96 protein-coding genes, 1 tRNA gene, 3 pseudogenes and 1 riboswitch (2 of these 101 only partly in view) are annotated in these 115,343 nt (G+C 73.3%); of the genes and pseudogenes, 70 read left to right on the top strand and 30 right to left on the bottom strand.

What is annotated here, in order from left to right; all coding sequences use genetic code 11:
- The 14 genes from QYM41_RS06025 to QYM41_RS05960 form a co-directional block, all read left to right on the top strand.
- Positions 1-368, top strand: partial view of a cytochrome gene (locus QYM41_RS06025; RefSeq protein WP_368798837.1) — the 3' end only. Its footprint begins 487 nt before the window's first position; only the last 368 of its 855 coding nucleotides appear in the window; its start codon lies beyond the left edge, outside the window; its stop codon occupies positions 366-368.
- Between the two features lie 64 nt (positions 369-432).
- Positions 433-999: a peptide deformylase gene (gene def / locus QYM41_RS06020; protein WP_368798836.1), complete on the top strand. Its 567-nt coding sequence runs from the start codon at positions 433-435 to the stop codon at positions 997-999.
- Between the two features lie 36 nt (positions 1,000-1,035).
- On the top strand, positions 1,036-1,959 hold the full coding sequence (fmt, locus tag QYM41_RS06015; protein ID WP_368798835.1) for a methionyl-tRNA formyltransferase: 924 nt from the start codon (positions 1,036-1,038) through the stop codon (positions 1,957-1,959).
- Positions 1,956-3,563 (top strand): RsmB/NOP family class I SAM-dependent RNA methyltransferase, encoded by a 1,608-nt coding sequence (locus tag QYM41_RS06010; RefSeq protein ID WP_368798834.1) that lies wholly within the window; start codon positions 1,956-1,958, stop codon positions 3,561-3,563. Before fmt ends, QYM41_RS06010 begins: the two co-directional genes overlap by 4 nt.
- 32 nt (positions 3,564-3,595) lie before the next feature.
- Positions 3,596-4,261, top strand: a complete 666-nt coding sequence (gene rpe, locus QYM41_RS06005) for a ribulose-phosphate 3-epimerase (protein ID WP_368798833.1) — start codon at positions 3,596-3,598, stop codon at positions 4,259-4,261.
- A 66-nt stretch (positions 4,262-4,327) separates the two neighbouring features.
- A riboswitch (FMN riboswitch) is annotated at positions 4,328-4,491 on the top strand.
- 116 nt (positions 4,492-4,607) lie between these two features.
- Positions 4,608-5,666: a bifunctional diaminohydroxyphosphoribosylaminopyrimidine deaminase/5-amino-6-(5-phosphoribosylamino)uracil reductase RibD gene (ribD, locus tag QYM41_RS06000; RefSeq protein ID WP_368798832.1), complete on the top strand. Its 1,059-nt coding sequence runs from the start codon at positions 4,608-4,610 to the stop codon at positions 5,664-5,666.
- A 161-nt stretch (positions 5,667-5,827) separates the two neighbouring features.
- Entirely contained in the window at positions 5,828-6,505 is a 678-nt protein-coding gene (locus QYM41_RS05995; RefSeq protein ID WP_368798831.1) for a riboflavin synthase, read from the top strand.
- The gene (gene ribB / locus QYM41_RS05990) at positions 6,505-7,179 is read left to right on the top strand and encodes a 3,4-dihydroxy-2-butanone-4-phosphate synthase (RefSeq protein WP_368798932.1); all 675 of its coding nucleotides are present in this window, start codon (positions 6,505-6,507) and stop codon (positions 7,177-7,179) included. Before QYM41_RS05995 ends, ribB begins: the two co-directional genes overlap by 1 nt.
- Positions 7,176-7,919 (top strand): GTP cyclohydrolase II, encoded by a 744-nt coding sequence (locus QYM41_RS05985; RefSeq protein ID WP_368798830.1) that lies wholly within the window; start codon positions 7,176-7,178, stop codon positions 7,917-7,919. The genes ribB and QYM41_RS05985 overlap by 4 nt, the downstream gene beginning before the upstream one ends.
- The gene (ribH, locus tag QYM41_RS05980) at positions 7,916-8,395 is read left to right on the top strand and encodes a 6,7-dimethyl-8-ribityllumazine synthase (protein ID WP_368798829.1); all 480 of its coding nucleotides are present in this window, start codon (positions 7,916-7,918) and stop codon (positions 8,393-8,395) included. Before QYM41_RS05985 ends, ribH begins: the two co-directional genes overlap by 4 nt.
- Before the next feature lie 70 nt (positions 8,396-8,465).
- Positions 8,466-8,729 (top strand): phosphoribosyl-ATP diphosphatase, encoded by a 264-nt coding sequence (locus QYM41_RS05975; RefSeq protein WP_017833948.1) that lies wholly within the window; start codon positions 8,466-8,468, stop codon positions 8,727-8,729.
- 58 nt (positions 8,730-8,787) lie between these two features.
- Positions 8,788-9,633 carry an ATP phosphoribosyltransferase gene (gene hisG, locus QYM41_RS05970; protein ID WP_368798828.1) on the top strand — a complete coding sequence of 282 codons (846 nt, stop codon included), beginning with the start codon at positions 8,788-8,790 and terminating at the stop codon, positions 9,631-9,633.
- 40 nt (positions 9,634-9,673) lie between these two features.
- Complete coding sequence (gene hisF / locus QYM41_RS05965; protein ID WP_368798827.1) at positions 9,674-10,438, top strand: imidazole glycerol phosphate synthase subunit HisF; 765 nt, start codon at positions 9,674-9,676, stop codon at positions 10,436-10,438.
- 88 nt (positions 10,439-10,526) lie between these two features.
- A complete protein-coding gene (locus QYM41_RS05960) occupies positions 10,527-10,703 on the top strand; it encodes a hypothetical protein (RefSeq protein WP_368798826.1) in 177 nt (58 codons plus the stop codon).
- 106 nt (positions 10,704-10,809) lie between these two features.
- Here QYM41_RS05960 and QYM41_RS05955 read toward each other — a convergent pair whose 3' ends face one another.
- On the bottom strand, positions 10,810-11,322 hold the full coding sequence (locus QYM41_RS05955) for a hypothetical protein (RefSeq protein ID WP_368798825.1): 513 nt from the start codon (positions 11,320-11,322) through the stop codon (positions 10,810-10,812).
- Between the two features lie 151 nt (positions 11,323-11,473).
- Here QYM41_RS05955 and QYM41_RS05950 point away from each other — a divergent pair, with 151 nt between their 5' ends.
- The 13 genes and pseudogenes from QYM41_RS05950 to QYM41_RS05890 all read left to right on the top strand — a co-directional run bounded on the left by QYM41_RS05950 (position 11,474) and on the right by QYM41_RS05890 (position 28,068).
- Positions 11,474-12,115, top strand: coding sequence for a Pr6Pr family membrane protein (locus QYM41_RS05950; RefSeq protein ID WP_368798824.1), 642 nt, complete (start codon positions 11,474-11,476; stop codon positions 12,113-12,115).
- An 88-nt stretch (positions 12,116-12,203) separates the two neighbouring features.
- Positions 12,204-12,584 carry a phosphoribosyl-AMP cyclohydrolase gene (gene hisI / locus QYM41_RS05945; protein ID WP_368798823.1) on the top strand — a complete coding sequence of 127 codons (381 nt, stop codon included), beginning with the start codon at positions 12,204-12,206 and terminating at the stop codon, positions 12,582-12,584.
- Positions 12,585-12,637: 53 nt separating this feature from the next.
- Complete coding sequence (locus QYM41_RS05940) at positions 12,638-14,236, top strand: anthranilate synthase component I (RefSeq protein ID WP_368798822.1); 1,599 nt, start codon at positions 12,638-12,640, stop codon at positions 14,234-14,236.
- Positions 14,229-14,828 (top strand): Trp biosynthesis-associated membrane protein, encoded by a 600-nt coding sequence (locus QYM41_RS05935; protein WP_368798821.1) that lies wholly within the window; start codon positions 14,229-14,231, stop codon positions 14,826-14,828. Before QYM41_RS05940 ends, QYM41_RS05935 begins: the two co-directional genes overlap by 8 nt.
- Positions 14,829-15,036: 208 nt before the next feature.
- Complete coding sequence (locus QYM41_RS05930; protein ID WP_368798820.1) at positions 15,037-15,300, top strand: HGxxPAAW family protein; 264 nt, start codon at positions 15,037-15,039, stop codon at positions 15,298-15,300.
- Positions 15,301-15,446: 146 nt separating this feature from the next.
- Positions 15,447-16,259: pseudogene (trpC, locus tag QYM41_RS05925) on the top strand (indole-3-glycerol phosphate synthase TrpC); the annotation flags it as partial.
- 60 nt (positions 16,260-16,319) lie between these two features.
- A complete protein-coding gene (gene trpB / locus QYM41_RS05920) occupies positions 16,320-17,573 on the top strand; it encodes a tryptophan synthase subunit beta (protein WP_438612555.1) in 1,254 nt (417 codons plus the stop codon).
- 44 nt (positions 17,574-17,617) lie between these two features.
- A complete protein-coding gene (gene trpA / locus QYM41_RS05915) occupies positions 17,618-18,424 on the top strand; it encodes a tryptophan synthase subunit alpha (RefSeq protein WP_438612554.1) in 807 nt (268 codons plus the stop codon).
- A 77-nt stretch (positions 18,425-18,501) separates the two neighbouring features.
- Positions 18,502-19,392, top strand: a complete 891-nt coding sequence (gene lgt, locus QYM41_RS05910) for a prolipoprotein diacylglyceryl transferase (RefSeq protein WP_368798819.1) — start codon at positions 18,502-18,504, stop codon at positions 19,390-19,392.
- Positions 19,393-19,695: 303 nt separating this feature from the next.
- Entirely contained in the window at positions 19,696-24,366 is a 4,671-nt protein-coding gene (gltB, locus tag QYM41_RS05905) for a glutamate synthase large subunit (protein WP_368798818.1), read from the top strand.
- Positions 24,359-25,822: a glutamate synthase subunit beta gene (locus tag QYM41_RS05900; protein ID WP_368798817.1), complete on the top strand. Its 1,464-nt coding sequence runs from the start codon at positions 24,359-24,361 to the stop codon at positions 25,820-25,822. Before gltB ends, QYM41_RS05900 begins: the two co-directional genes overlap by 8 nt.
- Positions 25,823-26,119: 297 nt before the next feature.
- Positions 26,120-27,598, top strand: a complete 1,479-nt coding sequence (pyk, locus tag QYM41_RS05895) for a pyruvate kinase (protein ID WP_368798816.1) — start codon at positions 26,120-26,122, stop codon at positions 27,596-27,598.
- An 11-nt stretch (positions 27,599-27,609) separates the two neighbouring features.
- Positions 27,610-28,068: a PaaI family thioesterase gene (locus QYM41_RS05890; RefSeq protein ID WP_368798930.1), complete on the top strand. Its 459-nt coding sequence runs from the start codon at positions 27,610-27,612 to the stop codon at positions 28,066-28,068.
- A gap of 46 nt (positions 28,069-28,114) precedes the next feature.
- Here QYM41_RS05890 and QYM41_RS05885 read toward each other — a convergent pair.
- Positions 28,115-28,199: transfer RNA gene (locus QYM41_RS05885), tRNA-Leu, on the bottom strand.
- A gap of 259 nt (positions 28,200-28,458) precedes the next feature.
- Here QYM41_RS05885 and QYM41_RS05880 point away from each other — a divergent pair.
- The 4 genes from QYM41_RS05880 to rpsA all read left to right on the top strand — a co-directional run bounded on the left by QYM41_RS05880 (position 28,459) and on the right by rpsA (position 35,121).
- Positions 28,459-29,046, top strand: a complete 588-nt coding sequence (locus tag QYM41_RS05880) for an ANTAR domain-containing response regulator (protein ID WP_368798929.1) — start codon at positions 28,459-28,461, stop codon at positions 29,044-29,046.
- A gap of 51 nt (positions 29,047-29,097) precedes the next feature.
- The gene (polA, locus tag QYM41_RS05875) at positions 29,098-31,998 is read left to right on the top strand and encodes a DNA polymerase I (protein ID WP_368798815.1); all 2,901 of its coding nucleotides are present in this window, start codon (positions 29,098-29,100) and stop codon (positions 31,996-31,998) included.
- A gap of 53 nt (positions 31,999-32,051) precedes the next feature.
- Positions 32,052-33,464 (top strand): GNAT family N-acetyltransferase, encoded by a 1,413-nt coding sequence (locus QYM41_RS05870; protein ID WP_368798814.1) that lies wholly within the window; start codon positions 32,052-32,054, stop codon positions 33,462-33,464.
- Between the two features lie 172 nt (positions 33,465-33,636).
- Complete coding sequence (rpsA, locus tag QYM41_RS05865) at positions 33,637-35,121, top strand: 30S ribosomal protein S1 (RefSeq protein ID WP_368798813.1); 1,485 nt, start codon at positions 33,637-33,639, stop codon at positions 35,119-35,121.
- Between the two features lie 147 nt (positions 35,122-35,268).
- Here rpsA and QYM41_RS05860 read toward each other — a convergent pair whose 3' ends face one another.
- Entirely contained in the window at positions 35,269-35,976 is a 708-nt protein-coding gene (locus tag QYM41_RS05860; RefSeq protein ID WP_368798812.1) for an IMPACT family protein, read from the bottom strand.
- Positions 35,977-36,064: 88 nt separating this feature from the next.
- Between QYM41_RS05860 and QYM41_RS05855 the strand changes: the two are divergent.
- The 4 genes and pseudogenes from QYM41_RS05855 to QYM41_RS05840 all read left to right on the top strand — a co-directional run bounded on the left by QYM41_RS05855 (position 36,065) and on the right by QYM41_RS05840 (position 40,614).
- Positions 36,065-37,601: pseudogene (locus QYM41_RS05855) on the top strand (alpha-amylase family glycosyl hydrolase).
- Positions 37,602-37,647: 46 nt separating this feature from the next.
- Positions 37,648-38,283 (top strand): dephospho-CoA kinase, encoded by a 636-nt coding sequence (gene coaE, locus QYM41_RS05850; RefSeq protein WP_368798811.1) that lies wholly within the window; start codon positions 37,648-37,650, stop codon positions 38,281-38,283.
- A 156-nt stretch (positions 38,284-38,439) separates the two neighbouring features.
- Positions 38,440-40,197 carry a BCCT family transporter gene (locus tag QYM41_RS05845; RefSeq protein WP_368798810.1) on the top strand — a complete coding sequence of 586 codons (1,758 nt, stop codon included), beginning with the start codon at positions 38,440-38,442 and terminating at the stop codon, positions 40,195-40,197.
- A 147-nt stretch (positions 40,198-40,344) separates the two neighbouring features.
- Positions 40,345-40,614, top strand: a complete 270-nt coding sequence (locus QYM41_RS05840; protein ID WP_368798809.1) for a hypothetical protein — start codon at positions 40,345-40,347, stop codon at positions 40,612-40,614.
- A 178-nt stretch (positions 40,615-40,792) separates the two neighbouring features.
- Here QYM41_RS05840 and QYM41_RS05835 read toward each other — a convergent pair whose 3' ends face one another.
- Complete coding sequence (locus QYM41_RS05835) at positions 40,793-41,218, bottom strand: nuclear transport factor 2 family protein (RefSeq protein WP_368798808.1); 426 nt, start codon at positions 41,216-41,218, stop codon at positions 40,793-40,795.
- 227 nt (positions 41,219-41,445) lie between these two features.
- Here QYM41_RS05835 and QYM41_RS05830 point away from each other — a divergent pair, with 227 nt between their 5' ends.
- Positions 41,446-42,273 carry a DUF1206 domain-containing protein gene (locus QYM41_RS05830; RefSeq protein WP_368798807.1) on the top strand — a complete coding sequence of 276 codons (828 nt, stop codon included), beginning with the start codon at positions 41,446-41,448 and terminating at the stop codon, positions 42,271-42,273.
- 76 nt (positions 42,274-42,349) lie between these two features.
- On the opposite strand, the gene QYM41_RS05825 is transcribed toward QYM41_RS05830, so the two are convergent.
- Positions 42,350-43,204: an SDR family oxidoreductase gene (locus tag QYM41_RS05825; protein ID WP_368798806.1), complete on the bottom strand. Its 855-nt coding sequence runs from the start codon at positions 43,202-43,204 to the stop codon at positions 42,350-42,352.
- A 225-nt stretch (positions 43,205-43,429) separates the two neighbouring features.
- On the opposite strand from QYM41_RS05825, the gene uvrB reads away from it, so the two are divergent.
- The 3 genes and pseudogenes from uvrB to QYM41_RS05810 all read left to right on the top strand — a co-directional run bounded on the left by uvrB (position 43,430) and on the right by QYM41_RS05810 (position 48,654).
- Entirely contained in the window at positions 43,430-45,550 is a 2,121-nt protein-coding gene (gene uvrB / locus QYM41_RS05820) for an excinuclease ABC subunit UvrB (RefSeq protein WP_368798805.1), read from the top strand.
- Positions 45,551-45,908: 358 nt separating this feature from the next.
- Positions 45,909-46,856 (top strand): annotated as a pseudogene (locus QYM41_RS05815) (TerC family protein); the annotation flags it as partial.
- A gap of 469 nt (positions 46,857-47,325) precedes the next feature.
- Entirely contained in the window at positions 47,326-48,654 is a 1,329-nt protein-coding gene (locus tag QYM41_RS05810) for a TerC family protein (RefSeq protein WP_368798804.1), read from the top strand.
- Between the two features lie 123 nt (positions 48,655-48,777).
- On the opposite strand, the gene QYM41_RS05805 is transcribed toward QYM41_RS05810, so the two are convergent.
- The gene (locus QYM41_RS05805; RefSeq protein WP_368798803.1) at positions 48,778-51,390 is read right to left on the bottom strand and encodes a DEAD/DEAH box helicase; all 2,613 of its coding nucleotides are present in this window, start codon (positions 51,388-51,390) and stop codon (positions 48,778-48,780) included.
- Between the two features lie 160 nt (positions 51,391-51,550).
- Between QYM41_RS05805 and QYM41_RS05800 the strand changes: the two genes are divergently transcribed.
- Positions 51,551-53,287: a formate--tetrahydrofolate ligase gene (locus tag QYM41_RS05800; RefSeq protein WP_368798802.1), complete on the top strand. Its 1,737-nt coding sequence runs from the start codon at positions 51,551-51,553 to the stop codon at positions 53,285-53,287.
- Between the two features lie 28 nt (positions 53,288-53,315).
- On the opposite strand, the gene QYM41_RS05795 is transcribed toward QYM41_RS05800, so the two are convergent.
- The 5 genes from QYM41_RS05795 to QYM41_RS05775 form a co-directional block, all read right to left on the bottom strand.
- Positions 53,316-56,855 carry a DUF3376 domain-containing protein gene (locus tag QYM41_RS05795; protein WP_368798801.1) on the bottom strand — a complete coding sequence of 1,180 codons (3,540 nt, stop codon included), beginning with the start codon at positions 56,853-56,855 and terminating at the stop codon, positions 53,316-53,318.
- 190 nt (positions 56,856-57,045) lie between these two features.
- Positions 57,046-58,344 carry a nucleotide disphospho-sugar-binding domain-containing protein gene (locus QYM41_RS05790; protein ID WP_368798800.1) on the bottom strand — a complete coding sequence of 433 codons (1,299 nt, stop codon included), beginning with the start codon at positions 58,342-58,344 and terminating at the stop codon, positions 57,046-57,048.
- Positions 58,341-60,536, bottom strand: a complete 2,196-nt coding sequence (locus QYM41_RS05785) for a glycosyltransferase (RefSeq protein WP_368798799.1) — start codon at positions 60,534-60,536, stop codon at positions 58,341-58,343. Before QYM41_RS05785 ends, QYM41_RS05790 begins: the two co-directional genes overlap by 4 nt.
- Positions 60,537-60,587: 51 nt before the next feature.
- Positions 60,588-61,568, bottom strand: coding sequence for a bile acid:sodium symporter family protein (locus QYM41_RS05780; RefSeq protein WP_368798798.1), 981 nt, complete (start codon positions 61,566-61,568; stop codon positions 60,588-60,590).
- The gene (locus QYM41_RS05775) at positions 61,562-62,221 is read right to left on the bottom strand and encodes an MBL fold metallo-hydrolase (protein WP_368798797.1); all 660 of its coding nucleotides are present in this window, start codon (positions 62,219-62,221) and stop codon (positions 61,562-61,564) included. The genes QYM41_RS05780 and QYM41_RS05775 overlap by 7 nt, the downstream gene beginning before the upstream one ends.
- A gap of 309 nt (positions 62,222-62,530) precedes the next feature.
- Between QYM41_RS05775 and QYM41_RS05770 the strand changes: the two genes are divergently transcribed.
- The 12 genes from QYM41_RS05770 to secG all read left to right on the top strand — a co-directional run bounded on the left by QYM41_RS05770 (position 62,531) and on the right by secG (position 77,665).
- Complete coding sequence (locus QYM41_RS05770) at positions 62,531-63,082, top strand: MarR family winged helix-turn-helix transcriptional regulator (RefSeq protein WP_368798796.1); 552 nt, start codon at positions 62,531-62,533, stop codon at positions 63,080-63,082.
- The gene (locus QYM41_RS05765) at positions 63,079-64,881 is read left to right on the top strand and encodes an MDR family MFS transporter (protein WP_368798795.1); all 1,803 of its coding nucleotides are present in this window, start codon (positions 63,079-63,081) and stop codon (positions 64,879-64,881) included. The genes QYM41_RS05770 and QYM41_RS05765 overlap by 4 nt, the downstream gene beginning before the upstream one ends.
- Before the next feature lie 86 nt (positions 64,882-64,967).
- A complete protein-coding gene (gene uvrA / locus QYM41_RS05760; RefSeq protein ID WP_368798928.1) occupies positions 64,968-67,925 on the top strand; it encodes an excinuclease ABC subunit UvrA in 2,958 nt (985 codons plus the stop codon).
- The gene (locus tag QYM41_RS05755) at positions 67,922-68,617 is read left to right on the top strand and encodes an HAD family hydrolase (RefSeq protein WP_368798794.1); all 696 of its coding nucleotides are present in this window, start codon (positions 67,922-67,924) and stop codon (positions 68,615-68,617) included. The genes uvrA and QYM41_RS05755 overlap by 4 nt, the downstream gene beginning before the upstream one ends.
- A gap of 9 nt (positions 68,618-68,626) precedes the next feature.
- Positions 68,627-70,675, top strand: coding sequence for an excinuclease ABC subunit UvrC (gene uvrC / locus QYM41_RS05750; protein ID WP_368798793.1), 2,049 nt, complete (start codon positions 68,627-68,629; stop codon positions 70,673-70,675).
- Positions 70,676-70,827: 152 nt separating this feature from the next.
- Entirely contained in the window at positions 70,828-71,754 is a 927-nt protein-coding gene (gene rapZ, locus QYM41_RS05745; RefSeq protein WP_368798792.1) for an RNase adapter RapZ, read from the top strand.
- A gap of 31 nt (positions 71,755-71,785) precedes the next feature.
- The gene (locus QYM41_RS05740; protein WP_368798791.1) at positions 71,786-72,862 is read left to right on the top strand and encodes a gluconeogenesis factor YvcK family protein; all 1,077 of its coding nucleotides are present in this window, start codon (positions 71,786-71,788) and stop codon (positions 72,860-72,862) included.
- A gap of 49 nt (positions 72,863-72,911) precedes the next feature.
- Entirely contained in the window at positions 72,912-73,892 is a 981-nt protein-coding gene (whiA, locus tag QYM41_RS05735) for a DNA-binding protein WhiA (protein ID WP_368798790.1), read from the top strand.
- 243 nt (positions 73,893-74,135) lie between these two features.
- A complete protein-coding gene (gap, locus tag QYM41_RS05730; RefSeq protein WP_368798789.1) occupies positions 74,136-75,140 on the top strand; it encodes a type I glyceraldehyde-3-phosphate dehydrogenase in 1,005 nt (334 codons plus the stop codon).
- A 40-nt stretch (positions 75,141-75,180) separates the two neighbouring features.
- Positions 75,181-76,404, top strand: a complete 1,224-nt coding sequence (locus QYM41_RS05725; protein ID WP_368798788.1) for a phosphoglycerate kinase — start codon at positions 75,181-75,183, stop codon at positions 76,402-76,404.
- Positions 76,405-76,525: 121 nt separating this feature from the next.
- Entirely contained in the window at positions 76,526-77,341 is an 816-nt protein-coding gene (gene tpiA, locus QYM41_RS05720; RefSeq protein WP_368798787.1) for a triose-phosphate isomerase, read from the top strand.
- 69 nt (positions 77,342-77,410) lie between these two features.
- Positions 77,411-77,665, top strand: coding sequence for a preprotein translocase subunit SecG (gene secG / locus QYM41_RS05715; protein ID WP_368798786.1), 255 nt, complete (start codon positions 77,411-77,413; stop codon positions 77,663-77,665).
- 145 nt (positions 77,666-77,810) lie between these two features.
- Here the strand turns inward: secG and pgl are convergent, their stop codons facing one another.
- The 6 genes from pgl to tkt form a co-directional block, all read right to left on the bottom strand.
- Positions 77,811-78,560, bottom strand: coding sequence for a 6-phosphogluconolactonase (pgl, locus tag QYM41_RS05710; protein WP_368798785.1), 750 nt, complete (start codon positions 78,558-78,560; stop codon positions 77,811-77,813).
- Positions 78,557-79,696 carry a glucose-6-phosphate dehydrogenase assembly protein OpcA gene (locus QYM41_RS05705; RefSeq protein WP_368798784.1) on the bottom strand — a complete coding sequence of 380 codons (1,140 nt, stop codon included), beginning with the start codon at positions 79,694-79,696 and terminating at the stop codon, positions 78,557-78,559. The genes pgl and QYM41_RS05705 overlap by 4 nt, the downstream gene beginning before the upstream one ends.
- Positions 79,693-81,204, bottom strand: a complete 1,512-nt coding sequence (gene zwf / locus QYM41_RS05700; RefSeq protein ID WP_368798927.1) for a glucose-6-phosphate dehydrogenase — start codon at positions 81,202-81,204, stop codon at positions 79,693-79,695. Before zwf ends, QYM41_RS05705 begins: the two co-directional genes overlap by 4 nt.
- Positions 81,205-81,361: 157 nt before the next feature.
- Positions 81,362-82,978, bottom strand: a complete 1,617-nt coding sequence (locus QYM41_RS05695) for a glucose-6-phosphate isomerase (RefSeq protein ID WP_368798783.1) — start codon at positions 82,976-82,978, stop codon at positions 81,362-81,364.
- A 56-nt stretch (positions 82,979-83,034) separates the two neighbouring features.
- Positions 83,035-84,141, bottom strand: a complete 1,107-nt coding sequence (gene tal / locus QYM41_RS05690) for a transaldolase (protein ID WP_368798782.1) — start codon at positions 84,139-84,141, stop codon at positions 83,035-83,037.
- Positions 84,142-84,196: 55 nt separating this feature from the next.
- The gene (gene tkt, locus QYM41_RS05685; RefSeq protein WP_368798781.1) at positions 84,197-86,335 is read right to left on the bottom strand and encodes a transketolase; all 2,139 of its coding nucleotides are present in this window, start codon (positions 86,333-86,335) and stop codon (positions 84,197-84,199) included.
- A gap of 412 nt (positions 86,336-86,747) precedes the next feature.
- Between tkt and QYM41_RS05680 the strand changes: the two genes are divergently transcribed.
- Together QYM41_RS05680 and QYM41_RS05675 are read left to right on the top strand one after the other, a co-directional pair.
- Positions 86,748-87,644 (top strand): heme o synthase, encoded by an 897-nt coding sequence (locus QYM41_RS05680; protein WP_368798926.1) that lies wholly within the window; start codon positions 86,748-86,750, stop codon positions 87,642-87,644.
- 70 nt (positions 87,645-87,714) lie between these two features.
- Positions 87,715-88,632: a dihydrodipicolinate synthase family protein gene (locus QYM41_RS05675; protein ID WP_368798780.1), complete on the top strand. Its 918-nt coding sequence runs from the start codon at positions 87,715-87,717 to the stop codon at positions 88,630-88,632.
- A 126-nt stretch (positions 88,633-88,758) separates the two neighbouring features.
- Here QYM41_RS05675 and QYM41_RS05670 read toward each other — a convergent pair whose 3' ends face one another.
- From QYM41_RS05670 to QYM41_RS05660, 3 genes are all read right to left on the bottom strand, one after another.
- Positions 88,759-89,784: a COX15/CtaA family protein gene (locus tag QYM41_RS05670; protein ID WP_368798779.1), complete on the bottom strand. Its 1,026-nt coding sequence runs from the start codon at positions 89,782-89,784 to the stop codon at positions 88,759-88,761.
- A gap of 125 nt (positions 89,785-89,909) precedes the next feature.
- Positions 89,910-90,698: an ABC transporter permease gene (locus QYM41_RS05665; RefSeq protein ID WP_368798778.1), complete on the bottom strand. Its 789-nt coding sequence runs from the start codon at positions 90,696-90,698 to the stop codon at positions 89,910-89,912.
- Entirely contained in the window at positions 90,695-91,693 is a 999-nt protein-coding gene (locus QYM41_RS05660) for an ABC transporter ATP-binding protein (protein ID WP_368798777.1), read from the bottom strand. The genes QYM41_RS05665 and QYM41_RS05660 overlap by 4 nt, the downstream gene beginning before the upstream one ends.
- A 235-nt stretch (positions 91,694-91,928) precedes the next feature.
- Here QYM41_RS05660 and QYM41_RS05655 point away from each other — a divergent pair, with 235 nt between their 5' ends.
- The 7 genes from QYM41_RS05655 to QYM41_RS05625 all read left to right on the top strand — a co-directional run bounded on the left by QYM41_RS05655 (position 91,929) and on the right by QYM41_RS05625 (position 98,604).
- Positions 91,929-92,714, top strand: coding sequence for a helix-turn-helix transcriptional regulator (locus tag QYM41_RS05655; protein ID WP_368798776.1), 786 nt, complete (start codon positions 91,929-91,931; stop codon positions 92,712-92,714).
- Positions 92,707-94,161: a Fe-S cluster assembly protein SufB gene (sufB, locus tag QYM41_RS05650; RefSeq protein ID WP_368798775.1), complete on the top strand. Its 1,455-nt coding sequence runs from the start codon at positions 92,707-92,709 to the stop codon at positions 94,159-94,161. Before QYM41_RS05655 ends, sufB begins: the two co-directional genes overlap by 8 nt.
- A gap of 166 nt (positions 94,162-94,327) precedes the next feature.
- On the top strand, positions 94,328-95,527 hold the full coding sequence (gene sufD, locus QYM41_RS05645) for a Fe-S cluster assembly protein SufD (protein WP_368798925.1): 1,200 nt from the start codon (positions 94,328-94,330) through the stop codon (positions 95,525-95,527).
- Between the two features lie 58 nt (positions 95,528-95,585).
- Positions 95,586-96,347 (top strand): Fe-S cluster assembly ATPase SufC, encoded by a 762-nt coding sequence (gene sufC / locus QYM41_RS05640; RefSeq protein ID WP_368798774.1) that lies wholly within the window; start codon positions 95,586-95,588, stop codon positions 96,345-96,347.
- Positions 96,348-96,385: 38 nt separating this feature from the next.
- The gene (locus tag QYM41_RS05635; protein ID WP_368798773.1) at positions 96,386-96,742 is read left to right on the top strand and encodes a metal-sulfur cluster assembly factor; all 357 of its coding nucleotides are present in this window, start codon (positions 96,386-96,388) and stop codon (positions 96,740-96,742) included.
- Between the two features lie 162 nt (positions 96,743-96,904).
- Positions 96,905-97,696 carry a ZIP family metal transporter gene (locus QYM41_RS05630; RefSeq protein ID WP_368798772.1) on the top strand — a complete coding sequence of 264 codons (792 nt, stop codon included), beginning with the start codon at positions 96,905-96,907 and terminating at the stop codon, positions 97,694-97,696.
- 185 nt (positions 97,697-97,881) lie between these two features.
- Positions 97,882-98,604: an NYN domain-containing protein gene (locus tag QYM41_RS05625; RefSeq protein ID WP_368798771.1), complete on the top strand. Its 723-nt coding sequence runs from the start codon at positions 97,882-97,884 to the stop codon at positions 98,602-98,604.
- Between the two features lie 654 nt (positions 98,605-99,258).
- Here QYM41_RS05625 and ypfJ read toward each other — a convergent pair.
- Genes ypfJ through QYM41_RS05600 form a run of 5 tightly spaced genes read right to left on the bottom strand, consistent with a single transcriptional unit; the run spans position 99,259 to position 103,662 of the window.
- Complete coding sequence (gene ypfJ / locus QYM41_RS05620; RefSeq protein ID WP_368798770.1) at positions 99,259-100,167, bottom strand: KPN_02809 family neutral zinc metallopeptidase; 909 nt, start codon at positions 100,165-100,167, stop codon at positions 99,259-99,261.
- A 42-nt stretch (positions 100,168-100,209) separates the two neighbouring features.
- Positions 100,210-100,821: an energy-coupling factor transporter transmembrane component T family protein gene (locus QYM41_RS05615; protein WP_368798769.1), complete on the bottom strand. Its 612-nt coding sequence runs from the start codon at positions 100,819-100,821 to the stop codon at positions 100,210-100,212.
- Positions 100,818-101,555: an energy-coupling factor ABC transporter ATP-binding protein gene (locus tag QYM41_RS05610; RefSeq protein ID WP_368798768.1), complete on the bottom strand. Its 738-nt coding sequence runs from the start codon at positions 101,553-101,555 to the stop codon at positions 100,818-100,820. Before QYM41_RS05610 ends, QYM41_RS05615 begins: the two co-directional genes overlap by 4 nt.
- Positions 101,556-101,558: 3 nt before the next feature.
- Entirely contained in the window at positions 101,559-102,182 is a 624-nt protein-coding gene (locus tag QYM41_RS05605; protein WP_368798767.1) for a biotin transporter BioY, read from the bottom strand.
- 10 nt (positions 102,183-102,192) lie between these two features.
- A complete protein-coding gene (locus QYM41_RS05600) occupies positions 102,193-103,662 on the bottom strand; it encodes an AI-2E family transporter (RefSeq protein ID WP_368798766.1) in 1,470 nt (489 codons plus the stop codon).
- Positions 103,663-103,860: 198 nt separating this feature from the next.
- Here QYM41_RS05600 and abc-f point away from each other — a divergent pair, with 198 nt between their 5' ends.
- Positions 103,861-105,459, top strand: coding sequence for a ribosomal protection-like ABC-F family protein (gene abc-f / locus QYM41_RS05595; protein WP_368798765.1), 1,599 nt, complete (start codon positions 103,861-103,863; stop codon positions 105,457-105,459).
- 70 nt (positions 105,460-105,529) lie between these two features.
- Here the strand turns inward: abc-f and QYM41_RS05590 are convergent, their stop codons facing one another.
- The 3 genes from QYM41_RS05590 to QYM41_RS05580 are packed head-to-tail and all read right to left on the bottom strand — an operon-like array spanning position 105,530 to position 107,341.
- A complete protein-coding gene (locus tag QYM41_RS05590; RefSeq protein WP_368798764.1) occupies positions 105,530-106,516 on the bottom strand; it encodes an SURF1 family cytochrome oxidase biogenesis protein in 987 nt (328 codons plus the stop codon).
- Positions 106,513-106,791: a hypothetical protein gene (locus QYM41_RS05585; RefSeq protein WP_368798763.1), complete on the bottom strand. Its 279-nt coding sequence runs from the start codon at positions 106,789-106,791 to the stop codon at positions 106,513-106,515. The genes QYM41_RS05590 and QYM41_RS05585 overlap by 4 nt, the downstream gene beginning before the upstream one ends.
- 55 nt (positions 106,792-106,846) lie before the next feature.
- Positions 106,847-107,341 carry a DUF3099 domain-containing protein gene (locus tag QYM41_RS05580; protein ID WP_368798762.1) on the bottom strand — a complete coding sequence of 165 codons (495 nt, stop codon included), beginning with the start codon at positions 107,339-107,341 and terminating at the stop codon, positions 106,847-106,849.
- A 174-nt stretch (positions 107,342-107,515) separates the two neighbouring features.
- Between QYM41_RS05580 and QYM41_RS05575 the strand changes: the two genes are divergently transcribed.
- The 5 genes from QYM41_RS05575 (at position 107,516) to QYM41_RS05555 (ending at position 111,951) form a co-directional block, all read left to right on the top strand.
- Positions 107,516-108,244: a beta-ketoacyl-ACP reductase gene (locus tag QYM41_RS05575; RefSeq protein ID WP_368798761.1), complete on the top strand. Its 729-nt coding sequence runs from the start codon at positions 107,516-107,518 to the stop codon at positions 108,242-108,244.
- A gap of 115 nt (positions 108,245-108,359) precedes the next feature.
- On the top strand, positions 108,360-109,118 hold the full coding sequence (locus QYM41_RS05570) for an SDR family oxidoreductase (protein ID WP_368798760.1): 759 nt from the start codon (positions 108,360-108,362) through the stop codon (positions 109,116-109,118).
- Positions 109,119-109,334: 216 nt separating this feature from the next.
- The gene (locus QYM41_RS05565) at positions 109,335-110,348 is read left to right on the top strand and encodes an ATP-binding cassette domain-containing protein (RefSeq protein ID WP_368798759.1); all 1,014 of its coding nucleotides are present in this window, start codon (positions 109,335-109,337) and stop codon (positions 110,346-110,348) included.
- The gene (locus QYM41_RS05560) at positions 110,345-111,175 is read left to right on the top strand and encodes an ABC transporter permease (protein ID WP_368798758.1); all 831 of its coding nucleotides are present in this window, start codon (positions 110,345-110,347) and stop codon (positions 111,173-111,175) included. Before QYM41_RS05565 ends, QYM41_RS05560 begins: the two co-directional genes overlap by 4 nt.
- Before the next feature lie 266 nt (positions 111,176-111,441).
- Entirely contained in the window at positions 111,442-111,951 is a 510-nt protein-coding gene (locus QYM41_RS05555; protein ID WP_368798757.1) for an SRPBCC domain-containing protein, read from the top strand.
- 90 nt (positions 111,952-112,041) lie between these two features.
- Here QYM41_RS05555 and QYM41_RS05550 read toward each other — a convergent pair whose 3' ends face one another.
- Positions 112,042-112,434, bottom strand: coding sequence for a VOC family protein (locus QYM41_RS05550; RefSeq protein ID WP_368798756.1), 393 nt, complete (start codon positions 112,432-112,434; stop codon positions 112,042-112,044).
- Between the two features lie 49 nt (positions 112,435-112,483).
- Positions 112,484-112,897 carry a VOC family protein gene (locus QYM41_RS05545; protein ID WP_368798755.1) on the bottom strand — a complete coding sequence of 138 codons (414 nt, stop codon included), beginning with the start codon at positions 112,895-112,897 and terminating at the stop codon, positions 112,484-112,486.
- Between the two features lie 106 nt (positions 112,898-113,003).
- Between QYM41_RS05545 and QYM41_RS05540 the strand changes: the two genes are divergently transcribed.
- The 3 genes from QYM41_RS05540 to QYM41_RS05530 form a co-directional block, all read left to right on the top strand.
- Positions 113,004-113,558 carry a dihydrofolate reductase family protein gene (locus QYM41_RS05540; protein ID WP_368798754.1) on the top strand — a complete coding sequence of 185 codons (555 nt, stop codon included), beginning with the start codon at positions 113,004-113,006 and terminating at the stop codon, positions 113,556-113,558.
- Positions 113,559-113,668: 110 nt separating this feature from the next.
- Positions 113,669-115,093: an FAD-binding oxidoreductase gene (locus tag QYM41_RS05535; RefSeq protein ID WP_368798753.1), complete on the top strand. Its 1,425-nt coding sequence runs from the start codon at positions 113,669-113,671 to the stop codon at positions 115,091-115,093.
- 106 nt (positions 115,094-115,199) lie between these two features.
- On the top strand, positions 115,200-115,343 hold the start of the coding sequence (locus tag QYM41_RS05530) for a Clp protease/crotonase-like domain-containing protein (protein WP_368798752.1). Its footprint extends 267 nt past the window's final position; the window shows 144 of its 411 coding nt (coding positions 1-144); its start codon is at positions 115,200-115,202; its stop codon lies beyond the right edge, outside the window.

The following is a 115,343-nucleotide window of genomic DNA, read 5'->3' as shown; positions in this document are numbered from 1 at the left end:
CGCGGATCGCCGGCAAGGTGTGCCTGATCGACTACAAGACCAAGGGCACGGACCGGGACGGGCGGGTGAAGTCCCTCGACCCCAAGGTCGTGACCCAGCTCGTGGCGGGGCTCAAGGCGGAGGAGTCCCTCGTGGACGCGGACGCCGGCACCTGGGAGCCGTGGGCCTACGGCAGCGCGGACCTGCTGCTGGGGGTGGCGGTGGGCGAGACGGAGGTCGTGCCCGTCCAGGCCGTGCCGGGGGTGCTCGAGCAGCACTGGTACAAGTTCTGCGCGCTGCACCGCCTGTGGACCCAGGAGACCGCCCTCGCCGCGGCCGGTCCCGCCCTGCGCCCCGTGCCCCCGCCACCGCTGCGCGAGCGGCCGTAGGCACCGCGTGCCGGCGGCGGCCGGGCGGCCCGTAGACTTGGCGGGTCGAGAGCGAGGTCCCGTCATGTCCGTCCTGCCCATCCGCACCATCGGTGATCCCGTCCTGCGCACCCGCGCGCAGGAGGTCACGGTGTTCGACGACGCCCTGCGCCGCCTCGTCGCCGACATGCACGAGACCATGCTGGACGTCGGCGGCGTCGGTCTCGCCGCGCCCCAGGTCGGGGTCAGCGTGCGGGTGTTCACCTGGGCGGTCGAGGGCAGCGAGGGCCACGTGGTCAACCCGGTCCTGGAGCTGGGCGAGGAGCCCCAGGAGGGCGGCGAGGGCTGCCTCTCCGTGCCGGGCCTGTCCTTCCCGACCCCGCGCCGCGACCGGGCCAGGGTCACCGGCCTCGACCGGCACGGCGAGCCCGTGGCCGTCGAGGGCACCGGCCTGCTGGCGCGCTGCCTGCAGCACGAGACCGACCACCTGGACGGGCGGCTCTACGTCGACCGGCTGGTGGGCGCCGCCAAGAAGGACGCGATGCGGGCCATCCGTGCCGCCGACTACGACGGGGTGGTCCGCGGCGTGGCCGGGCAGCGCGCCGCGCACGTGGGCTCGTCCTTCGGCGCCGGCCCCTCCCGCCCGGCCTGAGCCGCGCCGCCACCGTCCCCACCCGTCTGGAGAACCGTGAAGATCCTCTACGCCGGCACGCCGTCCGTGGCCGTGCCCTCCCTGGTCCACCTGGCCGAGCAGCCCGACGTCGAGGTCGTGGCCGTGCTCACCCGCCCCGACGCCCCCGTGGGGCGCAAGAAGGTGCTCACCCCCTCGCCGGTGGCGCAGGAGGCCGAGCGGCGCGGGCTTCCCGTGCTCAGGGCCGACCGGGTGGACGCCGCGCTGACCGAGCGGATCCGCGGCCTGGGCGCGGACGTCGCCGCCGTCGTCGCCTACGGGGCACTGGTCCCGCAGGACGCCCTGGACGCCGTGCCGCACGGCTGGATCAACCTGCACTTCTCGCTGCTGCCGCAGTGGCGCGGCGCCGCCCCCGTCCAGCGCGCCCTCATGGCGGGCGACACCGTGGTCGGCGCCAGTACGTTCCTGCTCGAGGCCGGCCTGGACACCGGGCCCGTCCTCGGCACGATGACCGACGAGGTCCGTCCCGAGGACACCGCCGGCACGGTCCTGGAGCGCCTGTCCCGCACCGCCGCGCCCCTGCTGGCGGACTCCCTGCGCGCCGTGGTGGACGGCTCCGCCCGCCCCGCCCCGCAGCAGGGGGACGTCACCCACGCCCCCAAGCTCACCGCCGAGGACGGGCGGGTCCGCTGGACGGAGCCCGCGGTGGCGCTCGCCCACCGGGTGCGCGGTGCGACGCCCGAGCCCGGGGCGTGGACCCGGCTCGACGACCGCCGGCTCAAGCTCGAGCGCGTCGTGCCCCGGCCCGACGTCCGGGGCCTCGCGCCCGGCCGGTGCGTCCTGCGCGGCGACGCCGTGCTGGTGGGCACCGGCTCCTACGCGGTGCAGCTCACCCGGGTGCAGCCGGCGGGACGGACGATGATGGAGGCCACCGCCTGGGCGCGGGGCCGGAGCACGGAGGACGAGGTGGTGTTCGAGTGAGCGGGCGCGAGGACCGGCAGCGCGGCGACCGGCGCGACGACGGGCGGGGCGACCGGGACCGCCGGCCGGGCGGTGCCCGCCGCAACGCCCGGGGGCACGAGCGCAACCGCCCGGCCCAGGCGGACCGCGCCTTCTCCTCCGCGGCCCCCGCGCGGCGGACCCGCCGGGCGGACCCGGCCCGGCTGGCCGCGTTCGAGACCCTGCGCGCGGTGTCGGAGGAGGGCGCCTACGGCAACCTCGTGCTCCCCGGCCTTCTCCGCGCCCACCGCCTGGACCGCCGGGACGCGGGCTTCGCCACGGAGCTCGCCTACGGCGCGCTGCGCTGGCAGGGCACCTGGGACGCCGTGCTGGCCCGCTGCGTGGACCGCCCCCTGGGCGAGCTCGACGGGGCCGTCCTGGACGCCCTGCGCCTGGGCACCCACCAGCTGCTGGCGATGCGCGTGCCCGACCACGCCGCGCTCGACCAGACGGTCGGCCTCGTCCGGGCGGTCGTCGGGGCGGGCCCCGGCGGGCTCGTCAACGCCGTGCTGCGCAAGGTCGCCGCCCGGGACCTGCCCGCCTGGATCGCGGAGCTGACCGCCGAGGCCCCCGACGAGACCGCCCGCCTGGGCCTCGCCCACGCCCACCCCGCGTGGGTGGTCCGGGCGCTGCGCCAGTCGCTCACCGCCCACGGCCGGGACGCCGCCGAGCTCGAGGCCCTCCTCGAGGCGGACAACGCGGCCCCCGTGGTCAACCTCGTGGCCCTGCCCGGCCTCGGCGACCTCGCCGAGGCCCTCGCCGCCGGCGCCGGGCCCGGGCACCTCGTCCAGGGCTCGGCGCTGAGCAGCGGCGGGGACCTGCACCGGCTGGCCTCCGTCCGGGAGGGCGGGGTCCGCGTCCAGGACGCCGGTTCCCAGCTGGTGGCGCTCGCCCTGGCCGCCGCCGGCCGCGAGGGCGGCTCCGGCAGCGGCGCGGAGGGCGAGCGCTGGCTGGACCTGTGCGCCGGCCCCGGCGGGAAGGCGGCCCTGCTCGCGGCGCTCGCCGACCGGCAGGGCGCGCACCTGACGGCGAACGAGGTGGCCCCGCACCGGGCCGAGCTCGTCCGCAGGGCCCTGCGGCCGGTGCCCGAGCGGGCCTGGACGGTGCGCACGGGGGACGGCCGCCGGGCCGGCGAGCTGCTCGCCGGCGGCACCGCGGCCGAGGCGGGCTTCGACCGCGTGCTCGTCGACGCCCCCTGCACGGGGCTCGGGGCGCTGCGGCGCCGCCCGGAGTCGCGCTGGCGGCGCAGCCCCCGCGACCTGGCCGAGCTCGGGCCGCTGCAGCGCGAGCTGCTGCACGCCGCCCTGGACGTGACCCGGCCCGGAGGGCTGGTCGCCTACGCCACCTGCTCCCCCCACGCGGCCGAGACCCTCACCGTGGTCCAGGACGTGCTGGCCGGGCGCTCGGACGCCGAGCCGGCCGACGCCCTGGCGGCGGCCCGGGCCGTGGCGCTGCCCGGGGCCCTCGAGCGGGACCGTGACCCGTCCCGCCCGTGGGAGGGGTCCTCCGGCCCCGCGACCGTCCAGCTGTGGCCCCACGTCCACGGCACGGACGCCATGTTCCTGGCCCTGCTGCGCAAGCGCTGAGGCCCCCGCCCGACCGACCACCAGGAGTGCCCGTGTCCCGAACCTGCATCCACCCCTCGATCCTCTCCGCCGATTTCGTCAACCTCGAGGCGGAGCTCGGCCGGATCGCGACCGCCGACGCCGTGCACGTGGACGTCATGGACAACCACTTCGTCCCGAACCTGACCCTGGGAATGCCCCTCGTGGAGCGGATCCTCGCCGTCAGCCCCGTCCCGCTGGACGTGCACCTGATGATCGAGGACGCCGACCGCTGGGCCACCGGATACGCGGAGCTGGGCTGCGAGTCGGTGACCTTCCACGCCGAGGCCGCCCGCGCCCCGCTGAAGCTGGCCCGGGAGCTGCGCGCCCACGGGGCGCGGGCCGGGATGGCCCTGCGTCCCGCGACCCCCGTGGAGCCCTACCTCGACCTGCTGCCGGAGCTGGACATGCTCCTGGTCATGACGGTGGAACCGGGCTTCGGCGGTCAGGCCTTCCTCGACGTCACGCTCCCGAAGATCCGGCGGGCCGCCGCGGCGATCCGGGCCGGCGGGGGGCGGGTGGCCCTGCAGGTGGACGGCGGGATCTCCGAGGAGACCATCGTGCGGGCCGCGGAGGCCGGGGCGGACACGTTCGTGGCGGGCTCGGCCGTCTACGGCGCGGCGGACCCCGGGGCCGCCATCACGGCCCTGCGCGCGGCCGCCCGTCCGGACCGGGGCTGAGCCGTCCCGCCCCGGTGTCGCGGCGGGACGGTGCGCTCGCGCCCTGTGACATAATCGACCCACGAACAACGTGTTCCGGGGTCGGTGCAAGTCCGAACCGGCGGTCACAGTCCGCGAACCGGACGGCCGCGTCCGTGCAGGCGCCCAGCGCCCGCACCGGCGGGTCGCCCGGCCGAACCGGTGGAACTCCGGTACCGACAGTCACAGTCTGGATGGAAGGCAACACGTTCAACGGCTCTCGTGCCGTGCCGTCGACGGCACGGCTACGGCGCCGTCCGGACCCTCGGGTCCCGGCGGCGGCACCGTTGTCCTGCGCCCCGGAACCGCCCCGGGAAAGGACGACGCGATGGACCCGCAGCACCGGACCGGCGACGACGCCGAGCGGTCGCTCATGCGGACCGCCCTGCACGCGGCGGCCCGCGGCCCGCGCGGCGCGAACCCGCTCGTGGGCGCCGTCCTCGTCGACGCCCAGGGCCGGATCCTGCACGTCGGCCACCACCGCGGCGCGGGCACCGTGCACGCCGAGGTCGACGTCCTGGAGCGCGCCGCGTCCGCCGGCACCGACCTGCGCGGCACCACCATGTACGTGACGCTCGAGCCGTGCAACCACTGGGGGCGCACCGGTCCGTGCGCCGAGGCGATCGTGGCGGCAGGCGTGCCCCGGGTGGTCTACGGCGCCCCCGACCGCACGGTCGCCGCGTCCGGCGGGGCCGCCACGCTCCGCGCGGCAGGAGTCCGGGTCCGCGCGGGCGTGCTGGCCGAGGAGGCCGAGCGGCTCAACGACCGGTGGGGCGAGACGATGCGCGCCCAGCGCCCGTTCGTGACCCTCAAGGTCGCCCAGAGCCTCGACGCCCGCATCGCCGCCGCGGACGGGAGCAGCCGGTGGATCTCGTCGTCCTCGGCCCGCGAGCACGGTCACGACCTGCGCGCCCGGGCCGACGCCGTGCTCGTGGGCAGCGGCACCGTGCTGGCGGACGACCCGCGGCTGACCGCCCGCACCGGCGACGGCGGCGCCGTCCCGCGGCAGCCCCTGCGCGTGGTCATGGGCATGCGCCCGGTGCCCCCGCACGCCGCGGTCCGGGGCGACGACGGACGCTTCCGGCACGTGGCGACCCACGATCCCCACTCCGCCCTGGCCGAGCTCTACGACGCGGGGGTGCGCCACGTGCTCATCGAGGGCGGGGCCACGGTGGCCGCGGGCTTCCTGCGCGCCGGACTCGTCGACGAGCTCTGTCTCTACCAGGCGCCCCTCGTGCTCGGGGCGGGCCGGCCCGCCTTCGAGGAGCTGGGCATCGGCACCCTCGCGGACGCCTCCCGGTGGCGCCTCGACCCCGTCGGCGGCGGACCCGTGCAGCAGCTCGGCCCGGACCTGTGGATCCACCTGCGGCCCGCTCCGCCCGGGTGAGCGGCGCCCCGCGCCCCGGCCGTCCCCGCACGGGCACGGCGCCCGGGACGGGCCGACCCGGCCCGCACGCGCCGACGCAGCGCAGCACGCCGACCGGCACGACCGCACCGACCGACACGACCGAGACGTCCGACAGGACCGAGAGACAGAGGAAGCACCGCATGTTCACAGGAATCGTCGCCGGCCAGGGCACCGTGCGCTCGGTGGACCCCGGCCCGGACGGCACGAGCGCCCGCCTCCTCGTGGACGCCGGGCCGCTCGTCGCCGACCTGCCGCACGGCGGCTCCCTCGCCGTCAACGGGGTCTGCCTCACCGCCACCCGGACCGCGGAGATCGGCTCCGGGCAGTTCCTGGCCGACGTGATCGGCGAGACGCTCGTGCGCACCACCCTCGGCGGGCTGGGCGCGGGCGACACCGTCAACCTGGAGCGCTGCGTGCCGGCCGGGGGACGGCTCGACGGGCACGTGGTCCAGGGCCACGTGGACGGCACCGGCACCGTCGCGGTCCGCGAGGACCTGGGGGAGTGGGAGCGGGTGCGGGTCGCCGTGCCCGCCGAGCTGGCCCCCTTCGTCGCCGAGAAGGGCTCGATCGCCGTGGACGGCGTGTCCCTGACCGTGACGGCGGTCAGCGACCCCGGGGCCGCGGAGCACTGGTTCGAGGTCGGGCTCATCCCGGCGACCCTGGCCGAGACCACTCTCGGGCGCCGCCCCGTCGGCGCCTCCGTCAACCTCGAGGTCGACGTCCTGGCGAAGTACGCCCAGCGCCTGCTGGCCTTCGCCCGGACCGACAGCACCCCGGCGCCGGGCACGGCCCGGCCCACGGCAGGAGAAGGAGCATGATGCGGACCAGCAGCACCCACGAGGGAACGGGCACCGGGGGTGACGGGGCGGACGCACGGATCCGGCTCGACCCCGTGGGCGCGGCCGTCGAGGCCATGGCGCAGGGACGGCCCGTCGTCGTCGTGGACGACGCCGACCGGGAGAACGAGGGCGACCTCGTGTTCGCCGCCGAGCACGCGACGCCCGCGCTGATGGGCTTCACGATCCGGCACAGCTCCGGCGTCGTGTGCGTGCCCATGACCGGTGCCCGGGCGGACGCGATGCGGCTCCCGCCGATGGTCGCCGTGAACGAGGACTCGAAGGGCACCGCCTACACCGTCACGTGCGACGCCCGGCACGGGGTGAGCACCGGCATCAGCGCCGCCGACCGGGCGCTCACCGCGCGGGTGCTCGCCGACCCCGCCGCCGGGCCCGGGGACATCACCCGCCCCGGGCACGTCCTGCCGCTGCGCGCCGCCGACGGCGGCGTCGCGGTCCGCCGCGGGCACACGGAGGCCGCGATCGAGCTGTGCACCCTGGCCGGCCTCGAACCGGTCGGCGTGATCGCCGAGCTCGTCCACGACGAGGGCGAGATGATGCGCCTGCCGGCCCTGCGCGACTTCGCGGACCGGCACGGCCTCCCGCTCGTGAGCATCGAGGACCTGGCGGCGCTGCTGCAGGAGGGCCGCCGATGAGGCCGGACTCCCCCCTGGTCAGCTCCGAGCCCGTGGTGGTGCCCACGCCCGAGGGCCGCTTCGAGGTGATCGGCTGGCAGCTGCCGGGAGGGCCCGGGGGCGCCGTCGCCGAGCACCTCAGCCTCACCGCGCCCTCCCCGGCCGACGTGCCCGTGGGCCGGCCCCCGCTGGTGCGGCTGCACTCGGAGTGCCTCACGGGGGACGTCTTCGGCTCCTACCGCTGCGACTGCGGCCCCCAGCTGCACCTGGCGCTGCGGCGCATCGCCGACGACGGCGGCACCTTGCTCTACCTGCGCAACCACGAGGGCCGGGGCATCGGCCTGGTCAACAAGCTGCGCGCCTACAAGCTGCAGGACGGCGGCGCGGACACGGTCGAGGCCAACGAGCTGCTCGGGCTGCCCGCCGACGCCCGCGACTACAGCGCGGCCGCGGCCATCCTGCACCGGCTGGGGCTCACCCGGATCCGGCTGCTCAGCAACAACCCGGCCAAGGCCGAGCGCCTGGCCGACCTCGGGATCGAGGTCGTGGCCATGGTGCCCAACGAGGTCCCGGCCCGGCCGGAGAACCACGACTACCTCGCGACCAAGCGGGACCGCATGCGGCACCGGCTGCGCCACGTCGACGACGTCGTGGCCCGCCCCGCCGACCGGGCCGAGGCCGTGACCGACCGCACCACCGGTACCACCATCAGCAGCACCGCCGACCGCACGACCGACAGCACAGGAGACCTCACCCCATGAGCGGACACGGAGCCCCCGACATCGACCTCAGCAGCGCCGACGCGAGCGGCCTGCGCATCGCCGTGGTCGCCTCCAGCTGGCACACGGTGATCATGGACGGCCTGCTCGACGGCGCCCGCCGGGCGCTCGCCGACGCCGGCGTCCTGGACGCGCCGGTGGTGCGCGTGCCCGGCAGCTTCGAGCTGCCGGTCGCCGCGGCCCGCCTCGCCCCGGGCCTGGACGCCGTGGTGGCCCTCGGCGTGGTGGTGCGCGGCGGCACCCCGCACTTCGACTACGTCTGCTCGGCCGCCACGCAGGGCCTCACGGACGTGTCGGTGCGCACCGGCGTGCCCGTGGGCTTCGGCGTGCTCACGTGCGACACCGAGCAGCAGGGCCTCGACCGCGCCGGACTCGAGGGCTCGCAGGAGGACAAGGGCTACGAGGCCACGGCCGCCGCGGTGCGCACCGCGCTGCTGCTGCGGGAGCTGGGCGTGTGACACCGGCCCGGGGCGCCGTGCCGGTCCGGGCCGGTCGGGAGGCCGCCGCGGACCCATTACCCTGGTAGTCGTGAAAACCTTCGAGACCCTCTTCGCCGAGATCAGCGACAAAGCCGTGACCCGACCGGAGGGCTCCGGCACGGTCCGCGAGCTCGACACCGGCGTGCACGGCATCGGCAAGAAGGTCGTCGAGGAGGCCGCCGAGGTCTGGATGGCCTGCGAGTACGAGACCTCCGAGCAGGCCGCGGAGGAGATCTCGCAGCTGCTCTACCACGTGCAGGTGATGATGGTCGCGAAGGGCCTGCGGCTCGAGGACGTCTACCGCCACCTCTGAGCGCGCCGCCGCCCGGCGTCCCCGTCCCACCGAAGAACCGAAGCCGAGAAGGAATCCCATGCTGCGTGTCGCAGTGCCCAACAAGGGCGCCCTGTCCGAATCCTCCGTCACGATGCTCAAGGAGGCCGGCTACCGGCAGCGCCGGGACACCCGCGAGCTGGTGCTCGTGGACCCCGAGAACAACGTGGAGTTCTTCTACCTGCGCCCGCGGGACATCGCGGTGTACGTGGGCGGGGGCATCCTCGACGTCGGGATCACCGGCCGCGACCTGCTGCTGGACTCCGGCGCCCACGCCGACGAGGACCTGGGCCTGGACTTCGCCCGGTCCACGTTCCGCTTCGCGGGACCCGTCGGCGAGTTCGGCTCGATCGAGGAGCTGGCGGGTCGGCGGATCGCCACGAGCTACGACGGGCTGCTGCGCGACTACCTCGCCGAGCGGGGCGTGGACGCCTCCGTGGTGCGCCTCGACGGCGCGGTGGAGTCCTCGATCCGGCTGGGCGTCGCCGACGCGATCGCCGACGTCGTGGAGACGGGCAACACCCTGCGCGCCGCGGGCCTGCAGGTCTTCGGCGAGCCCATCATGACCTCCGAGGCGCTGCTGATCCGCAGCCGCGCGGCCACCGAGCCCGAGGGCCTGGCCGTGCTGCGCCGCCGGCTGCAGGGCGTGCTCGTGGCCCGGCAGTACGTGATGATGGACTACGACGTGGCCGAGGAGTACGTCGAGGCCGCCACCCAGATCACCCCCGGCATGGAGGGGCCCACCATCTCCCGGCTGGGCCGCGGCAACGCGTGGGCGGTGCGGGCCATGGTCCCCAAGTCCGAGACGAACAAGGTCATGGACGCCCTCTACGACGTCGGGGCCCGGGCGATCCTGGTCTCCCCGATCCAGGCCGCCCGGATCTGACCCCGCCCACCCGTCCCATCCCGCAGAGGAGGTGCCGCCCGTGGGCGTCGCCGTACGTGTCATCCCGTGTCTGGACGTCGACGCCGGTCGCGTCGTCAAGGGCGTGAACTTCGAGAACCTGCGCGACGCCGGTGACCCCGTGGAGCTCGCCAAGCGCTACAACGAGGCCGGCGCGGACGAGCTGACGTTCCTCGACGTCACGGCGTCCTCGGCGGCGAGGGCCACGACCTTCGACGTGGTCTCCCGCACCGCCGAGCAGGTCTTCATCCCGCTCACCGTGGGCGGCGGCGTCCGCGCGGTCGCCGACGTGGACCGGCTGCTGCGCTGCGGCGCGGACAAGGCGTCCATCAACACCGCCGCGGTCGCCCGTCCCGGGGTCATCGACGAGATCACCGGCCACTTCGGCAGCCAGGTCCTCGTCCTCTCCCTCGACGCCCGTCGCACGGGCAACACCGCCTCCGGCTTCGAGGTCACGACCCACGGCGGGCGGACGCTGACGGGCCTGGACGCCCTCGACTGGGCGCAGGAGGCCGAGGACCGCGGCGTGGGGGAGATCCTGCTCAACTCCATGGACGCCGACGGCACCCAGGAGGGCTTCGACCTCGAGATGATCCGGGCCGTGCGCGCCCGGGTGCACGTGCCCCTGATCGCCTCCGGCGGGGCGGGCGCCCCCGAGCACTTCCCGCCGGCCGTGGACGCGGGGGCCGACGCCGTGCTCGCCGCCTCGATCTTCCACTTCGGGCCGGTCCACGCCATCGCCGAGGTCAAGGACGCGCTGCGCGCGGCCGGCCACGAGGTCCGCTGAGCGACCCGTGGTCCGCGGCGCCGGGCGGGCGTAGAGTCGACAGTGAGCTGACGACAGTCGCTCGACGCCGACCGCGAAGGAGTCCACCGTGGGACTGAACAGCATCATCAGGAGCTTCACCGGGCGCGCCGGCCGGGGGACCACCGGGCGCTCCGTCGGCGGTCACCGGGGCACCCGCGGGATGAACGCGGCCGGCCAGGCCGGGGCCGGCAGGTCCGGCCGCGGTCTCGGCGGCGTCCTGCGCGGCCTCCTCCACCGCCGCTGACCGGCGCACCGTGCGGCCGCCGCCCCGTGCCGGGGCGGCGGCCGCACGCACCGGTCCGCGCTCGGTGCCCGCGGCGCCGTCCGCGGACCCCGTCCGGGACCGCGGCTCAGTTGCCGGTCCGGCAGGTGTCGTCCAGCCAGTCCCGCACGGGGTCGAGCGCGTCGTCGAGGGCCTGGCCGTCGAAACGCGCCGCCGGGTCCTCCGCCAGGTCCTCCCCGAACGAGTCGACCAGCAGCTGCACCCGCGCGAGGTCCGCCGTCAGCGCCGGCGGCGCCGCGTCCCGGACCGACTCCACCTCGTCCTCGACGTCCTGGACCTCCGCCACGGACGGGCCCGCCGAGAGCCCGGCCGGCAGCAGGGCCAGGGTGACGAGGTCGTCGGCGACCGCCGCGCACGCCTCGCGCCGGTCCGGATAGGCGCCCCAGCGGCCGTCCCCGGGAGGCGGAGCGGGTGTCCCGGAGGGCGAGGCTCCCGGCCCGGCGGAGGACGCGGTCGCCGTGGGCGAACCGTCCGGGGACCCGGGCGGGGCCGGGGTCCCGCAGGCGCTCAGCAGCAGGAGCACGAGCGTGGCCGCGCCGGGTGCCGCACGCCACCGTGCCGTGGCCGTCCTGGGATGCATCGTCCTGGTGTCCTGCCCGCCGTCGCCGACCTGGTCCTGCTCCCACGATAGGCCCCGCGCGCCGGTCACGGCAGGGCCCCGCGGGGCGGGCGTGCCGCGGGGGCCCCGTCTCCTATCCTGGACCCCGGAGGACCGGGGGAGGAGGCCGCGCGTGCGATTCGTCGTCGTCGCCGTCCGGGCCTGCGCCCTGGCGGTCGCGGTCTGGGCCCTGGTGTCCCGCTCGGAGTGCGCGTTCGTCACCCGCACCTGCCTGGGCTCGAACCTGTTCAGCTACTTCACGGTGCACAGCGCCGTCCTGCTCGTGGTGGCCCTGCTCGTGGCCGGGCTGCACACCGCCGCCGGTGCCGCGGAACCGGGCTGGCTGACGGGGCTGCGGGCCATGGCCACGACCTACACCGTGGTCTCCGGGACCGTCTTCGGGCTGCTGCTGGCCAACGCGGAACTGTTCGGCCACCTCTTCCTCGTCCCCCTGTCCTCGCAGGTGCTGCACTTCGTGCTGCCCCTCTACGCCGTGGCCGACTTCCTGCTGGCGCCGGGCCGCCGGCGCCTGCGCTGGGCCGCCACCTGGGCGTCCACCGTGTTCCCGGCCCTGTGGGCCGTGTACACCCTGGTCCGCGGTGAGCTGGTCGGCTGGTACCCGTACTTCTTCCTCGACCCCGCCCTCGTCGGCGGGTACCGCGCCGTGGGCACCTACGCGCTCGGGCTGTCCGTGTACATCCTGACGGTGTCCTTCCTGACCGTCGCCGCGACCCGGCTGCCCGCCCCCCGGACGGATGAGGCTCAGCCGTCCTGACCGGCCCGGGGCGCCCGGACGGCCGGCTCCGGCCGGGGCGGGACCGGGGCGGGACCGGGGCCGCGGCAGGGTCGATAGGATGGGGGCGATGAGCGAGCAGACCCCCGACACCGGAACCGACGTCCTGGACCCCGCCGTGGCCCGGCGGCTCAAGCGCGACCCCCAGGGTCTCGTGGCCGCCGTCGTGCAGCAGCACGACACCCTGGAGGTGCTGATGCTGGGCTGGATGGACGACGAGGCCCTGCGCAGGACCCTCACGGAGGGGCGCGTGACGTTCTGGTCCCGCTCCCGCCAGGAGTACTGGCGCAAGGGCGACACCTCCGGGCACGTGCAGGCCGTGCACAGCGTGAGCCTCGACTGCGACGGCGACGCCCTCCTGGTGCGCGTGGACCAGACCGGCGCCGCCTGCCACACCGGCACCCGCAGCTGCTTCGACGGCCGCGACCTCGGCGCCGTCACCGCCGTCTGAGCCGCCCTCCGCCCCGTACCCCCGTCCGCCACCAGGAAGTCAGGTCGACACCCATGCAGGACCTGGGCACCATCAGCCCCACCCTCGAGGAGTTCCGCGCGCTCGCCGCCGAGCGCCGCGTCATCCCCGTCCGCGTCAAGATCCTCGCCGACGCCGTGACCCCGATCGGGCTCTACCGGGCGCTCGCGCTCGAGGACGGGGCGGCCCGGCCGGGCACCTTCCTGCTCGAGTCCGCGGCCGAGGGCGGGGTCTGGTCCCGCTACTCGTTCGTCGGCGCGAACTCCCGCGCCACGCTCACCGCGAAGGACGGCGAGGCGCACTGGATCGGGCAGGCCCCGGCCGGCGCCCCCACCGGCGGCAACCCGGTGGAGGCGCTGCGCGACACCATGGCGCTGCTGCACACGGAGCGCTTCGCGGACGTGCCCCCGCTGACCTCGGGCCTCGTGGGCTTCGTGGGCTGGGAGGCCGTGCGGCGCTGGGAGCGGCTCCCGCACCCGCCCGAGGACGACCTGCGCATCCCCGAGCTGGCGATGAACCTGGTCTCCGACATCGCGATCCACGACAACACGGACGGCACCGTGATGCTCGTGGCCAACGCCGTCAACTTCGACGACACGGACGAGCGCGTCGACGAGGCCTGGGCCGACGCCGTGGACCGGGTGCACGCGATGCTGGAGAAGCTCGCGCGGCCCCTCGGCGGCACCACCGCCTCGACGCTCACGGGCTCCGACGAGATCCGGGACGACCTGGAGTCCAAGGTCGACCAGAGCTGGGACCGCACCCTGTTCCTGAACTCCATCGTGGAGGGCAAGAAGGCCATCGTGGACGGGGACATCTTCCAGGTGGTCGTCTCCCGCCGCTTCGAGACGGAGTGCACGGCCGAGTCCCTGGACGTGTACCGCATGCTGCGGGCCATCAACCCCAGCCCCTACATGTACCTGTACAGCTTCGAGGACGCCGGCGGCCGTCCCTTCTCGATCGTCGGCTCCTCCCCGGAGGCCCTCGTGACGGTCACCGGGGACCAGGCCGTGACCCACCCCATCGCCGGTTCCCGCCCGCGCGGGCGCACCGTCGAGGAGGACCTCGCCCTGGAGCGGGACCTGCTGCAGGACGAGAAGGAGCGCTCCGAGCACCTGATGCTCGTGGACCTGGCCCGCAACGACATCTCCAAGATCGCCGTCCCGGGCTCCGTGGAGGTCACGGAGTTCATGGAGGTCGAGCGCTTCAGCCACATCATGCACCTGTGCTCCAACGTGGTCGGCCGGATGCGCCCGGACGCCACCGCCTACGACGTGCTCGCCGCGACGTTCCCCGCCGGCACCCTCTCGGGGGCGCCCAAGCCGAGGGCGCTGCGCCTGCTCGACGAGTACGAGCCGCTGCGCCGCGCCGTCTACGGCGGCGTGGTCGGCTACCTCGACTTCGCGGGCGACATGGACATGGCCATCGCCATCCGCACGGCGCTGCTCGTGGACGGCAAGGCCTACGTGCAGGCCGGCGGCGGGATCGTCGCGGACTCCGACCCCGAGACCGAGGCCCTGGAGTCGCTCAACAAGGCCACGGCGCCGCTGCGGGCGGTCATGCTCGCGGAGCGGCTGCACGCCCTGGACCTCGAGCGCGTGGCCGTGCGGGAGACGGGCGCCGGGCGTGCCTGAGCCCCGCGGAGCGCTGCCGGCGGTGCTCTCCCGCCGCTCGAGCGTGGTGCTCGCCACCCTGGTGTGCGCCCTGGCCGTGTTCGCCTGCTCGGCCGCCCCGTGGATCTCCGCGACCGTGCGGACAACGCTCGAGCCCGTGACCGTGGACGTGGCCGGGTCCGACGCCGCACCCGCCGTCACCGCCCTCGGGCTCGTGGCGGCCGCCGGCGCCCTCGCCACGGCGATCTCCGGGCGCGTGCTGCGCACGGTGGTGGCCGGGGTCGTCCTGCTCGCCGGCCTGGGCGCCCTGGCCGCGTCCGTGGCGGTGCTGACCGACCCCGCCGGCGCCGCGCAGGCCACCGTGGGCGAGACGACCGGGATGATCAACGCCGGCGGCGACTTCGCCGTCACCGTCTGGCCGTGGCTCGCCGCGGCCGCCGCGGCGCTGGTGGCCCTGTGCGGAGCCTGGTCCCTCGTGGCGGGGCGGTCCTGGACCGCGGCCCGGCGCTACGAGCGCTCCGGCACGGACGCCGCCCCGGCCGGGACGGCCCGCCCCGGCGACGAGATCGACTCCTGGGACGCCCTCACCGAGGGCCGCGACCCGACGGTCTGAGCACCGCCCCACGCCGGGCACGGCCCACGGGACCGTGCGCCCCTCAGCCCCGTGAACCGTGCGCCCCTCCGCCCCGTGGGGCGTGCGCGGACCGGTCCGGCGGGGTGGCACAATGGGGTGGGACAGACTGTCAGCAACCGCCGCGCCCCGCCGGGGCCGAGCGAGCGGAGCCGGCCGGCTCCGGCACGGACATCGGGAGTGCAACAACATGGCAAACGGAAACGAGATCGTCCTCGACCACACCGGCTTCGTGGGGCACGGCAACACGCTGGCCGCCTGGGTGACGGTGGGCATCATGTCGGTGGGCGTCATCGTGGGCGTGGTCGGCTTCACGATCGGCCTCACGGCCGTGCTCGTCGCGGGCATCGTGCTGGTCGTCGTCGGGCTCGTCGCCGGGGCCGTGCTCAGCAAAATGGGCCACGGCAGCAGCTCCGAGCAGCGCAAGCACGAGGCCCGCGCGCACCAGGGCTGAGCCCGGGCCGGCCCGGCGCCGGCCACGGCTCCGCCGCCCCGCGCCCCTCCGGTCGCCGGGCGGCAGCCGGCCCCGCACGGGCCGGACGCGGCGCGCACCGCACGAACGCACCATGGCGGCCTGTGCCGCCGAGAGGACAGGAAACCATGTCGCAACAGAGCACCGGGACGGTCCTGGACGCCATCATCGAGGGCGTCCGGGCGGACCTGGCGGAGCGGCGGGAGCGCGTCGGCCTCGACGAGCTCCGCCGCTCGGCCGCCCAGCGTCCGCCGGCCCTGGACGCGGAGGCCGCCCTGCGCGGGCCCAGCGCGGACGCCGTGCAGATCATCGCGGAGGTCAAGCGCTCGAGCCCGTCCAAGGGCGCGCTGGCTCCCATCGACGACCCCGCCCGGCTGGCCGCGGCCTACGAGCACGGTGGCGCCTCGGTGATCTCCGTGCTGACCGAGCAGCGCCGCTTCCACGGCTCCCTGGCCGATCTCGACGCCGTGCGCGCGACCGTGGGGGTGCCCGTGCTGCGCAAGGACTTCACGGTCGACGAGTACCAGATCTGGGAGGCCCGGGCGCACGGTGCGGACCTCGTGCTGCTGATCGTCGCCGCTCTCTCCGACGACGAGCTGCGCCGCTTCCTGGCGCTCACCCACGAGCTGGGCATGCACGCGCTGGTGGAGACGCACACCCCGGAGGAGATCGAGCGGGCGGTCGCGGTCGGCGCCCGGATCGTGGGCGTCAACGTCCGCAACCTCAAGACCCTCGACACGGACGTCGAGACCTTCGGCCGGCTCGCCGGGCTGCTGCCCGAGGACGCCGTGGTCGTGGCCGAGTCCGGGGTCGAGGGCGAGGAGCAGATCGCCCTCTACGCCTCCCACGGGGCCAAGGCCGTCCTGGTGGGGGAGGCTCTGGTACGCAGCGCAGACCCCTCCCGCACCATCACCGGGTTCCGCGCCGCCGGCGCGGCCGCCCGGGCCCGCCGCCGCGTCCCCGCCGCGGAGGCGGAGGCCCTCGCCGCGGAGGCGTCGTCCCTGCGCGAGGCCCCCGGGCCGTACTTCGGGGACTTCGGGGGTCGGTGGATGCCGGAGTCCCTCATCGCGGCCCTCGACGAGCTCACCGACGTGTTCGAGAAGGCGAAGACCGATCCGGAGTTCACCGCGGAGTTCCGGCGGCTCTCCCGCGACTACTCGAACCGGCCCTCCCTGCTGACCGAGGCCCAGCGCTTCGCGGCCGAGGCGGGGTGCCGGATCTTCCTCAAGCGCGAGGACCTCAACCACACCGGCTCGCACAAGATCAACAACGTGCTCGGCCAGGCGCTGCTGGCGCGGCGGATGGGCAAGACCCGGCTGATCGCCGAGACCGGCGCCGGCCAGCACGGCGTGGCCTCGGCGACCGCTGCCGCCCTGTTCGGCATGGAGTGCGTGGTCTACATGGGCGAGGAGGACACCCGCCGGCAGGCCCTCAACGTGGCCCGGATGGAGCTGCTGGGCGCCACCGTGGTGCCCGTGACCAACGGCTCCCGCACGCTCAAGGACGCCATCAACGAGGCGCTGCGGGACTGGGTCGCCTCCGTGGAGCACACCCACTACCTGCTGGGCACCGCGGCGGGACCGTACCCGTTCCCCGCGATGGTCCGCTACTTCCACGAGCAGATCGGCGAGGAGTCCCGGGCCCAGATCCTGGAGCAGACCGGACGCCTGCCCGACGCCGTGGCCGCGTGCGTGGGCGGCGGGTCCAACGCGATCGGCATCTTCCACGGCTTCCTGGACGACCCCTCCGTTGAGCTGTACGGCTTCGAGGCCGGCGGGGACGGGGTGGAGACCGGACGCCACGCCGCCACCATCTCGCTGGGCCGTCCCGGGGTGCTGCACGGCGCCCGGACCTACCTCATGCAGGACGAGGACGGGCAGACCCTCGAGTCCCACTCGATCTCCGCGGGCCTGGACTACCCGGCCGTGGGCCCCGAGCACTCCTACCTGCACGACATCGGGCGGGCGCGCTACGAGGCGATCACGGACTCGGAGGCGATGGAGGCCTTCCGGCTGCTGTGCCGCACGGAGGGCATCATCCCGGCCATCGAGACCTCCCACGCCCTGGCCGGGGCCCTGAAGCTCGGCCGGCGCTGGGCCGAGGAGCTCGGCCCGGAGGCGGCCGCGGAGAAGATCGTCGTCGTCTCCCTCTCGGGACGCGGGGACAAGGACGTGGCGACCGCCGCGGAATGGTTCGGGATGCTCCCGGACGACAGCGCCGAGGCCGAGCTCGGCGAGAAGGGCGAGCGACTGTGAGCACCGTTCGAGACGAGACCTCCGGGGCCGACCTCGCGTCCCGCATCCTGCCCCCGGGCCTGAGCGCCGACCCCGGCTCGCGGCTGGCGGCCCGCATCGCCGCGTGCCGGGAGCAGGGCCGGCCGGCCCTGGTCGGCTACCTCCCCGCGGGCTTCCCCACCGTCGAGGAGTCGATCGAGGCGGCCGTGGCCCTGGGTGCCAACGGCGCCGACGTCATCGAGATCGGCATCCCCTACTCGGACCCCGTCATGGACGGGCCCGTCATCCAGCGCGCCACCACCACGGCGCTGGCCAACGGGTTCCGCGTGGCGGACGTCTTCCGCGTGGTCCGCGCCGTGGCCGAGCGCACCGACGCCGTGCCCGTGGTGATGACCTACTGGAACCCCGTGCTGCAGATGGGCGTGGACACCTTCGCCCGGCGGCTCGCCGAGGCCGGGGGAGCGGGGATCATCACCCCGGACCTGATCCCCGACGAGGCCGGGGAGTGGTTCGCCGCGTCCCGGGCCCACGGCCTGGACCGGATCTTCCTGGTGGCCCCGTCCTCCTCGCGCGAGCGGCTCGACCTGGTGGTCAGGGCCGCGAGCGGCTTCGTCTACGCCGTGTCGGTGATGGGCGTCACCGGGGCCCGGGACGCGGTCTCCGACGTCGCCGAGCAGCTCGTGGCGGACACCCGCGCGGCCGGGGCCGAGCACGTGTGCGTGGGACTGGGCGTCTCGCGCCGGGAGCACGTCGAGGAGATCGGTGCGTACGCGGACGGCGTCATCGTGGGCACCGCCCTGGTGCAGGCGCTGGCCGACGGCGGCCCCGAGGCCGTCGGCGCTCTGGCCCGGGAACTGGCCGGGCGCGCCTGATAGCGTGACGGGCGGCCCGGACCCCGCGGGGGCCGGGCCGCCCGTCCCCACGACCCCACGAGCCGAGGCCCCACCGCATGCTGCTGAGCGCCGTTCCCCCCGTGCCCGCCCTCATGAGCGCCCCGATCCGGAGCGGCATCCCGTCCCCGGACTGGTCCGGCTTCTCGGTCGGACCGCTGACCGTGCACGCCTACGCCCTGTGCATCCTCGCGGGCATCGCCGCCGCCCTGTGGCTGACCACCCGCCGCTGGGCCGCCCGGGGGCTGGACCCGGACATCGTCTGGGACATCGTGATGTGGGCGGTCCCCGCCGGGATCGTGGGCGCGCGGGTCTACCACGTGCTGATCACCGACCCCGCCGGCTACTTCGGGCCCGGGGCCGACCCGCTGGCCGCGCTGCGGATCTGGGAGGGCGGCCTCGGGATCATGGGGGCCGTGGCCTTCGGCGCGGCCGCCGCGTGGTGGGTGTGCCGCCGGAACGGGATCTCCCTGGCGGTCTTCGCCGACGCCGCCGCCCCCGGGCTGCTGCTCGCCCAGGCGATCGGGCGCTGGGGCAACTGGTTCAACCAGGAGCTCTTCGGCCGCCCCACCACCCTGCCGTGGGGCCTCGAGATCGACCCGTCCAGCGCCAACTTCCCGGCCGGGCTGCCGGCCGACACCCTGTTCCACCCCACGTTCCTCTACGAGTCCCTGTGGAACCTGCTCGGGGTGGTGCTGCTGCTGGCCCTGGACCGGCGGTTCCGCCTGGACGGCGGCCGGCTGTTCGCCCTCTACCTGATCCACTACGGTCTCGGCCGGATGCTCATCGAGCTGTTCCTGCGCATCGACCCCTCCCTCATGGTGCTCGGGCTGCGCGTGCACGTGTGGACCGCCCTCGGGCTCGTGCTGCTGGGGACGGCCCTGTTCGCGGCGGCGGTGCTGCGCCGCCGGAGAGCACGGGGCGGCGCCGTGGAGCCCTCGCGCGCCTGATACCGCACCCGGGGCCGGAACGGGGCTCCTGGCCGAGGAGTTTTCAGAGCTGTAACATCTGAGTGCTAGATTTTTCTGGCGCCTGACCGGCGGACGGGTGAACCACGTCCTCGGGTCCGGCGCACGCCACGATCGTCCATCGACGGACATTCCTGGAACGGGGCCCTTCCGCCGCCCGGCACCTCCACGACCACTGCTCGGGGACGCCGGCGGCAGCTCACGATCCGGCGGCACCTCCCGACCGGAGCTCTGCCGCGGGGGCCGCTCCTGTTGACCGCATCCCATGGTGAGGAGACGTCAGTCATGACCTCTACCCCGGCCGGCACCCCCGGTGACAATTCTGCCCAGGAGGGCACGGACCCGCGTCCGGTCGCTCCCGCCGAGACCGCACAGGAGCAGGCGACGTCCCCGTTCGAGCAGTTCTCCAACGCGCCCGAGGAACAGGGCCTGTACCACCCGGACGAGGAGAAGGACGCCTGCGGCCTCGCCGTGGTCGCGACCCTCAACGGCGCGCCGACGCACGAGATCGTCGACGCCGCGCTGACCGCCCTGCGCAACCTCGAGCACCGCGGGGCCGTCGGCGGGGACGAGGGCACCGGGGACGGCGCCGGGCTGCTGACGCAGCTGCCGGACGCGTTCTTCCGGGCCGTGCTGGACTTCGAGCTCCCGGCCCTGGGCGGCTACGCCGTGGGCACCGCCTTCCTCCCGCACGGCGGGGAGAACGCGGAGCGGGTCCAGGCCACCCTCGAGGAGCTCGCCCGCTCGGAGGAGCTGCAGGTCCTCGGCTGGCGGCCCGTCCCGGTGGCCGAGTCCGTGGTCGGCAAGTCCGCGCTCGAGGTCATGCCCTACTTCGTGCAGCTCTTCATCGCCGAGACCGCGCCGGAGCCCGCTGACGAGACCGCCCGCCGGCGCCTGGACCAGAAGGCGTTCCGGCTGCGCAAGCGCGCCCAGAACCGGGCCGGCGTCTACTTCCCCTCGCTGTCCTCCCGCACGATCGTCTACAAGGGCATGCTGACCACCCAGCAGCTCGAGCCCTTCTACCCGGACCTCTCCGACGACCGGTTCACCACCGAGCTCGCCATCGTGCACTCCCGGTTCTCCACCAACACCTTCCCCTCGTGGCCGCTGGCCCAGCCCATGCGCACGCTCGCGCACAACGGCGAGATCAACACGGTCAAGGGCAACCGGAACTGGATGCGGGCCCGCCAGTCGCAGCTGAAGTCCCCGCTGCTGGGCCGCAACCCCGAGGAGCTGTTCCCCATCTGCTCGGAGGGCGCCTCCGACTCGCAGTCCCTGGACGAGGTCGCCGAGCTGCTCGTGCTCGCGGGCCGGCCCGTCACCCAGGCCATGATGATGATGATCCCCGAGGCCTGGGAGAACCACGAGACCATGGACCCGGCCCGCAAGGCGTTCTACCGCTACCACGCCTCCTTCATGGAGCCGTGGGACGGCCCGGCCGCGGTGGCGTTCACCGACGGCGTGCAGGTGGGCTCCCTCCTGGACCGCAACGGCCTGCGCCCCGGCCGGTTCTGGGTCACCGACGACGGCCTGGTCGTCTTCGCCTCCGAGGTCGGGGTCGTCGACATCGGGGACCGCAAGATCGTGCGCAAGGGCCGCGTGTCCCCGGGCACCATGTTCCTCGTCGACACCGCCCAGGGGCGGATCGTCGAGGACGCCGAGATCAAGGCCCAGATCGCCGCGGCCGAGCCGTGGGAGGAGTGGGCCGACGCGAACATCGTGGACATCCGGGACCTCCCCGAGCGCGAGCACATGGTCCACCCCCGCTCCTCCATCACCCTGCGCCAGAAGACCTTCGGGTACACGCAGGAGGAGCTGAAGATGATCGTCGGGCCCATGGCGGCCAAGGGCGCCGAGCCCATCTACGCGATGGGCACCGACACCCCCATCGCCGTGCTCGCCGAGAAGTCCCGCACCCTCTTCGACTACTTCGTGCAGTCCTTCGCCCAGGTCACCAACCCGCCGCTGGACGCGATCCGCGAGGAGCTCGTCACGAGCCTGCGCGGCTCGGTGGGGCCCTCCGGGAACCTGCTGACCACCGAGCGGGTCCGCACCCGCCAGGTCGCCGTGGACTTCCCGGTGATCGACAACGACCAGCTGGACCAGTTCCTGCACATCGAGGGCGCCGACGGGATGCCGGCGGCCCTCAAGGTGCGGGGCCTGTACCGGCCCGACGGCGGGGCGGAGTCCCTGCGCGCCCGGATCGCCGAGATCTGCGAGAAGGTCTCGGCGGCCGTGGCCCGCGGCGTGGAGTACGTCATCGTCTCCGACCGCGACTCCAACGGCGCCTGGGCCCCGATCCCCTCGCTGCTGCTGACCTCCGCCGTGCACCACCACCTCCTGCGCTCGGCGACCCGCACCAAGGTGGCCCTGATCGTGGAGGCCGGAGACGTGCGCGAGGTCCACCACGTGGCGCTGCTCATCGGCTACGGCGCGTCCGCGGTGAACCCGTACCTGGCCATGGAGTCCGCCGAGGAGCTCGTGCGCTCGGGCGACCTCACCGGGATCACCACCGAGCACGCGGTGCACAACCTGATCAAGGCCCTGGGCAAGGGCGTGCAGAAGATCATGTCCAAGATGGGCATCTCCACGGTGTCCTCCTACTGCGGCGCCCAGGTCTTCGAGGCGCTCGGGCTGTCCCGGGAGCTGGTGGACGACTACTTCACGGGCACCCACACGCAGATCGGCGGCATCGGCCTGGACGTGATCGCGGAGGAGACCGCGTTCCGGCACCGCCGGGCCTACCCCTCCGACGGCGTGACCGAGCCCCACCGGGACCTCGAGACCGGCGGCGAGTACGACTGGCGCCGCGACGGCCCGCCGCACCTGTTCAACCCCCAGACGGTCTTCCGGCTCCAGCACGCGACCCGCACCGGCCGCTACGACATCTTCAAGTCCTACACGAAGCTCGTGGACGACCAGACGAAGAAGCTGCTGACCCTGCGCGGGCTGCTCGGCTTCGCCGCGGACCGCAAGCCGGTGCCGCTCGAGGAGGTCGAGCCCGTCAGCTCCATCGTCAAGCGCTTCCAGACGGGGGCGATGAGCTACGGCTCCATCTCCCAGGAGGCGCACGAGACGCTGGCGATCGCCATGAACCGGCTGGGCGGGAAGTCCAACACCGGTGAGGGCGGCGAGGACGTCGACCGGCTGCTGGACCCGCAGCGGCGCTCGGCCATCAAGCAGGTGGCCTCCGGGCGGTTCGGCGTGACGAGCCTGTACCTGACCAACGCGGACGACATCCAGATCAAGATGGCCCAGGGCGCCAAGCCCGGCGAGGGCGGGCAGCTCATGGCCCAGAAGCTCTACCCCTGGATCGCCCAGACCCGCCACTCCACCCCGGGCGTGTCCCTGATCTCGCCGCCGCCGCACCACGACATCTACTCGATCGAGGACCTGGCGCAGCTGATCTACGACCTCAAGCGGTCCAATCCGCGGGCCCGGGTGCACGTGAAGCTGGTCTCCGAGATGGGCATCGGCACCGTGGCCGCGGGCGTCACCAAGGCCAAGGCCGACGTGGTGCTCGTCTCCGGGCACGACGGCGGCACCGGCGCGGCGCCGCTGAACTCGCTCAAGCACGCCGGCGCCCCCTGGGAGCTCGGCCTGGCCGAGACCCAGCAGACGCTGATGCTCAACGGGCTGCGGGACCGCGTGGTCGTGCAGGCGGACGGGCAGATGAAGACCGGGCGGGACGTGATCATCGCCGCGCTGCTCGGCGCGGAGGAGTTCGGCTTCGCCACGGCCCCGCTGATCGTCGAGGGCTGCATCATGATGCGCAAGTGCCACCTGGACACCTGCCCCGTGGGCGTGGCCACCCAGAACCCGGAGCTGCGCAAGCGCTTCACCGGCCGGGCCGAGCACGTGGTGAACTTCTTCGAGTTCATCGCCGAGGAGGTCCGGGAGTACCTGGCCCAGCTCGGGTTCCGCTCGCTCGAGGAGGCCGTCGGGCACGCCGAGGTCCTCGAGACCAAGGACGCCATCGACCACTGGAAGGCGCACGGGCTCGACCTCTCGCCGATCCTGCACTCCACGGTGCTCGAGCACCGGGGCGCGGCCGTGCGCAACATGCGCGGCCAGGACCACGAGCTGGAAAAGCACTTCGACAACGAGCTGATCCGGCTCTCCCGGGCCGCACTCGAGAAGCGCGAGCCGGTGCGGATCCAGCAGCACATCATCAACACCGACCGCGCCGTGGGCACGATGCTCGGGCACGTGGTCACGCGGACGTTCGGCACGGACGTGCTCGCCCACGACACGATCGACGTGACGCTCACGGGCCAGGCCGGGCAGTCCCTGGGCGCGTTCCTCCCGCAGGGCATCACCCTGCGCCTGGAGGGCGACGCCAACGACTACAGCGGCAAGGGCCTCTCCGGCGGGCGGATCATCGTGCGCCCCGAGCGGGACGCGGTCTTCGAGGCCTCCGAGAACGTCATCGCGGGCAACGTCATCGGCTACGGCGCCACCAGCGGGGAGATCTTCCTGCGCGGCACCGTGGGCGAGCGGTTCCTGGTGCGCAACTCGGGCGCCACCGCGGTGGTCGAGGGCATCGGCGACCACGGCTGCGAGTACATGACCGGCGGCACCGCCCTGGTGCTCGGCCGCACCGGGCGCAACTTCGGCGCCGGCATGTCCGGCGGCGTGGCCTACGTCATCGACCTCGCCGAGACCTCGGTCAACAAGCAGGCCCGGGACAGCGGCGAGCTGCAGCTGCTGCCGCTGGACGAGGCCGACGCCGAGGTGGTGCTGGCGCTCATCACGAAGCACGCCGAGGAGACCGGCTCCGAGCTCGCCGACCGGCTCCTGGCCGATCCCGTGGCCACCCTCGGGCGCTTCACCAAGGTCCTGCCGCGGGAGTACGCCGCCGTGCAGGGCATCCGCGAAGAGGCCCGGAGCCAGGGGCAGGACCCCGACGGCGACGAGGCCTGGCACAAGATCCTGGAGGTGACGACCCGTGGCTGATCCGCGCGGTTTTCTGAAGGTGACCGAGCGCGTCGACCGCCCGAAGCGGCCGGTGCCCGTCCGGATCATGGACTGGAAGGAGGTCCAGGAGGCCCAGGACCGGGGGGTCCTGCAGAAGCAGGCCGGCCGGTGCATGGACTGCGGGATCCCCTTCTGCCACGAGGGCTGCCCGCTCGGCAACCTCATCCCGGAGTGGAACGACCTCGTGTGGCGGGGCCTCGACGCCGAGGCGGTCGAGCGCATGCACGCCACCAACAACTTCCCGGAGTTCACCGGGCGCGTGTGCCCGGCGCCGTGCGAGTCCTCGTGCGTGCTCGGGATCAACCAGCCCGCGGTGACCATCAAGCAGATCGAGTACTCGATCGGCGAGATGGGCTTCGACGAGGGCATCATCAAGCCGTTCGTCCCGCAGCGCCTGGTCGGCAAGACCGTGGCCGTGGTGGGCTCCGGGCCCGGCGGCCTCGCGGCCGCCCAGCAGCTGACCCAGGCCGGCTTCACGGTGGCGGTCTACGAGCGCGACGACCGGATCGGCGGTCTGCTGCGCTACGGCATCCCCGACTTCAAGATGGAGAAGGAGGTGCTCGACCGCCGCCTGGACGTGATGCGCGCCGAGGGCACCCGCTTCCGCCCGGGGGTGGAGATCGGCAAGGACATCACCTGGGATCAGCTCAAGCGCCGCTACGACGCGGTGGTCGTCGCCACCGGCGCCACCCGGCCGCGGGACCTGGAGATCCCGGGCCGGGACCTGGACGGCGTCCACTTCGCGATGGACTACCTGGTGCAGGGCAACCGCGTGGTGGCCGGGGACGAGGTGGAGGACCAGATCTCCGCCGCCGGCAAGCACGTCATCGTCCTGGGCGGCGGAGACACCGGCTCGGACTGCATCGGCACCGCCAACCGCCAGGGCGCGGCGTCGATCACGTCCCTGGCGATCGGGCGCAAGCCGGCCGCGGACCGCTCCGACGCCGACCCGTGGCCCATGATGCCCAAGGTCTTCGAGGTCTCGACGTCCCACGAGGAGGGCGGTGAGCGCACCTACCTGGCCTCCACCGTGGAGTTCGTGGGGGAGGACGGCCGGCTCACGGGGCTGAAGGTCGCCGAGACCGAGTACCTGCCCGACGGCCGGCGCGCGCCCAAGGGGGGCACCGAGCGGGTGATCCCCGCGGACCTGGTGTTCCTGGCCCTGGGCTTCACCGGCAACGAGTCCGAGGACATCACCGAGCAGATCGGCGCCGAGCTGGACGGCCGGACCAACCTGGCCCGCGACGACCGGTACATGACCAGCGTGGACGGCGTGTTCGCCTGCGGCGACGCGGGCCGAGGCCAGTCCCTGGTCGTGTGGGCCATCGCCGAGGGCCGCGCCTGCGCGGCCGCCGTCGAGCGGTTCCTGATGGGGTCGACCCGCCTGCCGGAGCCGGTGGCCCCGACGGACCGGGCGATCGACCTCAGCCTCTAGCACGGCAGCACGGCAGCACGGCAGCACGGCAGCACGCCCACCGCACCACGCCCACGGCGCGGGCCGCGCCCCTCCTCGAGGGGTGCGGCCCGCGCCGTCGCACGTCCGGGCCGGGACCGGGCCCCGGCCGCCTCGACACCGGCGGCGGCGTTGGTAGGCTGGACACGACCTCCCCGCCCCCGGGCGGACATCCAGGCAGTGCGGCCGGGGGCTGCGGCGCGTCCTGCGCGCCGCAGCCCCCGGCCGCAGTGCTGTGCACGTCCTCCCGGAGGCACCCCTCGACCCAAGGCGGCACACATGCGTAGAGCGAAGATCGTGGCCACGATCGGCCCGGCCATCTCCTCGTACGAGAACCTCTCCCAGGCGATCCGGACGGGCATGAACGTGGCCCGGCTCAACATGAGCCACGGCGACCACTCCGTGCACGACTCCTCCTACGAGAACCTGCGGCGCGCCTCGGCGGACGTCGGGGCCACGGTTGCGATCCTCGCGGACCTGCAGGGACCGAAGATCCGGCTCGGCCGCTTCGCCGACGGCCCGCACGAGCTGCTGCCCGGCGACGAGTTCTCGATCACGGTCGAGGACGTCGAGGGCACCGCGAGCCTGTGCTCCACCACGCACAAGGCCCTGCCCGGCGACGTCAAGGTGGGCGACCCGCTGCTCATCGACGACGGCCGGGTGGCCCTGCGCGCCACCGCCGTCTCGGACACCACGGTCACCACCGAGGTGGTCGTGGGCGGACCGGTGTCCAACAACAAGGGCATCAACCTGCCCGGCGTGGCCGTGAACGTCCCGGCCCTGTCCGACAAGGACGAGGACGACCTGCGCTGGGCCCTGCGCCGGGGCGTGGACCTGATCGCCCTGTCCTTCGTGCGCGACGCCAAGGACATCGTGCGCGTGCACGAGATCATGGACGAGGAGGGCCGGCGGCTGCCGGTGATCGCCAAGATCGAGAAGCCGCAGGCCGTGGACGCCCTGCACGAGATCATCGACGCGTTCGACGGCATCATGGTGGCCCGCGGCGACCTCGGCGTGGAGCTGCCGCTGGAGCAGGTCCCGATCGTGCAGAAGCGCGCCATCGAACTGGCCCGCCGCTGGGCCAAGCCCGTGATCGTCGCCACCCAGGTCCTCGAGTCGATGATCGACAGCCCCCGCCCCACCCGGGCCGAGGCCTCCGACTGCGCCAACGCCGTGCTCGACGGCGCGGACGCGGTCATGCTCTCCGGGGAGACCTCCGTGGGCAAGTACCCGATCGAGACGATCGAGACGATGGCCCGGATCATCGAGGCCACCGAGTCCCAGGCCCTCGAGCGCGTCCCGGCCCTGGGCACCGAGCCCCGCACCCGCGGCGGCGCGGTGACCCGCGCCGCGGTCACCATCGCCCGGCAGCTCGATGTCAGCTACCTGTGCACCTTCACCCAGTCCGGGGACTCCGCCCGGCGGCTCTCCCGGCTGCGCCCGGCCCACCCGATCCTGGCGTTCACCCCCGAGCCCCTCGTCACGGCGCTGATGTCCCTGCTGTGGGGCGTGCAGCCCATCCAGGTGGCGAAGGTCGACCACACCGACGACATGACCCGTCAGGTCGACCTCCACCTGCAGGAGCAGGGCCTCGCGGGCAAGGACGACATGGTCGTGATCTGCGCCGGCTCGCCTCCCGGGGTCGCCGGCACCACGAACCTCGTCAAGGTGCACCGCGTGGGCGACGTCGCCGACGCCGGTGAGCTGCTCAGCGGGGAGCGCAAGCGGGAGCGCGTGGGCCCGTGGCGCGAGTCCTGAGCGGGACCGGCATGACCCCCGAGGAGCACGCGCGGGACCTGCGCGAGCACGGGGTCCCCGACGAGCTGCACTTCGTCTTCCCCGGGCACGGGGTGGGCGGGCTCGCCCGGGCGATGGGCATCCGGTTCACGGAGCTCACGCCCGGGCGGTCGGTGGCCACGATGCCGGTGGCGCCGAACACCCAGCCGGGCGGGATCCTGCACGGGGGAGCGCACTGCGTCCTGGCCGAGACGCTCGCCTCCACGGCGGCGAGCGTGCACGCGGGGCCGGACCGGTACGCGGTGGGTGTCGACGTCAACGCGACGCACCAGCGCGGCGCGGCCTCCGGGACGGTCACCGGCACCTGCACGGCGCTGCACCTGGGCGCCACGCTCACCGTGCACGAGGTCGTGGTGACCGACGAGCGCGGGCGGCGGCTGTCCACGGCCCGGGTCACGAACCTGGTCCGGGAGCGCGGGACCGGCGGCTGACGGCACGGGCGGGACGAGAAGACCCCGGACCGCTGGTCCGGGGTGCTGGTGCCCAAGGTGGGACTCGAACCCACACTCCGTGAGGAACCGCATTTTGAGTGCGGCGCGTCTGCCAATTCCGCCACTTGGGCCCGCGGTCGCAGTCCGCGTCGCCTCGGACGGGCGGCTTCTGCGCTCGACCACTCTACAACAGTTATAGGCTGGGACCGGTCGGGCGGAACGCGCGGTGCCGGGGATCCGGGCGCCGCCGGCCCCGCCGCCCGGAGGCCCGCCCGGCGCGGGCGACGACGCACCAGCAGCCAAGGAGTCAGCGTGACGGAGCAGCCGAACCCCGCCCCGGCCGAGGAGCCCGAGGCCCGGGAGGACCTCGCGGACCAGCCCGGTGGGACCGTGCAGGACGATCTGAGCCCCGCCCGCCGCGTGGTGGTCGCCGAGGACGAGACCCTGATCCGGCTGGACATCGTGGAGATGCTCCGGGACGCGGGCTACGAGGTGGTCGCGGAGGCCGAGAACGGCCAGCGCGCCGTGGAGCTCGCGCGGGAGCACCGCCCGGACCTCGTGCTCATGGACGTGAAGATGCCCGTCCTGGACGGGATCACCGCGGCCGAGCAGATCGCCTCCGACCGGATCGCCCCGGTGGTCCTGCTGACGGCCTTCAGCCAGCGCGAGCTCGTGGAGCGGGCCCGCGAGGCCGGGGCCATGGCCTACGTGGTCAAGCCCTTCACCGTGGACGACCTCGTGCCGGCCATCGAGATCGCGATCTCCCGCGCCGAGGAGATCGCCGCGCTCGAGCGCGAGGTCTCGGACATGAAGGAGCAGTTCGCCACCCGCAAGCTCGTGGAGCGCGCGAAGTCGCTGCTGACCACCAAGATGGGCCTCACCGAGCCCGAGGCCTTCCGCTGGATCCAGAAGACCTCGATGGACCGCCGGCTGTCCATGCGGGAGGTCGCCGAGGCCATCATCAACCAGGTGGCCTGACCCGGCCCGGCCCCGGGTCCCCGCGCGGCGCCCGGGCCCTAGGATGGTCGGGTGAGTGAAACGACGCAGCAGACGACGCAGCAGACGCAGACCGAGGCGGGCCCCGGGGGCGCCGCCCGCACGGTGACCGTCGGGACCGAGACGGACCACCCCGTCGACGTCGCGATCCCCGTCCCGGTCTCCCGCCCCGACCGGAAGCTGCTGCTGGTCGACGGACACTCCCTGGCCTTCCGCGCGTTCTTCGCGCTGTCCCGCGCCGCCGAGTACGGCGGGGGACCCGCGTTCGTGACCTCCGACGGCCGGCACACGGAGGCCGTCTACGGCTTCGTGAACACCCTGGTGAAGCTGGTGCGGGAGCAGAAGCCCACGCACCTGGTGGTGTCCTTCGACCTGGAGGGACCCACCCTGCGCTCCCAGGAGTACGAGGAGTACAAGGGCGGGCGGGACGAGACGCCCGAGGAGTTCCACGGCCAGGTCCCCCAGATCCGCCGGATCCTCGACGCCCTCGGCGTGCCCGTGGTCACCGCGGAGGGCCACGAGGCGGACGACGTGCTGGCCACGCTGGCCCGCCGCGGCGCCGAGCAGGACTACGAGGTGCTCGTCTTCTCCGGGGACCGGGACGCCTTCCAGATGATCGACGAGCACGTCACGGTCGTCTACCCCGGGCGCACCCCGTCCGACCTCAAGCACATGGACGCCGCCGCCGTGGTGGACAAGTACAAGGTGCCGCCGCAGCACTACCCCGACCTCGCGGCGCTGACCGGGGAGCAGGCCGACAACCTGCCCGGCATCCCCGGGGTGGGCGCCGGGTTCGCGGCCAAGTGGATCCTGGCCTACGGCGGCGTGGACGAGATCCTGGCGCACGCGGACCGGGTCAAGGGCAAGAAGGGCGAGGCGCTGCGCGAGCACCGCGCGGCCGTCGAGCGCAACCGGCGGCTCAACCGCCTGATCACGGACCTCGGGCTGGAGCTCGACCTCGCCGACGCGGGCCTGCCCGTGCCGGACGCCGAGGCGGTGCGGGAGGTCTTCGACGACCTCGAGTTCGGCGACGGCCTGCGCAACCGGCTCTTCGACGCCTTCGGCCGTCCCGCGGAGGAGGCCGCGCCGCCGGCCGACCTCGGGCTCGGGGAGGTCGGGCGCCCCGGCACCGCCGAGGAGCTGCAGCGGTGGCTGGCCGACGGACCGGACCCCGTGGTGGTGCACGCCCTGCACCGCGACGACGACCCCGTCCTGCCGGGCGCCCGGGAGCTCTCCGGGATGGTCCTCGCCCGCGGCGGGTCGCAGCCCTCCGCGCTGTTCCTGGACCTCGCGGCCGCGGACTCCGCCCTGGAGACCGCACTGGCGGGCTGGCTCTCCGACACCGACCGGCCCAAGGTCGTCGACGGGCTGAAGGACGTCTGGAAGTCCCTGGCGGTGCGCGGGCTGCCGCTGGCCGGGGTCGTCGACGACCCCCAGCTCTCGGCCTACCTGCTCCAGCCCGCGCGGCGCAGCTACGAACTGCCCGCGCTGCTCGAGGACCGGCTGGGCCTGGCGGTGGCGCCCGCCGCGGACGGGGCCGCCCCCGAGGGACAGCAGCAGCTCGCCCTCGACGCCGAGCCGTGGCCCGCCCCGGCCGTGCTGCGCCGGGAGGCCGAGCTGGCGGTCGCAACCGTCCAGCTCTCCGCGCACCTGCGGGAGAAGCTGGCCGAGACGCACCAGAGCGCCCTGCTCACGGACCTCGAGCTGCCCCTGGCCGTGGTGCTGGGCCGGATGGAGCTGGCCGGCATCGCGGTGGACGCCGAGGGCGTCCAGGTGCTGCTCGACGACTTCGCCCGGGTGATCGAGCAGGCGCAGCAGGAGGCGCACGCGCAGATCGAGGAGCCCGTGAACCTGGGCTCCACCAAGCAGCTGCAGCAGGTGATGTTCGAGGAGCTGGGGCTGCCGAGGACCAAGAAGATCAAGTCCGGCTACACCACCGACGCCGACGCCGTGGCGGAGCTGCTCACCCGCACCGACCCGGACTCCAAGGGCCACCGCTTCCTCGCCGGCCTGCTGGCCTACCGGGACGCCAACAAGCTGCGCCAGACGGTCGAGGGCCTGCAGAAGGCCATCGCCGAGGACGGCCGCGTGCACACCACCTACATGCAGAACGTCGCCGCCACCGGCCGGCTGTCCTCGACCAACCCGAACCTGCAGAACATCCCGGTGCGCACCGAGGAGGGCCGCCGGATCCGCGGGCTCTTCGTCGTCGGGCGCCCCCAGGAGGGCCGGGAGTACGAGCAGCTGCTGACCGCCGACTACTCGCAGATCGAGATGCGCATCATGGCGCACCTGTCCGGGGACGAGGCGCTGATCGAGGCGTTCCGCAGCGGCGAGGACCTGCATCGCTTCGTGGGCTCGAAGATCTTCGGGGTGGCCCCCGAGGAGGTGACCGCCCCCATGCGCTCCAAGGTCAAGGCCATGAGCTACGGGCTGGTCTACGGGCTGAGCTCCTTCGGGCTCTCCAAGCAGCTGCGGATCCCCGTGGACGAGGCCCGCACCCTGATGAGCGACTACTTCACCCGGTTCGGGGCGGTGCGGGACTACCTGCGCGGGGTGGTGGAGCAGGCCCGCGAGGACGGCTACACGGCCACGATCGACGGCCGGCGCCGGTACCTCCCGGACCTCTCGAGCGACAACCGGCAGCTGCGCTCGATGGCCGAGCGCGCCGCCCTCAACGCCCCCATCCAGGGCTCGGCCGCGGACATCATCAAGAAGGCGATGCTCGGCGTGGACCGCCGCCTCACCGAGGAGGGGCTCGGCTCGCGGATGCTCCTGCAGGTCCACGACGAGCTCGTGGTGGAGGTCGTGCGCGGGGAGCGCGGGTCCGTGGAGCGGGTGCTGCGGGAGGAGATGGGCGGCGCCGCCGAGCTGTCCGTGCCGCTGGAGGTCAACGTGGGCGCCGGCCGCTCCTGGCACGAGGCCGCCCACTGACCGGCCCGGCCGCCACGCCGCCGCCCCGCCCCACCGCCAACGAGGAGCACGCCATGGACCACCAGCACGACGCCCCGACGACACCGTCCACCCCGGGGACCGTGACCGAGTCCTACTCGGCCGACGGCCACGACTACACCTTCGCGGAGTTCGGCGTGGGCCCCGGGGGCGTCGCGGCGAACCCGGCGGCCGTGGAGTGGGTCCGGGCCATCCGCCAGGGCTTCCACCAGGCGGAGCCGACCGACGAGACCCTCGAGCGCACCCTGTCCTGGATGCACGCCGAGCGGGTGCGGCTGCGGGCGGCCTACCCGCACGCCGTGCCGGAGGCGGCGCTGCCCACGCGGCGGCCCGTGGCGACCTTCGCCTCCTGGGAGGGCTCCCTCAACGCGGGCGGCGGCCGGCTGCTGCGGGCCCGGCTGATCTCCGAGGTCACCGTCCGGCCCACGCACAGCCGCCGCGGGCTGCTGCGCCGGCTGATGACCGGGGAGCTCGACCGCATCCGGCGGGACGGCTACCCGGTGGCGCTGCTCACCGCGACCGAGGCCACCATCTACGGCCGGTTCGGCTTCGGCGCGGCCACGTTCAACCGCGAGGTCACCGTGGACGCCACCACCCGGCTGCAGCTCAAGGCGCCCACCGTGGGCAGCGTGGAGATGGCCGACGGCGAGGAGGTGCGCCGGCTCGCCCCGGTGCTCTTCCAGCGCTTCCACGAGAGCTCGCACGGATCGGTGAGCCGGGTGGCCTACCACTGGCCCGAGTACACCGGGGAGTACGCCATCACCCCGCAGAAGGCGGACCCGGAGGTCCGCTGCGCCGTGCACTACGACGACGGGATGCACCCCGACGGCTACGTGACCTACCGGTTCGAGCCGAACACGTCCTACCCGCTGACCCTCACGGTGCTCGACCTCGTGGGCGCGTCCCCGGACGTGTCGATCGCCCTGTGGAAGTTCGTGACCTCCCTGGACCTCGTGGACCAGGTCCGCTTCGGCCGGGCCCCCGTGGAGGACCCCCTGGTGTGGGCGATGGCGGACCGCGCCAAGTACCGGGTGACGGCCGAGTCCGACAAGGTCTGGGTGCGGGTCCTGGACCCCGCCGCCGCACTGGTGGCCCGCTCCTACACCCCGCGCGGGCGCATCGTGATCTCCCTCGTGGACTCGATGGGCTACGCGGACGGCGTCTGGGCGCTGGACACCACCGGCGGCTCGCCCGTGGTCGAGCGCCTCGGCGACCGGCCCCGCACCGCCGACGACGACGCCGGGCGGTCGGTGCCGGCCGTGGAGCTGCCGGACGGCGCGGACGTGGCGATGCGCGTGGACGTGCTCGGGTCCCTGTACCTCGGGGCGGTGAAGGCGAGCACCCTCGCGCAGGCCGGGCTGATCGTCGCCCGGGACGAGGAGGCCCTGCGGGACCTGCAGGACTTCATGGAGACCCCGACCGCCCCGTACGGCGTCACGCAGTTCTGAGCCGGCGCGCGCGGAGGGTCGCGTGTTGCGTCCTTTTTCCGACCTCCGTAGACTGACGCGGTGCGTGCTGTGCACGTGCCCTGTCCAGCAATCCTTCGGAACGGCCGCGGTCCGGCCGGACAATCTCCGTTCCGACTGATCAACAACCTATCCCCATCGGAGCCCCTACTACATGACCACCACCACCCCGCAGGTTGCCGTCAACGACATCGGGTCCGCGGAGGACTTCCTCGCCGCTGTCGACGCGACCATCAAGTACTTCAACGACGGCGACCTCGTCGAGGGCACCGTCGTCAAGGTCGACCGCGACGAGGTCCTTCTCGACATCGGCTACAAGACCGAGGGCGTCATCCCGTCCCGTGAGCTCTCCATCAAGCACGATGTCGACCCGGACGAGGTCGTGACCGTGGGTGATGAGGTCGAGGCTCTGGTCCTCACCAAGGAGGACAAGGAAGGCCGCCTGATCCTGTCCAAGAAGCGGGCTCAGTACGAGCGCGCCTGGGGAGACATCGAGAAGATCAAGGAGGACGACGGCGTCGTCACCGGCACCGTCATCGAGGTCGTCAAGGGTGGCCTCATCCTCGACATCGGCCTGCGCGGCTTCCTTCCCGCCTCCCTCGTGGAGATGCGCCGCGTGCGCGACCTCGCGCCGTACATCGGCCAGCAGATCGAGGCGAAGATCATCGAGCTGGACAAGAACCGCAACAACGTGGTTCTGTCCCGCCGCGCCTGGCTCGAGCAGACCCAGTCCGAGGTCCGCTCCAACTTCCTGCACAAGCTCGAGAAGGGCCAGGTCCGCACGGGCACGGTCTCCTCGATCGTCAACTTCGGCGCCTTCGTGGACCTGGGCGGCGTCGACGGCCTGGTGCACGTCTCCGAGCTGTCCTGGAAGCACATCGACCACCCGTCCGAGGTCGTCGAGGTCGGCCAGGAGGTCACGGTCGAGGTCCTGGACGTCGACATGGACCGCGAGCGGGTCTCCCTGTCGCTGAAGGCGACCCAGGAGGACCCGTGGCAGCTGTTCGCCCGCACCCACGCCCTCGGGCAGGTCGTGCCGGGCAAGGTCACCAAGCTCGTCCCCTTCGGCGCGTTCGTGCGCGTCGAGGACGGCATCGAGGGCCTGGTGCACATCTCCGAGCTGGCCCAGCGTCACGTGGACATGGCCGAGCAGGTCGTCTCCGTGGGCGACGAGCTGTTCGTGAAGGTCATCGACATCGACCTGGACCGCCGCCGCATCTCGCTGTCGCTCAAGCAGGCCAACGAGGGCGTGGACCCGGACTCCACCGAGTTCGACCCGGCCCAGTACGGCATGGCCGCCGAGTACGACGAGCAGGGCAACTACAAGTACCCCGAGGGCTTCGATCCCGAGACCAACGAGTGGATCGAGGGCTACGAGACCCAGCGCGCCGCCTGGGAGCAGCAGTACGCCGACGCCCAGTCCCGCTGGGAGGCGCACAAGGAGCAGGTCCGGAAGTCGATCGCCGAGGACGCCGAGGCCGCCGCCGGCGGCACGACGAGCTCCTCCTCGTCGTCCTCCTCCGCCGGGTCCGCGCCGGCCCCGACCAGCTACTCCTCCGAGGCCCCGGCCGCCGACTCCGGCACCCTGGCCTCCGACGAGGCCCTGGCCGCCCTGCGCGAAAAGCTCACCGGCGCCTGAGCCGACAGGCACCAGGCCGGCGGTCCCGCACCGCTGCGACGGCGACGACCCCCACCCCTCGACGGGTGGGGGTCGTCGCCGTCCGTGGCCCGGGGACGGGCCGGGACGCCTCAGCGCTGACGGGCGCTCACGGGCCGGGACGCCCGGTCAGCGGGGGAGGTCCACCCAGTCCACGCCGGCCGGGCGCAGCACTCCCGCCCCGGACGTGAGGGACGCGACCCGGGCGGCCAGCGCGGCGGCGGCATCCTCGTCGTCGGGCAGGGCGAGCCCGATCTCGGCGCCCTCGGCACCGTAGCCGGTGTCGAGGACCGTGGTCCCGGCGGCCCGCAGCTCGTTCTCGATCCGGCCCGCGTCCGCGTGGGAGGCCGGCAGGCGGTACAGCCGCAGCCGCCGGCGCGTCACCAGCACGGCACCGTCCAGGGCCTGTGCCACGGCGTCGGAGTAGGCGCGCACCAGACCGCCGGCGCCGAGCAGGGTGCCGCCGAACCAGCGGACCACCACGGCGCTCACGTCGGAAAGGTCGGCGAGGTCCCCGCCCCGGTCGTCGGTCCCGGTGCGGCGCTGCACCAGGGCCTCGAGCATGGGGAGGCCGGCGGTGCCGGACGGCTCGCCGTCATCGGAGGAGCGCCGGACGTCCCGGTCCGGGCCCAGCACGAACGCGGAGCAGTGGTGCCGGGCGTCGTGGAAGCCCCGCCGCAGCTCCTCGGCCAGCGCCCGGGCCTCGGCCTCCGTCCCCGCCCGGCGGAGCACGGCCAGGAAGCGTGAGCGCTTGATCTCCAGCTCCGCCACCGCCTCGGACCCCGCGGCGAGCGTCGTGTAGCGGGTGGCGCGGCTGAGCAGGGGGTCCGGGTCCATGGGCCCCACTCTAGGGGCCACGGCGGGCCCTCGACGCGACGGGGGAGCGGTGCTGGACAGGGAGGCATCCGCGACCGAGGGAGCCCGCATGCGCATCGCCGACACCTCCGACCTCTGGTGGAAGCAGGCGGTCGTGTACTGCGTGGACATCGAGCGGTACCTCGACACCGACGGCGACGGCACGGGGGACAACGCCGGTCTGGCCGAGCGGGTGGACCACCTGGCGGAGCTCGGCGTGACCTGTCTGTGGCTCATGCCGTTCTATCCCACGCCGAACCGGGACGACGGGTACGACATCACGGACTTCTACGGCGTGGACCGGCGGCTGGGCAGCTTCGGCGACCTCGTGGAGCTCGTCCGCACGGCCCAGGACCGGGGTCTGCGGGTCATCGCGGACCTCGTGGTCAACCACACCTCCGACCAGCACCCCTGCTTCCGGGAGTCCCGCTCGAGCACCGACAGCCCGTACCGCGACTACTACGTGTGGCGCGCCGACGAGCCCCCGGACACGTCCGAGCAGACCGTGTTCCCCGACGAGGAGAGCGGCATCTGGAGCCGGGACGAGGCCACCGGGCAGTGGTACCTGCACCGCTTCTACCGCCACCAGCCGGACCTGAACCTCGCCCACCCGAAGGTCCGCGACGAGATTGCCAAGGTCGTGGGGTTCTGGCTGCACCTGGGCCTCGACGGCTTCCGGGTGGACGGGATCCCGCAGCTGCTGGCCCTCGGGGAGGGCGGCGACGCCGAGGACCAGGGCGGTGTCACGGACCCGCACGGCTTCCTGCGCTCCCTGCGGAAGTTCATGAACCGCCGCAACGGCCGGGCCGCCCTGCTGGGCGAGGTCGACCTGCCCTACCGGGAGCAGCTCGAGCTGTTCGGCACCGAGGACGCCGGGGAGCTGACCATGATCTTCGACTTCGTGGCGATGCAGCCCCTCTACCTCTCCCTGGCCCGCCAGGACGCGGGCCCGCTGGCCGCCGCCCTGCGGAGCCGTCCCCGGATCCCCCAGGAGGCCCAGTGGGCGAACTTCGTGCGCAACCACGACGAGCCCACCTTCGACCAGCTCTCCGCGGCCGAGCGGCAGGAGGTCTTCGCGGCCTTCGGGCCCGAGGAGCGGATGCAGCTCTACGGCCGCGGCCTCCGGCGGCGGCTGCCGCCCATGCTGCAGGGCGACCGGCAGCGGATCCGGATGGTCTACTCGCTACTCTTCTCGCTGCCGGGCACGCCGGTGCTGTACTACGGCGAGGAGATCGGCATGGGCGAGAACCTCGACGCCGAGGACCGGATGGCGGTGCGCACCGCTGGCCTGGGGGACCGCCGAGATCCTGGACCAGCCGCGCCGACAGGTGCTGGCGCACCGGTGCGCGTGGGAGGGCTCCGCCGTCGTCGCCCTGCACAACCTCTCCCCGGAGCCCACCACGGTGCCGCTGCGGCTGCCGGACGAGGCCGAGGGCACCGTGCTGCTGGACCTGCTGGCGGACGGGTCCTGCGCCCTGGACGCCGACTCCTCGGCCGAGCTGGCCCTGGAGGGCTACGGGTTCCGCTGGCTGCTCGTGCGCCGGGACGACGCGCCCGGCACCCTCCCCGAGGTCATGACCACCGTGGCCGGGACCGGACCGTCGTGAGCCGCCGGCCCGGTCCTCGCGCGGCGTGGGCCGCTAGCATGGTCCCATGCTGACCATCGGACTCACGGGCGGGATCGCCTCGGGGAAGTCGACGGTCTCCCGCCGGCTCATGGAGCTCGGCGCCACCGTGATCGACGCCGACGCGATTGCGCGGGCCCTGCAGGAGCCGGGCCGGCCCGGCCTCGCGGGGATCGTGGAGGAGTTCGGTCCCGCGGTGCTGACCCCGGACGGCCGCCTGGACCGCGCAGCCCTCGGCACCCGGGTGTTCGGGGACCCGCAGGCCCGCGAGCGGCTCAACGCGATCATCCATCCGCTCGTCCGCGCGGAGGCGCAACAACTGGCCGCCGCGGCGGGGGAGGACGCCGTCCTCGTGGAGGACATCCCGCTGCTCGTGGAGACCGGCCAGCACGGGCGCTTCGACCTGGTCCTCACCGTCCGGGCGCCCGAGGAGGAGCGCGTGCGGCGGATGGTCGAGGACCGTGGGATGACGGAGGCGGACGCGCGCGCCCGGATCGCCGCGCAGGCCACCGACGAGGAGCGGGCGGCCGTCTCCACCACCGTGCTGGACAACGACGACACCGTGCAGCGGCTGCTCGACCGCGTCGACGCCTGGTGGGAGTGGCACGTGGAGCCGCGCCTCCCGTCCACGCCCGCCGCGGACCGCCCCTCCGTTCCGCGGTGACGACAGGGTAGGGTCGAGGACACCAGAACACGCAGCGACGCACACGACGAGACGCACCACCGACACGCAGCACCGAAGCACACCACCGAAGCACACAACCGAGACACGGCGGCCGTCCGCTCGTCCGAGGCCGGGGGCAGCCGGGGAAGCACGGCAATGCTGAACAGACTGCACGACTCCCTGCGACTACGGACCAGCCCCACCATCTTCTTCGGCTCGGCGCTGATCATCATCGCGTTCGTGGTCCTGACACTGGTGTTCACCGACTTCATGGACACGGTCTTCACCGGCGGCTCCGCCTGGGTCATCGACCAGCTCGGCTGGTTCTACATCCTGGGCGTGACCGTCTTCCTGCTGTTCCTGATCTACCTCATGGTCAGCCGCTTCGGGCAGGTCCGGCTCGGGGCCGACGACGAACGGCCCCAGCACTCCAACCTGTCCTGGTTCTCGATGCTCTTCGCCGCCGGCATCGGCACCATTCTCATGTTCTGGGCCGTGGCCGAGCCCGTCAACCACTTCGCCAACCCGCCGCGGCAGGGCGTGGAGCCGGAGTCCCTCGAGGCGGCCACCGAGGCCATGGGCTTCACGCTCTACCACTTCGGGCTGCACACCTGGACGATCTTCACGCTCCCGGCGCTGGCCTTCGGCTACTTCATGTACAAGCGCAACCTGCCACCGCGCGTGAGCTCCATGTTCCAGCCCTTGCTGGGGGAGCGCATCCACGGGCCGGCGGGGCGGGCCATCGACATCCTGGCCATCGTGGGCACCCTGTTCGGCGTGGCCGTCTCGATCGGGCTCGGCACCATGCAGATCAACAGCGGCCTCGCCCGCCTGTTCGGGATCTCCGAGTCGGCGCTGTCGCAGATCCTCATCATCACCGCGGTGAGCATCGTCGCCTCGGTCTCCGTGGCCCTCGGCCTGGACCGCGGCATCAAGCGGCTGTCCAACACCAACATCCTCATCGCCATCGCCCTGCTGGTGTTCATCCTCATCTCGGGGCCCACCGTGATGATGCTCAAGGGCATGGTCGAGTCCGCCGGCACCTACCTGGCGATGCTCCCGGCGCTGGCCTTCTGGAACGACACCCTCGCGGACACCGGCTGGCAGAGCAGCTGGACGGTCTTCTACTGGGCGTGGACCATCACCTGGTCCCCGTTCGTGGGGATCTTCATCGCCCGCATCTCCCGCGGCCGCACCATCCGCCAGTTCGTCTCCGGCGTGCTGGCGTTCCCCACGCTGTTCTCCGTCATCTGGTTCGGGATCTTCGGGATGGGCGTGTTCAACATCCAGCTCAACGGCGGCGGCGGTCTCGTGGAGGCCGTGGTGGACGAGGGGGACATCCCCGGGGCGATGTTCGTGTTCCTCGAGAACTTCCCGTTCTCGACCGTCACCTCCGCGGTGGGCGTGCTCATCGTGGTGCTGTTCTTCATCACCTCCATCGACTCCGCCGCCCTGGTCATGGACACCATGGGCAGCGGCCACGAGGAGGAGTCCCCGGTCCACCAGCGGGTCTTCTGGGTCGTGGCCATCGGCCTCATCGCCGCGATCCTGCTGACGGCCACGGGCGCCACGGGTCTCGCCGCCCTGCAGAACGTGGCGATCCTCATCGGCCTGCCGTTCTTCGTGCTGGGGTACGTGATGATCTACTCCCTGCTCCGGGCACTGCGCGAGGACGCCGGGGAGGTGGGCGTGCTGCCCACCCGCCAGTGGCGCCGGGTGCTGCCGCCCGAGGAGTTCCACCGCCGGACCTCCACCGGCGCTGAGGTGGACGAGGAGTACGTCGTGGCCCCGGACTACGTGCACGGGTCGGAGCCGGCCAACGCCCCGGCCATCGAGCACCCGGAGCAGCCGGACTACGTCCGGGAGTACCGCACGAGCACGGGCTCGCTCAAGCAGATCCGCGACATCGAGTAGCCGCCGCGAACTGAGAAGGACACAGCGGGCCCACCGGCGTCACCGGCCGGTGGGCCCGCCGCGGTCATCCGTGCCGCGCATCGGAGTCCGGAGCCCGCCGCGGCGCTAGACTGGTGATCACCATCACAGTGGCCAACGGGGGACGTCATGGCGCGGAACAGGCAGAACACCAACCAGGACGGCGAGCAGCCGCACCGCATCCTCGACCGGCTCAACGCCATCGCGATGCGCGTCTACGGGCCCGGGGACCGACTGGCCCAGGCGCAGGAGGGCCAGCAGATGAGCGAGGCCGCGCAGACGTGGTACCAGGAGGTCCAGGAGCACTTCTACGTGGAGAAGGACGAGCACGGCAACGAGTACCTCTACCACCGGGACGACTCCGGTGAGGGCACGAACACCGGCAGCTCGCGCAACTGACGCGCACAGAAGGACGGGGAGTCTCCATGGGACTCCCCGTCCTTCTCTGTGCGGTCGGCACATCAGCGCGACGAGTTCACCGGTCGAGCGCGGTGAACCAGTTCGTGCACCCGTCCCGCCACACCGTCGAGAGGGACGTCCGACAGGCCGCCGGGCGGAGCGCGCAGCCTCTGGCGGCTCAGGAACCGGCGACGAACGGAGAGTGGTGCTCGTGCGCGATCAGCCACTGCGCACCGTGCTCCACGAACACCACGGTCGACCGGGTCCTCCCCGAGACGGGGCGGCCTTCGACGGTGCAGTCCCAGACGAAGACCCCTGTCGCGATGGCCACGGGGCCGAACACGTCGATCTTGAGGTCGTCGAACCTGGCGTCGAGGTCCTCCACGGCCGCGAACTGCTCGGCCTCCATCCGCGCGCTCGTCGCGGCGTCCTGGCGGTCGAGCGGTTCCGCGTCGTCGAACTTCGTGAACTTGGGCCCCGCCAGGTGGTAGCCGGCGAGCCGGTCGAAGTCCTTGTCCGTCACGGCGGCCAGGATCTCGTCGATCCGCCGCGCCACGGCGGTCTGGGACGCTGCGAAGGGATCGGTGACGATGTCGGTGTCCATGGGCGCTCCCCGGTGCCGGTGACCGCGCCGGGGACGCACACCACCGTGTGCCGACGGACCCCGGCCGCACGCACCATCGTCCTCCAGTCCGGCGACGTCGTGGCGGATCGGCGGAAGATGTCGTCGTTCGATGCCGGACGCCGGGCCCGGCGGGTGTCAGCCGAAGGGCGTCGTGGACACCGGTGGCCCGCAGGCGCAGGATGGAGTACCACACCGCAGGAGGAGCTATGGGCGAGGTCGGCCGGCAGGCCACGAGGGCGGCCGACGCCGCGGACGACGCGACGGACTCCCGGGGGTTCCGCCTCGCGGCGCGCGCCGGGTACGTGGCGGCGGGACTGCTGCACTTCATGATCGGGGTGATCGCGCTGCGCGTCGCCAGCGGCGGGTCGGGCTCACCGGACCAGTCCGGGGCGGTCGCCGCGCTGGCCGACAACCCCGGCGGTACGGTCCTGCTCTGGGCGTGCTTCCTGGGCTGTGCGGCGCTGGCCGTCTTCCTGGTCAGCGAGGTGTTCTTCGGCGCCACACAGCGCTCGGACCGTGAGCGGCTCAAGCACCGGGTCAAGATGGCCGGCCAGGCGGTCGTCTACGGTGCGATCGCCGTCGTGTTCGGCAGGTACGCGCTCGGCGGGTCGAGCAGCAGCAGCGAGTCGACGCAGTCGATCAGCGCCCGGCTCATGGCGAACCCGGCCGGCATGGTGCTCCTGGTCGCCGTGGGGGCGGGCCTCGTGGTCGCCGGCGTGTTCTTCGTCCACCGGGGCGTGACGCGGTCCTTCCGGGACAACCTGAGGAGCCTGCCGCCCGGCCGGGCCGGATCGGCCGTGGTGTGGCTGGGCACCGCCGGGTACGCGGCGAAGGGGGTGGCCCTGGGAGTGCTCGGCGTGCTCTTCGTCGTGGCCACGCTCCAGCACGACCCGGAGCAGTCCACGGGCCTGGACGGCGCGCTCAAGTCCCTCCAGGAGCAGCCGTTCGGGGCGTGGATCCTCGGGGCCGTGGCCCTGGGGCTCATCTGCTACGGGCTGTTCATGGTGGTCCGGGCCAGGTACCAGCGGATGTGACGACGACGCCGGGCGGCGCACCGGCACGGCCGTCACCGCCGGCCGGCCGTGACCGGTCGCGGTGGAGACGGACCGCTCAGAGCATCTGCCGCAGGGCGTCGGCCAGCGGGGTGGTGTGCCGGCCGAGCAGCCGCGACAGGTCCCCGGTGACGAGGTCCAGGGCGCCGTCCTCGATGTTGGCGTCCAGGGCCACCAGGAAGCGCGCGGTGCTCTCGTCCACCCCGGTCCGCTCGAGCTCCGCCAGGTGCTGCTCGGGGGTGAGACGCCGGTAGGTCACCTCGCGGTCCAGGACCTCGGTGAGCGCCGCGGCGAGCTCGTCGAAGCTCCACGCCACGTCCCCGGAGAGCTCGTAGGTCTGCCCCGAGTGACCGTCCTGGGCCAGGACCGCGGCGATCGCCTCGGCGTAGTCCTCGCGCGGGGCGCTGGCCACGCGACCGTCCCCGGCGCTGGCCAGGACCAGGCCGGTGGTCTCCGCGTGCCGCAGGGCGGGCTCGAAGTTCTCGGTGTACCAGCCGTTGCGCAGGATCGTGTACGGCAGCCCGGACCCGGTGACGGCCTGCTCCGTGGCCAGGTGCTCGTCCGCGAGCAGCAGCTTCCCGCGGTCCGCGCCGAGGACACTGGTGTAGACGAGCCGGGACACCCCGGCCCGGACGGCGGCGTCCACCGCGTTCCGGTGCTGGGGCACCCGCCGGCCCGCCTCGCTGCTGGAGATCAGCAGGACCGTGTCCGCCCCCGCGAAGGCCGCGTCGAGGGTGGCGGGGTCCGAGTAGTCGATCCTGGCCGTGGCGAGGTCCAGCTCCCGCAGGGCCCCGAGCTTGTCCTCGTCGCGGCCGGCGGCCACGAGGTCCGGCAGCGGCACGTCCAGGCGCAGGAGGGAGCTGATGACGTGGCGGCCCAGCTGGCCGGTGGCGCCGGTGATGACGATGGACACGGTGTTCCTCTCGACGGGGGCCCGCGGGCTCCGGTGACGCCCCGCCGGGGGCGGCGGAGTGTCCTGTGCAACCGGCGGCACCCCCGGCGTATTTCCCGCCCGGTGCCCGCTCCCCGGTGCCCGGTGCCCGCTCCCCGGTCCGCGGGCGGAGTCGGGGCCCCGGCGGCCCGATCGCCTGCGGAGGAACCCGGGCCCCGTGTCCGGGGCGGCGCGTAGCCTGGTCCCATGAGCCTCGCCCAGAAGATCAACCGTGTCGTCGCCCCCTTCGAGGTCATCTCCGACTACGTGCCCGCGGGGGACCAGCCGAAGGCCATCGAGGAGCTCGCCACGAGGATCGAGGCGGGGGAGAAGGACGTGGTGCTGCTCGGCGCCACCGGCACCGGCAAGTCCGCCACGGCCGCGTGGCTCATCGAGCGCGTCCAGCGGCCGACCCTCGTCATGGTGCAGAACAAGACGCTCGCCGCGCAGCTCGCGAACGAGCTGCGGGAGCTGCTGCCGAACAACGCCGTCGAGTACTTCGTGTCCTACTACGACTACTACCAGCCCGAGGCCTACGTCCCGCAGACGGACACCTTCATCGAGAAGGACTCCTCCATCAACGAGGAGGTCGAGCGGCTGCGGCACTCGGCGACCAACGCCCTGCTGACCCGGCGCGACGTCGTGGTGGTCGCCACCGTCTCCTGCATCTACGGCCTGGGCACCCCCGAGGAGTACGTGGCGCAGATGGTCACCCTGCGCCGGGGGCAGGAGATGGACCGCGACGAGCTGCTGCGCCGGTTCGTGAACATGCAGTACGCCCGCAACGACGTCGACTTCCACCGGGGCACGTTCCGCGTGCGCGGGGACACCGTGGAGATCATCCCGATGTACGAGGAGCACGCGATCCGCGTGGAGTTCTTCGGTGACGAGATCGAGTCCATCTACACCCTCCACCCGCTGACCGGGGAGATCATCCGGGAGGAGACCGAGATGTACGTCTTCCCGGCCTCCCACTACGTGGCGGGCGCGGACCGGATGGCCACGGCCGTGAAGTCCATCGAGGACGAGCTCGCCGCCCGGCTCCAGGAGCTGGAGTCGCAGAACAAGCTCGTCGAGGCCCAGCGGCTGCGCATGCGCACCACCTACGACCTCGAGATGATGGAGCAGATGGGCTACTGCAACGGCATCGAGAACTACTCGCTGCACATCGACGGCCGCCCCCGCGGCTCCGCCCCGCACTGCCTCATCGACTACTTCCCGGACGACTTCCTGCTGGTGGTCGACGAGTCCCACGTGACCATCCCGCAGATCGGCGGCATGTACGAGGGCGACATGTCCCGCAAGCGCACCCTCGTGGAGCACGGCTTCCGGCTGCCCTCCGCGATGGACAACCGCCCGCTCAAGTGGGACGAGTTCCTGGAGCGCATCGGCCAAACCGTCTACCTCTCGGCGACCCCGGGCAAGTACGAGCTGTCCCAGGCGGACGGCTACGTGGAGCAGATCATCCGCCCCACGGGCCTGGTGGACCCGGAGGTGATCGTCAAGCCCACCAAGGGGCAGATCGACGACCTCCTCGACGAGATCAACCTCCGGGTCAAGCGCGACGAGCGCGTGCTCGTCACCACCCTCACCAAGCGCATGGCCGAGGACCTCACCGAGTACCTCATGGAGCACGGGGTGAAGGTCCAGTACCTGCACTCCGACGTCGACACCCTGCGCCGCGTGGAGCTGCTGCGCGAGCTGCGCATGGGCACCTTCGACGTCCTCGTCGGCATCAACCTGCTCCGGGAGGGCCTGGACCTGCCCGAGGTGTCCCTCGTGGCGATCCTCGACGCGGACAAGGAGGGCTTCCTGCGCTCCACGACGTCCCTGATCCAGACGATCGGCCGCGCCGCCCGCAACGTCTCCGGGCAGGTGCACATGTACGCCGACCGGATCACCGACTCGATGGCCACGGCGATCGAGGAGACGAACCGGCGCCGGGAGATCCAGGTCGCCTACAACACCGAGCACGGGATCGACCCGCAGCCGCTGCGGAAGAAGATCGCGGACATCACCGACCAGCTGCAGCGCGAGGAGGAGGACACCCGGGAGCTGCTCGCCCGGCGCGCGGCCGCCGGGAAGAAGACCGCCCCGACCGGGGGGAAGGGCGGACGGGACGCCGCCGCGGCCGCGGCGGACAAGCTGCGCCAGGACGGCTTCACGGCCGCCCCGGCGGAGGATCTCGTGGACCTCATCGCGCAGATGACGGAGCAGATGCAGGCCGCGGCCCAGGAGTTGCAGTTCGAGCTCGCCGCGCGGATCCGCGACGAGCTCTCGGACCTGAAGAAGGAGCTGCGGCAGATGCAGCAGGCCGGGCACGCCTGAGTCCTGCGGAACCGGGCGCGTGGCGAGCCGTCCGTTCACGGCGTGCTCCCAGGTTGCGGTAGAGTGCTCCCCGCGTAGGGGAGTATCCCTCAGCGCTGCGGTCGTCAGCACGCCGGGCAACGGAGCCGGGCCGGTCGCAGCGACCGCACCTCGGCACCCGGGCCCCGGGCCCGCCGGACGCGGTGGAGAGACTTGCGGCTCATCGTGATGCCCCGGTCCGCCCCGCTCCTCGGACGACGCCGGCCCGCGGGCTCACCCGTTTCCCAGCGAAAGAACTCGCGTGCACACACAACTACCCGCGTGGTTCGAGATCGGCTCCTTCGTCGTCCTCGGCTGCATCCTCCTCTTCGACCTGATCATGGTCGCCAAGCGCCCGCACGAGCCCTCCATGAAGGAGGCCGGCACCTGGGTGGGCATCTACGTGGCCCTCGCCCTCGTGTTCGCGGGCCTGATGTTCGTCTTCGCCGGCGCCGAGCAGGGCACCCAGTTCGTGGCGGGCTGGATCACCGAGTACAGCCTCAGCATCGACAACCTGTTCGTGTTCATCGTGATCATGGCCCGCTTCTCCGTGCCCCGGAAGTACCAGCAGGAGGTGCTGATGGTGGGCATCATCATCGCGCTGGTCCTGCGCGGGATCTTCATCCTGCTGGGCGCCACGATCATCGCGAACTTCTCCTGGGTCTTCTACCTGTTCGGCGTCTTCCTGCTCTGGACCGCCTGGCAGCAGGCCAAGGACGACGGCGAGGACGAGGCGGAGGAGAACGGTCTCATCCGCCGCCTGCGCACCGTGGTGCCCATGACCGAGCACTACGACGGCAACAGGCTGCGCACCACGGTGGCCGGCAAGCGCGTGTTCACCCCGATGCTCGTGGTGTTCATCACCATCGGCGTGACCGACCTGATGTTCGCCTTCGACTCGATCCCGGCGATCTTCGGGCTCACCCAGAGCCCGTTCATCGTCTTCACCGCCAACATCTTCGCCCTCATGGGCCTGCGCCAGCTCTACTTCCTGCTCGGCGGGCTCATGGAGCGGCTCATCTACCTCAAGCACGGCCTGTCGCTGATCCTGGCGTTCATCGGCGTCAAGCTCATCCTGCACGCCATGCACGAGAACGAGGTGCCGTTCATCAACGGCGGCGAGCACATCGGCTGGGCCCCGGAGATCCCCACGTTCGTGTCCCTGGGCGTGATCGTGGCCATCATCGCGGTCGCCACGGTCGCCTCGATGCTCAGCCCCAAGGGGCGCTCCGCGCACGCCGCGGCCGAGCTCCACCGGGCCATCGAGACCTACCGCAGTCCCGGGGAGGACACGAGCACGGGCGAGCTGCGGGCCGTCCAGGCGGACCTCGTCCTGAAGTACCACGCCGCCGTGGCGGCATCCGAACGGTCCTCGGTGGCGCTGCCGGACCTCTCCGAGCGCACCGGGAAGTCCGTCGAGGAGCACCGGACCGAGAGCGGGACCCCGTCGTCGGGCACCCCCGGGCAGACCGGGCGCTGAGCCGACCCGACGTCACCGGCCCTGGGGCCGGTCGAGCGCGCGCAGGGCCCGCCCCGCCGACCGGCGGGACGGGCCCTGCGCGCAGGTCCCGGCGGACGGCTGTATAGACTGGGCGGAAGCCTAGGGGAGTATCCCTCAGCGCTGTGGACGTCAGCACGTCGGGTGCCTCATCCCGGCCGGACGCAGCGGTCGAGCCCTGCACGACGGACCGGAACGGTCCCGCAGGAACGGCGGAGAGACTTACGGCTGTCCCGTACTCGACCCCGAAAGCAGAACCATGGAAGTCTCACTCACCGTCTGGATCGTCACGGTCGCGGCCATCGTCGGCCTGCTCCTGTTCGACTACGTGTTCCACGTGCGCAAGGCGCACGAGCCCCAGCTGAAGGAAGCGGCCATCTGGTCGGCGATCTACGTGGGCATCGCCCTCGTGTTCGGCCTGTACGTGCTCCTCGAGTGGGGTGGCCGGTACGCCGGCGAGTACTACGCCGGGTACATCACGGAGAAGGCGCTGTCGGTCGACAACCTCTTCGTGTTCCTGATCATCATGGCCTCCTTCAAGGTCCCGCGCGCGGACCAGCAGAAGGTCCTGCTGTTCGGGATCACGTTCGCCCTGATCGCCCGCACCGCCCTGATCTTCGTGGGCGCCGGCCTCATCAACCAGTTCGCGTGGGTCTTCTACCTGTTCGGCCTGATCCTGCTGCTCACGGCCGGCTCCCTCATCAAGGGCGAGCTCTCGGACTCCGCCCACGACGAGGCGGACAACTTCATCATCCGCCTGGCCAAGCGCTTCATGCACACCTCGGACGAGTACGACGGCGACAAGCTGTTCACGGTCGAGAACGGCAAGAAGGTCATGACGCCGATGCTGCTCGTGATGGTGGCCATCGGCGGCACGGACGTGCTCTTCGCCCTGGACTCGATCCCGGCGATCTTCGGCCTCACCCAGCAGACGTACCTGGTGTTCACCGCCGTGGCGTTCTCGCTGATGGGCCTGCGCCAGCTGTACTTCCTCATCGACGGGCTCCTGGACCGGCTCATCTACCTCTCCTGGGGCCTCGCGGTCATCCTCGGCTTCATCGGCATCAAGCTGATCCTGCACGCGCTGCACGAGAACAACCTCGGCTTCATCAACAACGGCGAGCACGTGGAGGTCGTCGAGGTCGGCATCGGCCTCTCCCTGACCGTGATCGTGGGCGTCCTGGTCATCACCGTCCTGGCCTCCCTCTACAGCCCCAAGGGCCGGGCCCTGCGCGTCCTCAACGGGCTGCAGACCGTCGCCGAGAAGTACGTGACCCTGCCCCAGGACGCCCCCGCCGAGGAGCGCCGGAAGCTCGCCGAGAAGGCCGCCAAGTACCAGCGGCAGATGCCGAAGATCTCCGACGAGCACCGGGAGGAGCTGCTCGAGTCGGAGAAGCACTTCCACGAGCTGCTGGACCGTGCCCGCGGCAAGCACCGCGAGTTCGAGCGCACCGGGGTGGGTCCCGAGCCGGACGCCGTGCCGGAGCCGGAGGCCGAGGCGCTCTCCGGTGCCCGCTCCGAGACCCAGGACACCACCGGGACCACCACCCCGGACGATCCCCGCGGCAGCGGCAGCTCCGCCGTCTGAGCGTCCGCCCGCGGTGCCCCGCGCACCGTGCGCAGGAGCCCCCGGCGCGCACCGAGCAGGTGCGCACCGGGGGCTCCGTCGTCGTTCCGGGGCGTCCCGGGGAGGCGCCGGGGCGGACCCGGCTCAGCGACCCGTCTCGGTGACCGGCCCCACGTTGTCCACGACCACGGCGGGGAAGCCGTCCTCGTCCGAGGCCCGCAGGTCGATGCGGGCGTTGATGCCCCAGTCGTGGTGGCCGTCCGGGTCGTCGAAGACCTGCACCACGGTCCAGTACCCGGGCAGGCCCTGGGGCTGCTCGTCGATCCGGATCAGTCCCGGGCCCCTGGACTGGGGATCGGTGTAGATGTCCTCGTGCTCGGCGAAGTAGGCGTCCATGGCGTCCGCCCACCGGTCCCGGTCCCAGCCGTGCTCCCCGTCCAGGGCGCCCAGGACCTTGTCCTTCTCGTCCGCGAAGAGCTCCACGCGCTGGAAGAGGGCGTTGCGGACCATCACCCGGAACGCCCGGAGGTTGGACGTGATCGCGGGCGGCTGCTCGTCGATGAGCTCCTCGAGGGAGTCCGCGGAGGTGCCCATGGGCGACTCCTCGCCGGCGGCCAGCTTCTCCCACTCGTCGAGCAGCGAGTTGTCGGTCTGCCGGATGAGCTCCCCCAGCCACTCGACGAGGTCCTCGAGGTCCTCCCGCAGCAGGTCCAGCGGCACGGTCTGGCGCAGCGCCTTGTAGGCGTCGGAGAGGTAGCGCAGCAGGATCCCCTCGGACCGGGCCAGCCCGTAGAACTGCACGTAGTCGCCGAACGTCATGGCGCGCTCGTACATGTCCCGCACCACGGACTTCGGGGTCAGCTCGAACTGCGCCACCCACGGGGCGCCGGTGCGGTAGGTCTCGAACGCCTGGGTGAGCAGCTCCTCGAGCGGCTTGGGGTAGCTGACGTCCTCGAGCTCCTTCATCCGCTCGTCGTAGTCGAGGCCCTCGGCCTTCATCGACGCCACGGCCTCCCCGCGGGCCTTCTTCTCCTGCATGTTCAGCACCTGGCGGGGCTTCTCCAGGGTCGCCTCGATGACCGAGACCACGTCCAGGGCGTAGCCCGGGTCCTCGCGGTCGAGCAGGGTCAGCGCGGCGAGGGCGAACGGGGACAGCGGCTGGTTGAGCGCGAAGTTCTCCTGCAGCTCCACGGTCAGCCGCCAGGTGCGGCCCTCCTCGTCCGGGGCGGCCAGCCGCTCCACCACACCGGCGGCGCGCAGCTCCTTGAGGATGCCGATGGCCTGCCGCAGCAGGGCGCGCTGGCGCTGGCGCGTCTCGTGGTTGTGGGTCAGCAGGTGCCACGCCGCCTGCACCGGGTCCCCGGGGCGCTGCAGCAGGTTGAGCAGCATCGAGTGCGTCACCGTGAAGGACGAGGTCAGCGGTTCCGGCTCGGAGGCCACCAGGGTCTCGAAGGTGGGCTTGCCCCAGGACACGAAGCCCTGCGGCGGCTTCTTGCGCACCACCTGCCGCAGCTTCTTCTGGTCGTCGCCGAACTTGGCGTGGGCCTTCTTCATGGCCTTGTTGTTCTCGATGACGTGCTCCGGGGCCTGGACCACCACGGTGCCCGCGGTGTCGTAGCCGGCCCGCCCCGCCCGGCCCGCGATCTGGTGGAACTCGCGGGCGTTGAGCCGGCGGGTGCGCTCGCCGTCGAACTTGGACAGCGCCGTGATGACCACCGTGCGGATGGGCACGTTGATCCCCACCCCCAGGGTGTCGGTGCCGCAGATGACCTTGAGCAGCCCGGTCTGGGCGAGCTGCTCCACGAGCCGGCGGTACTTGGGCAGCATCCCGGCGTGGTGGACCCCGATCCCGTGCCGGACCAGCCGGTTGAGGGTCTTGCCGAAGCCGGCGGAGAAGCGGAACCCGGCGATGAGCTCGCCGATGCGCTCCTTCTCCTCCTTGGTCAGCACGTTCACGGACATCAGGTTCTGCGCCTGGTCCATGGCCTGCAGCTGGGAGAAGTGCACCACGTAGACCGGGGCCTGGTTGGTGCTCAGCAGCTCCTCGAGGGCCTCGTGGATGGGGTCCTCGGACCAGTAGTGGTGCAGCGGGATGGGCCGCTCCGCGGAGGACACGGTGGTGGTCGGGCGCCCGGTGAGCTCGGTGATGCCCTCCTCGAAGCGGGAGACGTCCCCGAGCGTGGCGCTCATGAGCAGGAACTGGGCCTGCGGCAGCTGCAGCAGCGGCACCTGCCACGCCCAGCCGCGCTGGGGGTCGGAGTAGAAGTGGAACTCGTCCATCACCACGGGCCCCACGTCCGCGTCCGCCCCCTCGCGCAGGGCGACGTTCGCGAGGATCTCGGCGGTGCAGCAGACGATGGGCGCCTCCGCGTTGACCGCGGAGTCGCCCGTGACCATGCCGACGTTCTCGGCGCCGAAGATCTCCACGAGCGAGAAGAACTTCTCCGACACCAGCGCCTTGATGGGGGCGGTGTAGTAGGAGCGCTGCCCGGCGGCCAGCCCCGCGAAGTGCGCCGCGACCGCCACGGTGGACTTCCCCGACCCGGTGGGGGTCGCCAGGATCACGTTGGACCCGCTCGCGAACTCGAGCACGGCCTCGTCCTGGGCGGGGTAGAGTTCCATGTCCCGGGACGCGATCCAGCCGAGGAACCCCTCGTAGACCTCGTCCCCGGACAGGGCGTTGGTGGCGAAGTCGCCGCGGTAGTACGGGTGGCCCGGGGTGCCGAGCTCGGGGGAGAGGGCTTCGAGGAGTTTCATCGTCCTCCACTGTATCGGGAGCCCGCCCCGGGGCCTCGGCCCGCCCCGGGGCGTGGGGCCGCCGCCACCGTCCTGTCCCGGGCCGTGGCCGGCGGCCACTGTCCCGGGGGGGCGCGGCGGGGGCTCGCCGGGAGCACTCGCGATCGAGCAGACTGGGCCCATGACGCCCGGCCCCGCCCCGCTGCCCTCGGACCTGGAGATCGCCCAGGCCGCCGAACCCCGTCCCGTCGCCGAGATCGCGGCTGCCGCCGGCATCGCCGCGGACCGCCTGGAGCCCTACGGGCGGTTCGTGGCGAAGGTGGACCCGCGACCGGACGAGGTGTCCACCCCGGAGCAGGCCACGGCCCGCAAGCAGCTCCGGGGCGTCCGGTACGTGGTGGTCACGGCGCTGACCCCCACCCCGCTGGGCGAGGGCAAGACGGCCACGGCCGTGGGCCTGGCCCAGGGGATGGCGGCCACCGGGCGGTCCGCGGCCCTGACGCTGCGCCAGCCCTCCATGGGCCCCACGTTCGGCATCAAGGGCGGGGCGGCGGGCGCGGGCTACGCGCAGCTGCTGCCGATGGACAAGCTCAACCTGCACCTGACGGGGGACTTCCATGCGGTGACCGCCGCGCACAACCTGCTGGCGGCGATGATCGACAACCATCTCCACCACGGCAACGCCCTGGGCCTGGACGTCCGCTCCATCACCTGGCGGCGGGTCCTCGACGTCAACGACCGGTCCCTGCGCTCCGTGGTGGTGGGTCTCGGGGACCACCAGGACGGCGTGCCCCGCCAGACGGGCTTCGACATCACGGCCGCGTCCGAGGTGATGGTGATCCTCTCGCTCGCCACGTCCTTCGCCGACCTCCGCCGCCGGCTGGGCCGGATCGTGGTGGGGTACTCGCACGACGGCGAGCCGGTCACCGCCGAGGACCTCAAGGCCGCCGGGTCGATGGCGGTGCTGCTGCAGGACGCGTTCCAGCCGAACCTGTTGCAGACCCTGGAGGCGACCCCGGCGCTGGTCCACGCCGGGCCCTTCGGCAACATCGCCACCGGCAACTCCTCCGTGGTCGCCGACTACGTGGCCATGGCCCACGCCGACTACGTGATCACCGAGGCCGGCTTCGGCGCGGACATGGGCCTGGAGCGCCTGGTCAACGTCAAGGCCAGGGTCTCCGGGCTCACCCCGGACGCGGCCGTGCTCGTGACCACGGTGCGGGCGCTGAAGACCCACTCGGGGCGCTACACCGTGCGCCCGGGCAAGGCGCTGCCCGCCGAGATGCTCCAGGAGAACCCCGACGACGTCGAGGCCGGGGCCGTCAACCTGCTCCACCACCTGGCCATCGCGCGGTCCTTCGGGGTCTCGCCGGTGGTGGCGATCAACGCCTTCCCCGGCGACCACCCCTCGGAGCACGCGGCGATCCGCCGGATCGCGCGCGCGGCCGGGGCGGAGGTCGCGGTGTGCACGGCGGTCTCCGAGGGCGGCGCCGGGGCCGCCGAGCTGGCCGACGCCGTGGCGGCCGCGTGCGAGCACCCGGCCGGCTACACCCCGACCTACGGGCTCACCGAGTCGCTCGAGGACAAGCTCACCGCGGTCGCCACCCGGGTCTACGGCGCGGACGGGCTCGAGATCACCCCGGCCGCGGAGCGCCAGCTGGCCCGCTACGAGGAGCTCGGCTTCGGGGGGCTGCCGGTGGTGGTCGCCAAGACCCACCTGTCCACCACCGCGGACCCGGCCCTCAAGGGCGCGCCCACCGGGTGGTCCCTGCCGGTCCGGGAGCTGCGGGCCGCCGTGGGCGCCGGCTACCTGTACGCGATCTGCGGGACGACGCGCACCATGCCGGGTCTGGGCACGTCCCCGGCGGCCGAGCGGATCGGGATCGACGACGACGGGCGCATCACCGGCCTCTTCTGACTCCCGGCCGGCGCCCGCCGCGTCCGGCTCACCGGCGGGGCTGCAGCTGCTCGCCGGCCCCGAACCGCCGCAGCACCGGCTCGCCGGGCGCCCACCACAGCACGGCCGCCCAGCCGAGCACGGCCCCGGCCACGGCCGGCAGATCGGCCCGGAGGGGCCCGGGCCCGCCCGACCAGGACCACAGGAGCCAGGCCGCGCCGCCCGCGAGGACCGCCGCGGCCACCGCGACCCCGAGAGCGGGCAGGGTCCGCACCCACCCCGCCAGGAGCAGGGCGCCGGTCACCAGCAGCGCCAGGCCGAGCGCGGCGGCCCGGGGGCCCGCGCCGTCCGGGACGCGGTCCGGGAGCCCGGTCAGGGCGGCACCCGCCCACACCGCCACCGCCGCGAGCACCACGAGGCACGCCCGACCGACCTCGTCCACGCCCCCGGGGAGCGGCGCCCGCACCGCCAGCAACGCCGCGAGGCGCTCCAGGAGGAGGACGGCGAGCACGAGCAGCACGGCCGCGGCGGCACGGCCGGACGGCACGGCCGCCCACAGCGGCAGCAGCAGGGACAGCGACGCCGCACCGGCCAGGCCGGCCCGCCGCAGCGCGGCTCGCCCCGAGGCGGTCGCGTCCGCCGCGGTCACCGGCGCCGCGGTCACCGGCGGTGCGGTCCCGGCCGCTGCCGGGGTCCGGGGACGCGGCGGCGGCCGGTCCGCGGCGGCGTCCCGGACGGCCGCCCACCGCCGGAGGGCGCGCCGGCGCGTCCGGAGCAGGGAGGACACCAGCGCGACGGAACCGGCCGCGAGCAGCAGGGCCCCGGGCCACGGGAGGTCCGGGCCGTCCCCCGCGCCGGGGCCGGTGGCCGCCCACAGTCCGGCCGTCAGCGCGGCGCCGACCAGGGCGGCCCGCACGGGGACCACCACTGCGGGCAGCAGCACCAGCACGGGCTGCAGCGCCAGCAGCACCACCTCCCACGCGGGACGGGGGAGGTCCGGGGTGCCGGCCAGGGCGCGGCCCAGCACGCGCACCCCTCGGGAGGCCAGGGACAGGCGGTGGCCGGGAGCGAGCCGGTCCAGCCCGTCGGCGCTCGCGCCGACCGCCGCCCGGCCCCGCGCGGCGGAGCCCTGCCCGGCGTCCCGCAGCAGACTGTCCTGCAGGGCGGCCACCGCGGGGTCGCCCGCCCCCGCGCTCCCGGTGCCGGACGCCCCGGGAGCCGGGGCCGCGCCCGGGGCCGGCAGCCCACGCAGGAACCCGGCGACACCGGCCGCCGCGTCGAGACGGCCCCACCACCAGTCGTGGGCGCGCCACGGCGCGGCCAGGAACCCCCGGAAGTTCAGCAGCCCCGCACCGGCCAGCTTGGCCCCGGCCGGCACCCGGTGCTCACCGCCCCCGAGCAGCAGCGCGAGCTCCCGCCCGCCGGCACCCTGCGCGTCGAGGGCCTGCTGGAGCCGGTCGCGCACGAGCGCGTCCCGCAGCGCGGGGAACGCCTCCGGTCCGGCCGGTGGCTGATCGCCGCGGATCTCCCCGTAGGCCACGGGGGACACGGCGGAGGGGATGCCGGCCGCGGCCAGGAGCGGGGGCAGGTCCGCCGCGCCCAGCTCCGTGTCCGCCGCCGGGATCCTCGACCAGGGGCTCGCCCGCCAGGCCGCCCACCGGGCCGCCCCCGCCGGGTCCTGCGGGTCCGGCGGGCGGTCGAGGACCGGGTGCCGGCTCCGCAGCCCGTCGACCACCTCGTCGAGCTCGGCCCAGGACGCGGCCTCGGGCCGGTGCCCGGGCCCGGCCGCGCCGAGCCAGGGCCCGACCGTTGCAGCGAGGTCCGCCGCGGGATCCGCCGCGGCGGCGAGCACGGCGTGGAAGCGCCGGTCGCGCCCGTGGCGGGCCGTGGTCAGCACCCGGTAGGCGCGCACCCGGGCGCCGGCCACGTCCGGGCCCCGGCCGGGGTCCAGGGGATCGGCGGGTGCCAGCTCCTCGAGGGCCCGCACCCAGGCGAGCACGCAGGACGCGGCGTCGAGCAGCGCCTGGGCGCCCCGCAGCACCGCCGCCGCGGCGGGGTCCTCGAGCGGGCCCCGGGAGAGCCGGTCGTAGCGCCGCAGCAGCTCGGTGCGCAGGGGCTCCAGGTCCCCGGGCGGCCGCGCCCGCAGGGCGTCGCGCCGGATCAGCGTCGAGGTGAGCTGCCACTCCGCGGGACGGGTCAGGAGCCCGGAGAGCAGGTCGGCGTCGGTCCGTGCCCGGCAGCGCAGATAGGCGCGGCGGCGCTCCTCGAGCGCGGTGCGGTCCCAGGACCCGAGCAGGGCCGCGAGCGGGTGCAGGCGGCCGCGGGCCGCGAGCCGGTCGTCCAGGTCGTCGGAGAGCGCCAGCACCTCGTCGTCGTCGGACTCCCGCCGGGGCAGGCGGGCCGCCGTGGCGGCGAGGGTCCCCAGCAGGCGCGGCAGGTCGCGCTCGAACGGAACGCGGCGCTCGCGGCGGGGCGGGTCCGGGTCGAGGTAGAGCAGCCCCCGGTCCGCGTGCCGCAGGGACGTCCGGGTGCGCGCGGCCTCCAGCGCCCGGTCGATGGGGATGTTGTCGAACACCCCGCCGTCCACCACGTGGTAGGGCAGGTCCGCGGGGTCGCGGTGCGCGCCGAACGCGTGGCTCAGGTCGGGGCGGCCCGCGGCCGGTCCCGGTGCCCCCAGCGGACCAGGGACGGGCGCGGACCAGACCGAAGCCGGTTCGAAGGCCCCGGGGAACGAGGCCGTCGCCCGTGCGGCGTAGGCCAGCCGGGACAGCGCCGCCTCGGCCTCCGCGGGCCCGGTGTCCCGGCCCGGGACGGTGTTGTCCAGGGGAGGGCCCGTGGACCCGGGCTCCGGGGTGGCGAAGTGGAAGTCGCCCCGGCCCTCCGCGCTCGCGCTGTAGGGCGAGGGGTCGCTGTCGAGCACCGTGGCGGAGAGCTCGACCGCGACGTGCTCGGCCACCAGGTCCGGGTGGTGCGCCGCGCTGCCCCGCAGCGAGCGCAGCGCCTCCAGCAGCCGCGGCCACAGGTAGTCGTCGCCGCGCAGGAGGGAGTCCACAGGCCTGCGCCCGAGGGGCCGCAGCAGCCGGCCGAGGTCACCGTGCTCCGCCCAGATCCGGGCGAGGGCGTCCAGGTCCGTGCCGGCCCGCTGGGCCACCGCGTGCACCACGCCGTTGAGGCCGCCCGCGCTGGCGCCGGCGAGGAGGTCGAGCTCCACCCGGTCGTAGCCGGCGTCGGCGAGCAGCCGCGCGTACACCGCCGCCCGCTCCACCAGCCGGGGATCGGCCTCCTCCACGGGGTGCAGGAGGACGGCGTGCAGCCGGCCCGCGCCGTCCCGGTGGAGCCGGATCCTGCGCAGCACGTCGAGCTCGGCCACGGCCCCGCCGATCCACACGGCCAGGCTCACGCCGCCGCGCATGGCCAGGGCGAGCCGGAGGGTCCGGCCGAAGGCGGGGGTCCACCCGGCCGTCGCCTCGGCGAGCCGCCGGGACGGCGGCAGGACCGTCAGGCCCGGCCCGCGGAACGGGGCGCCGGCCTCCGTGTCCGATCCGCCCGCCGGGAAGCCGTGGCCCGGCACCGCGCCGGCGGCCGGCACAGGACCCCCGGCCCGTGCGGCACCGTCCGCCGGGTAAGCACGGTCGCCCGGCGCGGACCGGCCGCCCGGCAGGGCATGGTCGCCCGGCGCGGACCGGCCGCCCGGCAGGGCATGGTCACTCGGCGCGGACCGGTCGCCTGGCGCGGACCGGCCGCCCGGGAGGGCACGGTCGCCCGGCGCGGCCGGGGGCTCACCCGACAAGGGCCGCGAACGCCCGCGCCGGGCCGGGCCGGCGGGTGAGGTCGTGCCGGAGGTCCTCGAGCGTCCCCCGCCGCGCGTGGCCCTCGTCCAGCAGTTCGGCCACGGCGTCCCGCACCTCGTCCGCGGTCAGGGCGTTGGGGTCGAGGACCGTCCCGAGACCGGCCGCCTCGAGGGCCGCGGCCCCGGCGAACTGGTCCGTGGACATCGGCAGCAGGAGCAGGGGCACCCCGGCGGTGAGCGCCTCCGTCACGCTGTTGTTCCCGCCGTGGGAGACCGCCACGCTCGCCCGGCGCAGCAGGGTCACCTGCGGCAGCGTGCCCCGGACCAGCCAGGAGTCCGGCAGCGGGCCCAGCTCGGCGGGCCGGGTCGAGCCGGCCGCGAGGGCCACCCGCACGTCCAGGCCCCGGAGGGCCTCGGCCACCCGGGCCAGCACGTCCCCGCGCACGGACAGGAAGCTGCCCAGGCTGATGTACACCACCGGGCGGTCGGAGCCGGCCAGCCACGCGGCCACCTCGGGGTCCTCGGCCTCCTCCCGGACGGCGGACCCGAGGAACGTGTGCTCGGGCAGGGCCCGGGTGCGGTGCTCGTCGTGCAGCTCGCCCGGGTAGTTGAGCAGCAGCTCGTCGCCGGTCTCGGCGAACGCGTCGGCGCTCGCCGGGGTCCCCGGGGCGATCTGCTGCAGGGCGTCGTTCCACTGCTGCGTGAACTCGTCGCGCACGGACGAGCACAGCCGGTGCAGCGCCTCGAGCTCGGCGGGGGACGGGCGCAGCCGGCCGGGCCAGGCGGGCGGGTGCCCGTACACCTCGTCGGCCACCGTCAGCGCCGAGGGGTGGCCGAGCACCACGTCCGCGTGCCGGACGCCGGAGCCGGTCAGCGCCAGGCGGGCGGCGAAGGCCAGGTGGTCCACGATCACCTGGTCGGGCCGGACGCGGTCCACCACGCCCTGGACCCGCCGGGCCGTGCCGAGCGGGTCCCAGAGCAGGTCGTCGCGCCGGGCCCGCGCCTGGAAGGACAGGGTCTCGGCGGGGCCGCGGCGGGTCGCCGCGAAGAACCCGCGCAGCGCCTCGTCCTCCCCGGGCGGCTGCTCCTCCGCCCGGATGACCCCGGGGTTGGACCCGCGGCCCAGCGGCAGCAGCTCCACGTCGAAGCCGAAGTCCCGGGCGATGGCGGCGGTCGCGGGGCCGGTGGCCACGACCACCCGCTCACCGGCGTCGCGCCACGCGGTGGCCAGGGTGGCGAGGGGGAACAGGTGGGACGCGTAGTCCGGGCTGATCACGAGCAGGGTCACGGGGTGGGGCTCCTGTCGGCCGCGCGTGCCGCGGCCCGGTCGTAGACGGCGGTGAGGGCGGTGGCCATCACCTCGATGCTGAAGCGTTCGCGGACCATGGCGCGGGCCGTCCCGGCCGCGCGCTCCGCGTCGGGGCCGGCCGCCAGGTCCAGAGCGCGGCCCACGGCCCGGGCCAGCGCGGCGGGGTCGTGGGTGGCGGTGAGGACGCCGGTCACGCCGTCCGCCACGAAGGTCGCCGGGCCCCCGGCGTCGGGCGCCACGACCGGGAGACCGCCGGCCAGGGCCTCGACGAGCGCCACCCCGAACTCCTCCTTGAGGCTCGCGCAGACGTAGACGCCGGCCGGGGAGGACAGGCCCGGCCGGCCGCGGAGCACGGCGGCGAGCCAGACGGCCACGGTGCCGTGGGGCCGGTGGCCGGCCAGCAGCAGGCCGGCGCCCGCGGCCCCGGCGCGGGGGAGCACGGCGTCGATGCGGCCGAGCTGCTCGCGTTCGTCCACGGAGGGGGAGACGAGGTCCCCGCCCACCACCAGGAGATTGCACCGGGCGCGCAGCTGCGCGTCACCCGCCCACGCCTCCACGAGCGTGGCGGTGCCCTTGACCCGGTGCAGGCGGCCCACCGTGACCACCAGCGGCAGCCCGCGCCGCGCGGCGGGCAGGGCCGAGAGGACGGCGTCCAGCTCCGCCAGCCGGGGACCGGTGCCGAGCCGGGCCTGCTCGGCGGCACGCTCCACGGCGCCGAGGTCGATGCCCTCGGGGACCACCGTGCACCGCGCGGCGTCGTCCGGGTCCACGCCGAGCAGCTCGCGCGCGTCCGTGGCCAGGTCCGGGCGCGGGAAGAGCACGAGGTGCTCGGCCCCGGCGGCGAGGTCGGCGAGCAGGCGCACCCGGAACCACAGGTGCTCCACGTGGTCGGCGGCGCCGAAGCCGGCGCGGGTCAGCGTGCCGGCCCGTTCCCGCGCGGCGACGAGCGCGTGCGGGTCGGGGGCCATGGTGAGCACCCACGGGATGCCGTGCTCCGCCGCGACCGCGGCGGCGGCCAGCGAGCCGACGTCCGCCATCCGCAGGTGCACCACGTCCACGGGACCCGCCCGGCGCAGCACGCGCCGCAGCCCCCGTTCCGCGGCCACCCGCCGGGGCCAGGCGTCCGCCATGTGCACCGGGGGACCGGCGAAGGGGACGACGTCGAAGACGTGCCCGGGCCCCGCCGGGCCGGGTGGCGCCTCCCGGCACGCGTCGTGCGTGCCGCGCGAGACCGTCACCACGCGCGTCACCCCGCCGCGGGTGCGGCCGGCGCTGAGGGCGTCGCCGAGCTGGGCGAGCAGCGTGGCGATCCCGCCGTTGTCGCCCCGCCCGGAGAAGGTGAGGTCGCGGTCGATCTCCGCGTGCAGGAAGGACTGCAGGACGGTGAGCCCGTCGCGCTCGCGGACCGGACCCGCCCCGGCCGGAGCGAGCAGCTCCGCCAGGGCGAGGCGGGCCACCGCGGCGAGGGGCCCGCCCTCCTGCGTGCAGGCCCGGGCGAGCTCCACGAGGCCGCTCACGGCGTCGGAGCCGGCCGGACACCGGTCCACCAGGGCCTCGAGCGCGGCGCCGCGCACATCCTGGTCCTCCGTGGCATCGGCGGCCAGGGCCCGGAGCAGTGCGGCGGTCCTCTCCCCGGGGACCAGTCCGAGGGTCTCGGCGAGCCTGGTGCGGGGTCCGGGATCGGCGGCGCCGGCGAGCGCGTGCTCGAGGGCGGCGGCCACCGTGCTCGTGGCCGCGGGGGCCCACGCCTGGAGGGTGCGCTGGGCGAGCATGCCGGGGAAGCCGCCGCCGGCGACGAGGCCGGTGAGGGAGGCGACGGCGCCGGGCAGGGGAGCGCGGTCGGCGAGCGCCCAGGCGGTGTGCTCGCGCAGCCACGGCTCGTCGTCCCGGAGGAGCGCGGTGAGCAGGGTCTCCGCCCGGGGACCGGGCACCACGGCCAGCGCGTGGACGGAGGCGATCGCCGTGACGTGGTCGTCGCGCCGGCGGACGCCCTCCACGAGGACGGGGAAGGCCTCTGCGGGCTGCTCCTGGGCCGCCCTCCGCAGGCCGTCCGCCCGGCGGATGCCGTCGAGGACGGTGGGCGCGCACCGGACGGCCTCGAGGGCCTCCCGGGGTGCCGCGCCGGGACGCTCGGCGGTCGTGGCCGGGACGCGGGGCGCGGCGAAGGTCATGGGCTCACGGTAGCCGAGGCCCGCTCCCGCGCACAGCGGCCCCGGCGATTCTCAGGATGCTGGGAGCCGCCGTGCGGTCCGGGCGTCCGCGCGGCGGCAGAGCAGGGCGAAGAGCGCCCCGGAGAGGTTGTGCCAGACCGAGAACACCGCCGCCGGCAGGGCGGCGAGGGGGTTCAGGTACTGGGTGGCGAGCGCGGCGGCCAGCCCGGAGTTCTGCATGCCCACCTCCACGGCGGTGCTGCGCCGCACCGCGACCGGCTGGCGCGTCACCAGGCCCACGAGGTGGCCGAGGGCCAAGCCGAGGACGTTGTGCAGGGCCACGGCCGCGAGCACGAGCAGGCCGGCCTCCACGATCCGGTCCGCGCTGCCGGAGACCACCACGGCCACGATCAGGGCGATGGCCGCGACCGACAGCCACGGCAGGACGGGCAGGGAGCGCTCGACCAGGCGGGGCACCAGCAGGCGCACGGCGAGACCGGCGACGACGGGCAGGAGCACGATCCTGGTGATGGACCAGGCCATGGCCCCGCCGTCCACCGGCAGGTACTGCCCGGCCAGCCACAGCGTGAGCAGGGGAGTGAGCAGCGGGGCGAGCAGCGTGGAGATGGAGGTCATGGCCACGGACAGCGCCACGTCGCCGCGGGCGAGATAGGCGACCACGTTGGAAGCGGTGCCGCCGGGGGCGCAGCCCACCAGGATCACGCCGGCGGCGAGCTCGGGCGGCAGGCGCAGCAGGGCCACCACGAGCAGCGCCACGAGGGGCATGACCACGTACTGGGCCGCCACGCCGAGCAGGACCGGCAGCGGCCGCCGCGCCACCAGCGCGACGTCCACGGGCCGCAGGGTCAGGCCCATGCCGAACATGACCACGCCGAGCAGGGGGTTGATCCACCCGGACAGGCCGTCCACGGTGCCGGGGGCGAGGAACCCCACGAGACCGCCCGCGAGCACGAGGACGGGGAAGATCAGGACGGCGGCGTAGGCGCTCCGGTCGGGCGCGGCGGTCCCGGTCCCGGGACCGGCGCTCACCACCCGCGGGCCCGCCACTCCTCGAGGTGCGGGCGTTCCGCGCCCAGGGTCGTGGGCCGGCCGTGGCCGGGGTGGACCACGGTGTCGTCGTCGAAGCGCTCGAAGATGCGCTCGGTGACGTCGTCGATCAGCTGCCGGAAGTCCTCCGGGCTGTCGGTCTTGCCGACGCCCCCGGGGAACAGGGAGTCGCCGGAGAAGATGTGCGCCGGGCCCTCGGGGTCGCGGTAGACCAGCGCGATCGAGCCCGGGGTGTGCCCGCGCAGGCCGATGACCTCGAGGTCGAAGCCGTCGAACTCGGCCGTGTCGCCGTCCTCGAAGGTCAGGTCCATGGGCACGGCGATGTCGGACTCGTCGTCGCCGCCGCAGGCCGTCATGGCCTCGGAGCGGGAGCGGACCTCCTCGAGGGCGCGGACGTGGTCCCAGTGCGAGTGGGTGGTGATGATGAGCTGGAGGTTGCCGTAGGCGTTGGAGCAGTCGCCGTTGCCGGCGCCCACGAGGCCCGCGATGGCCCGGGCGTCGTCGGCCGCGTCGATGAGGACCTGCGTGCCCTCGTCCTTGGACGTGAGGAGGTAGACGTTGTTGTCCATCTCGCTCACGGAGATCCGGCGAATCGTGACCTCGGCGAGGTCGGTGACCTCCGTCTTCGTTGCGATCATGAGCACGAAGGTACTCCCGTGCACCGGCGCCCGCCAATCCCGGGAACGGGCCGGGACCCCGGGCCGGGGCGCGGGGTCCCGGCCCCCGGGGTCCGCGGGGCCGGGCGGCGGTGTGTCCGACGGCACGGCCGGTGCCGTTGTGCACCGGCCGCCGCTCCGATAAAGTTGCGTGCGGCAACAAATCATCAGGGCATCCGGTGGCACCGTGCCCGCGTCGCAGGCGACGCGGCCCCCGCGCAGGACGACGGGGAGTGCGGACCGGGTGCCCCGTCGTCGTCCCGACCCGTCCCCGACCCCCGAGGAGCCCCGGTGCCCGTCTCCCACGACACCGCCGTGGACCTGGTGCGCGACCTGCTGGAGCTGCAGCGGGTCATGAAGCGCGTCACCAAGACCGACGCCGGTCAGCGCCGGCTCAACCCCACGGCCATCGCCCTGCTGTACTACCTCGACAGCAACGGTCCGCGGCGGGCCACCGTGATGGCCTCCGAGACCGGGCTCGGCCCGTCGGGGCTGAGCCGCCAGCTGGCCGTCCTCGAGGAGGGCGGCCACGTGGAGCGCACCCCCGACCCCGACGACGGGCGCGCCGCGCTCGTGGCCATCACGGAGGAGGGCCGCGAGCAGGTGCGGGCCGTCCTGGAGCAGGACGCCCAGCGGCTCGCCGCACGGCTCGAGGGCTGGGACGAGGACCAGGCCCGCGCGAGCCGCGGGGCCATCAACGAGATCACCACCGTCTTCCTGGACTCCCTGGGCGTGGAGCGCACGACGTCCTGCCGGGACCACCGCGAGCCGGAGCACGCCGACCGAGCGCACGCGAACCGAGAGCACGCAGACCGAGAGCACGAGGAGCCGACCGCACCATGACGTCACCGCAACCGACCACCGCACCGGGCGGGGGCACCGGCGCCTCCCACCAGGAGGTGCTGCGGGCGCTGACCGGGATCCTCTCCGTGTTCTTCATGGCGATGGTCACGCTCACCATCATCGGCACGGCGCTGCCCGTGATCATGGCCGACCTCGGCGGGGACCAGACCTCCCTGTCCTGGACCGTCACCGGCACCCTGCTGGCCAACGCCGCGACCACGCCCGTCTGGGGCAAGCTCGCGGACCTCTTCGACAAGAAGAAGCTGCTCCAGCTGTCCATCGTGATCTTCGTGCTCGGCTCCGCCATGGCCGGGCTGGCCCCCACCGTCGAGTTCCTCGTGCTGGCCCGCGTGGTCCAGGGCGTGGCGATGGGCGGGATCGTGGCCCTGGCCATGACGATCATGGGCACGATCATCCCGCCCCGGGAGCGCGGCCGCTACGCCGGCTACATGGGCGCCGTGATGGCCGTGGCCACGTCCGCCGGCCCGCTGCTCGGCGGGCTCATCGTGGACCTCTTCGGCTGGCGCTGGGTGTTCCTCATCCCGGCCCCCCTGGCGGTCCTGGCGGCGGTGCTCGTCCACCGCACCCTGCAGATCCCGCCGCAGGCGCCCCGGAAGGTGAGCATCGACTGGCTCGGCATCGCGCTGCTGGTCGTCTCCGCCTCCGCGCTGCTGCTGTGGGTCTCCCTGGCCGGGCAGCCGGGCACGTTCGCGTGGGTCTCGCCGACCTCGGCGGCCCTGGCCGCCACCGCGCTCGTGGGCACCGTGCTGTTCGTGCTCGTGGAGCAGCGCGCCGCCGAGCCCGTGCTGCCCATCCGGGTGGTCACCGAGCGCACCACCGCGCTGGCCATCCTCGCGGCCATCGCCACCGGCGGGGCCATGTTCGCCTCGACCACGTACCTGGGCCAGTACTTCCAGCTCGGCCAGGGCTTCAGCCCGACCATGGCGGGAATGCTGATGCTCCCGCAGGTGTTCGGCTCCCTCGTGGGCGCCACGGTCGCCGGGCAGCTGATCACCCGCTACGGGCGGTGGAAGATCGTCCTGGTGGTCGCTGCGGTGCTCATGTCCACCGGCCTGTTCCTCGCCGCGACCCTCACGCACGACACCGCGCTGTGGGCGGTGAGCGTCTTCATCTTCCTCGTGGGCCTGGGCATCGGCGCGCTGAACCAGAACCTGGTCCTGGCCGTGCAGAACACCGTGGGCCTCAAGGACATGGGGGCGGCGTCCTCCTCGGTCGCGTTCTTCCGCACCATGGGCGGGGCCGTGGCGGTCGCCGTCTTCGGCGCCCTCATGAGCGCCCACCTCGCCGGGCAGCTGGCCGCCGGCACCCGGGCCGGCGGCGGGGACCCCGCCGCCGCGGACAGTCCCACCATGGACCTGGAGTCGCTGCCCGCCTCTGTGGAGGGCGTGGTGCGCGAGGCCTACGGCACGGGCACCGGGCTCGTGTTCCTGGTCGCCGCCGTGGCGTCCCTGGTGACGCTGCTCGCGGTGCTCCTCATCAAGGAGGTCCCGCTGCGCCGCACCGTGGACATCGTCGAGGTGGACCCCGAGACGGGCCGGCTCACGGTCGTCACCCGCAGCCTCGACGCCCGGGAGCTCCGGCGCCGGCAGCAGGAGGCCGCGGCCGGCCCGGGCCCGGAGGGGACCGGTCCGCTCACGGACGGCGCCGCGACCGGCCCGCAGAGCTCCCCGCGTGCGCCGGAGGACTCCGTCCGCGCACCGGAGGACTCCGTCCGCGGCGGAGCTGCCCGTGAGCGGGTCCGCGAGGACCTGACCACCGGCCCCGTGGACCGGGTGTGAAGCCGCCCACGGAGCCCGCCCCGATGTCCGGGGCCGGTACTACAGTGGAGGGCGTGTCTGAGCCGATCCCCACGTCCACCCTGGTCATGAACCCGTCGACCGAGCCCTCCGAAGCCCTCGACGGGCCCGTGACCACCGCCACCGCACGGCCCGCCGGCCGCTCCGACCTCACCGAGATCGTGGTGCAGGGCGCGCGCGAGCACAACCTCGACAACGTCTCGCTGACCGTGCCGCGCGACGCCATGGTCGTGTTCACCGGGCTGTCCGGCTCCGGGAAGTCGTCGCTGGCCTTCGACACGATCTTCGCCGAGGGCCAGCGCCGCTACGTCGAGTCCCTGTCCTCCTACGCCCGGATGTTCCTGGGCCGGGTGGACAAGCCGGACGTCGACTTCATCGAGGGCCTGTCCCCGGCGGTGTCCATCGACCAGAAGTCGACCTCGCGCAACCCGCGCTCCACCGTGGGCACGATCACCGAGATCTACGACTACATGCGCCTGCTGTGGGCGCGGATCGGCCACCCGCACTGCCCCGAGTGCGGCGAGGCGATCGAGAAGCAGACCCCGCAGCAGATAGTGGACCAGCTCCTCGAGATGCCGGACGGGACCCGCTTCCAGGTGCTCGCCCCCGTGGTGCGCGAGCGCAAGGGGGAGTTCGTGGACCTGTTCCAGGAGCTCTCCGCCAAGGGCTTCTCCCGCGCCACCGTGGACGGGGAGACGGTCCAGCTCTCGGACCCGCCCAAGCTCAAGAAGCAGTTCAAGCACACCATCGAGGTGGTGGTGGACCGGCTGGTCGTCAAGGAGGGCATCCGCCAGCGCCTGACCGACTCCGTGGAGACCGGGCTGGGCCTGGCCGAGGGCCGCGTCGTCGTGGAGCTCGTACCCCGCACGGACGAGGAGATCGCCCACCCGCTGGAGCTGCGCCGCCCGTTCTCCGAGAACCTCGCGTGCCCCAACGAGCACCCCCTGCAGGCCGACGAGATCGAGCCCCGCTCCTTCTCCTTCAACGCGCCGTTCGGCGCGTGCCCCGAGTGCGACGGCATCGGCTCCCGCCTCGAGGTCGACGAGGACCTCGTGGTCCCCAACCCCGACCTCTCCCTCGTGGAGGGCGCGATCGCCCCGTGGTCCCTCGGCAAGGCCACCAGCGAGTACTGGAACCGCCTGCTCGCGGGACTGGGCCAGGAGCTCGGCTTCGACCTCGTCACCCCGTGGGGCAAGCTGCCCGCCAAGGCGCGCAAGGCGATCCTCGAGGGCAAGGACTACCAGGTCACCGTCGCCTACCGGAACCGGTTCGGCCGCGAGCGCCGCTACACCCAGGGCTTCGAGGGCGTGATCGGCTACATCAAGCGCAAGCACGCCGAGACGGAGTCGGACAACGCCAAGGACCGCTACGAGCAGTACATGCGCCAGGTGGCCTGCCCGGCCTGCGACGGCGCCCGGCTGAACCCGACCATGCTCGCCGTGACCGTGGGCGGGCGGAACATCGCCGAGACCACGCGCATGCCCATGCGCGAGGCCCACGCGTTCTTCCGCGACCTCGAGCTCAGCACCCGCGAGACGAGGATCGGCGAGCAGGTGCTCAAGGAGATCCAGTCCCGCCTGACCTTCCTCGTGGACGTGGGCCTGGACTACCTCAACCTCGAGCGCGCCGCCGCGACGCTCTCCGGCGGCGAGGCCCAGCGCATCCGCCTGGCCACCCAGATCGGGGCCGGGCTCGTGGGCGTGCTCTACGTCCTGGACGAGCCCTCCATCGGGCTGCACCAGCGGGACAACCGCCGGCTCATCGAGACGCTCACCAAGCTGCGGGACATGGGCAACACCCTGATCGTGGTCGAGCACGACGAGGACACCATCCGCGAGGCCGACTGGATCGTGGACGTCGGCCCGGGCGCCGGCGAGCGCGGCGGGCGCGTGGTGCACTCCGGGACCTACGCGGAGCTGCTCGCCAACGAGGGCTCCATCACCGCGGACTACCTCTCCGGGCGCCGGGCCATCCGGGTGCCCGAGCAGCGGCGGTCGATCGACCGCAAGCGGATGCTCAAGGTCGTCGGCGCGCGGGAGAACAACCTGCGCGGCATCGACGTGTCCTTCCCGCTGGGCGTGCTGACCGCCGTCACGGGGGTCTCCGGGTCCGGGAAGTCCACGCTGGTCAACGACATCCTCTACACGGCGCTGGCCAACAAGCTCAACGGGGCCAAGCAGGTCCCCGGCCGGCACAAGCGGATCGACGGCGTGGACCTGCTGGACAAGGTGGTGCACGTGGACCAGAGCCCGATCGGGCGGACCCCGCGCTCCAACCCCGCCACGTACACGGGCGTGTTCGACCACATCCGCAAGCTCTTCGCCGAGACCCCCGAGGCCAAGGTCCGCGGCTACCAGGCCGGCCGGTTCTCCTTCAACGTCAAGGGCGGGCGCTGCGAGGCCTGCTCGGGCGACGGCACGATCAAGATCGAGATGAACTTCCTGCCGGACGTCTACGTCCCGTGCGAGGTGTGCAAGGGCGCGCGGTACAACCGGGAGACCCTCGAGGTGCACTACAAGGGCAAGACCATCGCCGAGGTCCTGGAGATGCCCATCGAGGAGGCCGCCGAGTTCTTCAAGGCCTTCGGGCCCATCGCCCGGCACCTGAACACCCTGGTGGACGTCGGCCTGGGCTACGTGCGGCTGGGACAGCCCGCCACGACCCTGTCCGGCGGCGAGGCCCAGCGCGTGAAGCTGGGCGCGGAGCTGCAGAAGCGCTCCAACGGCCGCTCCATCTACGTGCTGGACGAGCCCACCACCGGCCTGCACTTCGAGGACATCCGCAAGCTGCTGCTCGTGCTGCAGGGGCTCGTGGACAAGGGCAACACCGTGATGACGATCGAGCACAACCTGGACGTCATCAAGTCCGCGGACTGGATCGTGGACCTCGGCCCGGACGGCGGCTCCGGCGGCGGGCAGGTCGTGGCCGAGGGGACACCGGAGCAGGTGGCGCGGAACACGGACAGCCACACCGGCCGGTTCCTCGCCGAGGTGCTCGGCGAGCGTCCCGCGGGGGCCGCCCGATGACCGCCCCCGTGGTGCTCTGGGACCTCGACGGCACGCTGCTCGATCCCGCCGGGGCGATCACCGGCGGCATCGCCCGGGCCCTGGCCGAGCACGGCCACGCCGTGCCCGAGGACCTGCGCCGGTTCGTGGGCCCGCCCGTGGGGTTCTCGCTGCGGACCTTCACCGACGTCCCGGAGGACGAGATCCCCGCGGTGGTGGCCACCTACCGGGCCCGCTACCGCACCGAGGGGCTCGCGCAGACCCGTGTCTACCCCGGCGTGGAGGAGCTCCTGGAGCGCCTGCACGGCGCGGGGGTGCGGATGGCGGTGGCCACGCAGAAGCCCGAGCCCACGGCGGAGCTCGCCGTCGAGCGCTTCGGGCTGGCCCGCTGGTTCGAGACCGTCTCCGGCGCCGCCGACGACGCCGCGGCCGCCCCGCGCGCCGGCCAGGCCCACGACAAGCCGGCGATCATCGGCGCGGCCCTGCGCCGGCTCGGCGTGGACGCCCCGGACCCGGCGCGCACCGTGATGATCGGGGACCGCCGCTACGACGCCGAGGGCGCGGCCGCCCACGGCATCGACTGCCTGGGCGTCGCGTGGGGCTTCGCCGACGAGGACGAGCTGGGCACCGGCTTCGCCGCCGTGGCCCGGGACGCCGCCGAGCTCGGGGAGCTGCTGGCCCGGTACACCTCCCCGGCCCCGACCGGCCGCTGAGGGCGGACTGTGGCCGATCCGGAGAGCTACCGCCCCGCCCGCCAGGACATCCCGACCGACCCGGGGGTCTACCGCTTCCGCGACGAGTACGGGCGCGTCATCTACGTGGGCAAGGCCAAGAACCTGCGCAACCGGCTGAGCTCCTACTTCGCGCCCCCGCACGCCCTCAGCCCCAAGACCCGGGCCATGGTCACCACCGCGGCCGGCGTCGAGTGGACCGTGGTGGGCAGCGAGCTGGAGTCCCTGCAGCTCGAGTACACGTGGATCAAGGAGTTCACGCCCCGGTTCAACATCGCCTACCGGGACGACAAGTCCTATCCCTACCTCGCTGTGACCCTGGCCGAGAGGGTGCCCCGGGCCCAGGTGGTACGGGGGGAGAAGAAGAAGGGCAACCGCTACTTCGGCCCCTACTCGCAGGCCTGGGCGATCCGCGAGACCCTCGACGCCCTGCTGCGCGTCTTCCCGATCCGCACCTGCTCCCAGGGCGTCTACCGGCGCGCCGAGCAGTCCGGGCGGCCCTGCCTGCTCGGCTACATCGACAAGTGCTCCGCCCCCTGCGTGGGGCGGATCTCCGCGGAGGACCACTACGCCCTCGCGGAGGACCTGTGCCGGTTCATGGCCGGGCACGCGACCCCCTTCATCAAGGAGCTGCAGCGGCAGATGCAGGAGGCCGCCGAGGCCATGGACTTCGAGACCGCCGCCGCGCGCCGGGACGACATCGCCGCCCTCGAGAAGGCCTTCGAGCGCAACGCCGTGGTGCTCTCCGACAGCACCGACGCGGACTTCTTCGCGCTCGCCGAGGACGAGCTCGAGGCCGCCGTCCAGGTCTTCCACGTCCGGGGCGGGCGCATCCGCGGCCAGCGCGGCTGGGTCACGGAGAAGGTCGAGGAGGCCGACGGCGGACGGCTGCTCGAGCAGCTGCTCGAGCAGGTCTACGGCGAGACCGCCACGGACGCCGCCGAGAGCGCCGAGGCCGCCGCGCCCACGGTCCCCGGCGGGTCCAAGCACCGGCCCTCCGCCGAGCTCGCCTACCGGGAGGACGCCATTCCCCGCACCGTCCTGCTCTCCGAGCCCGCCGACAGCACCGACCGGCTCGAGGAGTGGCTCTCGGGCCTGCGCGGATCGCGGGTCTCGATCGCCGTCCCGCAGCGCGGGGAGAAGGCGCACCTGATGGAGACGGTGCAGGAGAACGCCCGACAGGCCCTCAAGCTGCACAAGTCCCGGCGGGCGGGCGACATCACCACCCGCTCCGCGTCCCTCCAAGAGCTGCAGGAGGCCCTCGACATCCCGGTGCCGCTGATGCGCATCGAGTGCTACGACATCTCGCACGTGCAGGGGACCAACGTGGTCGCCTCCATGGTGGTCTTCGAGGACGGGCTGCCCCGCAAGGCCGACTACCGGAAGTTCTCGGTCACCGGCGAGGCCGCACGGGACGACACCGCGTCCATGTACGACGTCATCTCCCGGCGCTTCCGCCGCCACCTCGAGGAGCAGGCCGAGCGGCAGGCCGCCGGGCCGCGCACCGGGCAGGTGGAGGCCGGGACCGAGGCCCCGGAGCGGGCGCGGTTCGCCTATCCGCCCAGCCTCGTGGTCGTCGACGGCGGACCGCCCCAGGTCGCCGCGGCCGCCCGCGCCCTGCACGACCTCGGGATCGAGGACGTGCACGTGGTCGGCCTGGCCAAGCGCCTCGAGGAGGTGTGGGTGCCGGACGACGAGTTCCCCGTCATCCTGCCGCGCGCGAGCCAGGGTCTCTACCTGCTCCAGCGGATCCGCGACGAGGCCCACCGCTTCGCCATCACCTTCCACCGCAAGAAGCGCTCCTCCGCCATGACGGTCTCCGTGCTCGACGAGCTGCCCGGGGTCGGGCCGGCCAAGCAGAAGGCGCTGCTGAAGCACTTCGGCTCCGTCAAGAAGCTGCGGGCCGCCCGCGTGGAGGACATCGAGCAGGTGCCCGGCTTCGGCCGGACCCTGGCCGAGAAGGTCGCCGCCGCCCTGCAGGCCGCCGGGGACGCCGCGGCCCCCGCGGTCAACATGACCACCGGCGAGGTGCTCCCGTGAGCGAGGTCGCGGCGGCGCCCGCCCGACTTGGCTAGGCTGGGGCGGGACCGCCGCGAGGACCCGGCCGGCACCGGGGCACCGGGGCCGGCGGACGTGGAGCACCGGGCACGGACCACCAGGCACAGGGCAGGACGACGGGAGACGGAGCGCACATGAGCGAGCACACCGCCGGAACGGACCTCGGGACGGCCGACGGCACGGACCACGCGAAGCCGACGAGCTCGGAGCTGCTCGTGGTCACGGGCATGTCCGGGGCCGGGCGCAGCACGGCCGCCAACGCCCTGGAGGACCTCGGCTGGTACGTGGTCGACAACCTCCCGCCGCAGATGCTGCACACCCTGGCCGACCTCGTCTCCCGCACCCCGCAGGCGCTGCCCAAGCTGGCGGTGGTCATCGACGTGCGCGGCAAGGCCCTGTTCAACGACATGAAGGAGACCCTGGCCGCCCTCGAGGCGTCCGACGTCGACTTCTCGGTGCTCTTCCTCGACGCGGCCGACGACGTCCTGGTCTCGCGCTACGAGCACCAGCGCCGCCCGCACCCGCTGCAGGCCGGCGGCCGGATCCTCGACGGCATCCGCGCCGAGCGCGCCCTGCTGACGGACCTGCGGGAGTCCGCCGACGTGGTCCTGGACACCTCCGGCTTCAACGTGCACGCGCTCTCCCGGGCCGTGGCCGACCTGTTCTCCACCAACGGGCCGGTGGTGCTGCGCCTGACCGTGCTCAGCTTCGGCTTCAAGTACGGGGTCCCCGCGGACGCCAACTACGTGGCCGACGTCCGCTTCATCCCCAACCCGCACTGGGTCCCGTCCCTGCGCCCCCGCACCGGCAAGGACGACGAGGTGCGGGACTACGTCTTCCAGGACGAGGGCCCCCAGCAGTTCGTGGACCGGTTCGTCGCCATGCTCGAACCCGTCTTCGCGGGATACCGTACGGAGAACAAGCACTACGCCACCATCGCGATCGGCTGCACGGGCGGGAAGCACCGCTCCGTGGCCGTGAGCGAGGAGGTGGCCCGCAGGCTCGCCAAGCTGCCGCTCGTGACCGTCAGCATCCAGCACCGGGACATGGGCCGGGAGTGACCGGCTCGCCCTCACCCGCATTGGACCCCCGATGACCATCCCACCCACCGGCGCCTTCCCCCGGCTGCCCCTCAGCAGCGGCGCCGACGTCGACCCGCACCACTCCCCGGACCCCTCCGCCCGCCGGCCCGGGGACACCAGCCCGTCCGTCGTCGCCCTCGGCGGCGGGCACGGCCTCTCCGCGAACCTCGCCGCCCTGCGCCGGATCACCCCGGCGCTCACCGCGGTGGTGACGGTCGCCGACGACGGCGGCTCCTCCGGACGGCTGCGCGACGAGCTCGGCGTCCTGCCCCCGGGGGACCTGCGGATGGCCCTCGCCGCGCTGTGCGACGACTCCGAGTGGGGCCGGACCTGGCGCGACGTCATGCAGCACCGGTTCAGCTCCACGGCGGACCGGTCCACGACCCTCGACAACCACGCCCTCGGCAACCTGCTCATCGTCACGCTCTGGGAGCTGCTGGGGGACCCGGTCGCGGGTCTCGAGTGGGCCGGTGCCCTGCTCGGCGCCCGCGGCCGGGTGCTGCCGATGTCCACGGAGCCGCTGGTCATCGCCGGCGACGTCCCGGACAGCGCGTCCGCCGGCCGAGGCTGCGACGGCCAGGACCCCGGCGCGGTGCGCACCATCACGGGTCAGGCGGTGCTGGCCAAGCAGCCGGACGTGTGCAACGTCCGGCTCGTGCCCCCCGACGCCCCGGCGTGCCCCCAGGCGGTCGAGGCGGTCGGGCTCGCGGACTGGGTGGTCATGGGACCGGGGTCCTGGCACACCTCCGTGCTCCCGCACCTGCTGCTGCCCGAGCTGCGCGAGGCGATCTGCACCTCCCGGGCCCGCCGCTGCGTCACCCTGAACCTCTCGCCGGACACCGAGACGCGCGGGAAGACCGCCGCCGACCACCTGCGGGTGCTGCACGCCTACTGCCCCGAGCTGACCCTCGACGTGGTCCTCGCCGACCCCTCGGCCACCGAGGACGGCGCCGACCTCGAGGCCGTCGCCCGCGGCCTGGGCGCCGAGGTCTTCTACGCCGACGTTCGGGCCCACCCCGGCACCGCCGTGCACAACACGCTGCGGCTCGCGGCGGCCTACCAGGAGATCTTCGAGCGGCACCGCTGATCCCCGCCCCACACTCCACCCCCCCCGACATCCCCAGGAAAGGAACCGCGTGGCCCTGACGGCATCGGTCAAGGAAGAACTCTCCCGCCTCGAGATCAAGAGGTCCTCGGAACGGCGGGCGGAGCTCTCCGCCCTGCTGCGCTTCGCGGGCGGGCTCCACATCGTCTCCGGGCGCATCGTCGTGGAGGCGGAGGTGGACCTCGGCGCCACGGCGCGCCGGGTGCGCCGCGCCGTGCACGAGGTCTTCGGCCACGAGAGCGAGATCATGGTCGTCTCGGGCGGCGGGCTGCGGCGCGGCAGCTCCTACGTGGTGCGCGTCGTCGAGGACGGCGAGGCCCTCGCCCGGCGCACGGGCCTGCTCGACTCCCGCGGGCGGCCCGTGCGCGGGCTGCCGCCCGCGGTGGTCAACGGGGCCGTGGCCGACGCCGAGGCGGTGCTGCGCGGGGCCTTCCTCGCCCACGGGTCCCTCACCGAGCCCGGCCGCTCCGCGGCCATGGAGTTCACCTGCCCCGGCCCCGAGGCCGCGCTCGCGCTCGTGGGCGCGGCCCGGCGCCTCGGCGTGCTCGCCAAGGCCCGCGAGGTGCGGGGCGTGGACCGCGTGGTGGTGCGGGACGGGGACGCGATCGCCGCGCTGCTGACCCGGATGGGCGCGCACCAGACGCTGCTGCAGTGGGAGGACCGGCGGATGCGCAAGGAGGTGCGCGCCACGGCCAACCGCCTCGCGAACTTCGACGACGCCAACCTCCGCCGCTCCGCGCAGGCCGCCGTGGCCGCCGGGGCCCGGGTGGAGCGGGCCCTGGAGATCCTCGGCGACGAGGTGCCGGAGCACCTGCGGCAGGCCGGGGAGCTGCGCCTGTCCAACAAGCAGGCCAGCCTCGACGAGCTCGGCCGGCTCGCGGACCCCCCGCTCACCAAGGACGCCGTGGCGGGCCGGATCCGCCGGCTGCTGGCCATGGCGGACCGCCGGGCGGAGGAGCTGAACCTGCCCGGCACCGACGCCGGGGTCGCCGCGGACGCCCTGCCGTCCTGAGCCGGCCCGGCGCCGGGTCGCGGCGCCGGGGACCGGGACCACGGCGTCAGGATCTCTGCTTCGTGAGCACGGCTCCGTGGCGTTGTCTGTCGTTGCGAGGGTCTGCGCTCCCGGATGTTGGTTTGTGTGGGTTTGGGGATGAATGCGGGGTGAATCTTTCACGACCCCAAGACATCCCAGGGATAACCACGTAGAATGGGGGCGGTTCCACGATCCAGACCCCGACCTACACAGGAGAACCCAGTGACCATTCGAGTGGGCATCAACGGCTTCGGACGCATCGGACGCAACTTCCTCCGCGCGGCGCGCGAGCAGGGCCAGAACATCGAGGTCGTGGCCGTGAACGACCTCACGGACCCGGAGACCCTGGTCCACCTCTTCAAGTACGACTCCATCATGGGCCGGTTCCCCGGCGAGGTGACCCTCGACGGCGACACCATGAGCGTGGACGGCCGTGCGGTGAAGTTCCTCGCCGAGCCGGACCCCTCCAAGCTGCCCTGGGGCGAGCTCGGCGTGGACGTCGTCGTCGAGTCGACCGGCCGCTTCACCAACGGCACCAAGGCCAAGGCCCACCTGGACGGCGGCGCCAAGAAGGTCGTCCTCTCCGCCCCCGGCAAGGAGATCGACGGCACCTTCGTGCCCGGTGTCAACCTCGACAGCTACGACGGCGCCTCGATGAACATCGTCTCGGCGGCCTCCTGCACCACCAACTGCCTCGCCCCCATGGCGAAGGTCCTCAACGACGCGTTCGGGATCGAGCGCGGCCTGATGACCACCATCCACGCGTACACCGCGGACCAGAACCTGCAGGACGGACCGCACAGCGACCTGCGCCGTGCCCGCGCCGCCGCCCTCAACATGGTGCCGACCACCACCGGCGCGGCCGCCGCCGTGGGCCTCGTGCTGCCCGAGCTCAAGGGCAAGCTGGACGGCTTCGCGGTGCGCGTGCCCGTGCCCACCGGCTCGGTCGTGGACCTGACCTTCGACGCCCAGAAGGAGGTCACCGTCGAGTCGGTCAACGCCGCCATGAAGGAGGCCGCCGAGGGCGCCATGAAGGGCATCGTCAAGTACACCGAGGACCCCATCGTCTCCTCCGACATCCAGGGCGACAGCATCTCCACGATCTTCGACGCCCCGCTGACGAAGGTCATCGGCAACCAGGTCAAGGTCATCGCCTGGTACGACAACGAGTGGGGCTACACCTCCCGCCTCGTCAACGTCGTCTCCCACGTCGGCGCGCAGCTCTGAGCCCGTCGCCGCGCGACGCCGCCGGGGTAGGGTGAGTGGCATGGCTCATGCACTTGACGAACTGATCGCCGACGGCGTCGCCGGGCGCCGCGTCCTGGTCCGCTCCGACCTCAACGTCCCCCTGGACGGCTCCACCGTGACCGACGACGGGCGCGTCCGCGCGTCCCTGCCGGTGCTGAAGAAGCTGGCCGACGCCGGGGCCCGCGTCATCGTGATGGCGCACCTCGGCCGGCCCAAGGGACAGGTCGACCCCCAGTACTCGATCGCCCCCGCCGCGCGGAGGCTGGCCGAGCTGGCCGACTTCCCCGTGCTGATCGCCTCCGACGTGGTCGGGGAGGACGCCCGGGCGAAGGCCGAGGCCCTGGCCGACGGCGAGGTGCTCGTGATCGAGAACGTGCGCTTCGACCCCCGCGAGACCTCGAAGGACGACGCCGAGCGCGGCGCCTTCGCGGACGAGCTGGCCGCCCTGACGGGCGCGGACGGGGCCTACGTGGACGACGCCTTCGGCGCGGTGCACCGCAAGCACGCCTCCGTGTTCGACATCGCCCACCGGCTCCCGGCCTACCTGGGTGACCTCGTCAAGCGCGAGCTGGACGTGCTCACCACGGTGGTCTCCGCCCCCGAGCGGCCCTTCGTGGTGGTCATGGGCGGGTCCAAGGTCTCGGACAAGCTCGCGGTGATCGAGAACCTCATCGGCAAGGCCGACTCGCTTCTCATCGGCGGCGGCATGGTCTTCACGTTCCTCGCCGCCCAGGGTCACTCCGTGGGCGGGTCGCTGCTGGAGGAGGACCAGATCGGGACCGTCAAGGACTACCTCGAGAAGGCCTCCGCGGCCGGCACCGAGATCGTCCTGCCCGTGGACATCGTGTACGCGGAGAAGTTCGCCGCGGACGCCGCCCACGAGGTGCGCCCGGTCGACGCCATCGAGGACGGCGAGATCGGCTCCTCCGGTCTCGGCCTGGACATCGGGCCCGAGTCGGCGAAGCTGTTCGCCGAGCGGATCCGCGGTGCCAGGACGGTGTTCTGGAACGGCCCCGCGGGCGTGTTCGAGATGGAGGCCTTCGCCGGGGGCACGCGGGCGGTGGCCGAGGCCATCGTCGCCTCGGACGCGATGAGCGTCATCGGCGGCGGCGACTCCGCCTCGGCCGTGCGCAACCTCGGGTTCTCCGACGACCAGTTCGGGCACATCTCCACCGGCGGCGGCGCCTCCCTCGAGTTCATCGAGGGCAAGGAGCTGCCCGGGGTCGTGGCCCTGGGCGCCTGACCCGCCGTCCGCACCACCGGTCCGGGTGCCCCGGGGCCACGCCCCGGGGCACCCGGACCCCCAGCGCACCACTGCCGACACGCACCACGAGCGGCGTACCCGCCGCGGACAGGAGTCCCCGATGACCTCGCAGACCAACGGTCAGTTCGACCGCACGCCGCTGATCGCCGGCAACTGGAAGATGAACATGGACCACGCCCAGGCCATCACGCTGCTGCAGAAGCTCGCGTGGACCCTGGACGACGCCAAGCACGACTACACCCGCGCCGAGGTGGCCGTCTTCCCGCCGTTCACCGACCTCCGCTCCGTCCAGAGCCTCGTGGACGGCGACGACCTGCGCGTGGTCTACGGCGCCCAGGACCTCTCCGACCAGGACTCCGGCGCCTACACCGGCGACATCTCGGGGCAGTTCCTGGCCAAGCTCGGCTGCACCTACGTGCTGATCGGCCACTCCGAGCGCCGCACCATCCACGGTGAGACGGACGAGCAGTGCAACGCGAAGATCGCCGCCGCCCACCGCCACGGCCTGGTCCCCGTGCTGTGCGTGGGGGAGGGCCTCGAGGTCCGCCAGGCCGGCGAGCACGTCGCCTTCACCCTCGAGCAGCTGCGGGGGTCCATCGCCGGTCTCGAGGCCGGGCGCGTCGCCGAGCTCGTGGTGGCCTACGAGCCCGTCTGGGCGATCGGCACCGGCGAGGTCGCCGGCCCGGAGGACGCCCAGGAGATGGCGGCCGCCATCCGCGCCGAGCTCGCCGAGCTCCACGACGCCGACACCGCGGCGAAGACCCGCATCCTCTACGGCGGCTCCGCCAAGGCCGCCAACGCGGGATCGATCCTCAAGGGCAAGGACGTGGACGGCGTGCTCGTCGGCGGCGCCAGCCTGGACGCCGAGGAGTTTGCTAGCATTGCCAGGTTCGAGCAGCACCTCGTGACCGACTGATCACGACCCCCTGACTCCCCGCGCCGTCCGGGCGCGGCTGCTCGACGGACACCCCGAGGGAAGGCCCCAGTGGAAATTCTGCAGAACGTGCTCCTGGCGATCATCGTGCTCACGAGCCTGCTGGCCGTCCTGCTCGTGCTCCTCAACAAGGGCAAGGGCGGAGGCCTCTCCGACATGTTCGGCGGCGGCATGACCCAGTCGCTGAACACCTCCGGCGTGGCGCAGAAGAACCTGGTCCGCCTCACCACCGGCACCGCTGTGGTGTGGGCCCTGTCCGTCGCGGCCTACGCGCTGACCATGCGCTTCGCCGAGGTCGCGGTCTGATCCCACCGCCCCCGGTACCCACCGACCCCGGGTCCCCCGGCCCGCCGCGACGTCCCGCGGCCGGCCGGGGGACCCGGGGTCGTCCGTGTCCGCCCCCTCGAGGGGCGCGGACCGCGGGCCGCGCCCCTCGACGGGGCCCGGGCCGTCAGCCGGTCAGGCAGTCCTCCGTGACCAGCAGCAGCGTCTCCTCGGTGCCGTGCACCCCGGCACCGGGGGTCCGCTCGAGCGGGGCGCCCGCGCGCACGGCCGCGACCGCCGCCGCCTTGTCGGCCCCCGCCACGAGGAACCAGATCCGCTGCGCGCTGTTGATCATCGGCAGCGTCATGCTCACCCGCACCGGAGGGGGCTTGGGGGAGTCCTGCACCCCCAGCACCGTGGCCTCCTGCTCGTGCACGTGCGGGCGGCCCGGGAACAGGGACGCCACGTGCCCGTCCGGGCCCAGGCCCAGCAGGGACAGGTCGAAGCGCGGCACCGGCCCGGTGCCGTGCTGCGCCGCGGCCGCGGCCTCGAGCTCGCGGCGGTAGTCGTCGGCCGCGTCCTCGGCGGTGGCGAAGTCGTCGGCGCTGCCCATGCAGTGCACCCGGTCCGGGTTCAGCGCCAGCGCCCCGCCCACGGCCTCGGCGGCCTGGACGCAGTTGCGCTCGGGGCTGTCCGCGGCCACGAAGCGCTCGTCGGACCACCAGACGTCGACCCGGGACCAGTCGACCTCGTCCCGGCGGGCGGAGGCCGCCACGGCGGCGAGCACCGCGGTGCCCATGCTGCCGCCGGTGAGCACGAGTCCCGCCTCGCCGCGCTCCTCCTGCGCGGCCACGACCACGTCGAGGATCCGCTCCGCGGTGCCGGCGGCCAGCGAGGCCTTGTCGGGGTGCGGGACGGTCTCCGGCGCGGCGCTCATGCCTGCTCCTCCCCGGAGGACGGGACGGAGGCCGCCGCGCCGGCCGGGTCGGCGGCCGGGGCGGGGGACGGCTTCGCCGGCGCGTCGGCGACCGGTTCCGGGGCGTCGCCGGGCGGGGCGCCCGGCGGGAGCTCCGGGGCCGGGCGGCCGCCCCCGTGCGCGGCCAGGAAGCGCGCGGCGCCGGGGGTGAGCTCGCCGGTGGTGTCCACGATGCGCGCGACCCGCACGTCCCGCAGCCCGGTGGTGAGCACCTCGCCGTAGACCTCGTCCGGGTCCAGGCGGCGGAGCTCCTCGGCGATGCAGGCGCTGAGGTCCCGCACGGGCATCGCGATCTGCTGGTCGGGCTGGCCCGGCTGCCGCAGCATCGCCACGGACCGGCCCGGGCGCTCGAGCACGATCTCGCCGTCGTCCCGCACCAGGGTCACCTTGTCCAGGCGCCGGGTCCCCGGGTTGTTCACGAACGTGACCTCGGCGTCGAGCCGGGTGCCCAGCCACGTGCCCAGCAGCACCACGCTGGGGGAGCGGCCGCACCCCTCGACGACGACCTCCCGCACGGGCGCCGGCTCCGCCTGGTCGAGGACCGCGGCCAGCTGGATGCGCCAGTTGGTGACCCTCGTCCACGCGAGGTCGGTGTCGCCGGGGACGTAGCGGTCGCTGAGCTCCGCGAGCGTCTCGTAGGCGTCGTCGCTGCGCGCGGCGTCGGTGATCCGCCGGTGGGCGATCCGGGCGATCGAGGAGGTGTGCGGCGAGGGCGGCGGCACCTCGTGCGGCCACCACGCCACGATCGGCGCGTCCGGCAGCAGCAGCGCCGAGAACAGCGTCTCGGTGGGCGCGGCCAGCTCGCCGTAGCCGTGCAGCACGATGACCTCGGAGGCCCCCGCGTCACCGCCCATGCGCAGCTGGGCGTCGAGCCGGGTGCTCTCCGCCTGGGAGTGCGCCACGTGCACGAGGATCCGGCACGGGTGCTCGTGACTGGCGAAGTTCGCGGCCTCGAGCGCGGCCTCGGAGTGCCCGGCCTGCGCGAGGATCACCAGGGTCAGGACCCGGCCGAGCGTCACGACGCCGTGCTGGTCCCGCAGCTGGTTGAGCTTCTTGTCGATGGCCGAGGTGGTGGTGTTCTCCATCGAAACGATCACGGTCGCCTCCAGACGCGTCCGTCGCGGGCCAGCAGCTCGTCCGCGGCGGAGGGTCCCCAGGACCCCGGCGCGTACGGCTCCGGCATGATCTGCTGCTCCGCCCAGCACTCCTCGAAGGGGTCGAGGATCCGCCAGGACAGCTCGACCTCCTCGTGGTCCGGGAACAGCGGCGGTTCCCCGAGCAGCACGTCGAGGATGAGGCGCTCGTAGGCCTCGGGGCTGGACTCGGTGAACGAGTGGCCGTAGCCGAAGTCCATGGTCACGTCCCGGATCTCCGACTGCGTGCCGGGGACCTTGGAGCCCAGCCGGATCGTCACGCCCTCGTCGGGCTGGATCCGGATCACGATGACGTTCTGCCCCAGGTCCTCGTGGCCGTTGTCCCCGAAGAGCAGGTTGGGGGAGGTCTTGAACTGCACGGCGATCTCGGTGACCCTCCGGCCCAGGCGCTTGCCCGCCCGCAGGTAGAACGGCACGCCCGCCCACCGGCGGTTGTTGATGTCCACGCGCAGCGCGGCGTAGGTCTCGGTGCGGGAGTCGGCGGGGATGTCCTGCTCCTCGAGGAAGGACCGCACCCGTTCCCCGCCCTGCAGCCCGGATTCGTACTGGCCGAGCGCGGAGTGCGCCGCCAGGTCCTCGGGGACGACGACCGAGGCGAGCACCTTGGCCTTCTCGGCGCGCATGTGGTGGGCCTCGAAGGACAGCGGCTCCTCCATGGCGGTGAGGGCCAGCAGCTGCAGCAGGTGGTTCTGGATGACGTCGCGGGCCGCGCCCACGCCGTCGTAGTACCCGGCGCGGGAGCCGATGCCGATGTCCTCCGCCATGGTGATCTGCACGTGGTCCACGAACTGCGCGTTCCACAGCGGCTCGAACATCTGGTTCGCGAAGCGCAGCGCGAGAATGTTCTGGACCGTCTCCTTGCCCAGGTAGTGGTCGATGCGGAACACCGAGTCCGCCGGGAACACGCGCTCCACGATGGCGTTGAGCTCCGCGGCGGAGTCGAGGTCGTGGCCGAAGGGCTTCTCGATGACCACACGGCGCCACCCGGAGGCGTTCTCGTGCTGAGCGAGGCCGTGGTCGGCGAGCTGCTGGCAGACCGTCTCGAACGCCTTGGGCGGGATCGAGAGGTAGAACGCGTGGTTGCCGCGCGTCCCGGAGTTCACGTCGAGGTCCTTGAGGGTCGACTTGAGCGCCTCGTAGGCCTTGTCCTCGTCGAACTCCCCGCGCACGAACCGGACGCCGGAGGCGAACTGCCGCCACACGTCCTCCTGGAAGGGCGTGCGGGCGTGGGCCTCGACGGACTCGCGCACCACCTCGCGGAACTGCTCGTGCGACCAGTCGCGGCGGCCGAAGCCGACGAGCGCGAAGGACGGCGGGAGCAGCCCCCGGTTGACGAGGTCGTACATCGCCGGCAGCAGCTTCTTCTTCGCGAGGTCTCCCGTCACGCCGAAGAGCACGAGCGCCGACGGTGCGGCGACCCGGACGAGCCGCCGGTCCCTCGGGTCCCGCAGCGCATTGCGGGCATTGTTGTCTGGCAACAGAACTCCTTCACGTCTCTGCGGCGCCGGGGCGCTCACGGGGCCTGCACGCACAACGGTCGGCGCGGGACTCCCGCGCCGACCGTGGCGTGCGTCCATTCTAGGACAGCGGTCGGGTTGCCCCGACCGGTCAGCGGCCGAGGGCGTCGACGGCCTGCTGCAGCCGTGCCACCCCCGCGGCGCGGTCGGTGAGCCGCAGCCGCAGCACCGGGCGGCCGTGGTCGGCGAGGACCTGCGCGTCCCCGTCGGCCTGGGCCGAGATGAGCTCGCCGAAGCTGAACGGGCTGTCCGGGATGTCGAGGTCCGTCCCGGAGGCGGCGGTGATCTGCAGGTACACGCCCTCCGCCGGGCCGCCCTTGTGGTACTGGCCGGTGGAGTGCAGGAACCGGGGACCCCAGCCGAACGTCACGGGCCGGCCGGTGGCCCGGGCGAGCACCGGGCGGATGTCCTCCAGGTCCGCCCACGCGAGGCGGTCGAAGTACGCCTGCACGGAGAGGTACCCGGTCTCCGGCAGCTGCGCGAGCAGCTTGGCCAGGGCGTCCTCGACCGTGCGCGTGCCGTCGAGCAGGTCGTGGGCGCCGCGGATCTCCACGGGCCCGTCCACGACGTCCGCGGCCGTCGGCCGCGGCTTGTCCTCGAGCAGGGCACGGGTCGCGTTCTTCGCCGACTCCACGTCCGGCTGGTCGTAGGGGTTGATGCCCAGCAGCCGCCCGGCCACCGCCGTGGCCACCTCCCACAGCATGAGCTGGGCGCCGAGCGAGCCCGCGACGCGCACCACGTCCCCCTCGGGGGCCTGCTCCTCGTCCACGCCGACGAGCTCCACGACCAGGACGTCGGACGCCCCGGACGAGGCCTCCGGCGCGTCCCCGGCGCCCACGACGACGGGCAGCACGCCCTTGCCCTCCTTGCCGGTGGACTCCGCGATCAGCTGCTCCGCCCAGTCGGCGAAGCCTGTGATCCCGGAGCCCAGGTCCCGGAACACGAGCTTGTTCCGCAGTGGCTGCGTCCCGCCGAGCGCCGCGCCCAGGTGCAGCGCCGGGTTGTCCTCGGCGTCCTCGCGGAGCACCTCACCGGCCTCGTCGGCGTCGTCGAGCAGGGCCCCGACGTCCACCCCGGCGAGCCCGGACGGGACGAGCCCGAACGCCGTGAGCGCGGAGAACCGCCCGCCCACGGTCGGGTCGGCGGTGAAGACGCGGCGGTAGCCGGCCTCCCGCGCGGAGGCCTCCATGGGCGAGCCGGGGTCGGTGACCACCACGATCCGCGAGGCGGCGTCGATGCCCGCGTCCTGGAAGGCCCGGGCGAAGACCCGGCGGGCGGAGTCCGTCTCCACGGTGGAGCCGGACTTGGACGAGACGACGATCGCGGTGCGCTCGAGGCGGTCGGCCAGGGCCGCCCCGACCATCTCCGGGTCCGTGGAGTCCAGCACGAACAGCTCGACGCCCGCGGTCCGGGTGATCACCTCGGGGGCGAGGGAGGACCCTCCCATGCCCGCGAGCACGAAGCGGTCCACCCCCTCGGCGGCGAACTCCTCCCGCAGCGCGGCGATCTCGGCGACGAGCGGCCGAGAGACCTCGGCGGCCTCCACCCAGCCCAGCCGCTTGGCCGACTCGTCCTCGGCCGCGGCGCCCCACAGGGTGGGGTCCTGGGCGAAGAGCTTGGACGCGAACCCGTCGCCCACCAGCGCGGGCACGTGCCGGTCGACGGCCTCGCGGGCCGCGCCGGAGGTCTGGACGGACAGGGAGCTCATGGATTCTCCTTCGGGTGGGGCAGCACGGACGGCACTCGGGTCGGGACGGGACGGGCTCAGCGGGCGTTGTCGAGAGCGGTCTGCACCGTCTCGAGCAGCTCCGTCCAGGAGTCCTCGAACTTGGTGAGGCCCTCCGCCTCGAGCTGGGCGACGACCTCGTCGTAGGAGATCCCCACGCCGGCGATCCTGTCCAGGAGCTCGTTGGACTCCGCGTAGCTGCCGGTGACGGTGTCCCCGGTGATCTCGGCGTGGTCGAACGTGGCCTCGAGGGTCTTCTCCGGCATGGTGTTGACCGTGTTCGGGGCCACGAGCCCGGTCACGTACAGGGTGTCCGGCAGGGACGGGTCCTTCACCCCGGTGGAGGCCCACAGCGGGCGCTGCGGGTTCGCCCCGGCCGAGGCCAGCCGCTCCCAGCGCTCGGTGGCCAGGGAGTCCTCGAAGATCTGGTAGGCGAGCCGGGCGTTGGCCAGCCCGGCCTGGCCCTTCAGGGCCTTCGCCTCCTCGGTGCCGACCGCGTCGAGGCGCTTGTCGATCTCGGCGTCCACGCGGGAGACGAAGAAGGAGGCCACGGAGTGGATGCCGGCCAGGTCCTTGCCGTTCTCCAGGGCCTGCTCCAGGCCCAGCAGGTAGGCGTTGATGACGGCGCGGTAGCGCTCGAGGGAGAAGATCAGCGTCACGTTGACGGAGATCCCCTCGGCGATGGTCGCGGTGATCGAGGGCAGCCCCGCCTCGGTGGCGGGGATCTTGATCAGCGCGTTGGAGCGGTCGATGGTCGCCGACAGCCGCTGGGCCATGGCCGAGGTGGCCTCGGCGTCCTGGGCCAGGCGCGGGTCCACCTCGATGGACACCCGCCCGTCCACGCCCTGGGTGGCCTCGGCGATCGGGGCGAACAGGTCGCAGGCCTCGCGCACGTCGTCGGTGGTGATGGCCAGCACGGCCTCGTCCACGTCGGTCCCGGCGGCGGCGAGCTCCTTGACCTGGTCCTCGTAGGCGTCGTGGGCGGCCAGGGCCGCGGCGAAGATCGTGGGGTTGGTGGTCACCCCGACCACGTTCTTCTCGTCGATGAGCTGCCGCAGCCCGCCGGAGGCCAGGCGTTCGCGGGACAGGTCGTCGAGCCAGATCGAGACGCCGGCGTCGGAGAGCTTCTGGGTGGGAGTGGTCATGTGTCTGTCAGTCCTCGTGCTCGGGGGAGGGTGGTCGGTCGGTGCGCGCCGCTGCTCAGCGGTTCGCCGGGGCGGTGTCCCGCGCGGCGGTGAGGGACTCCTGGGCGGCGGCGGTGACGGCCTCGGCGGTGATGCCGAACTCGCGGTAGAGGGTCTCGTAGTCGGCGGACTCCCCGAAGTGCTCCAGGGACACGGCCCGGCCGTGCTCGCCGAGGAGGTCCCGCCAGGACATGGCGATCCCGGCCTCCACGGTGACGCGGGCCCGCACGGCCGCCGGGATCACGGACTCGCGGTAGGCGGCGTCCTGGGCGTCGAACCACTCCCGGCAGGGCATGGACACCACCCGGGCGGCCACCCCCTGCGCCGCCAGCTGCTCGCGGGCTGCCACGGCCAGGGAGACCTCGGAGCCGGTGCCGATCAGCACCACGTCCGGCTCCTGGCCGTCCGGGGCGTCGGCCAGGACGTAGCCGCCGCGGGCGACCCCCTCGGCGGAGGCGAACTTCTCGCCCTCGGCGTCCGGGTGCAGGTCGGTGCGCGCGAAGGTGGGCACGTTCTGGCGGGTCAGGGCGATGCCGGCCGGGCCGTGCCGGTTCTCCAGCATCGTCCGCCACGCCACGGCGGTCTCGTTGGCGTCGGCCGGGCGGACCACGTCCAGGCCCGGGATCGCGCGCAGGGAGGAGAGCTGCTCCACCGGCTGGTGGGTGGGACCGTCCTCGCCGAGGCCGATGGAGTCGTGGGTCCACACGTAGATCGAGGGGACCTTCATCAGCGCGCCCAGGCGAACGGCCGGGCGCTGGTAGTCGGAGAAGATCAGGAACGTCCCGGAGAACGCCCGGGTCTGCGAGGACATGGTGATGCCGTTGACGATCGCCGCCGCGGCGTGCTCGCGGATCCCGAAGTGCAGCACCCGCCCGTAGGGGTTGCCAGTCCACTTCTCGGTGGAGCGCGCCTCGGGGATGAAGGAGGCCGCGGACTCGATCGTGGTGTTGTTGGACCCGGCCAGATCGGCCGAGCCGCCCCACAGCTCCGGGAAGGTCTCGGCGATCGCGTTGATCACCTTCCCCGACGCGGCCCGGGTGGCCACGTCCTTGCCGGCCTCGAAGACGGGGAACGCCTCGGCGTAGTTCTCGGGCAGCTCCTCGGCGCGGATCCGGTCGTAGAGGCCCGCCCGCTCCGGGTTGGCCTCCCGCCAGGCGGCGAAGTCCTGCTCCCACTGCTCGCGGACACTCTTCATGCGCTCGGCGATGCCGCGGGTGTGGGCGATCACCTCGTCCTCGACCTGGAAGGACTGCTCGGGGTCGAAGCCGAGGATCTCCTTGGTCGCGGCGACCTCCTCGGCCCCGAGCTTGGAGCCGTGGATGCCCCCGGTGTTCTGCTTTCCCGGCGCGGGGTAGCCGATGATCGTGCGCAGCGCGATCATCGAGGGCTTGGTGGTCTCGGCCTTGGCCGCGCGGATCGCGCCGTAGAGCTCTTCGACGTCCTCGACGTAGTCCCCGGTCTTCGTCCAGTCCACCCGGTTCACGTGCCAGCCGTAGGCCTCGTAGCGGGCCAGGACGTCCTCGGTGAAGGCCACGTCGGTGTCGTCCTCGATGGAGATGTGGTTCTGGTCGTAGATCACCACGAGGTTGCCCAGCTCCTGCACTCCGGCCAGCGAGGACGCCTCGGAGGTCACCCCCTCCTGGAGGTCGCCGTCGGAGGCGATCACGTAGACCATGTGGTCGAAGACCGATTCGCCGGCGGGCGCGTCGGGGTCGAACAGGCCGCGGGTGTAGCGCTGGGCGTAGGCGAAGCCCACGGCCGAGGCCAGGCCCTGGCCCAGCGGGCCGGTGGTGATCTCCACCCCGGTGGTGTGCCGGTACTCCGGGTGCCCCGGGGTCTTCGAGCCCCAGGTCCGCAGGCTCTTGATGTCCTCGAGCTCCATGCCGTAGCCGGAGAGGAACAACTGGAGGTACAGCGTCAGGGAGGTGTGCCCGGGGGAGAGGATGAACCGGTCCCGGCCCGTCCACCGGTCATCACGCGGGTCGTGGCGCATCACCTTCTGGAACAGCAGATACGCGGCCGGGGCCAGGGACATCGCCGTGCCCGGGTGGCCGTTGCCCACCTTCTCCACCGCGTCCGCGGCCAGCACCCGCACCGTGTCCACGGCACGCCGGTCCTGCTCGGTCCAGGTCAGCTTCTGATCGAGTTCGGTCACCAAGGTTCGGGGCCCTTTCTGCTGGGGACCGCTGCGGTGCGCAGCGGGAGCCGGTTGCCGGCGGGAGCTTTGGGTCCAGCTTAGGTCACGCAGATTTCGGCCGTGTGACCGGAGGCACCGGTGCGGGGCCCCCGGGACGTCATGGCCGTCATGTCCGCCGCAGGGACGGGCGTCGCCACGCGCTATGCTGTATAGGACCTTCTTCCGCGCCCGCGGGCTGCCGCGCCGAGCACCTCCCCGTGCCGGCGGTGCACCGTCTCCGGGCCGTCCTCGCGCACGGAGCCGGGGGAACACCACCGCAACCGGGAGCAATGATTCTGTGAACTCACTCGAGACGTCGGGACCCGCAGGACGAGCCGTCCTCGGCACCGGGCCCACGGGTGTCGCGGGGGAGCCCCGTCCGGCGGGGCGGATGACGGCCTCCCGGAAGCTGCGCGCCTACGTGGCCCTGATGAAGCCGCGCATCATCGAGCTGCTGCTCGTGGCCACCGTGCCGACCATGATCTTCGCCCAGCAGGGCATGCCGGACCTGTGGCTCGTCCTCAGCACCCTGGTGGGCGGCACGCTCGCGGCCGGGGCGGCCGGGGCGTTCAACTGCTACATCGACCGGGAGGAGGACCGGGTGATGAAGCGCACGGCCAAGCGCCCGCTCGTCACCGGGGAGGTCACCGACCGCGAGGCCCTCGTCTTCGCCTGGCTGCTCACGGCCGTGTCGGTCGCCTGGCTCACGCTCGGGGTCAACGTGCTCGCCGGCGTCCTGGGCGCGGCGGCGATCTTCCTCTACGCGGTCTTCTACTCGATCGTCCTCAAGCGCCGCACCGCCCAGAACATCGTCTGGGGCGGGGTCGCCGGGTGCATGCCGGTGCTCATCGGGTGGGCCGCGGTCACCGGAGGGCTCGACTGGCCCGCGCTCGTGCTCTTCCTGTTCATCTTCCTGTGGACCCCGCCGCACTACTGGCCGCTGTCCATGAAGTACGCCGACGACTACTCCCGGGCCGGGGTCCCCATGCTGGGTGCCGTCGCCGGGGCCCGGACCGTGGGCAGCCAGGTGGTCCTCTACGCGTGGGCCACGGTGGTGTGCTCGCTGCTGCTCGTCCCCGTGGGCGGGGCCGGATGGGTCTACGCGGTGACCGCCCTCGCCGCGGGAGCCTGGTTCGTGGGCCACAGCCACAAGCTGCACGCCCTGGCCGTGGCCGGCCGGCCCACGGACAAGCAGGCCATGTACGTCTTCCACGGCTCCATCGCCTACATCACCTTCGTGTTCCTCGCCCTCGCCCTGGACCCGTTCGTGGGCGGCCCCGTCCTGTGAGCCGTCCGGGTCCCCCCGGGACCCGGGTGAGCGGACCGGCCGCGGGAGCCGCCGGACCTAGGATGGTCGCATGCTCAGCATGACCTTCACCGGGCTCGTCGCCTACCCCGTCACCCCCTTCCGGCAGGGCGGACACCTGGATCTGGAGTCCCTCGAGCGCTATGTGGGCCGGCTGGTCCGGACGGGCGTGGACGCCGTGGTGGTCCTGGGCAGCTCGGGGAGCTTCGCCTACCTCTCCGGGGAGGAGCGCGCGGAGGTCGTGGGCGTCGCCGTGGAGGCCGCCCGCGGGTCCGGGGTGCCGGTGGGCGCGGGGATCTCCGCGATGACCACCCGGGAGGTCCTGGAGATGGCCTACGCCGCCGAGAACGGCGGCGCGGACGGGCTCGTGCTCAACCCGCTGTCCTACATCCCGCTGGTCTCCCAGGAGATCGCGGACCAGGTGGAGACGGTCTCGGCGGCCGTGTCCCTGCCCCTGTGCATCTACAACAACCCGACGACGACCGGCTTCACCTACCCCGTGGAGCTCGCCGCCGAGCTGTCCTGGCTGGAGAACGTCAACGCGTTCAAGGACACCGCCGACTCCCCCGAGGACCTCGCGGCCCGGCGGCGGCGCTTCGCCGAGCTGGCGGAGCCCGGCACGGCCCACGGCGTGAGCGGGGAGCGGCTGCTCCACGAGGCGGCCCCGGACGCGGCCGCCTGGCACTCCGGGATCGCCGCGGTCCTCCCGCGCCAGTACGCGGCCTTCCGGGACGCTGTCGCCGCCGGGGACGAGCACCAGGTGCGCACGTGGCAGGCCGCCCTGACGCCGCTGCTGGAGATCCTGCGCCAGGAACGGCCCCTGAGCTCACTCTACGCCCTGGCCGAGGTGTGCGGCGTCAGCACGGCGCCGCCGCGCCGGCCGCTGCTGCCGATCCCCTCGGCCAGCCGGCAGCGTCTGGCCCAGGCCGTCGAGGAGCTGCTCGACGAGGCGCCCGACGAGCGGGCCTGACCCGCCGGTCCCGAACAACCGGGCCGGACGGGCCGGTCCGGCGGACCCGTCCTGGGCGAGCCCGGACGACCGGTCCCGGACCGGAGCGCCCGCACGAGCGTCCCCGCGGAGCCTCGACCGCGGGCCTCAGCGACGGGCCGTCGCCTGCGCGGAGGGGGTGCTGTCGGCGTCGCGCAGCACCGGGTCCGGGGTGCGGGTGACCGCGAAGCCCTTCTCCACGGTGCGGGCGGTGGCCCAGATCAGGACGGCGGAGCCCACCAGGTGCAGCGCCACGGCCACGATCGGCACACCGTTGAAGTACTGGTAGTAGCCGATGAGCGCCTGCAGGACCAGGGCGGCCAGCAGCGCGTGGAGGCCGGCGGCCAGCGGGACGGGCCAGCGGTGCCGGCGGGCGAGCACCAGGCCGAGGACCACGGCCCCGACGATCAGGTACACGGGGACCGCGTGGGCGCGGGTGATGAGGTAGGCGTCGAAGGCGTGCCGGGCCGTGGAGTCGTCGCCGGCGTGGGGCCCGGTGCCCGTGACCAGGGTGCCCAGGTAGAGGATCAGGGCGGTGAGCACCGCAAGGCTGAGCATCAGCGCCCGGATCAGCCGCCGCTGCCCGTAGGCCTGGCCGGGCCGTTCGGCGTCCCGCACGGCCGGCAGGGACCGCCGCCGCGTCCGGTTGACCAGCACGGTGGCCAGGGCGATCATCGCCCCGGAGATGAGGTAGTGGATCCCCACGATCCACGGGTTGAGCCCGGTGAGCACGGTGATCCCGCCGACCACGGCCTGCAGCGGGATGCCGAGGCCCAGCAGCAGCGCGATCCGGAAGAGGTCGGGGTGCCGGCGGCGCAGCCGCAGCACCGCCAGGAACGTCAGGACCGCGACGGCGGCGAGCAGGAACGTCAGCAGCCGGTTGCCGAACTCGATGAGCCCGTGCACGCCCATCTCCGGGGTGTTCGTCCAGGACTCGTCCGTGCACCGGGGCCAGGTGGGGCAGCCCAGGCCGGACCCGGTCAGCCGGACGAGCCCGCCGGTGAGGATGAGCACGGAGTTGGCCAGCAGGGACGCGACTGCGAGCCACCGCACCCACCGGGTGATCGTCGTGGGCAGCAGGACGCTGCCGCGCTCGCGGGAGTCGACGTCGCTGGGCTCGCTGGCGCGGTTCATGAATTCACTTCCGGACGGGGTCGGTGCGGTGGGATCTCCGGGCCCAGTTTATCCGGGCCCGCGGACTCCGGCTCCCGCGGACTCCGGCTCCCGCGGTCCGGGCGGACCGCCGCCCCGGCGGCGGCTCAGCTCCAGCGGAACCAGCGCAGCGCCCCCGCCCAGGCCGCCGCGGCCCAGACCGCGAGCACGAGCACCGGGAGCAGGGTGGGCGTGCCGGTGAGGAACGTCTCGCGCAGGGCGGTGCCCAGCGCACCGGAGGGGAGCAGGTCCACGGCCGGGGCGAGCCCCGCGGGCAGCGTCCGGGCGGGGAAGAGGGTGCCGCCGACGGCGGCGAGCAGCACCCACACGAGGTTGGTCACGGCGAGGGTGGCCTCGGCGCGCACCGTCCCGGCGAGCAGCAGCCCCAGCCCGGTGAACGCCGCGGCCCCGAGGAGCAGGACCGGCACGGAGAGCAGCACCGCGGCGGCGTCCGGGCGCCAGCCGAGGGCCACGCCGAGCGCGGCGACCAGCGCGTACTGCACCACGAGCACGGCGACGATGGCCAGCAGCTTGCCGGCGATCAGCCCGCCGCGGCCCAGGGGAGTGGTGGAGAGGAAGCGCAGCACCCCGTAGCGGCGGTCGAAGCCCGTCTGGATGCCCTGGCCCGAGAAGGCGTTCGAGAGCACGCACAGCGCCAGCACACCGGGCACGGCCACGTCCACCCGGGCGGCCCCCGTCGGCACGGCGGCGTCCAGCAGGTCGGTGAGGGTCAGGGCCACGAGGGCCATGAGCGGCAGGATGAGCAGCAGCAGCAGCTGCTCCCCGTTGCGCAGCACCGCGCGCGTCTCGAAGCGGGCTTGGGCGGCCACCCGGCGGGCCAGGGTCGCGGGGGCCGGGTGCCGGTGCGGGGCGGTCGGCGGGGCGGGTGCGGTCATCGGATCTCCCGTCCGGAGATGTCGAGGAAGACGTCCTCGAGGGTGCGCGGTTGGAGGGACAGGGACTCGGGCAGCGTGCCGGTGACGGTGAACCACCGGCTCACGGTCTCGAGCAGGCCGGGGGTGAGGGCCCCGGTGAGGGTCACGGTGCGGTCCGCGCGGCTCACGCGGACGTCCTCGAACCCGGGGCCGTCCCACGGGAAGGGCCCCGCGCCCAGATGCCCGGGGGCCAGGGTCAGCACGAGCACGGCGGGCGCGTCGGCACCGGGGGCCACCAGCTCCGCGACCGAGCCCTGGGCCATGACCCGGCCGTGGTCCACGATGTAGACCTGGTCGGCGAGGCGCTGGGCGTCGTCGAGCAGATGCGTGGTGAGGATGATGCACACCCCCTCCCGGCGCAGCTGCTGGACGAGGTCGAAGACGATGTTGCGGGACTGCGGGTCCATCCCGGCCGAGGGCTCGTCCAGGAACAGGACGTCCGGGTCCCCGGCCAGGGCGGCCGCCAGGGCCACGCGCTGGCGCTGACCGCCGGAGAGCCGGCGGACCACGGTGCGGTCGAAGCCGCCGATGCCGAGGCGCTCCACCAGCTCGTCCATGTCCCGGGGGCTGCGGTAGAGGGACGCCACGTGCCGCAGCAGCTCGAGCGGCCGCACGGCCTGGGGGAGCCCGCCGTCCTGGAGCATCACGCCCACCCGGGCACGCAGGGCCGGCCCGGCCCGCCAGGGATCCTGCCCGAGCAGCCGGACCGTGCCCCCGGAGGGCCGCTGCAGGCCCTGGGCGCACTCGAGGGTGGTCGTCTTGCCGGCCCCGTTGGGTCCCAGCAGGGCGGTGATCTCGCCGTGCCGCGCGGTCAGGGACAGCCCATCGACGGCGTGCACCGTCCCGGGGCCCGGGTCCCCGGCGCCGCGGCGGGAGCGGCGGCGGACGGGGAACTCCTTCACGAGGCGCTCGATCGAGAGTGCGGGTGAGGACGCGGGGGGACTCTGGGCGGGCACCGGACCAGTGTAGTGCGGCGCGCCCGCCGGCCCGGACCCCTTGGCCCCACCACCGCCAGGGGTTATTATGAGTAAGTCGTGATTTTGCGACGAGGGGTCCGGTAAGGCTCTGCTTACTGGTCAGCCCGGAATGAATTACGACATACTCCGGTTGTGTATTGAGAGCGACCTGCTGGCCGCGCGCTGCACCACGAGGACCTCCACCACTGCCGATCAGGAAGCGAACGGTTCACCCATGACTCAGACCACGGACTCCCGGAGCGCGTCCCGCCCCGGCCCGCGGGTGGAGCAGGAGGAGAACACCCGATCGCGCGTGCTCGGCGCCGTCCTGGAGCACGGCCCGGTCTCCGCGGCCGACCTCGGCGAGATGCTCGAGCTGACCCCCGCCGCCGTGCGCCGCCACCTCGACGCCCTCGAGCAGCAGCACTTCATCGAGGTCACCATGGTGCGCCGCCGCAGCGGGGGCGCCGGCCGGCCCGCCCGCCGCTACGTGGTGGCCCCCGAGGGCCACGCGAAGCTCGGCGACGACTACCTCGAGATCGCCACCGACGCCCTCGAGACCATCCGGCGCATCGCCGGCCCGGAGGCCGTCCGCTCCTTCGTCCAGGACCGCGTGGACCGCCTCGAGGCCTCCTACCGTCCCGAGGTCGAGGCCGCCGGGGACGACGTCGCCGACCGGCTGCCCGTCCTGGTGCGGCTGCTCAGCCGCGACGGGTTCGCGACCTCCACCAACGAGGTGGCCGTCGGCCGCGGGGAGTCCCGCACCATCGTCTCCGCGCAGCTGTGCCAGGGGCACTGCCCCGTGCGCGAGCTGGCGGCCCGGTACCCGCAGTTCTGCGAGCTGGAGACCGAGCTCATCGCCCGGCTGCTCGGCACCGACGTCCGCCGGCTGTCCACCCAGGCCGCCGGCGCCCACGTGTGCACCACGCACGTTCCCCTCGCGCGGCCGGGACCGGCGCCCGCGGACCGGACCACAGGCCACAGCACAGACCAGACAACAGAGGAAGGCCGTCATGACTGACCAGATCGCCAGCGGCAACGACACTGTCATCGCCGACATCCTGGAGAAGAACCCCGAGCTCGAGGGCATCGGCACCTACGAGTACGGCTGGGCGGACTCCGACGTCGCCGGCGCCTCCGCGCGCCGTGGCGTCGACGAGGACGTCGTCCGGGACATCTCCGCGAAGAAGAACGAGCCGCAGTGGATGACCGACCTGCGGCTCAAGGGACTGAAGTTCTTCGACCGCAAGCCCATGCCCACCTGGGGCGCGGACCTGTCCGGCATCGACTTCGACAACATCAAGTACTTCGTGCGCTCCACCGAGAAGCAGGCCCAGACCTGGGAGGACCTGCCCGAGGACATCCGCAACACCTACGAGAAGCTGGGCATCCCCGAGGCCGAGCGCGGACGGCTCGTGGCCGGCGTCGCCGCCCAGTACGAGTCCGAGGTCGTCTACCACCAGATCCGCGAGGACCTGGAGGAGCAGGGCGTCATCTTCCTCGACACCGACACCGCGCTCAAGGAGCACCCGGAGATCTTCGCCGAGTACTTCGGCACCGTCATCCCCGTGGGCGACAACAAGTTCGCGTCCCTGAACACGGCCGTGTGGTCCGGCGGGTCGTTCGTCTACGTCCCCAAGGGCGTGCACGTGGAGATCCCGCTGCAGGCCTACTTCCGCATCAACACGGAGAACATGGGCCAGTTCGAGCGGACGCTCATCATCGCGGACGAGGACTCCTACGTCCACTACATCGAGGGCTGCACCGCGCCGATCTACAAGACCGACTCGCTGCACTCCGCGGTCGTGGAGATCATCGTCAAGAAGAACGCCCGGGTGCGCTACACGACCATCCAGAACTGGTCGAACAACGTGTACAACCTCGTGACCAAGCGCGCGATCGCCCACGAGGGCGCCACCATGGAGTGGATCGACGGCAACATCGGCTCGAAGGTCACCCAGAAGTACCCGGCGGTCTACATGACCGGCGAGCACGCCCGCGGCGAGACCCTCTCCATCGCCTTCGCCGGCGAGGGACAGCACCAGGACACCGGGTCCAAGATGGTGCACATCGCGCCGAACACGTCGTCGTCGATCGTCTCGAAGTCCGTGGCCCGCAACGGCGGCCGCGCCGCCTACCGCGGGCTCGTGCAGGTCCGCGAGGGCGCGAAGGGTTCGCGCTCCAACGTGGTCTGCGACGCGCTGCTCGTCGACACCGTCTCGCGCTCCGACACCTACCCGTACGTCGACATCCGCGAGGACGACGTCACCATGGGCCACGAGGCGACCGTCTCGCGCGTCTCCGAGGAGCAGCTGTTCTACCTCATGCAGCGCGGGATGGCCGAGGACGAGGCCATGGCGATGATCGTGCGCGGGTTCGTGGAGCCGATCGCCCGCGAGCTGCCCATGGAGTACGCGCTCGAACTCAACCGCCTCATCGAACTGCAGATGGAAGGATCCGTTGGCTGACATGACCAAGCTGAACGACACGATTCGCAACGCCACGGAGGCCGCCGCCTCCGCGGCCACCGCCGTGGCCGACAAGGCCGTCGGCGCGGCCAAGGACGTCTACGACAACCTGGGCGAGAAGGTCGACGGGGTCCCCACCGGCAACGACCGGGTCGCCATCCCGGGCATGGACGTGGAGGGCGAGACGCTCTCCGCCGAGCACTCCGAGAACGAGACGCTCGTGCGGCACACCGCCCACGGCGACATCTCCGGCGTGCCCGACTCCTCCCGGGCCGGACGGCGCACGTCCTTCGACGTCGCCGACTTCCCCAAGCTCACGGGCAAGGAGGAGGACTTCCGGTTCACCCCGCTCAAGCGCCTCAAGGGGTTGCACGCCGACGCCCTCACCGGGCCGGCGCCCGCGGTGACCGTCGACTCGGACGCCGTGCGCGTCGAGACCGTGGGCCGCGACGACGCCCGCGTGGGCAGCGCCGGCATCCCCGAGGACCGGCTCTCCGCCAACGCCTGGAGCAGCGTCACCGAGGCCACCGTGCTCACCGTGCCGCAGGAGACCGAGGTGGCCGAGCCGGTCGTCGTGGACATCCACGGCACCGACTCCACCCCGGCGGCCCAGCACCTGGTGATCGACGCCCAGCCCTTCGCCAAGGCCCTCGTGGTCCTGCGCCACCACGGCACCGCCGTGCTGTCGCAGAACGTCGAGTTCCGGGTCGCCGACTCGGCGAACCTGACCGTCGTGACCCTCCAGGAGTGGGACGACGACGCCGTGCACGCCTCCTCCCAGCAGGCGCGCCTCGGGAGGTCGGCCACGTTCAAGCACGTGCTCGTCTCCCTCGGCGGCGACCTGGTGCGGGTCACCCCGTCCACCCGGTTCGACGCCCCGGGCGGCTCCGTGGAGCTCTACGGGCTGACCTTCGTGGACGCCGGGCAGCACCTGGAGTCCCGGCTGTTCGTGGACCACTCCCAGCCGCACTGCACCTCGCGGGTGACCTACAAGTCCGCACTGCAGGGCGAGAACGCGCACGGCGTGTGGGTCGGCGACGTCCTGATCCGCGCCACCGCCGAGGGCACCGACACCTACGAGCTCAACCGGAACCTCATCCTCAACGACGGCCCGCGGATGGACTCCGTGCCGAACCTGGAGATCGAGACCGGCCTCATCGCGGGCGCCGGCCACGCCTCCACCACGGGCCAGCTGGACGACGAGCACCTGTACTACCTCATGTCCCGGGGCATCCCCGAGGACGAGGCGCGCCGGCTCGTGGTCCGCGGGTTCCTCTTCGAGATCATCCAGCAGATCGGTGTCCCGGACATCGAGGAGCGGCTGCGCGGGGCCGTCCAGGACGAGCTCGCCTCCGCGAACTACTGAGCCCCTCCCGCACCCTCCCTTCACGACCCAGACTCTTTCGACCACAGGAGAACCTTCCATGGCAACTCTCGAGATCAAGGACCTGCACGCGTCCGTCGTGCTCGACGACGAGACCACCAAGCCCATCCTCAAGGGCGTGAACCTGACCATCCGCTCCGGTGAGGTGCACGCCATCATGGGCCCCAACGGCTCCGGCAAGTCCACGCTGGCCTCCACGATCGCCGGCCACCCCAAGTACGTCGTCGACTCCGGCGAGGTCCTCCTGGACGGGGAGAACGTCCTGGAGATGTCCGTGGACGAGCGCGCCCGCGCCGGGCTCTTCCTGGCCATGCAGTACCCGGTGGAGATCCCCGGCGTGACGACCTCCAACTTCCTGCGCACGGCCAAGACCGCGATCGACGGGGAGGCCCCCTCCCTGCGCACGTGGACCAAGGACGTCAAGGCGGCCATGGAGCAGCTGAAGATCAGCCCCGACATGATCCAGCGCAACGTCAACGAGGGCTTTTCCGGCGGCGAGAAGAAGCGCCACGAGATCCTCCAGCTCGAGCTGCTCAAGCCGAGGATCGCCCTCCTGGACGAGACCGACTCCGGCCTCGACGTGGACGCGCTCAAGGTGGTCTCCGAGGGCGTCAACCGCGCGCTCGAGACCAACGACATGGGCGTCATGCTCATCACCCACTACACCCGCATCCTGCGCTACATCAAGCCGCAGTTCGTGCACGTGTTCCACGACGGCCGCGTGGTGGACGAGGGCGGTCCCGAGCTCGCCGAGCGGCTCGAGAACGAGGGCTACGACCGCTACCTGGCCCCGGCCCAGTAAGCGGACCCGACCCCACCAGCCCCGAAAGGAGGCCAGCGATGGCCGACACCCCTGCTGAGACCACCGCCGATCCCGCCGCCGCGGGCCGGCCCTCCACCGAGGAGGTCGAGGAGGCGCTCAAGAACGTCATCGACCCCGAGCTCGGCGTGAACATCGTGGACCTGGGCCTGCTCTACGGCTCCAAGTGGGCCGAGGACGGCGCCCTGGTGCTCGACATGACCCTGACCACGGCCGCGTGCCCGCTGCAGGACGTCATCGAGGAGCAGTGCGCGCAGAACCTCGATCCCATGGTGGACGAGTGGCGCGTGAACTGGGTCTGGATGCCGCCGTGGGGTCCGGACCGGATCACCGAGGACGGCCGCGATCAGATGCGGGCCCTGGGCTTCAACATCTGACCGGTTCATCCCCGTACGACGGCGGCCCGGCCACCTCTTCCGGAGGTGGCCGGGCCGCCGTCGTCGTGCGCGGTCCCGGCGCCACGCCCGCGGCCCGACGTCTTCATCAGTAACCTTCCGTTGTGCGGGTGCGCACCGCCCGCGGGCTCCTACACTGCCGTCATGGGCCAGACCCTGCTCTTCGCGATCGTCGCCTCGAGCGCCCTCGTCATCGGGGCGCTGATCGGCGTGCGCTTCGAGCTCCCCAAGCGGGTGCTCGCCGTCCTGCTGTCCTTCGCCGCCGGCGCCCTCATCACCGCACTGGCCTTCGAGCTGTTCGAGGACGCCTACGAGCGCGGGGGGCTGCCGCTGGCGGTGGTCGGGCTGTTCGCGGGCGCCGTGGTCTTCACGGCTCTGAGCGCCCTCCTGGACCGCTGGGCGCAGCCCGGGCCCCGGGCCCAGGAGGCGGAGAAGCAGGAGGGCAGCGCCAAGCTGGACACCGATGCCGCCGCCGAGGAGAAGGCGCCCACCGCGGCCTCCGCCGGTGGTGCCGCCGGCCTGGCCCTGCTGGCCGCCGTCACCCTCGACGGCGTGCCCGAGAACGTGGCGCTGGGCGTCGCGCTCACCGAGGGCACGGGAGGGCTGGCGCTGCTCGCGGCGATCTTCGTGTCCAACCTGCCGGAGTCGCTGGTCGGCGCCGCGTCGATGCGCGAGCAGGGCATGGCCCGCGGCAGGGCCGTGCTGCTCTGGACCGTCTGCGGCGTGCTGCTGGTGCTGGCCGTGCTGCTCGGCGCCGGCCCCCTGGCCGGCAGCGACCCCGAGACGATCTCCCTGCCGCTGGCCTTCGCCGCCGGCGCCGTGATCGCCTCCCTCGCCGACACGCTGATGCCCGAGGCCTACGAGCACGGCGGCCCGGCCGTGGCGCTGAGCACCGCGTCCGGCTTCGCGCTGTCCTTCGCCCTGTCCCTGGCCTGAGCTGCACCCACGGGTGCAGCGCGCGCCGCAACAGCACGCGCCGGATCACCCTGCACCGGAACACCCCGCACCGAGGCAGCCCGCACCGGAACACCCCGGGATCGGGCACCCCTTCCCGGCCCCCGGGGACGGCCTCCCGCGCGTTCCGTGAAGCGCCCGGCTCGAGTCCGTGGCAGAGTCGAGGCGTGAACACCGACGAAAAGCGCATCGCCCTGCTCATCGACGCCGACAATGCACCGGCGGCCAAGATCGACGTGGTCCTCGCCGAGGTGGCCCGGCACGGCGCCGCGAACGTGCGGCGGGCCTACGGCAACTGGAAGAGCCCGCACCTGCAGTCCTGGGAGGCGGTGCTGCACGCGTACGCGATCCGCCCGATCCAGCAGTTCGCCTACAGCACCGGGAAGAACGCCTCGGACATGGCAATGGTGATCGACGCCATGGACCTGCTCTACGCCGGATCGGTCGACGGGTTCGCGATCGTCTCCAGCGACGCGGACTTCACGCCCCTGGTCATGCGGATCCTCACGGACGGGCACAAGGTCTACGGCTTCGGGCAGCGGCAGACCCCCGAACCGTTCATCAATGCCTGCTCGCAGTTCACCTACGTGGAGAGTCTGGGGGAGCCCGCCGAGGAGAAGCCTGGTGAGGCGCCGGCGGCCACGCCGCAGCAGGCGCTGCGCGGGGACGCCCGCCTGGTGCGGATGCTGCGCAGCGCCGTGGACGCCGCCAGCGGCGACGACGGCTGGGCCCACCTCGGGGCGGTGGGGCAGCAGATCGGCAACCAGGCCTCCTTCGACTCCCGCAACTACGGCTACCGCAAGCTCAGCGACCTCATCGAGGCCACGGGCCTCTTCGACGTCCGACGCCAGAACCCGGGCGTCCAGGTGCGGGACAGCCGCCGCCGCTGACCCTCGGCGTTGCACCCACCTCGGCAACCCCGCTAGTCCTCAAGACACCGTCTTCGAGTTAACGCCACATGCGGTGTGTGGTCGGCGCCACAGGCGTGTCCGTTTTGCTATAGTGATCGGCAAGTGGACCCTTCAGGTTCCTTGGTGGCCGATCGCTGTCAGGCGTGAACCGCGTACCGGGCAGGATATGAGCCCGCCGAGTACGGCAAGTCGAGGAATCGTCATGTCGGAATGCTCGAAGGTGCACTACGCCAGCCGTCGGACGGCTGTGGTTGCGATGAAGGCAATAGCCCGCAGGTATGCAGCTCGCGGCCGCAAGGGCCCAAAGGGCGCGTACTTCTGCAGTACGTGCCGGTTCTGGCATCTCACGTCCAAGGCGGGAGTACGGACTCCTCCACGGGAGAGGCCACAAGCCCGTCGTTAATCGCGGCATGTCCGTGCCACAGGCCTCGGGAACCCGGGGTGGGCGCACCGCCATCACTCCGACCGCCGCCAAGTCCCCCCTGCATTCGCAAGTCCCCCGGGTCGATCGGGGGGAGATGCGAGATGCTGGGGGACTCGGCGCAGGACAGCGGTCCGGGTGGGGGTCTCGGCGCAGGACAGCGGTCCGGGTGGGGGACTCGGCGTGACGGGAAGGACGGCGCCGTGGGCGGGTCAGAGGGCCGGCGGGGCGTCCAGGTCGCGGGCGCTGAAGGTGTCGCAGGCGTCGATGTCGCCGCTCCGGTAGCCGGCGTAGAACCAGAGCTGCCGCTGGGCGGAGGCGCCGTGGGTGAAGTTCTCGGGGCTGACCCGGCCCTGGGTGGTCTCCTGGATCCGGTCGTCGCCGATGGCCGAGGCGGCGTCGAGGGCCTGGTCGAGCTCCTGCTGGGAGATGTCCCCCAGGTCCACGGCCCCGGAGGTGTCCCCGGCCGCGCCGCCGGCCCACAGCCCGGCCAGGCAGTCGGCCTGCAGCTCGACGCGCACGGCCCCGGACTCCGGGCCCTGCGGGTCCTGCTGGGCGTAGCCGAGCGTGCCGATCTGGTTCTGGATGTGGTGGCCGAACTCGTGGGCGAGCACGTACTCCTCGGCGAGCGGGCCGCCCTCGGCGCCGAACTGGTCCTGGAGCTCGTCGAAGAAGCCGACGTCGAGGTAGGCGGTCTCGTCGGCCGGGCAGTAGAACGGGCCCACGGCCGAGGACGCGGCACCGCAGCCGGTGTTGACCTGGCCCTCGAACAGCTCCACACCGGGCAGCACGTACTGCTCCCCGGTGGCCCGCGGCAGGTAGTCCTCCCAGAACTGGTCGAGGCTCTGGGCGGTGGCGATCATCCGGCAGTCGGTGTACTGGTTGGCGTCCGCGCCCGTCCGGCACCGCTCCGCCCGCTCCTGCTCCACCGCGGTCTGCGACCCGGTGTCCTGCCCGCCGCCGCCGGTGATCGCATCGATCCCGTCCTGGCCGAAGAGCAGGCCCACGACGAGCAGCAGCAGCCCGCCGCCCAGTCCGCCGCCCACGGCGATCCCGCGTCCGCGCCCGCCGCCGCTGCCGACGCGCGAGGCGTCCAGCTGGGAACTGTCCTCGAAGCTCATGGCTGCAGTGTAAGCCGTCCGATCGTGGTCCCGGTGCGGCGATCAGTCGAAGCCGCGGGCGGCGAGGGCCTCGCCGGTGCGCTCGGCGTAGGCGACCGTGGCGATCACCGCCGGGGTGACGAGCCGCACGGGGTCCGGGCGCAGGCCGCGGGCCCGCACGGCGTCCCGGAGCTCACCCACGGCCCCCACGATGAACGGGATCGAGCGCAGCATCAGGGAGACCGCCAGGCCGATGCGCTCCGGGTCCGCCCCGATCAGCCGCACCGGCGAGCACAGCCGGACCACCCCGTCCAGCAGCTCGGCCAGCGGCGTGGTGTGCAGCAGGACCCGGGTGAGCACGAGGAAGACGAGAACGGTCAGCACCACGTCGGCGGCCTGTGCCGGCCCCGACGTGAGCACGTGGTAGCCGGCCAGCAGGACGAGCACGGGCAGGGCGGGCGCGAGCCCCTGCCACCACGCCCGGGCGCCGACGCCCGCCGCGGAGCCCGCGACCAGCAGGGAGGCGGTCAGCGCGGCCGGCACCGGCCACGCGGGGGAGAGCACCACGGCCAAGGTCACGGCGAGAATGCCGAGGCCCTTGGCCCACAGCGGGACGCGGTGCAGAAGACTCGTGCCGGGGGAGTAGCTGCCGAAGAGCTCGGGGCCCCGGCTCACGGCCGGACCTCCTCGGGGAAGCCGTGGGCGCACCACTGCTCGTAGGCGGGGACGACCTGTTCCGGTGGCCCGTCCGCGACGAGCGCTCCCTCGTGCAGGACCAGGACGCGGGGCGCGGTGGCGGCCAGGCCGAGGTCGTGGGTGGCGATGACCAGCTGGTGCGGCAGCGTGTCGAGCAGCCCCAGGAGCCGCCCCCGGTTGCGCAGGTCGAGCAGGGTGGTGGGCTCGTCCAGCACGAGCACCGAGGGCTCCACCGCCAGGACCGCCGCGAAGGCCGCCAGCTGGCGCTCCCCGCCGGAGAGGTCGTAGATGCTGTGCTCGGCCCGGTGCCCGATGCCCACCTGGTCGAGCAGCTCGAGCGCCGCCCGTCGTCGTCGTTCCCGGGGCACGCCCGTCCCCCGCAGGGACAGCTCGACGTCCTCCACCGGGGTCGGCATCACCAGCTGGGACAGCGGGTCGGTGAAGACGAAGCCCACGTGCCGCCGGGCCGCGCGCACGTCCCGGGCCACGTCCGTGCCGTGCACGGTGACCGTGCCCGAGGAGGGGCGGGCGAGGCCGTTGAACAGCCGCAGCAGCGTGGACTTGCCGGACCCGTTGAGACCGACCACGGCCACCCGCCGCTCGACCAGGCGCACGTCGAGGTCCCGCAGCAGGGTCAGCTCACCGGCGGCGGTGGGCGCGGTGACGGTGACGCGGGAGCACACCAGGTCCGCGGCCGCGGTGGTGTCGGGCACGGGTCAGCGCGTGCCCGCGATCCGGGGGAACGCCTTGTGCACGCCCACGGCGATGACCGCGGCGAGCACCACCTTGATCAGGTCGCCGGGCCAGAACACGAGGTCGGCGAGGAACGCGTCCTGGAAGGGCAGGCGTGCGTTGGCCATCAGCCCGAGGACGCCGCCGATCCGGATCACCACGAAGCCGGCCAGGCCGGCGGCCACCAGCCGCAGCGTGTAGGTGCCGGTGCGCTCGAAGCGGGCGTTGGTGGCGCCGCCGTCGTTGGCGCGCCGGGCCGGGATCAGCCACTGGGCCACGTATCCGGCCGCGGCCGCGGCGAACGGGAAGGCCAGGACGTAGCCGGCCGTGGGGCCGGCGAGCACGCCGAGCCCGCCCCGGAAGCCGGCGAAGACCGGCACGCCGATCAGGCCGACCAGCACGTAGAGCGCCACCGCCAGCAGCCCCCGCGTCCCGCCGAGCACCAGGCCGGTCAGGAACACGGCGAGGGTCTGCAGGGTCAAGGGCACCCCCGCGGCGCCCAGGGGGATCCCGGGGAGCACGGACAGGGCGGCGGTGAGGGCCGCGAACACGGCGATGTTCGCGAGGTCCTCGGCGGTGACGGTGCGGCGGCGTTCGGCGTTGGTCATGGGTCCCAGACTAGGGCTTGCGGGCGCCGGCGGCGGAACCCGTGCCCGGCCCGTCCACGGGCTGGTCCCCGTCTCCGGCCTGTCCCTCGTCCTGAGGGTCGTCGTCCTGCCGGGCGGCGTCGCGCTCCGTGGACCCGAAGCGGCCGCCCAGGACCTGCTGGTAACGCATCCGCTGGTACTTCCACCGTTCCGCCATCGTGGCCTTGGACTCCACACGGTCCTGGGGGTTCACCGGGTCCGGGCCCAGCACGGGGTCGTGGCCCACCTGGTAGCGGTTGGACCACACCTGGATGACGGCCCACGCCACGGCGGTGTAGGGCACGGCCAGGATGGCGCCGAAGATGCCCCCGACCAGGGTGCCGACGGTCAGGGCGAGCAGCACCATGAGCGCGTGCAGGCTGAGCGTGCGGCCCATGATGATCGGCTGCAGGACGTTGCCCTCGATCTGGTTCACCACGATGATCCACGCGACCACGGCCAGGGCGATGAGCGGGCCGTTGGTCACGAGGGCCACCAGGGCCGCGACGACGCCCGCAATGGTGGCGCCGATCACCGGGATGAAGGCCGTCACGAACACCAGCACGGCCAGCGGGACGGCGAGCGGCACGCCGAAGACCAGCAGGAATGCGCCGATCAGCACGGCGTCCACGAGGGCGACGAACGCGGTCCCCCGGACGTAGCCGCCGAGCACCTGCGCGCCACGGTCCACCGACTCCGCGAGCTTGGCCCGGCGTTCCCCGCGGAACCAGCGCAGCGCGAAGTTCCACATCTTCTCGCCGTCCTTGAGGAAGAAGAAGAGGATGACGATCATCAGGACGAGCCCGGTGACGAAGGAGGCGGCCGCGGAGAGCCCGCTCAGGGCGCTTCCGGCGAAGCTGCCGCTCGTGACGAAGTCGGTGGCCCGGCGCAGCGCGGCGTCGATGCTGGCCGTGTCCACGGGCAGGGGAGTGGACTCCAGCAGGCGGCGCAGCTCGTTCCAGCCCTCCGAGGCCTGTGACGTCAGGGTGCCCCACTGGCTGCGGACCGTGAGCACGATGCCCGTGATCACGCCGCCGAGCAGCAGCAGGATGCCCAGGAACGCCGTCAGCGTGGCGAGCAGGTTCGACCAGCCCTTGCGCTCGAGCCACTTCACGACCGGTCCCACGGCGGAGGCCAGGATCAGGGCGACCATCGCGGCGATGACCACGACCTTGATCCGCAGCAGGATCCAGACGAGCCCCACCACCACCGCGGCGACGAGCAGGGTCTGGGCGGCCCGGGAGCCGGCCCGGCCGAGCGAGTCCGCCCACGGTCCCACGGCGGGCGCGAGCGCCTGCGTCGTCTCCTCGAAGCCGGCGGGCTCGACCCCGGGACCGGTGGCGGGGATGGTGCTGGTGCCGGGGTCGGCCGTGCCGCCGAGGACGCCCTCGGCGTGCAGAGGAGCGGCGGACGAGCCGCCGGTCGACGAGCGGTGCTTCTCGGGGCGTGCGGGATCTCCCATGCAAGGGCTCCTCGGGGGCGTGGGCGGGGAAGGCAGAACGGCCGCCGGGTCGGGGCGACGGCGATCAAGCCAACACTAAGGCGACTGTTGGAGGGCTGTCCAACATCACATCGGCTTCCCGGAGCCGCTCCGGTAGAATGGACATGTCGCCCGGTCAGGGCGCCCCACCTCCCCGCACTCCCTCGAAAGGTCTCCTCCGTGATCACTGTCCAGAACCTCGAACTGCGTGCCGGTGCGCGGCTGCTCATGGACGAGGTCAACTTCCGCGTGGACAGAGGGGACAAGATCGGTCTCGTCGGCCGCAACGGCGCCGGCAAGACGACGATGACCAAGGTCCTGGCGGGGGAGACCCTGCCCGCGGGCGGGACGGTCACGCGCACCGGTGCCATCGGCTACCTCCCGCAGGACCCGAAGGTCGAGGACATGGAGCAGCTGGCCCGGGACCGCATCCTCTCCGCGCGCAACCTCGCCGGCGTGGTCGCCCGGCTGCGCCAGGCCGAGCAGGACATGGCCTCCGAGGACGACGCCGTGCGCGCCAAGGCGATGCGGGGCTACGACCGGCTCGAGGCGGAGTTCCTCGCCGGCGGCGGCTACGCCGCCGAGTCCGAGGCCGCGACCATCACGTCCAACCTGGACCTGCCCGAGCGGATCCTCGACCAGCCCCTGCGCACCCTCTCCGGCGGCCAGCGCCGCCGCGTGGAGCTGGCGCGGATCCTGTTCTCCGACGCCGACATCATGCTCCTGGACGAGCCCACCAACCACCTCGACGCGGACTCCGTGGTCTGGCTGCGGGACTTCCTGAAGAACTTCCCGGGCGGGCTGCTGGTGATCAGCCACGACGTGGAGCTCATGGAGATGGTGGTCAACAAGGTCCTCTACCTGGACGCCAACCGCTGCGTCATCGACCTGTACAACATGGGCTGGAAGAACTACCTGCTGCAGCGGGAGCAGGACGCCCACCGCCGCAAGCGCGAGTACGCCAACGCGGAGAAGAAGGCCTCCGCCCTGATGGACCAGGCCAACAAGATGCGCGCCAAGGCCAGCAAGGCCGTCGCGGCCCAGCAGATGATCAAGCGCGCCGAGCGGCTCATGAACGGGCTCGAGGGCGAGCGGCAGGCGGACAAGGTCGCGAACATCCGCTTCCCGAAGCCCGCCGACTGCGGCAAGACCCCGCTGACGGCACGGGACCTGTCCAAGTCCTACGGTTCGCTCGAGATCTTCAACGACGTGGACCTGGCCATCGACCGGGGCTCACGCGTGGTCATCCTCGGGTTCAACGGCGCCGGCAAGACCACGCTGCTGCGGATGCTCGCGGGCGAGGCCGAGCCGGACACCGGCGAGGTGGTCCCCGGGCACGGCCTCAAGCTGGGCTACTTTGCGCAGGAGCACGACACCCTGGACCCGGAGCGGACCGTGCTGGAGAACATGCGCTCGGCGGCCCCCGACCTCGCCGACACGGAGGTCCGCAACGTCCTGGGCTCGTTCCTGTTCCAGGGCGACGACGTCTCCAAGCCGGCCGGGGTGCTCTCCGGCGGCGAGAAGACCCGGCTGGCGCTGGCGACCCTCGTGGCGTCCTCCGCGAACGTGCTGCTGCTCGACGAGCCCACCAACAACCTGGACCCGGCCTCCCGCCGGGAGATCCTCAACGCGCTGCGCACCTACGAGGGCGCGGTCGTGCTCGTCTCCCACGACGAGGGCGCGGTCGAGGCGCTGGACCCCGAGCGTGTGGTGATCCTGCCCGACGGCACCGAGGACCTGTGGAGCCAGGAGTACCAGGACCTGATCTCCCTCGCCTAATCCGCACGCCTGAACCGGGGGCCTGATCGGCGCGCCCGAGCAGGGCGCCCGATCCCCGCCGCGCCCCGGTTCAGTCGCGGCCGGCCGCGGTGCGCTCGCGCTCCAGGGCGTCCAGCAGCGCGTCCTCCTCGTCCTCCCAGGTGGGACGGGAGCGCTTGCGCTGCGGCTTGGGCCGCATGAGGGACTTCAGGTGGGCCGGCATGTCGTCGGCCATCTCCATCTGCCGCACGACGAGCTCCTCGTCGCCCTCGCCGATGTAGGTGCCGTCCTCGTCGTAGAACCGCGAGAGCCGCCGCTCCATCTCCTCGGCGTACTGCCGGTCCCACTCGTCGTTGCGCGCCTGCTGGCGGGCCGCGTAGCCGTAGGCCACGAAGAACAGGGCCGCGAACGCGTACCACTGCAGCGAGTAGGACAGGTGCGGCCCCGAGTTGATCTCCGGTTCGGGCGCCGGGGCGGGGGCCACCGCAGGGGCCGGGTCCTCGGCGAAGACCTCGCCGTAGGCCTCCGTGCCGACCGGCAGGTCCCACCGCTCGCGCAGCTCCCCGAGGTCCACGGACGCGATCTGGCCGGCGGGCGCGCCACGGTCGACGGCCGGCTCCCCGGGCTGGAGCCGGGCGGTGACGGTCACCTCGCCGGAGGGCGGGGCGGGCACCTCGTCCGGCATCCCGTTGGCCGCGGCACCGGTGGGGATCCAGCCGCGGTCCAGGACCACGACCTGCCCGTCCTGGGTGCGGAAGGGCACGAGGACCTCGTAGCCCACGCGTCCGTCCTGCGGCCGGTTGCGGACCAGGACCTGGTGCTCCGGCAGGTAGCGGCCGGTCAGCCGCACCGGGTGCCACGTGAGGGACCCGTCGTGGTCGGCGAACTGCTCCGCGGCCTCCGGGCCGGTCAGGGGCTCGGCGCGGTAGTTCTGCGTGATCTTGGCGTTCTCGCCCACGAGGTGGTCGTTGCGGTCCATCTGCCAGCCGCCCAGGTACACGGAGACCACGGCCGCGGCGCAGGCGAGGAGGAAGAACCCGAGCCACTTGCCGCTGAGCAGGAACCGGTAGCCGGTCATCCCTGCCGCTCCTGCGCGGGACCGGCCTCGCCGAGCGGGACGGTGTCCTTCCAGAAGCCGCGCGCACCGAGGAAGTGCTCGAGGTCGCCGCGGTGCTCCGGGCAGGCGAGCCAGATCTTGCGGCGCTCGGGGGTGTGCACCCGCGGATTGTTCCACCGGATCTGCCACGCGGCGTCCGCCCGGCAGCCCTTGCGGGAGCACTGGGGGGTGTCGGGGCCCGCCGGGGGAGTGTCGGCGCCCCGCGGGGACAGCGATCCGAGCAGGTCGAACTCCACGGCGGTCGTGCTCCTCAGGGTCTGCGGTCGGGTCCCGGGACGGCCCGCGGCGTGCTCAGGCCGCGCCGCGGTGCCGGGTGGTGTCGTCCTCGACAGTAGCGGAGGAAGCCGGGTCCTCGCTGGGAGCGGCCGTGCTCCCCGTGCCCGGCGGGGTGGTGCCGTCCTCCCCGTGGCCGGGCACGAACTCGCCCTCCAGGACGAAGCCGATCGCGAGCGGCTCCGCCGGCGGTGCCGGTTCGGGGGCGGCCGCCAGCGCCGGGGCTCCCGGCGGCTCGTAGTAGTGGCTGGTCCGGGTGGAGCGGTCGTTGCTGTTGGCCAGCAGGACCGCCATCCACGGCAGGATCGCCACGCCCAGGATCGCGACGCCGCGGACCCAGATGTTGTCGACCGCCACGAACACGACGAGGCACACGATGCGCAGGCCCATCTGGATGCTGTAGACCTTCATCCGGTGGCCCATGTCCTGGGTGTGCGGCTCGGCGGTGGCCGTGATGGAGTGGACGTCGTCCTGGCCGGCGGTCTCGCCGGTCGTGAGATAGCGCTTGGTCATGGTCCTCCCAACAGACGATCAATTGTCTCACCGGGGTCCGACATCACGAAGCGTGTTCCCGGGGACCACCGGCGTCCCGCCCGCCCCGACCGGTACCATTGGGGGGATCTTCGCGCGGGCCCTCGACGGTCGCCCGCCGCCGTCCCGTCACCCACGACCGAAAGGCCCTTCCCCATGGCAGACGAGCAGCGCAGCCCGGCACCCCGCACCGTCCTCGTGACCGGCGGCAACCGCGGGATCGGACGGGCGATCGCGCAGGCGTTCCGCGACGCCGGTGACAACGTGGCCGTCACCTACCGCTCCGGCGAGGCGCCCGAGGGCTTCTTCGCGGTGCAGGCCGACGTGACCGACTCCGCCTCGATCGACGCCGCCTACAAGGCCGTGGAGGCCGAGTTCGGCCCGGTCGAGGTGGTCGTGGCCAATGCCGGGATCACCCGCGACACCCTGCTGCTGCGGATGAAGGAGCAGGACTTCCAGGACGTCGTGGACACCAACCTCACCGGGGCGTTCCGCGTGGTGCAGCGCGCCGCCAAGGGCTTCATGCGCCTCAAGCGCGGGCGCGTCGTCCTCATCTCCTCCGTGGTGGGCCTCTACGGCTCCCCGGGGCAGGTGAACTACGCCGCGTCCAAGGCCGGCCTGGTCGGCATCGCCCGCTCCATCACCCGGGAGCTGGGCGGGCGCAACGTGACCGCCAACGTCGTCGCCCCCGGGTTCATCAACACGGAGATGACCGCCGCCCTGCCCGAGGACACCCAGAAGAACTACCTGGACACCATCCCGGCAGGCCGCTTCGCCGAGCCGGAAGAGGTCGCCGCCGTCGTGCGCTGGATCGCCTCCGAGGAGGCCAGGTACATCTCCGGCGCCGTCATCCCCGTGGACGGCGGCCTCGGCATGGGCCACTGAGCCCCGCCGCCCCACGGTCTCCGCACGTCCCACCGCATCCGTTCCACCGCATCCGTTCCACCGCATCCGTTCCACCGCACCCGTTCCACCGCACCCGTTCCACCGAAGGAGCACCATGAGTTCACTTGCAGGCAAGACCGCGGTCGTCACCGGGTCCTCGCGCGGCGTCGGCGCCGACACCGCCAAGCTGCTGGCGGCCGAGGGCGCCAACGTCGTCGTCAACTACCGGCAGAAGGCCCCCCGCGCCACGAAGGTCGTCAAGGAGATCGAGGCCGCCGGCGGCAGTGCCATCGCCGTCCAGGCCGACATGACGGAGCCGTCCGACGTCCGCCGCCTGTTCGCCGAGGCCGTGGAGGCCTTCGGCGGGGTGGACGTGCTGGTGCTCAACGCCTCCGGCGGCATGGAGACCGACCTGGGCGAGGACTACGCCCTCAAGCTCAACCGGGACGCCCAGGACGACACCCTCACCGCGGCCCTGGAGCACCTGCCCGAGGGCGGGCGCGTGGTGTTCGTGACCAGCCACCAGGCGCACTTCATCAACGACGTCGAGACCATGCCCGAGTACGTGGAGGTCGCGAGGTCCAAGCGCGCCGGCGAGGACACCCTCACCGCACGCATCCCGGAGCTCGACGGCAAGGGCATCACCTTCGTGGTGGTCTCCGGCGACATGATCGAGGGCACCGTGACCGCGACCCTGCTCAACCGGGCCCGCCCGGGCGCGCTCGAGGAGCGGCGCGAGGCCGCCGGCAAGCTCTACTCGGTGCACGAGTTCGCCGAGGAGATCGCGCGGATGGTCACCGCGGACGTGCCCACCGGGCACGTCGAGCTGGTCGGCGGGGCCGACGACTTCCTGGCCAAGGCCGGGCGCAAGTAGGCCGGCCCGGGGGCTCCCCGGCACACGGCACACGGACGGCGCGGCCCCGACCCGGGACGACCCGGTCGGCGCCGCGCCGTCCGCGCGCCCGCGTCCGGTGCGCTGTCCGGGGCGGGTGAGATGCTGGGCGGGTCGCCGATCGCACGGCCGGTCCCCGGGCACCGCACGGGGCCGGCCGGCACCAGGGGCGGGCGCGTCCCGGAACGGAGCTCCACCATGACCGGTCCACTGATCGAGGTCGAGGCTCTGACCAAGACCTACCGGTCCCGGTCGGGCACGGTCCACGCCCTCGACGGGCTCGACCTGTCCGTGCCGGAGGGGACCGTCAAGGGTCTGCTGGGCCCCAACGGGGCGGGCAAGACCACGGTGGTCAAGGTGCTCACCACCCTCGTCACCCCGGACACCGGGACCGCGCGGATCGGCGGGGTCGACGTGCTCGCCGAACCGGCCCGGATCCGCCGGATGATCGGGGCCTCGGGCCAGTACGCCGCGGTCGACGAGAACCTCACGGGAGCCGAGAACCTGCGGATGGTCGGGCGGCTCTACCACCTGGGCGGGGCGGCCGCCCGCCGGCGGGCCGCGGAGCTGCTGGAGCTGTTCGGCCTCGAGCAGGCCGGCAACCGGCCCGTGAAGGGGTACTCGGGCGGCATGCGGCGCCGCCTGGACCTCGCCGGGGCGCTGGTCATCCGGCCCCGGGTGCTGTTCCTGGACGAGCCCACCACCGGTCTGGACCCGCGCAGCCGCATCGGGCTGTGGGAGGTGATCCGCTCCCTCGTCGCGGACGGCACCACGGTGCTGCTGACCACCCAGTACCTCGAGGAGGCCGATCAGCTCGCCGACGACGTCTCGGTCATCGACCACGGGCGCGTGATCGCCGCGGGCACCCCCGACGAGCTCAAGACCCGCCTCGGCGGCCACCGCGTCGTCGTCGTGCTCCAGGACCCGGCCCGGGCGGGGAGCGCCGCCGAGGTGCTCGCCCGCCACGGCGAGGGCGCCCCCACGCTCGACGAGCAGGGACGCGAGCTCCAGGTCCCCGTGGGGGAGGGCCCGGCCGCCCTCCAGCGCATCCTCGCGGAGCTCGACGCCCAGGGCGTCGGCCTGCACGACGCCGGGATGCGCCGGCCCACCCTCGACGACGTGTTCCTCTCGCTCACCGGGCACCCGACCGCCGCGGCCGCCGCACCGTCCGACGCCGGCGTGGCCGCTCCCGGCGCGGGGCGGCACCGATGAGCGCCCGCACCCTGCCGGGAGAGACCGCCCCCGGCGTGGCCACCTGGGCCGCCGACGGCTGGACCATCACCCAGCGCAACCTCGTCAAGCTGCGGCGCTCGCCGGACATGCTCGTCTTCGCCGTGCTCCAGCCGGTGATGTTCGTTCTGCTGTTCAGCCAGGTCTACGCCGGGTCCATCCGGGTGGAGGGCACCGACTACACCCAGTACCTGATGGCCGGGATCTTCGGGCAGACCGTGCTCTTCGGCTCCACGTTCTCCGGGGCGGGCATGGCCCAGGACCTCAAGGAGGGCATCGTCGACCGCTTCCGGACCCTGCCGATGAGCCGCTCGGCGGTCCTCGTCGGGCGGACCAACAGCGACCTCGTGCTCAACGCCATCTCCATGGTCATCATGATCGGCACGGGCTTCGTGGTCGGGTGGCGGTTCACCACGTCGATCGGGCAGTTCCTCGCCGGCATCGCCCTGCTGCTGCTGTTCAGCTACGCCTTCAGCTGGGTGATGGCTCTCGTGGGCATGAGCGTGCGCAGCCCGGAGACCGTCAACAACGCGTCCTTCATCATCCTGTTCCCGCTGACCTTCATCTCCAACGCGTTCGTGCAGTCCCAGAACCTGCCGGGCCCGCTCGAGGCCTTCGCGAACTGGAACCCCGTCTCGGCACTCGTCCAGGCCGCCCGCGAGCTCTTCGGCAACACCGGATCCGCTCCCGTGCCGGACGTGTGGCCCATGCAGCACCCCGTCCTGACGGTGCTGGCCGGCAGCCTGCTGCTGCTCGCCGTCTTCGTGCCGCTGTGCCTGCGCAAGTTCGCCACGGTCAGCTCGCGCTGACCCCGCCACGGTCCCCGGCGGCCACGGTCCCCGGCGGCGGTTCCTGACGGACACGCCCGGCGGCGGGGCGCGCACCCGGAGGCTCCGCTCCGCGCCGCGCGCGCCAGGCGCTCCGCGCCGCCCGCCCCGGGGGGCGTGCGCGACACCGTTCGCAATGTGACACGGCCCGTCGGCCGGGGGTGCTATTGATGAACCACACGGCGCGGTGCCGACCGGGCCCCGTCCGGCGCACCTCCGCGCGGTGCGGAGCCCAGCAAGGAGCCACCATGAGCCCACGGCCCACAGGACGTCTCGATCCGGCCGGCCACCTGGTCCTGGCCCGCACGTTCCGCACCTCGGCCGAGGACCTCTGGGGCGCGCTCACGGACCCCGGCCGGCTCGCCCGGTGGTACGGGACGTGGAGCGGGGATCCGGCCTCCGGGCGGGTCGACCTCCTCATGACCGCCGAGGACTGGGACCGGCCCGAGCCCCTCCTGATCCGCCGCTGCGACGCGCCCCGGCACCTGGCGCTCACGCTGGGCACCGCGGCCGACGCCTGGCGCGTGGACCTCGACCTCGTGGACTACGGCGGGACGACCGTCCTGCACCTCATCCACCGCTATCCGGACCCCGACGAGGTGGAGTCGGTGGGACCGGGCTGGGAGTACTACCTGGACCGGCTGGTCGCCGCCGAGACCGGCGGCGACCCCGAGGCCGTCGACTTCGCCCGCGACTACCACCCGGCGATGTCCGGGCACTACCGCCCGCTGGCCCAGCAGCTGCGCGCCCGGGCCTGACGCCCCGCCGGCCCCCGGACGGGCCGGGACCGAGCCCCGGCGGGACCGGGCCGGGACCGGGGCCGAGCCCGTGCCCCGGCGGGACCGGGCTCAGGCGGGGGCCGGGCCGGCGATCTGGATGAGGTTGCCGCACGTGTCGTCGAGCACCGCGGTGGCCCAGGGGCCGGTGACCGTGGGCTCCTGCACGAAGTGCACGCCGCGCTCGCGGAGCCGCTCGTACTCCGCCTGCACGTCCTTGACGCCGAAGCTGGTGAACGGGATGCCGTCGGCCACGAGCGCCGCCTTGAACGGCCCCACCGCCGGGTGCTCCGAGGGCTCGAGGACGAGCTCCACGCCGTCGGGCGCCTGGGGGGAGACCACGGTGAGCCAGCGGGCGCCGCCGGCCGGGACGTCGTGCTTGACCATGAACCCGAGCTTGCCGGTGTAGAACAGCAGGGCCTGCTGCTGGTCGTCGACGAAGACGCTGGTGTGGGTGATCCTCATGGGACGGTCCTCCTCGGGACGGGCTGGACAAGGGCTGGCACGGAGTGCGTCAGGAGCCGGCGTCGCCGATGCTGAGCATCCAGTGGACGCCGAACCGGTCGGTGCACATCCCGAACAGACCGCCCCAGGGCGCTTCCTCCAGCGGCATCGAGACGGTCCCGCCCTCGGCCAGGGCCTCCCACCAGCCGCGCATCAGGGCCTCGTCGTCGCCGCTGACGGAGATCGAGACGTTGTCCCCGACCGTCTGCTCCATGCCGTCCGGGGTGTCGGAGGCCATCAGGACCATGCCGGTCCCGGTGGTGAGCATCGAGTGCATGACCTTGTCGCGCTCCGCGGGGTCGCCGGCCCCGTACTCGCTGAACCGGCTGATCGACAGCTCCCCGCCGAACACCGAGCGGTAGAACGTCATCGCCTCCTCGGCGGAGTCCCGGAAGGAGATGTAGGGGTTCAGCAGCATGGGCATGGTCCGGCCTCCGCGTCGATGGGTCGCTGACCTCATCATGACGCCGTCCGGGCCGCGGGGGAAGGGACCCTGGGAAGGCGCCCCCGGGGTGCGTAACCTGGGGCGCATGAGCAGAGTGCAGTACTACGTGGCGGCCAGCGCCGACGGGTACATCGCCGACCGGGAGAACCACCTCGACTGGCTGCTGCAGTACGGGTTCGAGGCCTACCAGGAGCACTACGACGACTTCCTGGCCGATGTCGGGGCGCTCGCCATGGGGGCGAGCACCTACGAGTTCGTCCTGGACCAGGGGGACTGGGCCTACGGCGACCTCCCGGCGTGGGTGTTCACCCACCGGGAGCTGCCGCGCCCGGAGGGGGCGGACGTGCGGTTCGTCTCCGGGTCCGTGACCCTGCACGCCGACGCCGTGGTGGCGTCGGCGGGCGGGCGGAACCTGTGGGTGGTGGGCGGCGGGCAGCTGGCGGCGCAGTTCGCGGACGCCGGGCTGCTCGACGAGCTGTGGCTGACGTACATGCCGATCGTCCTGGGCGGAGGCCACCCCGTGCTGCCCACCGCAGCGGCCCGCGACCTGCGGCTGCAGCGCACCACCCACTTCGAGGGCGGTGCCGTGGAGCTGCGCTACCTCCTGCAGGGCCCGGACCGGCAGGTGTGGCCCGAGTAGCCGCCGCCCCTTGCCGCTCCGGACGGCGAGGTCTACAGTTCCTGCCACGGCACCGGCGGCCGCACCGCCGTTCCACCGGGGCCCGACCGCCCCCGGCACAGGGACGCCCCATGAGCACCCACCACCCGGCCACCGGAGGCCGGGAGACCGACCGGGCCCTGCAGGGCCTCGCGGAGCACCTCACCGGCACGCTGACCGGGCCGGACGACCCCGGCTACGACGAGGCCCGGCGGGTCTGGAACGGCATGGTCGACGTCCGTCCCCGGGCCCTGGCCCGGGCCGGGTCCGTGGCCGACGTCGACCACGTGCTGGCCACCGCCCGGAGCACCGGGCTGCCGCTGGCCGTGCGGGGCGGCGGGCACAGCATCGCCGGGCACAGCACGGTCGCGGACGGACTCGTCCTGGACCTCGGTGGCCTGACCGGTGTCGAGGTCGATCCCGCCACGCGCACCGTGACCGTGGAACCGGGGGCGACCCTCGCCCACGTGGACCGGGCCACGGCTCCGCACGGCCTCGCCGTGCCGCTCGGCGTGGTCGGCGGCACCGGCGTCGCCGGGCTCACGCTCGGCGGCGGCATCGGATGGCTGACCCGCACCCACGGGCTGACCGTGGACAACCTCCTCTCCGCGGAGGTCGTGACCGCCGCGGGGGAGCACCTGCACGTCGACGCCGCCGAGCACCCGGAGCTCTTCTGGGGGCTGCGCGGCGGGGGCGGGAACTTCGGGGTGGTCACCTCCTTCCGCTACCGGGCCCGTCCGCTCGTGTCCCCCGTCCTGGCGGGCGGGCTCGTCTACCGCCGCCCGCACTGGGAGCAGGCGCTGACGGCCTTCGAGGAGTGGACGCGGGAGCTGCCGGACGAGATGAACCCCATCGTCTCGTTCGTGGTCCTGCCCCCGGAGTACGGGCTCGGCCCCGAGGTGCTCATGACCGTCGGTCTGGTCTGGGCCTCGCCGCGGCACGGCCCCGGCCTCGAGCTCGTCGACCGCCTGCGCACGGCGGCACCGCCCGATCTCGGGACGGTGGCCCCGGTGCCCTGGACCGTCTGGCAGACCGCGAAGGACGCGGTGTTCCCGGCCGGATCGAGGGGCTACTGGAAGAACGTGGCGTTCAGCCGGCTGGACGAGGAGGTCGTGGCCGCCCTCGTAGCCGTGGCGTCCGAGATCGGCTGGGTGGGCAGCGGCATCAACCTGCACTGCCTCGGGGGCGCGTTCGGCCGTGTGCCCGAGGACGCCACGGCCTGGCCCCGCCGCACCGCGCGGTTCTGGGTGCACGTCTTCGGGTTCTGGCGCGACCCGGCCGACGACGTCCGGCTCACCGCGTACGCCCGGAGGGTGCACGCGGCCCTGGCGCCGTTCGCGGAGCAGGGCCAGTACGTCAACTTCCTCGGGGCGGAGCCCGGGGCCGACCCGGTCACCGCCGCACGCCGGGCCTACGGCCACGACAAGCACGAGCGGCTGGTCGCGCTGAAGAACCGCTACGACCCCGGCAACCTCTTCCGCGGCAACCACAACATCGTCCCGACCGGCCACCGCTGAGACCGGCCACGGCCGGCGCCCCGAGACCGGTCACGGTCGGCGCCCCCGGGGGCGACACGCGCCGGGTGCCCGCCCTGGTCCATGCAGGCGCATAGTATTCACGGCGATGACCACCACCGCCCGGACCCCCGACAGCATGCTCCAGGCCGCCGAGGAGGCGCTGCACCGCGCCCGGCGCAGCTACGCGCGGAGCCTGCTGCGCCTCGTCGCCGCCGAGCTGCTCCGCCGGCACCCGGACGCGGTGCGCCTG

This window comes from Kocuria oxytropis (genome assembly GCF_040981195.1).
Lineage (GTDB): Bacteria > Actinomycetota > Actinomycetes > Actinomycetales > Micrococcaceae > Kocuria > Kocuria oxytropis.
The sequence above is the reverse complement of the archived record's forward strand: the minus strand, read 5'-3'. Positions and strand labels throughout refer to the sequence as shown.

What these genes read in the sequence shown, in the direction of transcription:
- def (WP_368798836.1), top strand. Translation starts at nt 433, where the DNA reads ATGTCCGTCCTGCCCATCCGCACCATCGGTGATCCCGTCCTGCGCACC.
- ribD (WP_368798832.1), top strand. Translation starts at nt 4,608, where the DNA reads ATGGACCCGCAGCACCGGACCGGCGACGACGCCGAGCGGTCGCTCATG.
- QYM41_RS05995 (WP_368798831.1), top strand. Translation starts at nt 5,828, where the DNA reads ATGTTCACAGGAATCGTCGCCGGCCAGGGCACCGTGCGCTCGGTGGAC.
- ribB (WP_368798932.1), top strand. Translation starts at nt 6,505, where the DNA reads ATGCGGACCAGCAGCACCCACGAGGGAACGGGCACCGGGGGTGACGGG.
- QYM41_RS05985 (WP_368798830.1), top strand. Translation starts at nt 7,176, where the DNA reads ATGAGGCCGGACTCCCCCCTGGTCAGCTCCGAGCCCGTGGTGGTGCCC.
- ribH (WP_368798829.1), top strand. Translation starts at nt 7,916, where the DNA reads ATGAGCGGACACGGAGCCCCCGACATCGACCTCAGCAGCGCCGACGCG.
- hisG (WP_368798828.1), top strand. Translation starts at nt 8,788, where the DNA reads ATGCTGCGTGTCGCAGTGCCCAACAAGGGCGCCCTGTCCGAATCCTCC.
- QYM41_RS05955 (WP_368798825.1), bottom strand. Translation starts at nt 11,322, where the DNA reads ATGCATCCCAGGACGGCCACGGCACGGTGGCGTGCGGCACCCGGCGCG.
- hisI (WP_368798823.1), top strand. Translation starts at nt 12,204, where the DNA reads ATGAGCGAGCAGACCCCCGACACCGGAACCGACGTCCTGGACCCCGCC.
- QYM41_RS05940 (WP_368798822.1), top strand. Translation starts at nt 12,638, where the DNA reads ATGCAGGACCTGGGCACCATCAGCCCCACCCTCGAGGAGTTCCGCGCG.
- QYM41_RS05930 (WP_368798820.1), top strand. Translation starts at nt 15,037, where the DNA reads ATGGCAAACGGAAACGAGATCGTCCTCGACCACACCGGCTTCGTGGGG.
- lgt (WP_368798819.1), top strand. Translation starts at nt 18,502, where the DNA reads ATGCTGCTGAGCGCCGTTCCCCCCGTGCCCGCCCTCATGAGCGCCCCG.
- gltB (WP_368798818.1), top strand. Translation starts at nt 19,696, where the DNA reads ATGACCTCTACCCCGGCCGGCACCCCCGGTGACAATTCTGCCCAGGAG.
- pyk (WP_368798816.1), top strand. Translation starts at nt 26,120, where the DNA reads ATGCGTAGAGCGAAGATCGTGGCCACGATCGGCCCGGCCATCTCCTCG.
- QYM41_RS05890 (WP_368798930.1), top strand. Translation starts at nt 27,610, where the DNA reads ATGACCCCCGAGGAGCACGCGCGGGACCTGCGCGAGCACGGGGTCCCC.
- QYM41_RS05870 (WP_368798814.1), top strand. Translation starts at nt 32,052, where the DNA reads ATGGACCACCAGCACGACGCCCCGACGACACCGTCCACCCCGGGGACC.
- rpsA (WP_368798813.1), top strand. Translation starts at nt 33,637, where the DNA reads ATGACCACCACCACCCCGCAGGTTGCCGTCAACGACATCGGGTCCGCG.
- QYM41_RS05860 (WP_368798812.1), bottom strand. Translation starts at nt 35,976, where the DNA reads ATGGACCCGGACCCCCTGCTCAGCCGCGCCACCCGCTACACGACGCTC.
- coaE (WP_368798811.1), top strand. Translation starts at nt 37,648, where the DNA reads ATGCTGACCATCGGACTCACGGGCGGGATCGCCTCGGGGAAGTCGACG.
- QYM41_RS05845 (WP_368798810.1), top strand. Translation starts at nt 38,440, where the DNA reads ATGCTGAACAGACTGCACGACTCCCTGCGACTACGGACCAGCCCCACC.
- QYM41_RS05840 (WP_368798809.1), top strand. Translation starts at nt 40,345, where the DNA reads ATGGCGCGGAACAGGCAGAACACCAACCAGGACGGCGAGCAGCCGCAC.
- QYM41_RS05835 (WP_368798808.1), bottom strand. Translation starts at nt 41,218, where the DNA reads ATGGACACCGACATCGTCACCGATCCCTTCGCAGCGTCCCAGACCGCC.
- QYM41_RS05830 (WP_368798807.1), top strand. Translation starts at nt 41,446, where the DNA reads ATGGGCGAGGTCGGCCGGCAGGCCACGAGGGCGGCCGACGCCGCGGAC.
- uvrB (WP_368798805.1), top strand. Translation starts at nt 43,430, where the DNA reads ATGAGCCTCGCCCAGAAGATCAACCGTGTCGTCGCCCCCTTCGAGGTC.
- QYM41_RS05810 (WP_368798804.1), top strand. Translation starts at nt 47,326, where the DNA reads ATGGAAGTCTCACTCACCGTCTGGATCGTCACGGTCGCGGCCATCGTC.
- QYM41_RS05805 (WP_368798803.1), bottom strand. Translation starts at nt 51,390, where the DNA reads ATGAAACTCCTCGAAGCCCTCTCCCCCGAGCTCGGCACCCCGGGCCAC.
- QYM41_RS05800 (WP_368798802.1), top strand. Translation starts at nt 51,551, where the DNA reads ATGACGCCCGGCCCCGCCCCGCTGCCCTCGGACCTGGAGATCGCCCAG.
- QYM41_RS05785 (WP_368798799.1), bottom strand. Translation starts at nt 60,536, where the DNA reads ATGACCTTCGCCGCGCCCCGCGTCCCGGCCACGACCGCCGAGCGTCCC.
- QYM41_RS05775 (WP_368798797.1), bottom strand. Translation starts at nt 62,221, where the DNA reads ATGATCGCAACGAAGACGGAGGTCACCGACCTCGCCGAGGTCACGATT.
- QYM41_RS05765 (WP_368798795.1), top strand. Translation starts at nt 63,079, where the DNA reads ATGACGTCACCGCAACCGACCACCGCACCGGGCGGGGGCACCGGCGCC.
- uvrA (WP_368798928.1), top strand. Translation starts at nt 64,968, where the DNA reads ATGAACCCGTCGACCGAGCCCTCCGAAGCCCTCGACGGGCCCGTGACC.
- QYM41_RS05755 (WP_368798794.1), top strand. Translation starts at nt 67,922, where the DNA reads ATGACCGCCCCCGTGGTGCTCTGGGACCTCGACGGCACGCTGCTCGAT.
- rapZ (WP_368798792.1), top strand. Translation starts at nt 70,828, where the DNA reads ATGAGCGAGCACACCGCCGGAACGGACCTCGGGACGGCCGACGGCACG.
- QYM41_RS05740 (WP_368798791.1), top strand. Translation starts at nt 71,786, where the DNA reads ATGACCATCCCACCCACCGGCGCCTTCCCCCGGCTGCCCCTCAGCAGC.
- QYM41_RS05725 (WP_368798788.1), top strand. Translation starts at nt 75,181, where the DNA reads ATGGCTCATGCACTTGACGAACTGATCGCCGACGGCGTCGCCGGGCGC.
- tpiA (WP_368798787.1), top strand. Translation starts at nt 76,526, where the DNA reads ATGACCTCGCAGACCAACGGTCAGTTCGACCGCACGCCGCTGATCGCC.
- pgl (WP_368798785.1), bottom strand. Translation starts at nt 78,560, where the DNA reads ATGAGCGCCGCGCCGGAGACCGTCCCGCACCCCGACAAGGCCTCGCTG.
- QYM41_RS05695 (WP_368798783.1), bottom strand. Translation starts at nt 82,978, where the DNA reads ATGAGCTCCCTGTCCGTCCAGACCTCCGGCGCGGCCCGCGAGGCCGTC.
- tal (WP_368798782.1), bottom strand. Translation starts at nt 84,141, where the DNA reads ATGACCACTCCCACCCAGAAGCTCTCCGACGCCGGCGTCTCGATCTGG.
- QYM41_RS05680 (WP_368798926.1), top strand. Translation starts at nt 86,748, where the DNA reads ATGACGGCCTCCCGGAAGCTGCGCGCCTACGTGGCCCTGATGAAGCCG.
- QYM41_RS05675 (WP_368798780.1), top strand. Translation starts at nt 87,715, where the DNA reads ATGCTCAGCATGACCTTCACCGGGCTCGTCGCCTACCCCGTCACCCCC.
- QYM41_RS05670 (WP_368798779.1), bottom strand. Translation starts at nt 89,784, where the DNA reads ATGAACCGCGCCAGCGAGCCCAGCGACGTCGACTCCCGCGAGCGCGGC.
- QYM41_RS05665 (WP_368798778.1), bottom strand. Translation starts at nt 90,698, where the DNA reads ATGACCGCACCCGCCCCGCCGACCGCCCCGCACCGGCACCCGGCCCCC.
- QYM41_RS05655 (WP_368798776.1), top strand. Translation starts at nt 91,929, where the DNA reads ATGACTCAGACCACGGACTCCCGGAGCGCGTCCCGCCCCGGCCCGCGG.
- sufB (WP_368798775.1), top strand. Translation starts at nt 92,707, where the DNA reads ATGACTGACCAGATCGCCAGCGGCAACGACACTGTCATCGCCGACATC.
- sufD (WP_368798925.1), top strand. Translation starts at nt 94,328, where the DNA reads ATGGACGTGGAGGGCGAGACGCTCTCCGCCGAGCACTCCGAGAACGAG.
- sufC (WP_368798774.1), top strand. Translation starts at nt 95,586, where the DNA reads ATGGCAACTCTCGAGATCAAGGACCTGCACGCGTCCGTCGTGCTCGAC.
- QYM41_RS05635 (WP_368798773.1), top strand. Translation starts at nt 96,386, where the DNA reads ATGGCCGACACCCCTGCTGAGACCACCGCCGATCCCGCCGCCGCGGGC.
- QYM41_RS05630 (WP_368798772.1), top strand. Translation starts at nt 96,905, where the DNA reads ATGGGCCAGACCCTGCTCTTCGCGATCGTCGCCTCGAGCGCCCTCGTC.
- ypfJ (WP_368798770.1), bottom strand. Translation starts at nt 100,167, where the DNA reads ATGAGCTTCGAGGACAGTTCCCAGCTGGACGCCTCGCGCGTCGGCAGC.
- QYM41_RS05605 (WP_368798767.1), bottom strand. Translation starts at nt 102,182, where the DNA reads ATGACCAACGCCGAACGCCGCCGCACCGTCACCGCCGAGGACCTCGCG.
- QYM41_RS05600 (WP_368798766.1), bottom strand. Translation starts at nt 103,662, where the DNA reads ATGGGAGATCCCGCACGCCCCGAGAAGCACCGCTCGTCGACCGGCGGC.
- QYM41_RS05590 (WP_368798764.1), bottom strand. Translation starts at nt 106,516, where the DNA reads ATGACCGGCTACCGGTTCCTGCTCAGCGGCAAGTGGCTCGGGTTCTTC.
- QYM41_RS05580 (WP_368798762.1), bottom strand. Translation starts at nt 107,341, where the DNA reads ATGACCAAGCGCTATCTCACGACCGGCGAGACCGCCGGCCAGGACGAC.
- QYM41_RS05575 (WP_368798761.1), top strand. Translation starts at nt 107,516, where the DNA reads ATGGCAGACGAGCAGCGCAGCCCGGCACCCCGCACCGTCCTCGTGACC.
- QYM41_RS05570 (WP_368798760.1), top strand. Translation starts at nt 108,360, where the DNA reads ATGAGTTCACTTGCAGGCAAGACCGCGGTCGTCACCGGGTCCTCGCGC.
- QYM41_RS05565 (WP_368798759.1), top strand. Translation starts at nt 109,335, where the DNA reads ATGACCGGTCCACTGATCGAGGTCGAGGCTCTGACCAAGACCTACCGG.
- QYM41_RS05560 (WP_368798758.1), top strand. Translation starts at nt 110,345, where the DNA reads ATGAGCGCCCGCACCCTGCCGGGAGAGACCGCCCCCGGCGTGGCCACC.
- QYM41_RS05555 (WP_368798757.1), top strand. Translation starts at nt 111,442, where the DNA reads ATGAGCCCACGGCCCACAGGACGTCTCGATCCGGCCGGCCACCTGGTC.
- QYM41_RS05550 (WP_368798756.1), bottom strand. Translation starts at nt 112,434, where the DNA reads ATGAGGATCACCCACACCAGCGTCTTCGTCGACGACCAGCAGCAGGCC.
- QYM41_RS05545 (WP_368798755.1), bottom strand. Translation starts at nt 112,897, where the DNA reads ATGCCCATGCTGCTGAACCCCTACATCTCCTTCCGGGACTCCGCCGAG.
- QYM41_RS05540 (WP_368798754.1), top strand. Translation starts at nt 113,004, where the DNA reads ATGAGCAGAGTGCAGTACTACGTGGCGGCCAGCGCCGACGGGTACATC.
- QYM41_RS05535 (WP_368798753.1), top strand. Translation starts at nt 113,669, where the DNA reads ATGAGCACCCACCACCCGGCCACCGGAGGCCGGGAGACCGACCGGGCC.